This is a genomic window from Terracoccus sp. 273MFTsu3.1 (assembly GCF_000383675.1).
GTDB lineage: Bacteria > Actinomycetota > Actinomycetes > Actinomycetales > Dermatophilaceae > Terrabacter.
This window is the reverse complement of the sequence record NZ_KB911824.1, coordinates 287,156-394,381: the sequence shown is the minus strand read 5'-3', so window position 1 is coordinate 394,381 and position 107,226 is coordinate 287,156. Positions and strand designations below refer to the sequence as shown.

The 107,226-nt window shown below is 72.1% G+C and carries 86 protein-coding genes and 1 riboswitch (1 of these 87 running past the window's edge); of the genes, 19 read left to right on the top strand and 67 right to left on the bottom strand.

Annotation, left to right across the window (positions count from 1 at the left end; genetic code table 11):
* Positions 1-538: 538 nt before the first annotated feature.
* The 17 genes from tyrS to H283_RS0116815 all read right to left on the bottom strand — a co-directional run bounded on the left by tyrS (position 539) and on the right by H283_RS0116815 (position 18,539).
* The gene (tyrS, locus tag H283_RS0116895; RefSeq protein ID WP_020144709.1) at positions 539-1,798 is read right to left on the bottom strand and encodes a tyrosine--tRNA ligase; all 1,260 of its coding nucleotides are present in this window, start codon (positions 1,796-1,798) and stop codon (positions 539-541) included.
* A gap of 110 nt (positions 1,799-1,908) precedes the next feature.
* Entirely contained in the window at positions 1,909-2,520 is a 612-nt protein-coding gene (locus tag H283_RS0116890) for a DNA-3-methyladenine glycosylase (protein WP_020144708.1), read from the bottom strand.
* A complete protein-coding gene (locus H283_RS0116885) occupies positions 2,517-3,155 on the bottom strand; it encodes a DNA-3-methyladenine glycosylase (protein ID WP_028785680.1) in 639 nt (212 codons plus the stop codon). The genes H283_RS0116890 and H283_RS0116885 overlap by 4 nt, the downstream gene beginning before the upstream one ends.
* A 35-nt stretch (positions 3,156-3,190) precedes the next feature.
* The gene (argH, locus tag H283_RS0116880) at positions 3,191-4,681 is read right to left on the bottom strand and encodes an argininosuccinate lyase (protein WP_020144706.1); all 1,491 of its coding nucleotides are present in this window, start codon (positions 4,679-4,681) and stop codon (positions 3,191-3,193) included.
* 74 nt (positions 4,682-4,755) lie between these two features.
* Entirely contained in the window at positions 4,756-5,241 is a 486-nt protein-coding gene (argR, locus tag H283_RS0116875) for an arginine repressor (protein ID WP_020144705.1), read from the bottom strand.
* Positions 5,238-6,431: an acetylornithine transaminase gene (locus tag H283_RS0116870; protein WP_020144704.1), complete on the bottom strand. Its 1,194-nt coding sequence runs from the start codon at positions 6,429-6,431 to the stop codon at positions 5,238-5,240. Before H283_RS0116870 ends, argR begins: the two co-directional genes overlap by 4 nt.
* Entirely contained in the window at positions 6,428-7,435 is a 1,008-nt protein-coding gene (gene argB, locus H283_RS0116865; protein WP_020144703.1) for an acetylglutamate kinase, read from the bottom strand. The genes H283_RS0116870 and argB overlap by 4 nt, the downstream gene beginning before the upstream one ends.
* Entirely contained in the window at positions 7,432-8,607 is a 1,176-nt protein-coding gene (argJ, locus tag H283_RS0116860; protein WP_020144702.1) for a bifunctional glutamate N-acetyltransferase/amino-acid acetyltransferase ArgJ, read from the bottom strand. The genes argB and argJ overlap by 4 nt, the downstream gene beginning before the upstream one ends.
* On the bottom strand, positions 8,604-9,647 hold the full coding sequence (gene argC / locus H283_RS0116855) for an N-acetyl-gamma-glutamyl-phosphate reductase (protein WP_043649780.1): 1,044 nt from the start codon (positions 9,645-9,647) through the stop codon (positions 8,604-8,606). Before argC ends, argJ begins: the two co-directional genes overlap by 4 nt.
* Before the next feature lie 46 nt (positions 9,648-9,693).
* Positions 9,694-12,252, bottom strand: a complete 2,559-nt coding sequence (gene pheT / locus H283_RS0116850; protein ID WP_028785678.1) for a phenylalanine--tRNA ligase subunit beta — start codon at positions 12,250-12,252, stop codon at positions 9,694-9,696.
* A 1-nt stretch (position 12,253) separates the two neighbouring features.
* A complete protein-coding gene (gene pheS, locus H283_RS0116845) occupies positions 12,254-13,363 on the bottom strand; it encodes a phenylalanine--tRNA ligase subunit alpha (protein ID WP_028785677.1) in 1,110 nt (369 codons plus the stop codon).
* 109 nt (positions 13,364-13,472) lie between these two features.
* Positions 13,473-14,600: an ATP-binding protein gene (locus H283_RS0116840; RefSeq protein ID WP_020144698.1), complete on the bottom strand. Its 1,128-nt coding sequence runs from the start codon at positions 14,598-14,600 to the stop codon at positions 13,473-13,475.
* 38 nt (positions 14,601-14,638) lie between these two features.
* Positions 14,639-15,442 carry an RNA methyltransferase gene (locus tag H283_RS0116835; protein ID WP_020144697.1) on the bottom strand — a complete coding sequence of 268 codons (804 nt, stop codon included), beginning with the start codon at positions 15,440-15,442 and terminating at the stop codon, positions 14,639-14,641.
* Between the two features lie 49 nt (positions 15,443-15,491).
* Positions 15,492-15,893: a 50S ribosomal protein L20 gene (gene rplT, locus H283_RS0116830; RefSeq protein WP_020144696.1), complete on the bottom strand. Its 402-nt coding sequence runs from the start codon at positions 15,891-15,893 to the stop codon at positions 15,492-15,494.
* A 96-nt stretch (positions 15,894-15,989) separates the two neighbouring features.
* Complete coding sequence (gene rpmI / locus H283_RS0116825; RefSeq protein WP_020144695.1) at positions 15,990-16,184, bottom strand: 50S ribosomal protein L35; 195 nt, start codon at positions 16,182-16,184, stop codon at positions 15,990-15,992.
* 93 nt (positions 16,185-16,277) lie between these two features.
* Positions 16,278-16,874 (bottom strand): translation initiation factor IF-3, encoded by a 597-nt coding sequence (gene infC / locus H283_RS0116820; RefSeq protein ID WP_231372306.1) that lies wholly within the window; start codon positions 16,872-16,874, stop codon positions 16,278-16,280.
* 330 nt (positions 16,875-17,204) lie between these two features.
* Positions 17,205-18,539 (bottom strand): MFS transporter, encoded by a 1,335-nt coding sequence (locus tag H283_RS0116815; RefSeq protein ID WP_020144693.1) that lies wholly within the window; start codon positions 18,537-18,539, stop codon positions 17,205-17,207.
* Between the two features lie 153 nt (positions 18,540-18,692).
* Between H283_RS0116815 and H283_RS0116810 the strand changes: the two genes are divergently transcribed.
* Positions 18,693-20,759, top strand: coding sequence for an elongation factor G-like protein EF-G2 (locus H283_RS0116810; protein ID WP_028785675.1), 2,067 nt, complete (start codon positions 18,693-18,695; stop codon positions 20,757-20,759).
* A gap of 78 nt (positions 20,760-20,837) precedes the next feature.
* On the opposite strand, the gene H283_RS0116805 is transcribed toward H283_RS0116810, so the two are convergent.
* Positions 20,838-21,839, bottom strand: coding sequence for an NADP-dependent oxidoreductase (locus H283_RS0116805; RefSeq protein WP_020144691.1), 1,002 nt, complete (start codon positions 21,837-21,839; stop codon positions 20,838-20,840).
* Between the two features lie 64 nt (positions 21,840-21,903).
* Positions 21,904-22,332, bottom strand: a complete 429-nt coding sequence (locus tag H283_RS0116800) for an organic hydroperoxide resistance protein (protein ID WP_020144690.1) — start codon at positions 22,330-22,332, stop codon at positions 21,904-21,906.
* A 59-nt stretch (positions 22,333-22,391) separates the two neighbouring features.
* Here H283_RS0116800 and H283_RS0116795 point away from each other — a divergent pair, with 59 nt between their 5' ends.
* Positions 22,392-22,850 (top strand): MarR family winged helix-turn-helix transcriptional regulator, encoded by a 459-nt coding sequence (locus H283_RS0116795; protein WP_020144689.1) that lies wholly within the window; start codon positions 22,392-22,394, stop codon positions 22,848-22,850.
* Between the two features lie 40 nt (positions 22,851-22,890).
* Here the strand turns inward: H283_RS0116795 and H283_RS0116790 are convergent, their stop codons facing one another.
* The 3 genes from H283_RS0116790 to priA are packed head-to-tail and all read right to left on the bottom strand — an operon-like array spanning position 22,891 to position 25,903.
* On the bottom strand, positions 22,891-24,330 hold the full coding sequence (locus H283_RS0116790; protein ID WP_020144688.1) for a DUF445 domain-containing protein: 1,440 nt from the start codon (positions 24,328-24,330) through the stop codon (positions 22,891-22,893).
* Between the two features lie 26 nt (positions 24,331-24,356).
* Positions 24,357-25,148 (bottom strand): SseB family protein, encoded by a 792-nt coding sequence (locus H283_RS0116785; protein WP_020144687.1) that lies wholly within the window; start codon positions 25,146-25,148, stop codon positions 24,357-24,359.
* Positions 25,145-25,903: a bifunctional 1-(5-phosphoribosyl)-5-((5-phosphoribosylamino)methylideneamino)imidazole-4-carboxamide isomerase/phosphoribosylanthranilate isomerase PriA gene (priA, locus tag H283_RS0116780; protein WP_020144686.1), complete on the bottom strand. Its 759-nt coding sequence runs from the start codon at positions 25,901-25,903 to the stop codon at positions 25,145-25,147. Before priA ends, H283_RS0116785 begins: the two co-directional genes overlap by 4 nt.
* Positions 25,904-26,161: 258 nt before the next feature.
* Between priA and H283_RS0116775 the strand changes: the two genes are divergently transcribed.
* Positions 26,162-27,121, top strand: coding sequence for a homocysteine S-methyltransferase family protein (locus H283_RS0116775; RefSeq protein WP_231372305.1), 960 nt, complete (start codon positions 26,162-26,164; stop codon positions 27,119-27,121).
* Positions 27,122-27,127: 6 nt separating this feature from the next.
* Here H283_RS0116775 and H283_RS0116770 read toward each other — a convergent pair whose 3' ends face one another.
* Genes H283_RS0116770 through hisD form a run of 5 tightly spaced genes read right to left on the bottom strand, consistent with a single transcriptional unit; the run spans position 27,128 to position 31,482 of the window.
* Positions 27,128-27,622, bottom strand: coding sequence for a hypothetical protein (locus H283_RS0116770; RefSeq protein WP_156023256.1), 495 nt, complete (start codon positions 27,620-27,622; stop codon positions 27,128-27,130).
* 54 nt (positions 27,623-27,676) lie between these two features.
* The gene (gene hisH / locus H283_RS0116765) at positions 27,677-28,315 is read right to left on the bottom strand and encodes an imidazole glycerol phosphate synthase subunit HisH (protein WP_020144684.1); all 639 of its coding nucleotides are present in this window, start codon (positions 28,313-28,315) and stop codon (positions 27,677-27,679) included.
* Positions 28,316-28,331: 16 nt separating this feature from the next.
* Positions 28,332-28,940, bottom strand: coding sequence for an imidazoleglycerol-phosphate dehydratase HisB (hisB, locus tag H283_RS0116760; protein WP_020144683.1), 609 nt, complete (start codon positions 28,938-28,940; stop codon positions 28,332-28,334).
* On the bottom strand, positions 28,937-30,118 hold the full coding sequence (locus H283_RS0116755; protein ID WP_020144682.1) for a histidinol-phosphate transaminase: 1,182 nt from the start codon (positions 30,116-30,118) through the stop codon (positions 28,937-28,939). The genes hisB and H283_RS0116755 overlap by 4 nt, the downstream gene beginning before the upstream one ends.
* Positions 30,115-31,482 (bottom strand): histidinol dehydrogenase, encoded by a 1,368-nt coding sequence (gene hisD / locus H283_RS0116750; protein WP_020144681.1) that lies wholly within the window; start codon positions 31,480-31,482, stop codon positions 30,115-30,117. Before hisD ends, H283_RS0116755 begins: the two co-directional genes overlap by 4 nt.
* Positions 31,483-31,714: 232 nt before the next feature.
* Between hisD and H283_RS0116745 the strand changes: the two genes are divergently transcribed.
* Positions 31,715-32,971 carry an endonuclease gene (locus H283_RS0116745; protein WP_020144680.1) on the top strand — a complete coding sequence of 419 codons (1,257 nt, stop codon included), beginning with the start codon at positions 31,715-31,717 and terminating at the stop codon, positions 32,969-32,971.
* Between the two features lie 34 nt (positions 32,972-33,005).
* Here the strand turns inward: H283_RS0116745 and H283_RS0116740 are convergent, their stop codons facing one another.
* From H283_RS0116740 to dnaE, 6 genes are all read right to left on the bottom strand, one after another.
* A complete protein-coding gene (locus tag H283_RS0116740; protein ID WP_020144679.1) occupies positions 33,006-35,105 on the bottom strand; it encodes a S9 family peptidase in 2,100 nt (699 codons plus the stop codon).
* Positions 35,106-35,131: 26 nt separating this feature from the next.
* Positions 35,132-35,548, bottom strand: coding sequence for a nitroreductase/quinone reductase family protein (locus H283_RS0116735; RefSeq protein ID WP_020144678.1), 417 nt, complete (start codon positions 35,546-35,548; stop codon positions 35,132-35,134).
* Between the two features lie 96 nt (positions 35,549-35,644).
* Complete coding sequence (locus H283_RS26815; RefSeq protein WP_020144677.1) at positions 35,645-39,064, bottom strand: ExeM/NucH family extracellular endonuclease; 3,420 nt, start codon at positions 39,062-39,064, stop codon at positions 35,645-35,647.
* Between the two features lie 137 nt (positions 39,065-39,201).
* On the bottom strand, positions 39,202-40,080 hold the full coding sequence (locus tag H283_RS0116725) for a pseudouridine synthase (RefSeq protein ID WP_231372304.1): 879 nt from the start codon (positions 40,078-40,080) through the stop codon (positions 39,202-39,204).
* 97 nt (positions 40,081-40,177) lie between these two features.
* Positions 40,178-41,293, bottom strand: a complete 1,116-nt coding sequence (locus H283_RS0116720; protein ID WP_231372303.1) for a winged helix DNA-binding domain-containing protein — start codon at positions 41,291-41,293, stop codon at positions 40,178-40,180.
* Positions 41,293-44,886, bottom strand: coding sequence for a DNA polymerase III subunit alpha (gene dnaE / locus H283_RS0116715; RefSeq protein WP_020144674.1), 3,594 nt, complete (start codon positions 44,884-44,886; stop codon positions 41,293-41,295). The genes H283_RS0116720 and dnaE overlap by 1 nt, the downstream gene beginning before the upstream one ends.
* A gap of 116 nt (positions 44,887-45,002) precedes the next feature.
* On the opposite strand from dnaE, the gene H283_RS0116710 reads away from it, so the two are divergent.
* From H283_RS0116710 to H283_RS0116700, 3 genes are all read left to right on the top strand, one after another.
* Positions 45,003-45,590, top strand: a complete 588-nt coding sequence (locus H283_RS0116710) for an RNA polymerase sigma factor (protein ID WP_020144673.1) — start codon at positions 45,003-45,005, stop codon at positions 45,588-45,590.
* Entirely contained in the window at positions 45,583-46,437 is an 855-nt protein-coding gene (locus H283_RS0116705) for a hypothetical protein (RefSeq protein ID WP_020144672.1), read from the top strand. The genes H283_RS0116710 and H283_RS0116705 overlap by 8 nt, the downstream gene beginning before the upstream one ends.
* A 78-nt stretch (positions 46,438-46,515) precedes the next feature.
* Positions 46,516-47,250, top strand: coding sequence for a hypothetical protein (locus H283_RS0116700; RefSeq protein ID WP_020144671.1), 735 nt, complete (start codon positions 46,516-46,518; stop codon positions 47,248-47,250).
* Positions 47,251-47,287: 37 nt separating this feature from the next.
* Here H283_RS0116700 and H283_RS0116695 read toward each other — a convergent pair whose 3' ends face one another.
* The 3 genes from H283_RS0116695 to H283_RS28480 form a co-directional block, all read right to left on the bottom strand.
* Complete coding sequence (locus H283_RS0116695; protein ID WP_020144670.1) at positions 47,288-48,220, bottom strand: RluA family pseudouridine synthase; 933 nt, start codon at positions 48,218-48,220, stop codon at positions 47,288-47,290.
* Complete coding sequence (gene lspA / locus H283_RS0116690; protein ID WP_028785670.1) at positions 48,213-48,950, bottom strand: signal peptidase II; 738 nt, start codon at positions 48,948-48,950, stop codon at positions 48,213-48,215. Before lspA ends, H283_RS0116695 begins: the two co-directional genes overlap by 8 nt.
* 71 nt (positions 48,951-49,021) lie before the next feature.
* Positions 49,022-49,501 carry a TraR/DksA C4-type zinc finger protein gene (locus H283_RS28480; protein WP_020144668.1) on the bottom strand — a complete coding sequence of 160 codons (480 nt, stop codon included), beginning with the start codon at positions 49,499-49,501 and terminating at the stop codon, positions 49,022-49,024.
* A gap of 31 nt (positions 49,502-49,532) precedes the next feature.
* Between H283_RS28480 and H283_RS28475 the strand changes: the two genes are divergently transcribed.
* Positions 49,533-50,207, top strand: a complete 675-nt coding sequence (locus tag H283_RS28475; RefSeq protein WP_231372302.1) for a hypothetical protein — start codon at positions 49,533-49,535, stop codon at positions 50,205-50,207.
* 130 nt (positions 50,208-50,337) lie between these two features.
* Here H283_RS28475 and H283_RS0116675 read toward each other — a convergent pair whose 3' ends face one another.
* The 18 genes from H283_RS0116675 to mraZ all read right to left on the bottom strand — a co-directional run bounded on the left by H283_RS0116675 (position 50,338) and on the right by mraZ (position 70,921).
* Entirely contained in the window at positions 50,338-51,564 is a 1,227-nt protein-coding gene (locus H283_RS0116675; protein ID WP_028785669.1) for a DivIVA domain-containing protein, read from the bottom strand.
* Positions 51,565-51,696: 132 nt separating this feature from the next.
* Entirely contained in the window at positions 51,697-51,981 is a 285-nt protein-coding gene (locus H283_RS0116670) for a YggT family protein (RefSeq protein WP_020144665.1), read from the bottom strand.
* A 100-nt stretch (positions 51,982-52,081) separates the two neighbouring features.
* The gene (locus H283_RS0116665) at positions 52,082-52,564 is read right to left on the bottom strand and encodes a cell division protein SepF (protein ID WP_020144664.1); all 483 of its coding nucleotides are present in this window, start codon (positions 52,562-52,564) and stop codon (positions 52,082-52,084) included.
* A 40-nt stretch (positions 52,565-52,604) separates the two neighbouring features.
* Entirely contained in the window at positions 52,605-53,360 is a 756-nt protein-coding gene (locus H283_RS0116660; protein ID WP_020144663.1) for a YggS family pyridoxal phosphate-dependent enzyme, read from the bottom strand.
* Complete coding sequence (gene pgeF / locus H283_RS0116655) at positions 53,357-54,103, bottom strand: peptidoglycan editing factor PgeF (protein ID WP_020144662.1); 747 nt, start codon at positions 54,101-54,103, stop codon at positions 53,357-53,359. Before pgeF ends, H283_RS0116660 begins: the two co-directional genes overlap by 4 nt.
* A gap of 136 nt (positions 54,104-54,239) precedes the next feature.
* Complete coding sequence (gene ftsZ, locus H283_RS0116650) at positions 54,240-55,529, bottom strand: cell division protein FtsZ (RefSeq protein WP_020144661.1); 1,290 nt, start codon at positions 55,527-55,529, stop codon at positions 54,240-54,242.
* A 360-nt stretch (positions 55,530-55,889) separates the two neighbouring features.
* Positions 55,890-56,666 (bottom strand): cell division protein FtsQ/DivIB, encoded by a 777-nt coding sequence (locus H283_RS0116645; protein ID WP_020144660.1) that lies wholly within the window; start codon positions 56,664-56,666, stop codon positions 55,890-55,892.
* The gene (gene murC, locus H283_RS0116640) at positions 56,663-58,138 is read right to left on the bottom strand and encodes a UDP-N-acetylmuramate--L-alanine ligase (RefSeq protein WP_020144659.1); all 1,476 of its coding nucleotides are present in this window, start codon (positions 58,136-58,138) and stop codon (positions 56,663-56,665) included. Before murC ends, H283_RS0116645 begins: the two co-directional genes overlap by 4 nt.
* Positions 58,135-59,247, bottom strand: coding sequence for an undecaprenyldiphospho-muramoylpentapeptide beta-N-acetylglucosaminyltransferase (gene murG, locus H283_RS0116635; RefSeq protein WP_020144658.1), 1,113 nt, complete (start codon positions 59,245-59,247; stop codon positions 58,135-58,137). The genes murC and murG overlap by 4 nt, the downstream gene beginning before the upstream one ends.
* Positions 59,244-60,539, bottom strand: coding sequence for a putative lipid II flippase FtsW (gene ftsW / locus H283_RS0116630; protein ID WP_020144657.1), 1,296 nt, complete (start codon positions 60,537-60,539; stop codon positions 59,244-59,246). Before ftsW ends, murG begins: the two co-directional genes overlap by 4 nt.
* Positions 60,536-62,026: a UDP-N-acetylmuramoyl-L-alanine--D-glutamate ligase gene (gene murD / locus H283_RS0116625; RefSeq protein WP_020144656.1), complete on the bottom strand. Its 1,491-nt coding sequence runs from the start codon at positions 62,024-62,026 to the stop codon at positions 60,536-60,538. The genes ftsW and murD overlap by 4 nt, the downstream gene beginning before the upstream one ends.
* Positions 62,023-63,108: a phospho-N-acetylmuramoyl-pentapeptide-transferase gene (gene mraY / locus H283_RS0116620; protein WP_020144655.1), complete on the bottom strand. Its 1,086-nt coding sequence runs from the start codon at positions 63,106-63,108 to the stop codon at positions 62,023-62,025. Before mraY ends, murD begins: the two co-directional genes overlap by 4 nt.
* Positions 63,105-64,526: a UDP-N-acetylmuramoyl-tripeptide--D-alanyl-D-alanine ligase gene (gene murF, locus H283_RS0116615; RefSeq protein WP_020144654.1), complete on the bottom strand. Its 1,422-nt coding sequence runs from the start codon at positions 64,524-64,526 to the stop codon at positions 63,105-63,107. Before murF ends, mraY begins: the two co-directional genes overlap by 4 nt.
* Entirely contained in the window at positions 64,523-66,091 is a 1,569-nt protein-coding gene (locus H283_RS0116610) for a UDP-N-acetylmuramoyl-L-alanyl-D-glutamate--2,6-diaminopimelate ligase (protein ID WP_028785667.1), read from the bottom strand. The genes murF and H283_RS0116610 overlap by 4 nt, the downstream gene beginning before the upstream one ends.
* Positions 66,092-66,102: 11 nt before the next feature.
* Entirely contained in the window at positions 66,103-67,890 is a 1,788-nt protein-coding gene (locus H283_RS25515; RefSeq protein WP_020144652.1) for a penicillin-binding protein 2, read from the bottom strand.
* A gap of 547 nt (positions 67,891-68,437) precedes the next feature.
* Positions 68,438-69,100 carry a hypothetical protein gene (locus tag H283_RS25510; protein WP_020144651.1) on the bottom strand — a complete coding sequence of 221 codons (663 nt, stop codon included), beginning with the start codon at positions 69,098-69,100 and terminating at the stop codon, positions 68,438-68,440.
* The gene (gene rsmH, locus H283_RS25505) at positions 69,097-70,107 is read right to left on the bottom strand and encodes a 16S rRNA (cytosine(1402)-N(4))-methyltransferase RsmH (protein WP_051103670.1); all 1,011 of its coding nucleotides are present in this window, start codon (positions 70,105-70,107) and stop codon (positions 69,097-69,099) included. Before rsmH ends, H283_RS25510 begins: the two co-directional genes overlap by 4 nt.
* Positions 70,108-70,489: 382 nt before the next feature.
* Entirely contained in the window at positions 70,490-70,921 is a 432-nt protein-coding gene (gene mraZ / locus H283_RS0116590) for a division/cell wall cluster transcriptional repressor MraZ (RefSeq protein WP_020144649.1), read from the bottom strand.
* 496 nt (positions 70,922-71,417) lie between these two features.
* On the opposite strand from mraZ, the gene H283_RS0116585 reads away from it, so the two are divergent.
* The 3 genes from H283_RS0116585 to H283_RS0116575 are packed head-to-tail and all read left to right on the top strand — an operon-like array spanning position 71,418 to position 76,043.
* A complete protein-coding gene (locus H283_RS0116585) occupies positions 71,418-72,476 on the top strand; it encodes an AAA family ATPase (protein WP_020144648.1) in 1,059 nt (352 codons plus the stop codon).
* 16 nt (positions 72,477-72,492) lie between these two features.
* Entirely contained in the window at positions 72,493-73,737 is a 1,245-nt protein-coding gene (locus H283_RS0116580; RefSeq protein ID WP_020144647.1) for a DUF58 domain-containing protein, read from the top strand.
* Positions 73,734-76,043 (top strand): DUF3488 and transglutaminase-like domain-containing protein, encoded by a 2,310-nt coding sequence (locus H283_RS0116575; RefSeq protein WP_020144646.1) that lies wholly within the window; start codon positions 73,734-73,736, stop codon positions 76,041-76,043. The genes H283_RS0116580 and H283_RS0116575 overlap by 4 nt, the downstream gene beginning before the upstream one ends.
* Positions 76,044-76,165: 122 nt before the next feature.
* Here the strand turns inward: H283_RS0116575 and H283_RS0116570 are convergent, their stop codons facing one another.
* From H283_RS0116570 to H283_RS0116545, 6 genes are all read right to left on the bottom strand, one after another.
* Positions 76,166-77,791 (bottom strand): RNA polymerase sigma factor, encoded by a 1,626-nt coding sequence (locus H283_RS0116570; protein ID WP_081633911.1) that lies wholly within the window; start codon positions 77,789-77,791, stop codon positions 76,166-76,168.
* A gap of 338 nt (positions 77,792-78,129) precedes the next feature.
* The gene (locus tag H283_RS0116565; RefSeq protein WP_020144644.1) at positions 78,130-78,528 is read right to left on the bottom strand and encodes a universal stress protein; all 399 of its coding nucleotides are present in this window, start codon (positions 78,526-78,528) and stop codon (positions 78,130-78,132) included.
* Positions 78,529-78,692: 164 nt separating this feature from the next.
* The gene (locus H283_RS0116560; RefSeq protein WP_020144643.1) at positions 78,693-79,949 is read right to left on the bottom strand and encodes a homoserine O-acetyltransferase; all 1,257 of its coding nucleotides are present in this window, start codon (positions 79,947-79,949) and stop codon (positions 78,693-78,695) included.
* A 15-nt stretch (positions 79,950-79,964) separates the two neighbouring features.
* Positions 79,965-80,079, bottom strand: a riboswitch (SAM riboswitch).
* Positions 80,080-80,161: 82 nt separating this feature from the next.
* Positions 80,162-81,883: a DUF4192 domain-containing protein gene (locus H283_RS26805; protein ID WP_051103669.1), complete on the bottom strand. Its 1,722-nt coding sequence runs from the start codon at positions 81,881-81,883 to the stop codon at positions 80,162-80,164.
* Between the two features lie 163 nt (positions 81,884-82,046).
* The gene (locus tag H283_RS27300; protein WP_020144642.1) at positions 82,047-82,721 is read right to left on the bottom strand and encodes a YkvA family protein; all 675 of its coding nucleotides are present in this window, start codon (positions 82,719-82,721) and stop codon (positions 82,047-82,049) included.
* Positions 82,722-82,824: 103 nt separating this feature from the next.
* The gene (locus H283_RS0116545; protein ID WP_043649930.1) at positions 82,825-83,580 is read right to left on the bottom strand and encodes an EcsC family protein; all 756 of its coding nucleotides are present in this window, start codon (positions 83,578-83,580) and stop codon (positions 82,825-82,827) included.
* Positions 83,581-83,739: 159 nt separating this feature from the next.
* Between H283_RS0116545 and H283_RS0116540 the strand changes: the two genes are divergently transcribed.
* Both H283_RS0116540 and H283_RS0116535 read left to right on the top strand, forming a co-directional pair.
* On the top strand, positions 83,740-84,906 hold the full coding sequence (locus H283_RS0116540; protein ID WP_020144640.1) for a MalY/PatB family protein: 1,167 nt from the start codon (positions 83,740-83,742) through the stop codon (positions 84,904-84,906).
* A complete protein-coding gene (locus H283_RS0116535) occupies positions 84,899-86,650 on the top strand; it encodes a DNA polymerase (protein ID WP_231372301.1) in 1,752 nt (583 codons plus the stop codon). Before H283_RS0116540 ends, H283_RS0116535 begins: the two co-directional genes overlap by 8 nt.
* Before the next feature lie 89 nt (positions 86,651-86,739).
* On the opposite strand, the gene H283_RS0116530 is transcribed toward H283_RS0116535, so the two are convergent.
* Both H283_RS0116530 and hrpA read right to left on the bottom strand, forming a co-directional pair.
* Positions 86,740-87,690, bottom strand: a complete 951-nt coding sequence (locus tag H283_RS0116530; RefSeq protein WP_020144638.1) for a proteasome assembly chaperone family protein — start codon at positions 87,688-87,690, stop codon at positions 86,740-86,742.
* 83 nt (positions 87,691-87,773) lie between these two features.
* Positions 87,774-91,877: an ATP-dependent RNA helicase HrpA gene (gene hrpA / locus H283_RS0116525; protein ID WP_020144637.1), complete on the bottom strand. Its 4,104-nt coding sequence runs from the start codon at positions 91,875-91,877 to the stop codon at positions 87,774-87,776.
* Between the two features lie 137 nt (positions 91,878-92,014).
* On the opposite strand from hrpA, the gene H283_RS25490 reads away from it, so the two are divergent.
* The 3 genes from H283_RS25490 (at position 92,015) to H283_RS0116510 (ending at position 94,701) form a co-directional block, all read left to right on the top strand.
* On the top strand, positions 92,015-92,716 hold the full coding sequence (locus H283_RS25490) for a DUF4232 domain-containing protein (RefSeq protein WP_081633905.1): 702 nt from the start codon (positions 92,015-92,017) through the stop codon (positions 92,714-92,716).
* Between the two features lie 136 nt (positions 92,717-92,852).
* Positions 92,853-93,659, top strand: coding sequence for a hypothetical protein (locus H283_RS0116515; RefSeq protein WP_156023253.1), 807 nt, complete (start codon positions 92,853-92,855; stop codon positions 93,657-93,659).
* A gap of 64 nt (positions 93,660-93,723) precedes the next feature.
* A complete protein-coding gene (locus H283_RS0116510; RefSeq protein WP_028785663.1) occupies positions 93,724-94,701 on the top strand; it encodes a hypothetical protein in 978 nt (325 codons plus the stop codon).
* A gap of 34 nt (positions 94,702-94,735) precedes the next feature.
* Here the strand turns inward: H283_RS0116510 and H283_RS0116505 are convergent, their stop codons facing one another.
* Genes H283_RS0116505 through H283_RS0116495 form a run of 3 tightly spaced genes read right to left on the bottom strand, consistent with a single transcriptional unit; the run spans position 94,736 to position 96,839 of the window.
* Complete coding sequence (locus H283_RS0116505; RefSeq protein ID WP_028785662.1) at positions 94,736-95,977, bottom strand: peptidoglycan bridge formation glycyltransferase FemA/FemB family protein; 1,242 nt, start codon at positions 95,975-95,977, stop codon at positions 94,736-94,738.
* A 24-nt stretch (positions 95,978-96,001) separates the two neighbouring features.
* Positions 96,002-96,484, bottom strand: coding sequence for a hypothetical protein (locus H283_RS25485; protein WP_020144633.1), 483 nt, complete (start codon positions 96,482-96,484; stop codon positions 96,002-96,004).
* The gene (locus tag H283_RS0116495) at positions 96,477-96,839 is read right to left on the bottom strand and encodes a hypothetical protein (protein WP_020144632.1); all 363 of its coding nucleotides are present in this window, start codon (positions 96,837-96,839) and stop codon (positions 96,477-96,479) included. The genes H283_RS25485 and H283_RS0116495 overlap by 8 nt, the downstream gene beginning before the upstream one ends.
* A gap of 147 nt (positions 96,840-96,986) precedes the next feature.
* Here H283_RS0116495 and H283_RS0116490 point away from each other — a divergent pair, with 147 nt between their 5' ends.
* Positions 96,987-98,432: an ADP-ribosylglycohydrolase family protein gene (locus H283_RS0116490; protein WP_020144631.1), complete on the top strand. Its 1,446-nt coding sequence runs from the start codon at positions 96,987-96,989 to the stop codon at positions 98,430-98,432.
* 32 nt (positions 98,433-98,464) lie between these two features.
* The gene (locus H283_RS25480; RefSeq protein WP_020144630.1) at positions 98,465-98,920 is read left to right on the top strand and encodes a hypothetical protein; all 456 of its coding nucleotides are present in this window, start codon (positions 98,465-98,467) and stop codon (positions 98,918-98,920) included.
* Positions 98,921-98,990: 70 nt separating this feature from the next.
* On the opposite strand, the gene H283_RS0116480 is transcribed toward H283_RS25480, so the two are convergent.
* The gene (locus H283_RS0116480; protein ID WP_028785661.1) at positions 98,991-102,329 is read right to left on the bottom strand and encodes a TM0106 family RecB-like putative nuclease; all 3,339 of its coding nucleotides are present in this window, start codon (positions 102,327-102,329) and stop codon (positions 98,991-98,993) included.
* 243 nt (positions 102,330-102,572) lie between these two features.
* On the opposite strand from H283_RS0116480, the gene H283_RS25475 reads away from it, so the two are divergent.
* Positions 102,573-106,535: a S8 family serine peptidase gene (locus tag H283_RS25475; RefSeq protein WP_020144628.1), complete on the top strand. Its 3,963-nt coding sequence runs from the start codon at positions 102,573-102,575 to the stop codon at positions 106,533-106,535.
* Between the two features lie 203 nt (positions 106,536-106,738).
* On the opposite strand, the gene H283_RS0116470 is transcribed toward H283_RS25475, so the two are convergent.
* Positions 106,739-107,226, bottom strand: the 3' portion of a protein-coding gene (locus H283_RS0116470) for a hypothetical protein (RefSeq protein ID WP_020144627.1). Its footprint extends 100 nt past the window's final position; only the last 488 of its 588 coding nucleotides appear in the window; its start codon lies off the right edge, out of view; it ends in the stop codon at positions 106,739-106,741.

Sequence of the window (107,226 nt, the reverse complement as noted above, 5' to 3'; positions counted from 1 at the left end):
ACCGTCACCACGCCACTAGAGGACGAAGATCAACCGGCCAGGCCTCGGGACGAGGTAATTGGCATCGATTTTTGACACGCTGTTGAGTTCTCAAGAATCGGACACACACCATCAACCACCTCAACGAGGAGACCTCCGGGGCAACCCTTCAAACTTACCCGCCTCAAGCTTGGGAGTCAAACCCGCGAACCGTCCTTCAGGACGACCGGATCCGACCCGCTTGGTGTCAGCGGTCCTGCTCTCCAAGACTACCCGATCGGGTCGGGCACCTCAGACGTTCCGTCACCCCCGGGACCGGCCTGCTTCGCGTCGCGATCTCTCGCTCGGCGGTGGTGTCCGGTGCTCCCTGTCGGGCTGACGAAGAGAACATTAACCCGGCCCTCCGGGGAAACACAAATCCGCACCACCACGGCCGTCCGTTCCACCATGAAGGGGCGGATCCCGTTGTCGCGCAACGGAATCCGCCCCTCCAGGCAGTTGCATACGCGCAGTTCGAGCCCAGCTCGGGCTCAGCCCGGTACCCGACCCGCGCAGGGTCTCAGGCGCGTCGTGCCGCCGCCAGGTTGCGTCGACCCCGCTTGATGACGGCGACGCTGCCGTGCAGGAAGTCTCCCTCCCCCAGCACCTGCTCCGGGTCGGTCACCTTGACGTTGTTGAGCGAGGCTCCGCCGTCACCGATCGCACGCCTCGCCGCGTTGCGCGAGTCGACGAGCCCGACCGCCACGAGTGCGTCGACGACCGACGTCCCCACGGACACGGGAGCGCCGGGCAGCTCCGCCGTGGCGTCCGTCAGGGTCGCCGCGTCCAGACCGGTCAGGTCGCCCCTGCCGAAGAGCGCCTCGGACGCCGCCTGGACCGATGCCGTGGCGGCGGCTCCGTGGACGAGAGTCGTGACGTCGGCGGCCAGCGCCTTCTGCGCCGCACGGCGGAACGGCTCCTCCGCCACCTGCCGCTCGAGCTCGGTGATCTCCTCGCGGGACCGGTCCGAGAGCGCCTTGAGCATGCTGATGACCGAGGCGTCCTCGACGTTGAGGAAGTACTGGTAGAAGACGTACGGGCTCGTCATGTCGGCGCTCAGCCACACCGCGTTGCCCTCCGACTTGCCGAACTTGCGGCCCGTCGAGTCGACGAGCAGCGGCGTCGCGAGCGCGTGCACCGACGTGCCCTCGACCCGGTGGACGAGGTCGACGCCGGCGGTGATGTTGCCCCACTGGTCGCTGCCACCGATCTGGAGGGTGCAGCCTCGGCTCCGGTGCAGCTCGAGGTAGTCGAGCGCCTGGAGCATCTGGTAGCTGAACTCCGTGTAGGAGATCCCCTGGTCGCTCTCGAGCCGGCGCGCCACGGCCTCCTTGCGGATCATCTGGTTGACGCGGAAGTGGCGCCCGACGTCACGCAGGAAGTCGAGCGCGCTCATCGGCGCCGTCCAGTCGAGGTTGTTGACGAGGACCGCGGCGTTCTCGCCCTCGAAGTCGAGCAGCGGCCCGACGAGCTGCTGGATCCGGCTCACCGCGGACGCGATGGTGTCCTTGTCCTGCAGCACGCGCTCCGCGTCGGGCTTCGGGTCGCCGATGAGTCCGGTGGAGCCCCCGACGAGACAGATGACGTGGTGCCCGGCAGCCTGCATCCGTCGCATGACCGACAGCTGGACGAAGTTGCCGAAGTGCAACGACGGCGCACTCGGGTCGAAGCCGCAATACAGCGTGAGCGGTCCCTCCGCGAGTGCTTCGCGCAGCGCCGCCTCGTCGGTGGTCTGTGCCACCAGGCCGCGCCACTGCAGCTCGTCGAAGATGTCCGTCACGGGTATCGGTGTCCTCTCGTTCCGGCGGGCTCCCTGCCCACCGGCACACAGCCTGCCGTATGCCGCTGCGCCCCGGCCACCGAGTACCGCCGGGTCCCGCATGGCGGGCGTCACGAGCGGCGTCGGACCACCCCGGGACGGTACGGCGAGACGGTCGGCTCCGCGTCGATCCAGAAGCGCCACGGGTAGGCCGCGCCGTCGCCACCGGGGCCGCTCACGCCCACGCGCGGACCGGAGCGCACGACTTTCCCGTCTGCGGGGTCGCCGCCGCCAAGAGTGAGCTCCGAGCCGGCCGCGCACACGTCGACACCGGAGAGGATCCCGGTGACCGCCAGCGCGGTGGTCAGCCGGCCCGGGCCCCGGCACCAGTCGCGCTCACGCACGCCCGACCGGCGCCCGGCGGCGACGTCGTGACCGGCGACCACCTCACCGGCACGGAGCAGGACCACCTCGGGGACACCGTCGGCGCCGGTGACGACGCAGAGCATCCAGTGGTGGCCGTAGGTGAAGTAGACGAAGGCGTGCCCGGGCGGCCCGAAGACCGGTGCGTTGTGACGAGTCGGCCGACTGAGCACGCGTGACGCGGGGTCGGCGAGACCGGCATACGCCTCCGTCTCGGTGACGCGCACCGTGACCCCGCCGTGGTGGACGTGCCGCCCGAGCAGGTCGGCGGCCACGTCGAGAACCGGCCTCGCGAAGAACGACCGCGGCAGCCGCCTCACCCGCGTCGGCGCCGCACGACGCCGGGGCGGTAGGTCGAGACGTTCGGGTCGCCGTCGACCCAGAAGCGCCACGGGAAGACCGAGCCGTCACCCCCCGGGCCGCTGACGCCGACGCGGGGACCGACGCCGACGCGCTCGGGAGGAGTCCGCTCGCCCTCGGACACGACGAGGTCGATCGGCTCCCCCACCGCGGGTCGGCAGAAGTCGAGCCCGGTGTGCTCCTTGGTCATCGCGAGCGCCTGCCCGAGCCGACCCGGACCGCGTGCCCAGTCGCGCTCGCGGACCGGCCCTCGCCGGGAGCGGACGAGGTCGTGGCCGGCGACGACCTCACCGGCCCGCACGAGCACGGCCGAAGCCGCTCCCTCCTCGCCGACGACGAGGTTGACGCACCAGTGGTGGCCGTAGGTGAAGTAGACGTAGGTGAACCCGGGCGGTCCGAACATGGGCTGCGTGCGCGGCGTCTCACCGCGATAGGCGTGCGACCCGGGGTCGAGCGTGCCGGCATAAGCCTCGAGCTCGGTGAGGCGCAGCACGACGCCGCCGAACGCCAGGTGCCGCCCGAGCAGGTCAGGCGCGACCTCGACGGACGGCCTGGCGAAGAACGAGCGCGGCAGGCGGGTGTCGTCGGGGCTCACCGACGACACGCTAACGGCAGGGTCGGACGGCGGGGTCAGACCGTCGCCGAGGTCCACGTCCGGGCGTCGGCGAGACGCTCGCGCGCGAGCACCAGCTGCTCGGTGACCCGGACCGGCGCGGTGCCGCCCTGGGCGTCCCGCGAGGCCAGCGAACCCTCGACCGAGAGGACCGACCGCACGTCGGGAGTCAGGTGCTCGCTGATCCGGGCGAAGTCCTCGTCGGTGAGGTCCCACAGCTCGATGCCACGCGGCTCGCACTCGCGCACGCACGCGCCGGCCACCTCGTGAGCGACGCGGAACGGGACGCCCTGGCGCACGAGCCACTCGGCGATGTCGGTCGCCAGGGCAAAGCCCTGCGGCGCGAGGGACGCGAGGCGCTCGGTGTCGAAGACGAGGGTGTCGACCATGCCCGAGAACGCGGGCAGCAGGACCTCGAGCGTGTCGACGGCGTCGAAGACCGGCTCCTTGTCCTCCTGGAGGTCACGGTTGTAGGCGAGCGGCAGCGCCTTGAGGGTCGTCAGCAGCCCGGCGAGGTCGCCCACGAGACGGCCGGCCTTGCCGCGGGCCAGCTCGGCCACGTCGGGGTTCTTCTTCTGCGGCATGATGCTTGACCCCGTCGAGTACGAGTCGTGCAGCGTGACGAAGGAGAACTCCTTGGTCGCCCAGATGACGACCTCCTCGGCGATGCGGGAGATGTCGACCGCCGTCATCGCCGAGACGAACGAGAACTCGGCCACGAAGTCGCGCGAGGCGGTGCCGTCGATGGAGTTCTCGACGGCGTGGGCGAAACCGAGGTCGTGGGCCACCGCCTCGGGGTCCAGCCCGAGCGAGGAGCCGGCGAGGGCGCCGGACCCGTAGGGCGAGGCGTTCGCCCGGACGTCCCAGTCGCGCAGCCGGTCGACATCGCGCAGCAACGCCCACGCGTGGGCCAGGAGGTGGTGCGACAGGAGGACCGGCTGGGCGTGCTGCAGGTGCGTGCGCCCCGGCATGGCGACGCCGAGGTGGCGGTCGGCCTGCGACACGAGGGCGTCGACGACGTCGAGGACGAGGCCTCCGACGACGCGGGCGTGCTCGCGCAGGTACATCCGGAAGAGCGTCGCCACCTGGTCGTTGCGGGACCGGCCGGCGCGCAGCCGCCCGCCGACGTCGGTGCCGACGCGCTCGATGAGGCCGCGCTCGAGCGCGGTGTGGACGTCCTCGTCGTCCTCGGCGGGCGTGAAGGCGCCCGACACGACGTCGGCCTCGAGCCGGTCCAGGCCGTCGAGCATCGCCTGGAGGTGCTCGTCGGAGAGCAGCCCGGCCGAGTGGAGCACGCGGGCGTGGGCACGGGACCCGGCGATGTCGTGCGGCGCGAGGCGCCAGTCGAAGTGGGTGCTCTTGGACAACGCCGCGAGGGCCTGGTCGGGACCGCCGGCGAAACGCCCGCCCCAGAGGCTCACGCGCTCGGCCGGCGCGGTCGCGGAGACCGGCGCACCCTCCGCCCCCTCGGGACCGTCGGTGGAGCTCGGCTGGGTGGGGTCGGTCATCGCGGGGTTCTCCTCGTGGGTGGTCGTAGTCGGTGCCGGCACCTGCTGACGGCTGTCGGCCGGTGCCGAAGGTCTCAGTCTCGCGTGCCCGCGAGAGCCTGCAGCCGCTCGGCCACGGCGCTCGCCTGCTCGGCGCTGCCGGTGACGAGCAGGATCGTGTCGTCGCCGGCGATCGTGCCGACCACCTCGGGGTCGCGGGTCTGGTCGATGGCCGAGGCGAGGTAGTTGGCCGCGCCCGGAGGGGTGCGCAGCACGACGAGGTTGACGGCGGCCGCGGCCGACACGAGCAGCTCCTCGCACGTGCGGCGAAGGCGTGCCGAGGCGGCGTCACCGATGGACCCGACGGCGGCCACCTCACCGCCCTCCCCCGGGACGGCATACGCGAGGGCGCGTCCGCGCCTCACCTTGACGGCACCGAGCTCGACGAGGTCACGCGAGAGCGTCGCCTGGGTCACCTCGGTGCCCTCGGCGGCAAGGAGGTCGGACAGCTCACCCTGGCTGTGCACCTCGTGGGCCCCGAGCAGCTCGACGATGCGGCGCTGGCGCTGGGTCCGGCTCACGGCGTCGCCTCCCCCGCCGCACGAGCGGCGTCGAGGATGCCCGGGAGGGCGTCGAGGAAGCCCTGGAGCTCCTCCGCCGAGATGACGAGCGGCGGCGCCAGGCGCAGTGCTGTCGGCGTCACGGCGTTGACGATGAAGCCCGCGTCGCGGGCGGCGGCCATGACCGCCGGAGCAGGTATGCCGTCCAGCTCGATGGCCCGCAGCAGGCCCCGTCCGCGCGTGCCGCTCACGCCCTCGACCCGGACGTCGTCCAGCAGCGCCGCGACCTCGCGGACGTGCTCGAGCAGGTGGTCGCGCTCGATGGTGTCGAGGACGGCGAGGCCCGCCGCGCACGCGAGCGGGTTGCCGCCGAAGGTCGTGCCGTGCTGGCCGGCAGTGAGCAGCGCGGTGACATCGGGACCGAAGGTGACGAGCGCGCCGATCGGCACGCCACCGCCGAGGCCCTTGGCCAGCGTCATGGCGTCCGGGAGGATGCCCGCCTGCTGGTGCGCGAACCAATCGCCGGTGCGGCCGATGCCGGTCTGGATCTCGTCGACGACGAGCAGCGCGCCGTGCGCGGAGGTCACCTCGCGGGCGAGGCGCAGGTAGTCGACGGACAGCTCGCGGACGCCTGCCTCCCCCTGGACCGGCTCGACGAAGACCGCGGCAGTCGTGTCGTCGACGGCCCCGCGCAGGGCGTCCGCGTCGTTCGGCGGGACGAAGACGACCTCGGGGATGAGCGGCTCGAAGGGCTCGCGGTAGGCGGCCTTGTGGGTCAGGGCCAGGGCGCCCGTGGACCGCCCGTGGAACGACCCCTCGAGCGCGACGATGCGGGTGTGGCCCGTGCGCCGCGAGAGCTTGATCGCGGCCTCGGTGGCCTCGGTGCCGGAGTTGGCGAAGAAGACGCCGGAGCCCTCGGGCGCCGAGGAGACGGCGAGGATGCGCTCGGCGAGAGCGATCGCGGGCTCGGAGGTGAAGAAGTTGGACACGTGGATGGCCGACTCGGCCTGCTTCGTCACGGCCTGCACGAGCGCCGGGTGGCCGTGGCCGAGCGCGTTGACGGCGATGCCGGACAGCAGGTCGAGGTAGCGCTTGCCGTCGACGTCGGTCACCCAGCAGCCGTGCCCGGAGGCGAGGACGAGCTGCGGCGTGCCGAAGACCTGGACCATCGCGCCGGCGTAGCGGCCGAGCAGGTCGCTGCCGGCGGTCATGACTCCTCCTGGGGCGTCGCGGGTGAGGCAGGGGTGCGGGGCACCGACGGCTCGGACCCGGTGATGTCGGGCAGGACCATCGTGCCGATCCCCTCGTCGGTGAAGATCTCGAGCAGGATCGAGTGCGGCTTGCGGCCGTCGACGACGTGCGTCTGGGGCACGCCCCCCTCGACGGCGCGGATGCACGCCTCGAGCTTGGGCACCATGCCGTGGTCGACGCGCGAGAGCAGCTCCCGCGCCGCGCTGACCGTGATGGTCGAGAGCAGCGACCCACGGTCGGGCCAGTCGGCGTAGATGCCCTCGACGTCGGTGAGGACGACGAGCTTCTCGGCACCGAGAGCGACGGCGATCGCGGCCGCCGCGGTGTCGGCGTTGACGTTGAGCACCTGGCCCTCGACGTCGAGGTCCGGCGCCACGGTGGAGACGACGGGCACGCGCCCGGCGTCGAGGATGTCGATGATCGCGGACGGGTTGACGCTCTCGACGTCGCCGACGAGCCCGAGGTCGACCTCCTCGCCGTCGACGACGGTGCCGCGGCGGCGCGCGCCGAGCAGGGCCGCGTCCTCGCCGGACAGGCCGACCGCGATGGGCCCGTGCTGGTTGAGCAGGCCGACGAGCTCGCGACCCACCTGGCCGGTCAGCACCATCCGCACGACGTCCATGACCTCGGGCGTCGTGACGCGCAGGCCGCCCTTGAACTCGCTCTCGAGCCCGACCCGCTCGAGCATCGCCTTGATCTGGGGCCCTCCGCCGTGCACGACGACGGGGCGCAGGCCGGCATACCGGAGGAACGCGATGTCCTCGGCGAAGGCCGCCTTGAGCGCGTCGTCGACCATGGCGTTGCCGCCGTACTTGACGACGACGAGCGCTCCGCGGAAGCGCTCGAGCCACGGCAGGGCCTCGACGAGCGTCGCGGCCTTGCCCGCGGCGACGCGGATGGCCGCGGCGTCGATGAGGCCGCGCAGGTCGGCGGCCGAGTCGGTCCGGGTGCTCGGGCTGCTCATGTGCTGTAGGCCGAGTTCTCGTGGACGTAGTCGTGGGTCAGGTCGTTGGTCCAGATCGTCGCGGCCTCGGGGCCGGCGTGCAGGTCGACGAGGACGTGGACCTCACGCGGGGCGAGGTCGACGAGGGTGCGGTCCTCCCCGACCCCACCGGCGCGGCACACCTGGACGCCGTTCATCGACACGTCGAGAGTCGCCGGGTCGAAGGCGGCCTGCGTCGTACCGACGGCCGCGAGCACGCGCCCCCAGTTGGGGTCGTTGCCGAAGATCGCGCACTTGAAGAGGTTGTTGCGGGCCACCGACCGCGCCACCTCGAGGGCGTCGGCGACGCTCGCCGCGCCGACGACCTCGATGGCGATGTCGTGCGCCGCGCCCTCGGCGTCGGCGATGAGCTGCCGGGCGAGGTCGGAGCACACGGCCCTGAGGCCCTCGGTGAGCTCGTCCCGCTCGGCGGCGACGCCCGAGGCCCCCGAGGCGAGGACGACGACGGTGTCGTTGGTCGACATGCACGCGTCGGAGTCGATGCGGTCGAAGGAGACGGACGTCGCGTCCCGCAGGGCGGCGTCGAGGTCTCGCTGGTCGACGACGGCGTCGGTCGTCACGACGACGAGCATCGTCGCCAGCGCCGGGGCGAGCATGCCGGCGCCCTTGGCCATGCCGGACACCGACCAGCCGGTGCCCTCGTGCGTCGACACCTTGTGCACCGTGTCGGTCGTCTTGATCGCGACAGCGGCCGCCTCGTGGCCCTCCGCGGACAGGGCGGTGGCGGCGGCGTCGACACCGGCGAGGACCTTGTCCATCGGGAGCAGCTCACCGATGAGGCCGGTCGAGCAGACGACGACGTCACCCGCCGAGACACCGAGCACCGCAGCCACGTGCTCGGCGGTGCGATGGGTGTCGAGGAAGCCCTGGGCTCCGGTGCAGGCGTTGGCGCCCCCGGAGTTGAGGACGACCGCGTCGACCCGGCCGTCGGCGACGACCTGGCGCGACCACGTGACCGGCGCGGCCTCGACGCGGTTGGTCGTGAAGACGGCCGCCGCGTGGCGGTCCGGCCCGTCGTTGACGACGAGGGCGAGGTCGGGGGTGCCGCTCGCCTTGAGGCCGGCGGTGACGCCCGCGGCGCGGAAGCCCGCGGGCAGGTGGACGGTCGGGTGGACGGGCGGGTGGCCACTCACGGGGCGACTCCTGCGATCGGCAGGCCCAGGGTCTCCTCGAGACCCAGGGCGAGGTTGGCGCACTGCACGGCCGCGCCGGCAGTGCCCTTGGTGAGGTTGTCGATGGCCGACACCACGACGACGCGACCGAGCCGCTCGTCCACGGTCACCTGCAGCTGCACGTGGTTGCTGCCCACGACCGAGGCCGTGGCGGGCCAGGAGCCCTCGGGCAGGAGGTGGACGAAGGGCTCGTCGACGTAGGCCGTCTCCCAGGCCGCACGGACGGACGCCGGGTCGGTGCCCGGCCGCAGACGGGCTGTGCACGTCGCGAGGATGCCGCGCGGCATCGGTGCCAGCGTCGGCGTGAACGAGACCGTGACGGGCTCGCCCGCTGCGCGGGAGAGGTTCTGCTCGATCTCCGGGGTGTGCCGGTGGCCGCCACCGACGCCGTAGGGAGACATCGAGCCCATCACCTCGCTGCCGAGCAGGTGCGGCTTGAGCGACTTGCCGGCACCGGACGTCCCCGAGGCGGCCACGACGACGACGTCCTCGGGCTCGAGCAGACCGGACGCGAAGCCGGGCGCCAGCGCGAGCGAGATGCCCGTCGGGTAGCAGCCCGGCACGGCGATCCGGCGTGCCCCGGCGAGGCGTTCGCGTTGCACGGAGCCCGCCGGTCCGGGGAGCTCCGGGAGGCCGTAGGGCCAGGAGCCGGCATACGCCGTGTCGTAGAAGGTGGCCCAGGCCGACTCGGACTCGAGCCGGAAGTCGGCCCCGCAGTCGATGACGACGACCGAGTCGGGCAGCTGGGCGGCCAACGCGCCCGAGTGGCCGTGCGGCAGCGCGAGGAAGACGACGTCGTGACCGGACAGCGTCTCGACGCTGGTCGCCTCGAGCACGCGGTCCGCGAGAGGGACCAGGTGCGGGTGGACGCCCCCGAGTCGTTCACCCGCACTGCTGGCCGCCGTGACGGCGCCGACCTCGAACTGCGGGTGGGCGAGCAGCAGCCGGAGGATCTCTCCTCCGGCGTAGCCGCTCGCCCCCGCCACTGCTGCCCTGATCACGATGCATGACTATACACGAGCATGCATATTCGTGCATTCCGGGATCTCAGCGCTGGACGGCTCCGGTGGCCGAGGCGGCCGCCGCGACGGCCGCGTCGCGGAAGTCGTTGACCTCGTCGGTCGTCAGCGTGCGGTCGGGTGCCCGGAAGGTGAGGCGGTAGGCCAGCGACCGGTGCCCGGCGTCGATGCGCTCACCCTCGTAGACGTCGAACAGCACGACCGACTCGAGCGACTCCCCCGCGCCGGAGCGCAGGGCGGACTCGACGTCGGCAGCCGCGACGTCGGCCGCGACGAGCAGCGCGATGTCGGTCATCGCCGGCGGGAACGTCGAGAACGGCCTCGCCTGGACCGGCTCGGAGCTGGCGGCCACGAGCACGTCGACGTCGAACTCGGCGGCCACCGTGCGCGCCGGCAGCTCCAGGGCCGCGACCACCTTGGGGTGCAGCTCACCCGCGTGACCCACGAGCGTGCCGTCGGCGAGCGTGATCCGGGCGCAGCGGCCGGGGTGCCACGGCGCATGGCCGGGGTCGTTGGCGACGGCCACGGGCACGGCGAGCGCGGCGGCGACCGTCTGCACGGCGGCGACCATGTCGCTCCAGTCGGCGGCTCGGCCGGGGCCCCACCAGCCGGCCTGCTCCGCCTGTCCGGTCGCGAGGATGCCCGCGCGACGGGGCTGGGCGGGGACGGCGGCATACAGCTGTTCGAGCGTCTCGGCGTCGGGTCGCGCGGCGACCCCCGGGATCGGTGCGGTGCCGATGGGGCCGCCCGGGCGGACGACGAGACCGAGCTCGTAGATCGCGACGTCCTTGTGCCCGCGGGCGACGTTGCGTCGCAGGGTGTCGACGAGGCTCGCGAGGACCGACGTGCGCAGCAGCGGCCGCTCCTCCGACAGGGGGTTGGCCAGCCGGACGGCGTGACGACGGTCGTCGTCGGCGGGCAGCATCAGCTGGTCGGCGAGCTCCTCGGCGACGAAGGGATAGCTGAGCACCTCGGTGAGCCCGGCACCCGCGAGCGCGTCCGCGACGACCCGACGCGCCTTCTGCGCGTGGGTCAGGCCCCGGCCGTCGCTCGGAGTCGGAGTGATCGACGGGATGTTGTTGTAGCCGTCGATCCGCGCGACCTCCTCGGCGTAGTCGGGCGCGTCGACGAGGTCGGGCCGCCACGACGGCGGGGTCACGAGGACGTGGGTGTCGTCGGTGCCCTCGCCGGACTCGTCGACGACGCAGCCGAGGTCGCGCAGGATGCCGACGACCCGCTCGCGGGGGTAGTCGACGCCCACGATGCGCGCCGGCTCCGTGACGTCGAGGAGGTATGCCGTCCGCTCGCTCGTGCGGTCGACGTCGGTCACCGCGTCGTCGACCGTGCCGCCCCCGTGCTCGACGAGCAGGTCGACGGCGAGCTGGGCTGCCGCGGCGGTCACCTTCGGGTCGACGCCGCGCTCGAAGCGCTTGGACGCCTCGGTGATGAGGCGGTGCCGGCGCGACGAGCGCGCGACGGTCGTCGGGTCGAAGTGCGCAGCCTCGATGAGCACGCCGGTCGTCGTGTCGGAGACCTCGGAGGAGGCCGCACCCATGACCCCGGCGATGGCCAGCGGCTGCTCGCCACCGTCGGTGATGAGCAGGTCGTCGGTGTGCAGGGTGCGCTCGACGTCGTCGAGGGTCGTCAGCACCTCACCCGAGCGGGCGCGGCGCACGACGATCGAGCCGGACAGCCGGTCGACGTCGAAGGCGTGGAGCGGCTGTCCGACCGCGAGCATGACGTAGTTGGTGACGTCGACGGCGAGCGAGATGGGACGCATGCCCATCTGCGTCAGGCGCTTGCTCATCCACGGCGGCGACGGCCGGGTCGGGTCGATGCCGCGCACGATCCGCGCGACGTAGCGGTCGCACCCGTCGTTGCCGTCGATGGGCGAGTCGTCCTTGAGCTCCACCGGGTAGCCGCCTGGGGTGGCGACCGGCGTCGCGACGTCGGCCGGGTCGCGGTAGCCGCCCTCGGGGCTGCCCTGCGCGTGCCAGTACTCACGGGCGAGGCCACGCACCGAGAAGCAGTACCCACGGTCGGGCGTCACGTTCGTCTCGACGGTCTCGTCGGCGAGCCCGAGCAGGGCGATCGCGTCGTCGCCGGGGCTCAGGGTCGCCGCGCGCTCCTCGCCCAGCAGCCGGCTGAGCACGATGATGCCTTCGTGGTCGTGCCCCAGGCCGATCTCGTCCTCGGCGCAGATCATCCCGTTGGAGACGTGCCCGTACGTCTTGCGCGCGGAGATCGCGAAGCCCCCGGGCAGCACCGCACCGGGCAGCACGCAGACGACGAGGTCGCCGACCTCGAAGTTGTGGGCACCGCAGACGATCTCCTGGTGCTTGCCCTCGGTCAGCATCTGGCCGTTCTGGCCGACGTCGACGGTGCACCAGCGGATCGTCTTGCCGTTCTTCTGCGGCTCGAGCTCGAACGACAGGACCCGGCCGACGACGAGCGGACCGGTGATGTCGCCGCCGTGGAGGTCCTCCTCCTCGAGACCCACGCGGACGAGGCTGGCGGCCACGTCGGCACCCCGGGCCCCGGGCGCGAGGTCGGTGTACTCCGCGAGCCAGCTCAGTGGCATACGCATGTCAGACCCCCATCCCGAACTGCTGCGAGAAGCGGACGTCGCCCTCGACGATCTCGTGCATCCCCTGGACCCCGTGGCGCAGCTGGAGCGCCCGCTCGATGCCGAGCCCGAAGGCGAAGCCGGAGTAGACGTCCGGGTCGATGCCGCACGTGCGCAGCACCTTGCGGTTGACCATGCCGGAGCCGCCCAGCTCGATCCAGCCGGAGCCGCCGCAGGTGCGGCACGGCTCGGCACTTCCCCACGTCTCCTCGCCGTGGCAGGCGAAGCAGAGGAAGTCGGTCTCCATGCTCGGCTCGGTGAACGGGAAGTAGTTGGCGCGGACGCGGGTGCGCGTCTCCTCGCCGAACATGATGCGCACGAACGCGTCGAGCGCGCCGCGCAGGTGGGCCATCGTCAGGCCCTTGTCGATGGCGAGGCACTCGATCTGGTGGAAGACCGGCGTGTGCGTGGCGTCGAGGTCGTCGGTGCGGAAGACCTTGCCGGGGGCCACGACGTAGATCGGCGGCTCCTGCTCGAGCATGGTGCGGATCTGGACCGGTGACGTCTGGGTCCGCAGCACGAGCCCCGAGTCGACGGGGTCGAGGAAGAAGGTGTCCTGCATCTGGCGGGCGGGGTGGTCGGGTCCGAGGTTGAGGGCGTCGAAGTTGAGCCACTCGCTCTCGAGCTCGGGGCCCTCGGCGACCTCCCAGCCCATCCCGACGAAGGCGTCGACGAGACGCTGGGCCACGAGCTCGATGGGGTGGCGCGCGCCGAGCTGACGACGGAGCGCCGGGACGGTGACGTCGACGCGCTCGTCGACGAGGATGCGCTCGTCGCGCTCGGCCTCGAGCTCGGCCTGTCGGGCGCTGAGGGCCTGGCTGACCCGTGCGCGAGCCTGCCCGACCCGCTTGCCGGCCTCCGCCTTGGCGCTCGGCGGCAGAGCGCCGATCTCGCGGTTGGCGAGGGCCAGCGGGCTCTTCTCACCCTGGTGCGCGATGCGGGCGGCCTTGAGGTCGTCGAGGGACGTGGCCGCTGCGATGGCCGCGACGGCGTCCTGCACCGCTGCGTCGAGATTCGCCGGGTCGAGCGCGGAGACCTCGACCGGGTCGTAGTTCGTGTTGGGTCCGGACATCGGCGTGCGTTCGCTGCTCTCGCTCGGGTTCACGGGTGGCTGTTCGTGCGGGTGCCCAGTCTAGGGGCGGCGACGAACCGGTTTGCCGCGCCATCCGCGGAGCGGAGGGTCAGCTGCCGACGACGTCGGGCAGGCCGGCCGGGAGCGTCACGACGAAGCGCGCGCCACCGGCGTCGTTGTCGCTGACGAGCACCGAGCCGCCGTGGGCCTCGACGAGCCCCCGGACGACGTAGAGACCGAGACCGGTGCTCGCGTTGGAGGGGCCGTGCCAGAAGCGGCCGAAGATCTTCTCGCGGTCGGACGGGGGTATGCCGTCCCCCTCGTCGTCGACCTCGACGACCACCGACTCCGGCGCGTCACCGAGGGCTCCGCCGCGGTCGAGGGTCACCGTGACCTTGCCGGCCCCGTGCAGCAGGCCGTTCTCGATGAGGTTGAAGAAGATCTGCTCGAGACGGTCGGTGTCGGCCCACATCTCCGGCAGGCCGTCTGCGAGGGCGGCCTCCCCCAGCCCGAGCTGGACGACTCCGGACGACCGACCGAGCTCGTAGCGCACGACGTGGGTCGTGAGCAGGGCGTGGAGGTCGACGGGCCCCCGGCGCAGGTTGAGGCTGTCGGAGTCGAGCCGCGAGATGTCGAGCAGCTCGGTGATGAGGCGGGTCAGGCGGGTGGCGTCGGCCTCGATCGTCTCGATCATGAGGCGCTTCTGCTCGTCGGTGAACCGGTCCCACCGGCGCAGCAGGCTGCTCGTGAAGCCGGTCACCGACGTCAGCGGCGCCCGCAGCTCGTGCGCCACGGTCGACAGGACGGTCGCCTGGTCCCGCTCGGCTCGTTGGCGGGCCTCGGCGTCACGCAGGCCGAGCATGACCCGCTCGACGGTGCCGCCCGGTCGGGTCCGCACGTAGCGGGCGGTGACGAGGACGTCCTGGCCGCGCGGCGCGACGAGCAGCTTCTCGCGGTGGCCGGCGCGACTGGCCAGGCCGTGCCACGGGTCGGTGTGGGCCCACCAGTTCCGGCCGTACTTGTCGGTGAACGGGAGGCCTTCGTCGAGCGTGCGGCCGACGAGGTCGGCGTGCTCGCAGTCGAGGATGCGCAACGCCTCGGCGTTGGCGAACCGGATGCGCTGGTCGGCTCCGACGACGACGAGCCCGTCGGGGAGCAGCTCGCCCATCATCGCGACGGGAGCCATCTCGGCCGCCGACCCGGGCAGCCGAGCACCGTTGCCGTCGACGGAGGTCATGGCCCGAGGATAGTCACGCGGGCGCCGGGTGGGGCCGGTCAGCGCCTCGTGCGGCGTGCCTCGGCGGAGGCGTAGAGACAGATCGTCGCGGCCATGGCGAGGTTCAGTGACTCCGCGTGGCCGTGGATGGGAACGCGGACGACGTCGTCGCAGGCGTCGCGCACGTCCAGCGGCAGGCCCCAGGCCTCGTTGCCCATGACCCAGGCGTGGGCCCCGGAGAGGTCTGCGTCATGGAGCAGCGTCGTGCCCGCGCCGTCCGCGGCCAGCAGCCTGACCCCGCGCTCGCGCAGGGCCGAGAGGATGTCGGGAACGGACGCGCCGAGGCTGAGCGGCAGGTGCCACAGGGACCCGACGGTCGAGCGGACGACCTTGCTGTTGTAGACGTCGACGCTCGCGTCGCTGACGATGACCGCGTCGGCACCGGCCGCGTCGGCGCCCCGGATGACGGTGCCGGCGTTGCCCGGGTCGCGGACGTTCGTCAGGACGCACACGAGGGCGTCGGACGGCAGGTCCGCGAGCAGGGTGTCCAGCGGCACGTCGAGGACGCGGCACACCGCGGCGATCCCCTGCGGGGACTCCGTGTCGCACATCGCGGCGAGCACCTCGGGGGCCACCTCGTGCACCCAGAGGGCGGCGGAGCGGGCAGCCTCGACGATGGCGGGATGCCGGTCGGCCGCCTCGGGCGTCACGTAGACGTCGCGGACGAGCTCGGGACGGAAGGCGACCGCCTCACGGACCGCCTGCGGTCCCTCGGCGAGGAACTCGCCGGTGCGGGAACGCACCGAGCGCCGGGACAGCGCCCGCACCGCCTTGACCCGATCGGATCGGGGGTTGGTCAGCACGGGGGTGTCCCGGCGCTCGAGATGCTGGTGTGACGTCGGACGACGTCGCTCAGGCGGCGTCGCCGGCGACCTTCGCCTCGGCCGCGTTGACAGCGGCCGGGACGTTGGCGCGGGAGAGCTCCACGAGCGCGGCGAAGGCCGGGGCGTCGTTGACGGCGAGGTCCGCGAGGATCTTGCGGTCGACCTCGACACCGGCGGCCTTGAGGCCCTGCATGAACCGGTTGTACGTCATGCCGTTGGCGCGAGCCGCGGCGTTGATGCGCTGGATCCAGAGGCGACGGAAGTCACCCTTCTTCGCGCGACGGTCACGGTAGGCGTAACCCAGCGAGTGGGTGACCTGCTCCTTGGCCTTGCGGTAGAGGCGCGACCGCTGACCGCGGTAGCCGCTGGCGCGCTCGAGAACGACTCGACGCTTCTTCTGGGCGTTGACCGCCCGCTTCACGCGTGCCACGTGAATACTCCTTCTCTGCTTGACGCAGTGCTTGCTGCTGCTGGCTTACCGGAGACCCGGCTGCTCAGCGAATCGCTGATGGGTGGGGGTCCCGGCTCACTTGCCGAGGAGCTTCTTGGCCTTCTTGGCGTCCGGCTTGGCGAGCTCGACGTCGTTCGCGATGGAACGCATCTTCTTGCTCGACTTGTGCTCGAGCAGGTGGCGACCGCCGGCCTGCTCGCGCATGACCTTGCCGGTGCCGGTGAGGCGGAAACGCTTCTTCGCACCGCTGTGCGTCTTCATCTTCGGCATGGGGGCCGATCTCCTTCGTGTTGCGTGCGCCAGTGGGCGCACGTGGTGTGTCGTGCCGGGGGCTCTCGCCTCCAGCGGGTCACCGCCCGCCGATCACTCGGCGGCGGCGGTGGCCTCGTCGGTCTGCGGGGCCTGGGCCTCCGGCTGCTCACCGGACGCGGCCGGCTCGCCGGTGGAGCGCTGGTCGTGCTGCTCGCGGGAGCGACGCTGCTCGGCCTTGGCCTCCGCCTTCTTCTTGGTCGGGCCGATCACCATGATCATGTTTCGGCCGTCCTGCTTCGGGGCCGACTCGACGAAGCCGAGCTCGGCGATGTCCTCGGCGAGGCGCTCGAGCAGACGGCGACCGAGCTCGGGCCGCGACTGCTCGCGACCGCGGAACATGATCGTCACCTTGACCTTGTCACCGGCCTTGAGGAACCGCTCGACGTGGCCCTTCTTCGTGCCGTAGTCGTGCGGGTCGATCTTCGGACGGAGCTTGATCTCCTTGATGACCGTGTTGACCTGGTTCTTGCGCGCTTCCCGTGCCTTCATGGCGGCTTCGTACTTGAACTTGCCGAAGTCCATGAGCTTGGCGACCGGCGGCTTGGCCATGGGAGCCACCTCGACGAGGTCGAGGTTCGCCTCCTCGGCCAGACGCAGCGCGTCCTCGACGCGGACGATGCCGACCTGCTCGCCGTTGGGGCCAACCAAGCGCACTTCCGGGACCCGGATGCGCTCGTTGATGCGAGGCTCGCTGATGTGGTGCTCCTAAGTTCGATGAATGATGTGACCAGACGGGGTGGTGCCTGTCCTGCTGCGACCACAACGAGAAAAGGGCTCCCCGTGTGTGCACGAGGAGCCCAAGGGTCGCGTATGCCGGACGGTCGCCGTCGCGTCACACGGCTCGACACGGGCGCCACGGAGGACACCTGGCCGAACAGACCTTGACCCGGCGACCGTGAGGTCGGCGCGGGTGGAAGCGAGCTTCTCTTGCACGTCGTCACCCGCCTCCGCCGGAGCGGGAGCATGGGTGACGGCTGGTCAGTGCTCCATGCTAGCAGCCGAGACGCCGCGCTCCGAATCGACGGCCGGGCCCCCGGCGCCGGGTCGTCCCCGCGCCCGGCGGCTGGCCCTCGACCCGAGGAGACCGAGGAGTGCGATGAGGACGCCGAGGGCGGAGACGACGACGAACCCCCACTGCCAGCCGCCTCGGTCGATGGCGAACCCGGCGAGCGGTGCACCGAAGGCCGAGCCCGCGGTCATGGCCGAGCCGTGCCACCCCATCATCTCGCCGCGGAACCGCTCCGGGACCTGACGGCTCAGCTGCTCGACGGTGGCGGTGATCGTGGGAGCGCACAGGAAGCCGGAGACCGTGATGAGGACGGCGAAGCTCGGCACGCCGGCGGCGAGGGCGACCGGGGCGGTCGTGGCCGCGAGTCCGCCGAGCAGCCAGAAGACGGAGAAGGAACGGTGCCAGGCGCCGTAGACGATGCCGCCGACGAGGGACCCGGCACCCCAGAGCGCGAGGACCCACCCGATCGAGCCGGTGGCCCCGAAGGACCGGAGCGCGGCGACGATGCCCACGTCGGTGCCGCTGAGGACGAGCGTCGAGCAGGCGGCGGCGAGGTAGACCGCGGCGACCGGCACGGTGATGAAGCCCCGGACGGCGCGGCCCGGCGCGGCGTCCTCGGGGACGGACGGGGCGGCGATGGCGTCGGCCCGGGCGGCCTCGCCCTGCTCGTCGTGCGACGCCGACTCTCCCGCCGCACCGCCGTGCGGCTGGCCCTCGCCGGAGTCGGAGGTGAGGCGCGGGTTGACGACCCACAGCACGAATCCCGCTGCGACGGAAGCGAGCTCGCAGACGAGCAGGGCCCACGACGTGTCCCACGACGTCGCGAGCCACACCCCGATGGCCGGGCCCGCCATGAACGACAGCTCGGTCGCCGACGAGTCGAGCGACAGGGCGGTGCGCCGCTGCTCGCTCGGCACCGAACGGATGATGACCTGGCGCAGGATCGAGAAGGTGGGCACGACGAAGAGCCCGGCGAGCGCCGCGACGGCGATGAGCGGGGCGTAGCCCACCCACGGCGCGATCGACCAGCACACGACCTGCACGACGAGCGAGGGGCCGACGGTGCGCCGCAGGCCGATGCGGTCGAGCAGCCGGCCGCGCCAGGGCCCGGAGACGGCGACCGCGACCGTCGAGGCGGCCGTGACCAGGCCGGCCGCGCCGTAGCTGCGGCCGAGCGACGTCACGACGTGGAGGGTGAGGATCACCCCTCCCGCCCACATGGGGACGCGGATGAGGAAGCCGAGCAGCAGCGCGTTGCGCGTGTCGCGGTTGGCCAGCACCGGCCGGTAGGCCCCCAGATCCATGGCGTCAGCCTGTCACCTCGCACCGACGGTGCGCACCCGGGTTCCGCGGAGGCGGCAGCCCACCCGAGCGCGACCCGAGGACGGCCACCGAGGTGGCGGGCGGCATACGCGATGGGTCTTGTGACGGCTGGGCTACAGGAGTTGGGTGGGGTCATGGCAAAGACGCCCGGCAGATCAGATCTTCCTGCGGCCCCCAACCCCGCCTCGCCGCAGGACATCCGCAACGTCGTGCTGGTCGGACCCGGCGGGGCCGGCAAGACCGCACTCTTCGAGGCGCTCGTCGCAGCACGTGTCCCCGGTCAGCGCACCTCCGTGGGCGACCACGTCCGCACCACGACCCTCGTCGCCGCCTCGTTCGAGTCCGGCCCCGTCACCCTCAACCTCCTCGACACCCCTGGCTACCCCGACTTCGTCGGCGACCTCCGCGCGGGCCTCCGGGCCGCGGACGCCGCCGTCTTCGTCGTCTCGGGCGCAGACGACATCGACCGGCCCGTGTCGCTGCTGTGGCGCGAGTGCGCGGCCGTCGGGATGCCGCGAGCCGTCGTCGTGACCCACCTCGACCAGCCGCGCGCCGACTTCGCCTCGACCGTCGAGATGTGCCGCCGCACCTTCGGCGATGCCCGGGCCACCCACTGGCCGGTCGTCGAGGACGGCTCGGTCAGCGGGGTCGTGGGCCTGCTGACCGGCGAGACGTCCGCCGAGCACGAGGACGCGCGGTCGGCCCTCATCGAGTCCGTCATCGAGGAGTCCGAGGACGCGACGCTGCTCGACCGCTACCTCGAGGGCGAGACCCTCGACACCGACTCGCTGCTCGGCGACCTGCGCACCGCGATCGCCCAGGGCACCTTCTTCCCGATCGTCCCGGTCTCGCCCCTGACCGGCGCGGGCACCGAGGAGCTGCTCGGGATGATCGAGCGGGCCTTCCCCGACCCCACCGTGCACCCGCTGCCGGCCGTCACGTCGCCGGTCGGTGGCCCCCTCAAGGGCGTGACGTGTGACCCGTCCCAGCCGCTCGTGGCCGAGGTCGTGCGCACGACGACCGACCCGTACGTCGGGCGCCTGTCGCTCGTGCGCGTCTTCTCCGGCACGCTCCGGGTCGACGAGACCGTGCACGTGTCGGGCCACCTCGGTGACTTCGTCGGGCACGAGGTCGCCGGCCACCCGGCCCACGACGACGACGAGCGCGTCGGCCCGCTCGCGTCGCCCTTCATCGAGTCGCACCGCCCCCGCGGCACCGCCATCGCCGGCGACCTCGCGCTCGTGACGAAGCTGACCCACGCCGAGACGTCCGACACCCTGTCCTCCGTGGACCGGCCCGCGGTCGTCGAGCCGTGGCTGCTCCCCGAGCCGCAGCTGCCCGTCGCGATCCGCGCCGCGACGAAGTCCGACGACGACAAGCTCGGCGGGGCGCTGCAACGCCTCGTGGCCGAGGACGTCACGATGCGGATGGAGCACTCGCACGAGACGGACCAGGTCGTGCTCTGGACGATGGGCCAGGCCCACGTCGACGACCTCATCGACCAGCTCTCCGAGCGCTACGGCGTCACGGTGACGGCCGAGCCCTACCGGACCGCGCTGCGCGAGACCTTCGTGCGCACGTGCTCGGTGCAGGGTCGGCACGTCAAGCAGTCGGGTGGTCACGGGCAGTACGCCGTGTGCTCGATCGTCATCGAGCCGCTGCCCCGCGGATCGGGCTTCGAGTTCGTCGACAAGGTCGTCGGCGGGGCCGTGCCGCGCCAGTTCATCCCGTCCGTCGAGAAGGGGGCCCGTCTCCAGCTCGAGAAGGGGCTGCTCACCGGCCACCCGGTCGTCGACGTCCGCGTCACGCTCACCGACGGCAAGTCGCACTCCGTCGACTCGTCCGACGTCGCCTTCCAGACCGCTGCGGCGCTGGCCCTCAAGGAGGCGGCGAACGCCTCGACGATGGCGCTGCTCGAGCCGATCGACCGGGTCGACATCACCATCGCCGACGAGTACCTCGGTGCGGTCATGTCCGACCTGCGGGGACGGCGGGGGCAGGTGCTCGGGACCGAGCCGGCCGACGGGATGGGGCCCGAGGGAGGCTGGACCGTGGTGCACGCCGAGGTGCCTTCGGCCGAGCTGTCGCGCTACCCCATCGACCTCCGGTCGGTGTCGCACGGCACCGGGTCGTTCGTGCGCGAGCCGCTGCGCCACGACCTGCTGCCGGCCGACAAGGCCAAGGAGCTCCTCGGGGGCTGACGTCACGCAGGATCGCCCGGGACGGCGAAGGGCGGGTGCCGACGCACCCGCCCTTTCCCGTCCGACGTGCGGGTGCCGTCAGAGGCGGACGACCATCTTGCCGACGTTCTCGCCCCGCAGGACGCCGAGGAAGGCGTCGACCGCGTGGTCGATCCCGTCGCCGAACGTCTCGCGCGAGGTCAACGTGCCGTCCGCGATCCAGCCGGCCGCGCGCTGGGCGTACTCGCCCGCGAGGTCCCAGTGGTCGCCGACGAGGAAGCCCGTGATCGTGCCGCGGGTCTGGATGAGGCGCGCGAGGTTGCGCGGGCCAGGGGCCGGCTCGGTGTTGTTGTAGACCGAGATCGCGCCGCAGATCGCGATGCGGCCACCGAGCCGCAGCGAACCGATGGCGGCCTCGAGGTGGTCGCCGCCGACGTTGTCGAAGTAGACGTCGACACCGTCGGGCGCGGCCTCTCGGAGCAGGTCGGAGACGCGGCCGTCCTTGTAGTTGAACGCGGCGTCGAAGCCGAGGTCGTCCAGCAGGTGGTCGACCTTCTCCTGCGAGCCGGCGCTGCCGATGACCCGGCTCGCGCCCAGCGCCTTGGCCACCTGGCCGACGACGCTCCCGACGGCCCCGGCCGCGCCGGAGACGAAGACGACGTCCCCCTCCTTGAGCTGCGCGACACGGGTCAGGCCGGCGTATGCCGTGAGGCCGGTCATGCCGAGCACGCCGAGGTAGGCGGAGGCCGGGGCCACCGACGTGTCGACGACACGGACGGCGGAGCCGTCGACGACGGCCTCCTCGCGCCAGCCGAGGCCGTGGAGCACGTGGTCACCGACGGCGACGCCGTCGGCCCGCGACTCGGTGACGACGCCGACCGCACCGCCGTGCATGGCCTCGCCCAGTGCGTACGGCTCCGCGTAGGACTTGGCGTCGCTCATGCGACCACGCATGTACGGGTCGACCGACATGACCTCGTTGCGGACGCGGACCCAGCCATCGGCGAGGTCGACGGGCGCGCTCTCGACGAGGGCGAAGTCGTCAGGGGTGGGCCAGCCGACGGGGCGGCGGACGAGCTGGACCTCACGGGGGTTGGTCATCGGGTCTCCTTCTGGGACAGCGGTTCTGGCAGTTCTGGTGCGATGCGGCTGGGGTCGGGTGACGTCAGTCGACGACGATCTCGACCGGGATGTTGCCGCGCGTCGCGTTGGAGTAGGGGCACACCTGGTGAGCCGTGTCGACGAGCTCGCGGGCCAGCTGCGGGTCGAGGCCCTCGGGCAGCTCGACGTGGAGCACGACCCCGAGGCCGAAGCCGGTGCCCGACGAGCCGGAGAGGCTGACGTCCGCGGTCACGGCGACGTCGAAGTCCTCGACGCGGCGCTTGCGCGCGACGAGCCCGAGAGCGCTCGCGAAGCAGGCGGCATACCCGGCGGCGAAGAGCTGCTCCGGGTTCGTGCCCTCCCCGCTGCCGCCGAGCTCGCGGGGGGCGGCGAGCGTGACGTCGAGGCGACCGTCCGACGTGACGGCACGGCCCTCACGTCCGGAGGCGGTGGCCGAGGCGACGTACTGGGCGGTCTGGGTGATGGTGCTCATCGAGGCTCCTTGTGTTGCCAACAATTAGATTGTGCGCAATTTGATAGTACGCTTGGCCCATGAGCCCGTCCAATCCGACGTCCCCCGCCGGTGCCCTGAGCCTCGAGCAGCAGATCTGCTACGCCATGCACACGACCGTGCGGGCGTTCGACGCCGTCTACCGCGAGCTGCTGGGCGAGCACGGGCTCTCGTACCCGCAGTACATCGCCCTCATGACGGTCGGCGAGCACGGCCCGCTGACGGTGAGCAGCCTCGGCGGGCACCTGCGCCTCGACTCGGGCACGCTCTCACCGCTGCTCAAGCGGATGGAGGCCGCCGGGCTCGTGGAGCGCGTCCGCGATCCCGAGGACGAGCGACGGGTGCTCGTGTCGGCCACCGCCGCCGGTCACGACCGCCTCGCCGCCCTCGGGGACGTGCCGCACCAGATCGCCGTGCGCAGCGGCCTGTCGCGCCGGGAGATGCTCGACCTGCACCGCACCCTGCGGCGGGTGACCGAGCGCCTCGACGCCGGCGCCTGAGCTCTCGGCTCGGGCGGCTGGGCCGGACGGCAGGGCCGTGTCAGGACGGCAGGATGATCGAGACGGCGTGGATGAGCATGCCGATGAGGCCTCCGACGAGGGTGCCGTTGATCCGGATGAACTGCAGGTCACGACCCACCTGGAGCTCGACGCGCTCGGCCGTCTCCTTGCCGTCCCACCGGTCGACGGTGTCGCTGATGATCCTCGTCAGCTCGGTGCCGTAGCGGTCGACGGCGTAGATCGTCGCGTCGCAGATCCGCGTGTCGATGCGGTCGCGCAACGGAGCGTCCGCGAGTAGCCGCTCGGCGAGCGCCGCCACCTCGGTCACGGCCCGGGCGCGCACGGGCCCGTCCTCGTCCTCGAGGGCGGCGACGACGACGGCACGGAACGAGGCCCACAGCGACATCGCCGTGTCCGCCACCTGCGGATGCGACAGCACGCGCTCCTTGAGGCGCTCGGCCTTGGCCTGCGTCACGGGGTCGTGCTGGAGGTCGTCGGCGAGGTCGATCAGCAGCTTGTCGAGGGCGAGCCGCACGTCGTGCCGTGGGTCGTTGCGGATGTCGGCCAGCCACTTGAGCGCCTCGACGTGGACCTTGCGGGCCACGATGTCGTTGATCGCGGCGGGCACCCACGCCGGGGCGCGCTGCGTGATGAGCGACTCGAAGACGTCCTCGTTGTCGACGAGCCAGACCCGGACCTCGTCGAGGGCGAGGTCGACGAGGCCGACGTGCGCCTCGTCGCGCACCACCTGGTCGAGCAGCCCACCGGCGAGCGAGCTGACCGGCTCCTGCGCGAGGCGCGGGAGCAGGGCCTGTTCGATGACGGCGCGGACGTCCTCGTCGGGGATCCGGTGCAGCGCGTGGACCGTGACCGTCGCGACCTCGTCGACGAGGCGCTTCGCGTGGCCCGGGACGAGGGCCCACTCGGCCGCCCGGCGGGTGGGCTCGGCGTCGAGCACCCGCTCGCGGATGATGTCCTCGCGCATGAAGTTCTCGCTGACGAACTCCTCGAGGCTGCGCCCGATCATCTCCTTCTTGCGCGGGATGAGGGCCGTGTGCGGGATGGGGAGCCCGAGCGGGTGCCGGAAGATCGCGGTGACGGCGAACCAGTCGGCGCAGGCGCCGACCATCGAGGCCTCGGCGCCGGCGTTGACGAAGCCAAGCAGCCCGTCGTCGTGCCCGCGCGTGAGGACGTAGACGATCGCGGCGAACACGAGGAGGCCGGTGGCGACGAGCCGCATCTGCCGCAGGTCGCGGCGGCGCTGCGCGTCGAGGGCCGGGTCGACGATGAAGCCGAGAGGACCGCTCGAGCCGGGCGAGCCCCCACCCGACCGTCGGCCCGACCGTCCGGCCGACCGTCCGGCCGACCGGGGTCCGGGGCGGTTGGTCCCGGTCGTGCCGGCAGCGGCGGCCCCGGCGCCGGCCGTCGCGGGAGGCACCTCGGGGTCACGCTCCCGAGTCGTCTGGGGTGTGGTGTCCACGTCCGGCACCTCCAGGGGTGATGTACTCAGCGCGCCGCTTCGAGCGCGAAGGTCAGAGCATCGATCCTCGCACGGGTCTCGCCGTCGGTCGCGATCCGCTCCCCGATCCGTGTCGCGACCGCCCCGACGGCCTCGGCGTCGAGGCCGGGCTCGAGGGTCAGCACGACCCGCAGCACGCCGGCGCCGGCGGGCTCCCCCGCCTCCAGACGGTGGCCCACGACCTGCGGCTCGGTCTCGACCGCCGCTCGTACGGCCGCCGCGACGTGGGCGTCACGATGGCTGGGCTCCCACGCGCGCTCCTGCGCGAGCGCCCAGAGCATGCTCGGCCGCAGCACCGTGGCGTGGGGCGATGCGACGTCGACGAGGAGCACCTGGCACTCCTCGCTGATGGCCGCCTGGGCCGCCGCGGCCGCGCGGACCGGCACGGGCCGGGCGCTCGGGTCCCACGCCGCCAGGCTCTCGAGGGAGGTGAACATCGGCAGTGCCCGCGACCCGTCGGGGGAGGTCAGGGTGACGGCGGCCATGTCGCTGCGCGTGTCGACGGCGTGCGGTCCGGACTCGTCGACCTCGGACGCCACGGCGACCACGGGGACGAGCCAGCGCGCCTGCGCGGCGTGCTCCATGAGCGCCGTCTCCGCGTCACCACCGGGGGCGGCGTGCGCCGCCGCCAGCGCGGTGACGAGGTCGGGATCTGCTGCGCCGGAGTCGCCGGAGAAGCCGTGCGACGGGATCGACTTGCCCTCCCAGGCCTGACCGGCAGAGTCGGCGGGGCGTCCCTGCTCGTCGTGGCGGCCGGGACCCGGTGCCGACGCTGTCATGACGCCGGGCGTCCGGCGACGTCGAGGGCCTCGGGCAGCGTGAACGCGCCCCGGTAGAGCGCCGAGCCGACGATCGCCCCCTCGACGCCCTCACCGACGATCTCGCGGATCGCGGCGATGTCCTCCAGGGTGGAGACGCCACCGCTGGCCACCACCGGCCGGTCGGTTCGGGCGCAGACGTCGCGCAGGAGCTGCACGTTGGGCCCCTGGAGCATGCCGTCCTTGTTGACGTCGGTCACGACGTAACGCGCACAGCCCTCGGCATCGAGGCGCGCGAGCGTCTCCCAGAGGTCACCGCCCTCGCGGGTCCACCCCCGGGCCGCCAGCGTGGTGCCCCGGACGTCGAGGCCGATGGCGACGCGGTCACCGTGCGTGCCGATGATCGACGCCGTCCACTCGGGGTCCTCGAGCGCGGCGGTGCCGATGTTGACGCGGCGGCAGCCCGTGGCGAGCGCCGCGTCGAGCGACTCCGTGTCGCGGATGCCACCGGAGAGCTCGACCTGCAGGTCGAGCCGGCCGACGATCGAGGCGATGAGGTCGCGGTTGCTGCCGCGACCGAAGGCCGCGTCGAGGTCGACGAGGTGGATCCACTCCGCCCCCTGCTCCTGCCAGCGCAGCGCGGCCTCCCACGGGTCTCCGAACTCGCCGCCCGTGCCGGCGACGCCCTGGACCAGCTGGACGGCACGGCCACCGGCGATGTCGACGGCGGGCAGAAGCTCGAGGTGGGGCTGGACGGCGTGGTGCTGGCCGGTCATCGGGTCGGCTCCTCGGGTCGGTCACGGCCGTCGCGGTCGTGGTCGGTGTGGTGGTCGGTGTCAGGTGTGTCCGGGCGCGGGACCCCGGACGTGCGACCAACCGAGTATGCCGTGTGCCTGCGGCGCGGCTCCTGGCGTGTCCGTCCGTGGATCGCGCGCCCACCCCGGCGCGGTCGCCCTCCCGGCGTTCTGCTCGTGCCCCGTGGTCGTGTCTGGTACACCGGGGGGACCCGAACCTCGCGACGCACGGGAGCCGTCATGCATCACCTGCCACAGCTGGCCGGTCGGCCGATGGTGACGGACGGTGGCCTGGAGACCGACCTCATCTTCAACCACGGCGTCGAGCTCCAGGACTTCGCCGCATACCCGTTGCTCGGTGACGCGGCCGGCCGCGAGCTGCTCACGGGCTACTACGACGCGTACGCCTCCATCGCCGCGCGAGCCGGGGCGGGCCTGCTCCTCGAGTCACCGACGTGGCGTGCCAACCCGGACTGGGGCGGGCGGCTCGGCCACTCGACGACCGACCTCGACCGTGCCAACGCCGACGCCGTCGACCTGCTCCGGTCGCTGCGTCGCCGGTATGCCGTCGAGCTCGGGCTGCAGGACGTCGTCGTCGTGGGGGTGGTGGGCCCACGGGGCGACGGCTACCGCAGTGCCGGTGCGCCGAACCCGGCCGAGGCTGCGGACTACCACCACGCCCAGGTGGCGGCGTTCGCCGAGGCGGGCGCCGACGTCGTCACGGCCTACACCCTCACCACCGCGGGCGAGGCGATCGGGATCGCGCAGTCGTGCCGGGAGCTGGGGCTGCCCGTGGCGATCTCGTTCACGGTGGAGGTCGACGGGCGGCTTCCCGACGGGACGACGCTGGCCGAGACGATCACCGAGGTCGACGAGCGGGAGGCACCGGACTACTACCTCGTCAACTGCGCCCACCCGGAACACGTGCTCGCAGGATTGGATGCCGCTGACGACGGGAGCGCCTGGCGCAGCAGGCTGCTCGGGCTGCGCTACAACACCTCGACGCGCAGCCATGCGGAGCTCGACGACGCCGACGACCTGGACGCGGGCGACCTCGACACCATCTCGGCGGGGCACGACCTGGTGGTCGGACGGGTCCCGGGCGTCACGGTCGTCGGAGGGTGCTGTGGCACCGACGCCTCGCACGTCGCCCGGCTCTGGGGCGTCGACCCGGATCGTGGCGGCGACATCCCGGTCTGAACCGGACTACGACGGCGGCGTGGCGGGCGGGCCACTGGGAGCCGGCGGCTCAGGCTCCGGTGCCGGCGCCGTGGCCGGCGCTGCCGGCTCGTCACCGCCCGGCTCGTCCCCGCCCGGCGCGGTTGACGCGTCCGCAGCGGGCGGCCCGTCCGGAGGGACGTCGGCGCCTCCCCCGGTGGTGATCTCGGCCCGGTGACGCCAGAGGACGTAGCCCAGCCCGGCGACGACCACCACGACGACGAGGACGATGCGCACCGGCCAGGACAGGTCGAGCAGAGTCGTCACGACGAGCGTGCCGAGTGCCGTGCCCACGGTCGTCGGCAGTCCCGGGCGGCTGCTCCGGCGCCGGGGGTAGAGCGCGCCCGACGAGGACCGCCGTGTCGACGACGAGGTCCGCCTCGTCGTGCTCTTCGTCGTGTTCTTCGTCGCGCTCCTGGACGTCCTGGTCGTGCGCTTCCTGCTCGCACTGCTGGAGCTGCTCGCCGTCTTCCTCGTCGCCACGATCACTCCTCGTCGAGGCCCCGCCCGCCGGTCAGTCGGCGGACGGCAACCCGGTCACAGGTCGCGGACCCAGTTCTCGAGCAGGTGCAGCCCGGCATCGCCGGACTTCTCGGGATGGAACTGGGTCGCGCTCAGGGGCCCATTCTCGACCGCCGCGACGAACTTCGCACCGTGGCGCGCCCAGGTGACCGCAGGTGCGACCCGGGCGAAGGCGCCGGTGGCCTCGAGCGTCCACTGCTGCACGGCGTAGGAGTGCACGAAGTAGAAGCGCTCGTGCTCGACGCCGGCGAAGAGGCGCGAGCCCTCGGCGACCTCGACCTCGGACCAGCCCATGTGCGGCACGACGTCGGCAGGGAGCCGCTCGACGGTGCCGGGCCACTCAGCGAGCCCCTCGAGAGGATGCTCCGACGGCTCGGTCGAGCCGTCGAAGAGGGCCTGCATGCCGACGCAGACGCCGAGGACCGCCCGGCCCCCGCTGATCCGTCGACCGATGATGCGTGGTCCGTGCGCAGCCGCGAGCCCCGCGATGCAGGCGTGGAAGTTGCCGACCCCGGGCACGAAGAGTCCGTTCGCCTCGAGCGCGCGGACAGGGTCGGACGTCAGCGTGACCGTGGCGCCGACGCGCTCGAGGGCACGCACGGCGGATCGGACGTTGCCGCTGCCGTAGTCGAGGACGACGACGTCGGCGCTCATCGTCGGGCCACCATCGTCAGAGCGCTCCCTTGGCGCTCGGGATGCCGACGACGCGCGGGTCGGGGGCGATGGCCGCCCGGAGGGCGCGCGCCACGGCCTTGAACTGCGCCTCGACGATGTGGTGGGGGTCGCGGCCGGCCAGGACACGCACGTGCAGGCACAGGCCGGCGTTGTAGGCGAAGGACTCGAGGACGTGTCGCGTCATCGAGCCGGTGAAGTGGCCACCGATGAGGGCGTACTGCTGGCCCTCCGGCTCGCCCTCGTGCACGACGTACGGACGACCGGCGACGTCGACGACGGCGTGGCAGAGGGCCTCGTCGAGCGGGACGGTCGCGTCACCGAAGCGGGAGATGCCGGCCTTGTCGCCGAGTGCCTCGCGCAGGGCCTGGCCGAGCACGATCGCGGTGTCCTCGACGGTGTGGTGCACGTCGACGTCGACGTCCCCCGTGGCCTTGACGGTCAGGTCGATGAGCGAGTGCTTGCTCAGCGAGTGGAGCATGTGGTCGTAGAACGGGACGCCGGTCGAGATGTCCGACGTGCCGGTGCCGTCGAGGTCGAGCCAGAGCTCGACGGACGACTCGGACGTCGCACGGGTGATCTTCGCGGTGCGGCTGGTGGGGCTCATGCGGGTGGCTCCTGCCGGTCGGCGCTGCTGGGGAGGATGTGGGCGGGGGCGAGGCGCGTCATGGCCTCGAGGAACGCTGTCGTCTCGTGGGCGTCGCCCGCCGTGACGCGCAGGTGGTGGGCGATGCCCATGTCGCGGACCAGGACGCCTTCGTCGAGCAGGGCGTCCCACGTGGCCTTCTCGTCGCGGAGGCCGCCGAAGAGGACGAAGTTGCTGTCGCTGGCGACGGGGCGCGCGCCGAGCTCGGTGAGACGGTCGACGATCCGGTCGCGCTGGTGCTTGATGACCTCGACCGTGCCGAGCATGACGTCGGCGTGCTCGAGGGCGATGCGGGCGATCGTCTGCGTCGGGCTGCTCAGGTGGTAGGGCAGCCGGACGAGGCGCAGCGCGTCGACGAGCTCGGGGGCCGCCACGAGGTAGCCGAGGCGTCCGCCGGCGAAGGCGAACGCCTTGCTCATCGTGCGCGTCACGACGAGCCTGGGGTGCTCGGCGAGCAGCGTCAGTGCCGTTCGCGTGCCCGGCCGGGCGAACTCGGCATAGGCCTCGTCGACGACGACGACGGCGTTCGGCGCCGCTTCGAGCACGGCACCGATGACCTCGAACGGCAGCGCCGTGCCCGTGGGGTTGTTGGGCGAGCAGAGGAACACGATCGACGGGTCGTGCGCTCGGGCCTGCTGGGCAGCCGACTCAGCGGTCAGGTCGAAGGCATCGGGATCGGTTGCGGCAGAGCGGAGCCCGTCGACCCATGTCGTGCCGTGCGTCTCGCTGATGATGGGGTGCATCGAGTAGCTCGGCGTGAAGCCGAGGGCGACCCGGCCGTGACCTCCGAAGGCCTGCACGATGTGCGAGAGCACCTCGTTGGAGCCGTTGCCGGCCCACACCTGCTCGGGCGTCACCGACACCCCCGACTGCTTCTCGAGGTATGCCGTCAGGGCCTTGCGCAGGTCGGTGAACTCGCGGTCGGGGTAACGGTTGAGGGAGGCGACGTCGTCGGCGAGCGCCTCGACGACGGCGTCGACGACGACCTGCGGCACGGGGTAGGAGTTCTCGTTGGTGTTGAGCCGGACCGGCACGTCGAGCTGCGGCGCGCCGTACGGTGTGCGACCGCGCAGGTCGGGCCGGAGCAGACGCTGGACCTCGTCGGCGGCGCTCGGCCGGTCGGTCGGTCCGTCGCTCACCGGGGCACCTCGTCGCCGAACCGCGCCGTCACGGCTTCGCCGTGGGCCGGGAGGTCCTCGGCCTGGGCCAGAGTCACGACGTGGCGGGCGACACCGCGCAGGGCGGCCTCGTCGTAGTCGACGACGTGGATGCCGCGCAGGAAGGACTGCACCGACAGCCCGCTCGAGTGGCAGGCGCAGCCGGCGGTGGGCAGGACGTGGTTGGAGCCGGCGGCGTAGTCGCCGAGGCTCACCGGGCTGTGCGGACCGACGAAGACGGCACCGGCGTTGCGGACCCGGGCCGCGACGCCCGCGGCGTCGCGGGTCTGGATCTCGAGGTGCTCGGCGGCGTACGCGTTGACGACGGCGAGACCGGCGTCGACGTCGTCGACGAGGACGATGCGCGACTGCGTGCCCTCGAGCGCCTCGGTGACGCGCTCCGCGTGCTTCGTGGCCGGCACCCGACGGGCCAGGGCGCGACGGGTCTCCTCGGCCAGCTCCTCGCTGTCGGTGACGAGCACCGAGGCCGCGAGCGGGTCGTGCTCGGCCTGGCTCACGAGGTCGGCGGCCACGTGGTCCGGGTCGGCCGAGTCGTCGGCCAGGATCGCGATCTCGGTGGGACCGGCCTCCGCGTCGATGCCGATGAGGCCCTTGAGCAGGCGCTTGGCGGCGACGACCCAGATGTTGCCGGGGCCCGTGACGAGCGACACGGGGTCGCACACGACCGGCTCGCCGTCGACCTCGCCCCACTTCGGGTCGTCGTCGACGAAGCCGTGCGCGAACATGGCGACCGCCTGGGCGCCACCGACGGCATACACCTCGTCGACGCCGAGGAGTGCGCACGCCGCCAGGATCGTCGGGTTCGGGTAGCCGGCGAACTCGCCGACGTTCTCGCGCTGCGGCGGTGACGCGACGGCCAGCGAACCGACCTCGGCGAGCTGGGCCGGGACGACGTTCATGATGACGCTGCTCGGGTAGACGGCGAGGCCACCGGGCACATAGAGACCGACGCGGTCGACGGGCACCCATCGCTCGGTGACGGTGCCGCCCGGGACGACCGGGGTCGTCGTGTCGGTACGGCGCTGGTCCGCGTGGACGATGCGGGCGCGACGGATGGACTCCTCCAGCGCGGCGCGCAGGTCGGGGTCGAGCCGGTCGAGGGCGGACTGCAGCACGGCCCGCGGCACCCGGAGGTGGGTCGGCCGCACGCCGTCGAACCGCTCGCCGAGGTCGCGCAGTGCCACGGCCCCGCGATGCTCGACGTCCTCACAGATCGGCCGCACCTGCTCGAGGGCTGCCGTGACGTCGAACTCGGCTCGTGGCAGGGCCTTGCGCAGGAAGCGCACGTCGAGCGTGCGCCCGCGCAGGTCGAGGGAGGACATCATGGGTCACCAGTCTAGAAGGCGCGGCCGGGGGCCCGGACCACGGTCTCACCGTGCGGAGCGAGGGCCTGGCGCCGCCGACGCGCCTGCCGAATCTTGGACCGGCACTGACGAAGGTCAGACCAACGACTGACCCGGCGTTCACGGCCGTTCCGAGACGCTCATCGGGCCACCGCCCGACCCGGGCCGTGGGTTGTGTCATCCACCCGACTCCCCCCGCCCGACAGGAGAACCCGTGCCCGTCGTCATCCCCAGACGTCGCATCGCCGCGGTCGTCACCGGCCTCGCCATCGTCCTCGTCCCGCCGAGCCTCGCACTCACCAGCGCTGCGGGCTCGCCGGCGACGACCCTGCCACTCCCCCGCGTCGCCCAGGCGCCCGCTCTGGCCGCGGCCGCCCCGATCACGGTGTCGCAGGCCATCGGGTCGCAGACCGGTCAGAGCGCGACCGTCCGCGGCTTCGTCGTGGGACAGCCGACCGCGACGAGCACCGTCGTGCGCTCGAACTTCCCCAACGACTACGCCCTCGCCATCGCCGACACCGCGTCGGAGACGTCGACGAGCCGGATGCTCTACGTCCAGATCCCGTCTGCGTTCCGGTCCTCGTGGGGCCTGAAGAGCAACCCCTCCCTCATGGGGCGTCAGCTCGACGTGACGGGTGCCCTGGCGGCGTACTTCTCGCACCCCGGCATGACCTCGACGAGCGCCTTCGCGTTCAGCGGCACGTCGACGACGAGCACGACGACGAGCCCCACGAGCACGGCGACGAGCCCGAGCCCCACCGGCACGACGAGCCCCTACGACTCGACGTACTACGCGTCGGCCGCCGGCAAGACCGGCTCAGCGCTGCACACCGAGCTGCACCGCATCATCTCCAGTGGGGTCACGACCCTGACCTACGACCAGGTCTGGACCGCCCTCAAGGACACCGACCAGGACCCGAGCAACACCAACAACGTCGTCGAGATCTACTCGGGGCGCTCGATCGCCAAGTCCGACAACGGTGGCGGCGTCGACCAGTGGAACCGCGAGCACGTCTGGGCCAAGAGCCACGGCGACTTCGGCACGGTCAACGGCCCGGGCACCGACGTGCACCACCTCCGGCCCGAGGACGTCACCGTCAACTCCACCCGCGGCAACCTCGACTTCGACCTCGGCGGGTCGGCGGTGTCCCAGTGCACCGGCTGCCTCAGCGACGCCGACTCCTTCGAGCCGCGCAACGCGGTCAAGGGCGACGTCGCCAGGATGATCTTCTACATGGCGGTCCGCTGGGACGGCGGTGACGGCTTCGCCGACCTCGAGCCCAACAACCTCGTCGGCAACGGAACCGCCCCCTACATCGGCAAGCTCTCGGTGCTCAAGCAGTGGAACCTGCAGGACCCGCCCGACGCGTTCGAGAAGCGCCGCAACCAGGTCATCTTCGACACCTGGCAGCACAACCGGAACCCGTTCATCGACCACCCGGAGTGGGTGACCGCGATCTACGGCTCCTGACCACGCCGCACGGTGCAGCCCGGGAACGGCCGTCTCACGACGTCTGGTCGATGAGCACGGCCGTCTCCCAGGCCCACTGGCGCCAGAGGTCGTAGCGCCCGGACCGGCCACCATGGCCCGCCGCCATCTCGGTGCGGAAGAGGATCTGCGCGGGGTCGTCCACCTCGAGGTCGGCATGCCGCAACGCGGCGACCCACTTGGCCGGCTCCGTGACGTAGACGCGCGTGTCGTCGAGGCCCGCCGTCACGAGCAGGCTGGGGTGGCGGGTCGGCCGGACGTTGTCGTAGGGGCTGTAGGACCTCATGAGCGCGTATGCCGTCGGGTCCTCGAGCGGGTTGCCCCACTCCTCCCACTCGACGACGGTGAGCGGCAGGCTGGGATCGAGCACGGTCGTCAGCGCGTCGACGAACGGCACCTGCGCGTGGACGAAGCGGAAGCGCTCCGGGGCAAGGTTGACCACGGCCCCCATGAGCAGACCGCCCGCCGAGCCGCCTTCTGCCGCAAGTCGGTCCGGCGCGACGATGCCGCTCTCGACGAGGTGGTCCGCACACGCGACGAGGTCGGTGAACGTGTTGGGCTTCGCCTCGAGCTTGCCGTCGTCGTACCACGACCGCCCCATCTCGGACCCACCGCGCACGTGAGCGATGGCGAAGACCCAGCCGCGGTCGAGGAGCGAGAGTCGCAGGACGGAGAACCACGGGTCGCTCGAGATGCCGTAGGCGCCGTACGCGTTGAGCAGCCCGGGAGCCGTGCCGTCGGCCGCGACGTCGTGGCGGTGCACGACGGAGATCGGCACGCGGGTCCCATCGGGCGCCGTGGCCCACTCGCGTCGCTGGCGGTACTGCGCCAGATCGACGTCGCCGCGCACGTGCTGCTGCTTGAGCAGCGTGAAGGTGCGGGAGCGGACGTCGTAGTCCTCCACGGTCCGGGGCGTCACGAGAGACTCGTGGACGACCTGGAGCGTCGGTGTGTCCGCCTCGGGGTTCACGCCGACGTGGAGCGTGCCGATGGGTTCCCCGACGGCGATGTCGTGCGCCTCCCCCAGACCGTTCGGGGCGGTCGGGTCGCGCAGTACGACCCGCACTCCGGTGCCGCCCTCCCGACGTAGCGAGACAGCGATGAAGTCGTCGAATCCCTCTGCGCCCGTGACGTACTCGTCCTCCGTCGTGACGTCCAGCGGCACCCAGTCGTCCGCCGTCGTGCTCGTCACGGGAGCCGTGGCCAGCTCGAAGTTCACGCGGTTGGCGTTGTGCGTGACGAGCAGCTGGTCGCCGAAGGGCTCGATGTCGTACTCGACGCCCTGGCGGCGTTCGGCCACGACCCGGGGGGTGCCCATCGGGTCGTCGGCCTCGAGGAGGCGGAACTCGCTCGTCGTCTTGGACCCGATGGCGATGATGATCAGCCGGTCGTCGCGCGAGGTGCCGACCCCGACGAAGAAGCGCTCGTCGGCCTCCTCGTGCACGAGCACGTCGGCCTCAGCGGGAGTGCCCACCTCGTGACGCCACACCTGGTGCGGACGCCAGGCGTCGTCGACGCGCGTGTAGAAGAAGTGACCGGCGTCGAGTGACCAGGCGAACGACCCGCCGGTGCGGCGCACGGTGTCGTCGAGGACGACTCCGTCGTCGATCCGGCGCACGCGCACGTCGTAGCGTTCGTCGCCGACGACGTCGACGGCATACGCGAGCAGGTCGCCGGACGGCGACACCTCGCTCACGCCCACGGCGAAGAACTCGTGGTCCCGGCCCTCCTCGTTCTGGTCGAGCAGCACCTGCTCGCCGACCGGCGGGCGCCCGGCGTCGAGGGTCGGCCGCTGCGGGTGGTCGGCGACGAGCACCCGCGCCTCGACCGCGTACTGCTCGCCCTCGACCGTGCGTGAGTAGTACCACCAGCGGTCGTGACGAACGGGCACCGACAGGTCGGTCTCCTCGATGCGCGAGCGGAACTCCTCGAAGACCTGCTCGGCGAGCGGTCGCAGGTGCTCGGTGCGCTCGGTCGCGTGGGCGTTCTCGGCCACGAGCAGCTCGCGCAGCTCGTCCGAGTCACGGTCGGCCATCCACGCGTAGGGGTCGTCGAAACGGTCGCCGTGGTGCTCGCGGGCGACGGGATCGCGCCGAGCGGTCGGGGGGTGCTGCATCCGGGCAGTCTAGGTCGCGGCCCCGGTCAGCCGGTGGTCGGCGTCAGCCTGACGACGGCGATGCGTCGGCTCACCTTCGCCTGGTAGGAGTCGAAGTCGAAGACCCGGTCGGTGAGCTCGGCCCAGAGCCTCTCACGCTCGGGACCGGTCACCTCCTCGCCGCGCACCGGCACCGCCCGGCCGTCGACCTCCACCGTGGCCGGGGCGCCGGCGCGGAGGTTGAGCCACCAGCCCGGTTCCCAGTCGGCGCCGCCGTTGGAGGCCACGACCAGCCAGCCGCCGTCACGGGCGAGGTGCAGCAAGGGCGTCGTGCGGCGCTGCCCGCTCCTGCGTCCTGTCGTCGTCAGCAGGAGCAGGTCACCACCTCGGAAGCGGCGCAGCCCGAGGCGCCGGACGACGACGTTGACGACCCGGTTGACCCGCACGAACAGCGCTCGCCTCATGGCGCCACGGTAGCGGCCGGACGCCGCGGAACGGCCCCTCCGGACACGACGCACGGCCCGGGATCGGTCGATCCCGGGCCGTGCGTCCTGCGGTGGTCAGTGGATGACGATCTGACCCTTCACGGTCTGCGTGCCGGAGTCGTAGGCCATGGAGCCCGAGGTCGTCGTCACGACGAGGCGGAACGTGTCGCTCTTGCCCTTGTCGCTGACGGTGACGACCGCGCGGTAGCCGGCGGTCCCGTTGACCGTGACCGGCGCCGAGAAGGTCGCCGACGAGCCGGTGACGACGAGCCAGTCGAACGTCGTCGTGGCGACGGAGAACGACGTGCCCGCGAGCCCGTAGGTGAACGAGCCGGACGGGACCGCGGCCCCGCTGCCGTAGGCGACGGAGAGCTCGAGACTCCCCTTGCCGCTGTGCGACGGGTTCGAGGTCAGGGCGCCGGCCGGGGACGCGATCGTGCCGCCCCCGGTGACGAAGCCGGCCGCGCGGTCGTAGACGACGACGCTCGTCGTCCCCGAGTCCGCGTTGCCCCACTGGTCGGTGACGGTGACGGTCACGGTGTAGATGCCCGCGGCCGCGTAGACGTGGCTGCCGCTCACCGTGCCTCCGGTGACGGTGCCTGCCGACGTCGACCCGTCACCCCACGCGATGCTCGCCGTGTGGGTGTCGAGGGGGTCGGCGTCGGTGAACGTCGCGCTGACGCCCGCCGGGGAGCCGACCGAGACGGCCGAGGTCGGACCGGTGACCGTGCCGACGACGGGGGCGGCGCTGGTCAGGTCGAGCCCGACGACGACGGGGTCGTGGTCGGAGATCCGGAACTGGTCGGGCGCGTAGAGGCTCGTGACCTGCCTGGCGGTCTTGAACTCGGTGTTGTAGTCGAGGATCGCGGGCTCGTCGGCGTTGACGTGCCAGTCGCCGACCCCCGTCACCTGGCTGCTGATCGACGCCGAGCCGAGCGCGTGGTCGAGGTAGCCCCACTGCCCGTCGAAGGCGTACGAGTACGCCTCACGCCCGTTGCGCTGCTCGATGAGGTTGGTGAAGCCGGCCTTCTCGAGCGTCGTGATCGGGTCCTCCTTGGCGTAGGAGTTCATGTCGCCGAGGATGAGGACGTCGGGGTCACCCGTGCCCGTGGGGTCGCCGGCCAGCCAGGTGGCGAGCAGCTGCGCCGAACGGACGCGGACCGCGGTGCAGTTGCCCTGGCCGTCGCCGGCGTCGGGCGCGTCGCACGCGCTGCCCTTGCTCTTGAGGTGGTTCGCGACGGCGACGAACGTGCCACCCGTCGAGTTGTCGCGGAACGCCTGGGCGAGCGAGGGACGGTTGCGCGGGCCGGAGTCGCCACCGTTGACGAAGTCGACCGAGTTGAGCGCTGCGGTCGTGCCCACGGGCGTCACCGCGGCCGGCTTGTAGAGCATGCCGACCTTGATCGCGTCGTTGCCGAGGGCGTCGGTCTGACCCGTGCGCGCGTCGGCGTCGATGAACGCCCACGTGCCGGCGCCGTCCTTCTCGTTGAGCTTGCCGACGAGGAACTGCTCGGCGCTGTCGGCGCCGTAGCCGTCGTTCTCCATCTCCATGAAGGCGACGACGTCGGCCTGGGTGCCAGAGACGGCAGCGAGCGTCTTGCGCCACTGGCGGTCGAACTCGGTGGACGTGTTGGCGCCGCGGCAGTCCATGACCGCGCCGGTGAGCCCGCCCCGGCAGTTGTTGCCGGTCGTGTCGAGCGTGTTGAAGAAGTTGAGCAGGTTCATCCCGACGACGCGGGTGTCGCCACCCACGGCGGGCGGGGTCGTCGGACGCGGGTTCGTCGGCTGGAAGTCGACGGTCGCAGTCGGCGAGACCGGGCGGATGCGGTACGCGTTGGCGCTGGCCGCGTTGCCACCCCACGTGTAGTTGAGGACACCGGTCAGGTCGGTGACGGTGTCGCCGCCGCGCAGCGTGTTGGCCGCGGTGAGCGGCTGGCCGCCGCGACCGAAGACGATCGGGTCGACGTTCTGGGCCTGCGTCGTGTCGTCGAGGATGATCTTGCGCAGGTTGTTGGACGTCTGGAGCGCCGCGGCGTCCGCGCCCGGGGCGACGACGTTGGTCGGCTGCTCGAGGCGGCCGCCCTCAGAGAGCGTGACCTGGCCGAAGCGGCCGAGCTGGAAGTGCTCGGTGACGGACATGTCCTGCGGGAGCGTGACGAGCATGCCCTCGTAGCGCTCGAGCGCCGTCGGGCTGGCCACGGGGAAGCGCACCTCGGTCGGGGCGACCGTGCCGGTGCCGCAGACCGTGACCGTGGCGGCGCTGACCTGCGTCTGGCCCTGGTTCTCGCCGACGTTGCCCGTCACGGTGACGACGTCACCGAGCTGGACGGCGTTGGCGTTGCTGCCCTCGAAGACGAAGATCCCGTCGGACGTGGCGGGGTCGTCGTCGCCCTTCGGGTCCTGGAGGAAGAAGCCGCGCAGGGCGGGAGAGGCGCCCTCGTAGTCGCCGACCACGACGCCGCGCGTCGTGACCGAGCCGGTGATGGCCGCGGAGTCGCCGCTGCCCTGGATGGCCGGGATCGGGGTCGCGGTGACCTCGCAGGGGTTGGCGGCCGGCACCGAGAAGCGCACGACGACGTCGGTGGCCGGGGAGTCCGGCGGGTCGATGGCGTCCCGGTCGGTGATGCCGTCTGCCGAGACGGTCAGCGTGCAGGCGTCACCGCGGGCGAAGTCGGCGGACGGGTCGAGCGTGAAGGTCGTCGGGCCGCCGGTGACAGCCAGGGTCTTGGTGCCCGAGAGGGAGCACGAGATCGCGAAGGCGCCGTCAGCAGCGTTGACCGGCTCGGAGAAGGTGACGGTCGTGCTGGCGTCGACGGCGACCGTGTTGGCGCCGTCGGCCGGCGTCGTCGACGTCACGCCGGGGGCGGCATCCGTGACCGGCCCGTCGACCGTGTGGCTGCCGAGGCCGTCAAAGGTTCCGGCAGGCAACGAGTCCCACTCCGTCGCGGGGTCGAACGCATCGGCGCTGTTCGTGTCGCCGGCCGTGATGTTCGCCTTGCGCCGCAGCGTGTGGTCGGCCGTCGTCACAGGCGAGGTGCCCCACGCGGCGCCCGGGTCGACACCGACCTGTCCGATGGAGTCCACGACAGCGGACCCCTTACGCAGCTCGATGGCGTCGTCGCCGTTGAACGTCAAGGAACCACTCAGCTGGTCGGCCGCGAGTATCGCGGGGTCGTTCGCCGAGTTGTTGTTCCCGAGGACGAAGGCGTCACCCGGCTGCACCGTGCCCAGCAGGGCGATCGACGAGGTCGAGGTTCCGCCGTTGATCGAGGTGAACAGGCTGTAGGTGCCGTTGAGCGTCACCGGGGCGCTCGTAGGGTTGTAGATCTCGATGGCCTTGTTGTTGCCGGTGGCCGGTTCGACGTACTCGCTGATGAACAGGTCCGTCGGTGCCGCCGAGGCCGGTGCTGCCGCGACGAAGGGGGTGATGCCCACGGCGAGCGCGGCGGTGGTGACCGCGGCGACCCGACGCAGGGCAGGACGAGATTGACGCATGGATTTCCTCCCTGGGACCGGCTCTTCCGCGCGGTCTGCGGGTCACCCTAGACCGCGGTCGACGGTCCCGCGCGTCGAGATGTCGTCCGATGTGCGAACACGTGGTGACAGGTCGGACACGATGGGTTTCGTCCCCTTCAGGACCCGGTGACCGGCCCCGTCCACGGGCCCGGCCAGCGGGCCAGCCGGCGGCGCGAGACGAACCGCCGCGGGGTGCCGTCGACGGGGTCGTCGAAGGCGAGGACGGCCGCGAGCAGCTGCAACGGGGTCGAGAAGTCGTCGAGGGGCACGTCGCGCTCCACGGGATAGAGGGGGTCGTCGACGATGGGGACGCCGAGGCCCTGGAGCTGGCACCGGAGCTGGTGGGTGCGGCCGGTGCGGGGGGTCAGGCGGTAGAGCCCGAGGTGCTCCCCCGCCCGCCCGGCGCGGGACGCCGTGTCGACCAGCTCGACGAGCGTCTCGGCGTTGGGCTCGGCCCCCTCGACCTCGTGGGCCTGGTGCGTGCCGTGCTCCTTGACGAGGTGCGTGCGCCGGACGAGGGGTAGCGCGAGCCCCTCGCGGACGGGTGCGACCGCGAGGTACTCCTTGTGCGCCAGCGACTCGGCGAAGACGCGTTGGTACGCGCCGCGCCACCGCTGCTCGGTCGTGAACATCAGGACACCCGCCGTCGGCCGGTCGAGGCGGTGGGCCGGAGCGAGACGGTGCTCACCCGTCAGGACGCGGGCGCGGGCCAGGGCGCTCTGCACGACGTGCCGGCCGCGGGGCATCGTCGCCATGTCGTGCGGCTTGTCGACGACGACGATGCGCTCGTCGCGGTGCAGCACGACGAGCTCCTCCGGGTGCACCACCTCGACCGGCAGGTCGCGGTGCGCCCAGACGGCCGACTGCGGCACGAACGGGGCGTCCGCCGGCACCGGCGCTCCCGCGGCGTCGACGAACTCCCCCGCCGCGAGCATCCGGTCGACCTCGTCGGGCGTCAGGCCCGGCGCGAGCCGCTCGACGAGGTGGTCGCGCAAGGATCCCCACGGTCCCGACTGCGGCATCCGGAAGCGCTGGGCGTCGACTCCGTGACGCGGCGGCAGCGGCGAGGGTGGGACCGGTCCGCGCGCCACCTCAGGCGGTCCCGTCGCCCGGCACGACGCGTACGACCTCGGCCTCGGCGCCGAGGAACGTGCCGTAGGCGGCGGCGGCCACCTCGACCTCGCGCCACCGGCGCGCGGACAGGTCGACGAACGGCGAGACCTCGACGAGCACGTGCTCGCGCTTCTGGACGCGCCGCCAGGTGCCCGCGACCTCACCGTCGACGACGAGCGTCGGCTTGAAGACCATGTTGCGGCCGGGCACGACCCGGACGAAGTGCTCGGGGGGCAGGGTCAGCTCGCGCGACTTGTAGCCGAGGAGGAACTCGTCCCACTGGGGCAGCAGGTGCACACCGCCGGGACCGTCGGGGACCGGGCGTGCATGGACGTGGGTGAGCCACGTCTGCCCGTCGAGGTCCGCGCGCTCGATCCGGTCGTCGACGAGTGCGAGCGCCTCGCGCGTGAGTCCGAGCGGCTTGAGGAGCCAGCCCGCGAGGTCCTTCTCGGTGACGGGTCCGTGGCTGCGGACGTAGCGCTCGGCCACGGTCGCCAGGCCTTCCTCACGGGACGGCTTGCGGGAGTGAGGAACCCAGGAGTCGATGAGGACGAAGCTCGGCTGCTTGCCGATGACCGGTCCCTGGCAGATGAGCCCGCTCATGCAGTGGTGCCCGATGAGGTGGTAGTTGCGCTGGTCGGTGGGGTCGATGCCGTGCTCGACGAGGAGGGCGGCGACGTCGGGACGGCTCATCGGCTCGCGGAGGTGCTGCTCGAAGAGTCGTCCGGACAGCTCGACGTCGGCCTCGGTGATGCCGAGCTGGGCGAACCGCGTGGCGAGCGTCGTGCTGCGGGGCGCCGCGAGCAGCTCGCACATCCACCGGGCGTCCTCGGCCGGGACCCAGTGGATGGTGCCGCGCATCGGCCACGTGCGCACGACCTCACGGTCGAGGACAGCCTGCTCGACCTGCTCGAGCGACAGTCCCGAGCGCACGCCGAGGGACCACACACCGCTGCCGTAGTCCTGGGCCTGCAGGGCACCGAGCTCACGGGCGACGGCGAGCGCCGACACTGCCCCGTCGCTCCCGAGCGAGGGCGCCAGGCCGAGCGCGGCCATCCGCGTCCGACGCAGCCGCCGGCGGTCCGCCTCGCGCATCAGCTGAGGCAGGCCGGACCGAGCAGGGCCTTGAGGTCGCCGAAGAGCGCTGAGGTGGCGTTGACCCGGAGCGAGTCGTCGAGGGACATGAGCACCGAGCGCCCGGGCTGGGTCAGCTTGACCTGGACCTCGGTCGCACCGGGGTGCTCCCCCAGGACGCGCTTGAGGCTCTCGGCCACGGCCGGGGTGGCCCGACCGAGTGGGAGGGTCAGGACGACCGGACCGCGCGGGCCCTCCTTGATGTCGGGGATCGTCAGCTCCTGGGCGAAGATCGAGATCGAGTCGTCGCGCGCACTGATGCGGCCCTTGACCGCGCACACGGTGTCCTGGGCGAGCATCGTCGAGTACGTCATGTACGCCGACGGGAAGAAGAGGCACTCGATGGCGCCGTCGAGGTCCTCGACGGTCGCGATGGCCCAGAGGTCGCCCTTCTTCGTGCGCTTGAGCTGGAGGCTCGTGATGAGCCCAGCGACGGTGACGGGCGTGCCGTCGGCCTTGGGGTCGTCGCCCATGAGCGAGGCGATCGAGGTGTCGGCATGCGTGGCGAGGATGTGCTCGATGCCGAAGAGCGGGTGGTCGCTGACGTAGAGGCCGAGCATCTCGCGCTCGAACGACAGCAGGCTGGCCTTGTCCCACTCGAGCGTCGGCACGGGCGGCAGGCCGTCGAAGGCACCCGGCCCGTCGGAGGCGCCGGCGTCGTCGTCGTCGCCGAAGCTGCCGAAGAGGCTGTCCTGGCCGATCGCCTCCTGCTTCTTGACCTCGACGAGGGCGTCGATGTAGCGCTCGTGGACCTCGACCATGCCGCGCCGGCTCTCGCCGAGCGAGTCGAACGCGCCGCCCTTGATGAGCGACTCGATGGTGCGCTTGTTGCAGACGACGGCGGGCACCTTCGAAAGGAAGTCCTTGAAGGAGGCGAAGGCCCCCTTCTCCTCACGGGCCTTGATGATGGCCTGGACGACCGGCAGGCCGACGTTGCGGATCGCGGCGAGACCGAAGCGGATGTCGGTGCCGACGGCCGCGAAGTTGGCGATCGACTCGTTGACGTCGGGCGGCAGCACCTTGATACCCATGTGCCGGCACTCGTTGAGGTAGAGCGCCGACTTGTCCTTGTCGTCGCGCACGCTCGTCAGCAGCGCCGCCATGTACTCGGCGGGGTAGTTGGCCTTGAGGTAGCCCGTCCAGTACGACACGAGGCCGTATGCCGCCGTGTGCGCCTTGTTGAACGCGTAGTCCGAGAAGGGGACGAGGACACCCCACAGGGCAGCGATCGACGCCTCGTTGAAGCCCTGGGACTTCATGCCCTCGGAGAAGGGGACGTACTCGGCGTCGAGGACCTCCTTCTTCTTCTTGCCCATGGCCCGGCGGAGCAGGTCGGCGTTGCCGAGCGTGTAGCCGGCGAGCTTCTGGGCGATCTCCATGACCTGCTCCTGGTAGATGACCAGGCCGTAGGTCATCCCGAGGATCGGGTCGAGCGCGTCGATCATCTCCTGCTGGAGCTTGCCCTTGAGCTGGGGGTCGAGCGGGACGACCTCCTGCTTGCCGTTCTTGCGCAGCGCGAAGTTCGTGTGGGCGTTGACGCCCATCGGGCCCGGTCGGTAGAGCGCGAGGGCCGCCGAGATGTCCTCGAAGTTGTCGGGCTGCATGAGGCGCAGCAGCGAGCGCATGCCGCCGCCGTCGAGCTGGAAGACGCCGAGGGTGTCGCCGCGACCGAGCAGGTCGTAGGTGGCACGGTCGTCGAGGGTCTTGGACAGCTCGTCGAGGTCGATGTCCTCGTCGCGGTTGAGCTTGATGTTCTCGATGGCGTCGTCGAGGATCGTCAGGTTGCGCAGGCCGAGGAAGTCCATCTTGACCAGGCCCAGCGACTCGCAGCTGGGGTAGTCGAACTGCGTGATGATCTGGCCGTCCTGCAGGCGGCGCATGATCGGGATGACGTCGACGAGCGGCTCGCTGCTCATGATGACGCCGGCCGCGTGCACGCCCCACTGGCGCTTCAGGCCCTCGAGGCCGAGCGCCGTCGCGACGACCTCCTGCGCCTGCGGGTCCTCGTCGTGGACGACGCGGAAGTCGCCCGCCTCGTTGTAGCGCTTGGAGTCGGGCTTGAAGACGTCGGCGAGGGGCATGCCCTTGCCCATGACGTCGGGCGGCATCGCCTTCGTGAGCTTCTCGCCCATCGCGAACGGGTGGCCGAGGACGCGGCTCGCGTCCTTGAGGGCCTGCTTGGCCTTGATCGTGCCGTAGGTGACGATCTGCGCGACGCGCTCCTCGCCGTACTTCTCGGTGACGTAGCGGATGACCTCACCACGCCGGCGCTCGTCGAAGTCGACGTCGAAGTCGGGCATCGACATGCGCTCGGGGTTGAGGAACCGCTCGAAGATGAGGCCGTGCGGGATCGGGTCGAGGTCGGTGATGCCCATGGCGTAGGCGCACATGGAGCCGGCACCCGAGCCTCGGCCGGGACCGACGCGGATGCCGTTGCGCTTGGCCCAGTTGATGAAGTCGGCGACGACGAGGAAGTAGCCCGGGTAGCCCTTGGAGACGATGACGTCCTCCTCGAAGGCCGCCTGCTTGCGGGCGTAGTCCGGCACCCCCTCGGGGAAGCGGCGCGACAGGCCGGTCTCGACCTCCTTGATGAACCACGACGTCTCGTCCTCGCCCTCCGGCACCGGGAAGCGCGGCATGAAGCGCCCCTCCCCCTCGGTGAAGGAGACCTCGCAGCGCTCGGCGATGAGCAGCGTGTTGTCGCACGCCTCGGGCAGCTCGCGCCACAGGTGGCGCATCTCCTGGGCGGACTTGAGGTAGAAGTCGTCGGCGTCGAACTTGAACCGGTTGGGGTCCATCAGGGTCGAGCCGGACTGGACGCAGAGCAGGGCGGCGTGGGCCTTGGCGTCCTCGGCGCGGGTGTAGTGCAGGTCGTTGGTGGCCACGAGCGGCAGCTTGAGGTCGCGCGCGAGGCGGATGAGGTCCTTCTGCGTGCGACGCTCGATGTCGAGGCCGTGGTCCATCAGCTCGACGTAGACATTCTCGTTGCCGAAGATGTCACGCAGCTCGCCGGCGACCTCGCGGGCCTCGTCGTACATCCCGAAGCGCAGCTTGGTCTGGATCTCGCTCGACGGGCAGCCCGTCGTGACGATGAGGCCCTTGCCGTAGGTCGAGAGGAGGTCGCGGTCGATGCGCGGCCACTTCGTGTACACCTGGTCGAGGCTCGCGATGGAGCTCATCCGGAAGAGGTTGTGCATGCCCTGGTTGTTCTGGGCGAGCATCGTCATGTGGGTGTAGGCGCCGCTGCCCGAGACGTCGTCGCGGCCGCCGTCGCCCCAGCTGACCTTGGTGCGGTCGGCGCGGTGCGTGCCCGGCGTGATGTAGGCCTCGACGCCGATGATCGGCTTGACGCCGGTGCCCTGGGCCTTCTTCCAGAACTCGTAGGCACCGAAGACGTAGCCGTGGTCGGTCGTCGCGAGGGCCGGCATGCCCATCCGCGCCGCCTCGCTGAAGAGGTCGCCGATGCGCGCCGCCCCGTCGAGCATGGAGTACTCCGTGTGCACGTGGAGGTGCACGAAGTTCTGGTCGTTGCGCGGGGCGGCTTCGGTCGACATCGTGGACGAGTCTAAGCCTCTGCGAGGACACTCCTCGGCGTGTCGGTTGGGGTGTCGCGCGGTCCGCGCGAACCGATCCTCCGCGAGCGGTGTTGAGGGGGCGTCGGGACGGCACCATGGTGCCGAGGCACGGTCGTCGGTGGGGGACGGAGGCAGCGATCGACACGTCCGAGGAGGCAGCGGCACTGGCTCGGGTGCGCGCCGGGGACGCATCGGCGTACGCGGTGCTCGTCACGCTGCACGCCCCGATCGCCAAACGGCTCGCGGTGCTCTCCGGCGCCGGGAGCGAGGCCGACGACGTCGTGCAGGAGGCGTTCGTGAAGGCATACCAGGCACTCCCGCGGTTCCACGACGGCGCGGGCTTCCGTCCGTGGCTGCTGCGGATCGTCGTCAACGAGACGCGCAACCTCCAGCGCGGACGGTCACGACGCACGCTGCGCGAGCTCCGGGTGGCCGCGGAGCGGACCGCGACGGACCCCGTCCCGGACCCGGCAGACGCCGCCGTCTCGCGCGACCGGCGCGCCGGGCTCCTCGAGGCGGTGGAGGGCCTGCCCGACGACCTGCGCGACGTCGTGACGTGCCGCTACCTGCTCGAGCTGTCGGAGGCCCAGACCGCCGGGACGCTGGGCATCCCGCCGGGCACGGTCAAGTCCCGGCTCCACCGCGCGCTGGGCTCGCTCCGGGAGGTGATGGCCGATGCCTGACCACGTCGACCTCGAGGCCGAGCTCGTCGCCCTCGGCCGCACGCTGGTGACCGAGCCGCCCCGGGCAGACCTCGCGTCGCTCGTGCTGGCCCGGCTGGCCGCCGTGCAGTCACCCGTGCAGTCACCCGAGTCGGCGGCCGAGCCGCCGTCCGAGCGGCCGCTCCACGCGGTGGCGACGGCGCCCATCGAGGCACGTCCCACCCGTGTCGCGAGGCGCCGGCTCGGCTGGGCGGCGGCGGCCGTCGTCGTGCTCGTGCTCGCTCTCGTCCCCCCGGTCCGGGCCGCGGTCCTCGAGCTGCTCCGCATCGGCGGCGTCGTGGTGCGGGAGGTCCCCTCGCCGCCGGCAACGCCCTCGACGGCATCGCCCACGTCCCGGACGGCGGGAAGCAGCACCGGGGAGGGCACTGGTGCGGGCCCGGCGAGGGCCGTGACGCTGAGACAGGCCGAGCAGGTCATCGGCGCGGACATCCTGACGCCCTCGGCGCTCGGCCCGCCGACGTCCGTCAGCGTCACGCACGACGGTCACGTCGGCGAGCTGGTGTGGGGGTCGGGCGCCGGGACGACCCGTCTCGACGTCTTCGTCGGCTCGTTGTCGTGGGGCTACCTCAAGACGGTGTGGGAGGCGGTCACGCCGACCCGTGTGGCCGACCACGAGGCGGTGTGGCTCGGGTCGCAGCACCGCGTCGAATGGGTGGACCGGACCGGGGACACGCACTCCGAGCCGCCGCGTCTCGCCGGGCCGACCCTCGTCTGGGTCGTGCCGTCCCCGGCGGGTGAGGTGACCTACCGCCTCGAGGGTGCGACCAGTCTCGAGGAAGCGCTGCGCGTGGCCCGGTCGGCGGGGTGAGCGCGAACCTCCGCGCCCGCAGCGGTGTTGAGGTGGCGTCGGCCCCACGCGCGGGCCCACTCGAGCCAGGAGAGCACCATGCGCAGACTCGCCCCTCTCGTCGCCGCCGTCGCGGCGGTGCTGCTCGTCGCAGCCGCGCCGCCTGCCTCCGCCGGTGGCCCGACCTCCGTGCTCGTCGTCGACTACGACGGGTCACGGGCCGCGGGCGCCCTCACCGGGAGCCTGGCCTACGCGAACCTCGAGAAGGCCCTCGACGCGTACAACACCCCCACCGGTGACGCGATGCCTGCGGCCTCGTTCATGGACTCGCGGGTCCGGCTGACGTGGCTGATCCACGACGTCACGCCGTGGCGCGTCGATGCCGTCATCATCGACGGCACCGACGTCTGGGTCGAGACGTCGATGAACCTCGCCGACAGCACGGACCTCTTCCAGGCGCCGACCGTGCTGCACCGACCCAAGGACGCCGCCCTGCTCCTCGCGACGCTGACCTCCCTCGGCGTCCACGGCGACACGAGACCTGTCTCGACGTCGACGTCCCCGCCTCCCGTCGCGCGCCCGGCAGCGGCCGCCGCAGGCGCGGCACCGGTGACCCGCGGCACCGGGGCGGACGCGGCCCGCGGAGCGGTGCCGTGGTGGCCGACGACCGTCGCCGCCGTGCTCGCGCTCGGGCTCGGGGTCGCCATCGGGCGGCGTCCGCGAGCAGGGTCTCGCGTCGTGAGGGCGACGGACACGCGCCGGGCGGACCCGGAGCGCCCCGCCCCGGTCGGGTTCAGCTCCGACGCCCACTCCGCCACACGGCATACGCCATGACCGGCGACCACCTTCACCCTCACGTCGAGGGTGAAGGTCACAAGGTCGCGATGATGTCGAGGGCGCGTTGGAGGTCCTCTGGGTACGCGCTCTCGAAGTGGACGTACTCCCCCGTGCCCGGGTGCTCGAAGCCGAGGCCCACGGCGTGCAGCCACTGGCGGTCGAGCTTGAGGCGGGCCGCGAGCGTGGGGTCGGCGCCGTAGGTCGTGTCACCGCAGCACGGGTGGTGCAGCGCTGCGAAGTGGACGCGGATCTGGTGCGTGCGGCCCGTCTCGAGATGGATGTCGAGCAGGGTCGCGTAGCGGAACGCCTCGATGACCTCGTAGTGCGTCACCGACGGCTTGCCGCTCTTCATGACCGCGAACTTGTAGTCGTGGCCGGGGTGACGGCCGATCGGCGCGTCGACGGTGCCGACCACCGGGTCGGGCAGCCCTTGGACGAGCGCGTGGTACGTCTTGTCGACCGTCCGGCTGCGGAAGGCTTGCTTGAGTCGCGAGTAGGCGGACTCGCTCTTGGCCACCACCATGAGACCGGACGTGCCGACATCGAGTCGGCTGACGATCCCCTGGCGCTCGGGGGCACCCGAGGTGGAGATCCGGTAGCCGGCCGCGGCGAGGCCCGACACGACGTCCGGTCCGCTCCAGCCGACGCTGGGGTGAGCGGCCACACCCACCGGCTTGTCGACGACGATGATGTCGTCGTCGTCGTGGATGATCGACATCCCCGGCACCGGCTGGGCGATGACCTGCAGGCTCGGGCTGTCCTCGGCGCGCGGCAGCGAGACCTCGAGCATGGAGCCGGCCGAGAGCCGCTCGGACTTCGCGACCGCCTTGCCGTCGATGACGACGTGGCCGTCGGCGGCGAGGTCGGCCGCCTTGGTGCGCGAGACGCCGAAGAGGCGGGCCACGCCCGCGTCGACGCGCTCGCCCTCGAGGCCATCGGGCACGAGCACCGTGCGCACGTCAGGCATGATCGCCCCCCTGACGCCGCGCGTCGTGCGTCTCGGAAGCGTCCGGCGTCCCGTCGGTCTGCTGCGTCATGTGGGTCTCGCCGTTCGTGGTGGTCTCGCCGGTGGTCTCGCGGGTGGTCTCGCCGGTGGTCTTGCCAGAGCGCTCGCCGGTGGGCTGGGCGCTGGTCTGGTCGGTCGTGGCGTCGGGAGCGGTCGCGGCCCGGCCGTGGTCGCGGCGGCCGTCGACGCCGATCCCGAGCAGGGCCAGGATGACGACGAGACACGCCGCGGAGACGATCCAGATGTCGGCCACGTTGCCGATGAACCAGCGGTTGTAGTCGATGAAGTCCACGACGTGGCCCTGGCCGCCGCCCGGAGGGCGGACGAACCGGTCGGTGAGGTTGCCGATCGCGGCTCCGAGCAGCAGGCCGAGCGCGATGGCCCAGGCCAGAGACCCGAGCTGGCGCGCGACGACGATGATCGCGACGAGCACCGCGAGGGCGATGCCGGTCATGACCCACGTGTTGCCCGCCCCGAGCGACAGGGCCGCCCCGGGGTTGCCGATGAGCTTGAGCCGGATGAAGTCTCCGACGAACGGGCGTGACTCGCCGTCGCCGAGCACGTCGAGGGCGACCATCTTCGTCACCTGGTCGGTGGCGAAGGCGAGAACGGCGACGACGCCGAGGACGATGAACAGTCGCCTGCGCCGGTCTGGCGTCGGGCGTCTCTCGTCGGCGGGCGTCGAACTCACGGTCTCGGTCGAGGTAGTGGTGGACACGCCGTCGACCCCCGCGCGGGGGGTCGACGTGGCGTGCGTGGGCGTCAGTGGCGGTCTTGCTTCTCCTGGCATGTCATGCACAGGGTCGCACGAGGACGGGCCTGAAGTCGAAGCTTGCCGATCGGGTTGCCGCAGTTCTCGCAGATGCCGTACGTGCCGGCCTCGAGCTGCTCGAGCGCGTGCTCGGCCTGGCGCAGGCTCGCACGGGCGTTGGCGGCCACGGAGATCTCGTGCTCGCGCTCGGCCGTCTTGGCGCCGGCGTCCGCCTGGTCGTCGCCCGAGCCGTCACCCGAGGCGCGCAGCAGGTCGTCGAGCTCGTCCTCCGCGAGCTTGAGCTCGACGCGGTGCTGCTCGATCTCCTCGAGCAGGACGCCGCGCACCTCGCTGATCTCGTCCTCGCTCCAGGGGCTCTCGTCGTCCTTGACCCGGAGCTGCTCGGCGATCTTGCGGGCGCTGGTGCGGTTCGTGGTGCCCGCGGCCTTCTTCGTGGTCGCGCGGGGGCCTGCCGTGGAGCTCGTGGTCACTGATGCCTTCTTGGTTCGTGTCGCCGGGGCCTTGGGAGCGGACTTCGCGCTCGCGGCTCCGGCACGGGTGGACGTCGTGGCGGGCGGCTTCGTCGCCGCCGTGGACCTGGTGGTGCTTCCAGCCGCCGGAGCGGACTTCTTGACGGGCGCGGCCTTTGTCGCGGCCTTCGTCGCAGCCTTCGTCGCCGTCTTCTTCGCTGGCGCGCCCGTCGCGGCCCGCTTCACGGCCGCCTTGGTCGCCGTCTTCGTCGCGGGCGTGGCCTTGGTCGCGGCCTTCTTCGCGGGAGCCGTCTTCGTCACGGCCTTCTTGGCCGGTGCGGTCTTCGTCGCAGACTTGGTCGCGGCCTTCTTGACCGGCGCCGCCTTCGTCGCCGCCTTCTTCGCGGGGACGGCCCTGGTCGTGGCCTTCTTCACCGGCGAGGCCTTGGTCGCAGCCTTCTTCGCAGACGACGCCGTGGACGCGGTCTTCGTCGCAGGCTTCTTCGAGGGCGCAGCCTTCGTGGCCGTCTTCGTGGCCGTCTTCGTCGCGGTCCTGCTCGCGGTCGCGGGCTTCGTCGCAGTCTTCGCCGCAGGCGCTGCCTTCCTGGCTGCGCCCGTCGCCCTGCTCGCGGTGGCCCGCTTGGCCGCGGTTGTCACCGCTGCCGTCTTCTTCGCCGCCATCAGACCCTCCGTCGCTCAAGCCGTCGACGCTGACAAGTGGGGCTGACAATAAGCCCCGCACGGGTCGTGCACAAACGCGAAACGCTTATGCGGGCGAAGTGTTCGTCCTTCGGATACACCTCAGGCCGCCCGGGACGATGCCCGGACGGCCTGTGTGCGTCTGTTCGAGGTGGGACTCAGCCCTGGTTGCCGTCTCCGGCACCGGCGTGCGCCGGCTCCTGGACGCTCGAGTCGAGGTCGTGCAGCTGGCCCTCGATGTAGGACTTGAGGTTGCTGCGGTAGTTCTTCTCGAAGCCACGCAGCTCGGCGATCTTGCGGTCGAGCAGGCCCTTCTGCTTGTCGAGCTCCTCGAGCAGGGCCGCCTTCTTCTGCTGTGCCTCGGCGACCATCCCGGTGGCCCGCTCGCGGGCCTCGGTGAGCATCTCGTCGCGCTTGGACGTCGCCTCCGCGATCATCTGGTCGCGCTGCGAGGTGGCCTCGGCGATCATCTGCTCACGCTGGGCCGCGGCCGCGGCCGAGATCTGCTCAGCCTGCTGGGTGGCCTCGTCGTGACGGCTCTGACCGGTGTTGATGAGGTCGTCATGGCGAGCCTGCGCCGCGGCGAGCAGCTCGCGGTGGCGGTTCTCGGCCTCGGAGATGAGCTCGTCGCGACGGGTCTCGCCGGCGGCCACGTGCTCGTCGTGCAGGCGCTGGGCGAGGGCGATGACCCCCGCGGCGTCGACGTTGCCCGTCGCGGCGGCTGCGGCCGGAGCGGCAGCAGCAGCTGCGGCCGGAGCCGGAGTCGGCGCCTTGGCGGCCTCCTCGCGCAGTCGTGCGGCGGTGGCCGCGGCAGCCTCGGCGTCGGCCTGGGCCTTGGCGGCCCGCTCCTCGGCGGCGCGGGCGTTCTCCTGCGCCTTGGTGAGCTTGCCCTCGGCGTCGGCGACCTGGGAGTTGAGGCCGTTGAGCTTGGCCTGCGCGTCGTTGAGCGCCTGCGAGTCGACGGCGGACTTGGCGGCCGCCTCGGCCCGCTCGGCCTCGGCCTTGGCGCGGTCGATGCGCTCCTTGGCGACCCGCTCGGCGTTCTCGGCGTCGGCCTTGGCCTTGGCCGCGCGGTCGGTGGCGGCCTTGAAGGCACGCTCCGCGTCCTGGATCTTCGCGGTGAGGCCGCCGAGCTTGGCGTCGTCACCGGGACGGCCGACGGCCGGCATGGCCGCCGTCGCACCGTCGGCACGCACGGCCGACTGGTTCTTGCTCGCGCGGCAGTCGTTGAGCTGCTTCAGGTAGTCGTCACGCTGCTCGATGAGCGAACGCATCTCCGCCACGATCTCGTCCAGGAAGTCGTCAACGTCCCGCTCCTCGTAGCCACGACGGAACTGCGTGGTCTGGAAGTGCTTGTTGAGCACCTGTTCAGGCGTAAGCGCCATGTGTCACCTCGATACAGACGTAATGGTTCGGGTCAACGGTATCTAACGTTCCGGTCACGAACCAAAGCCATGCTCACCGGTCGGCGTGTGCACACCCACCCGCATGGTGCGGGAGAGGTGACTGCCGGTCGGTCAGAAGAAGCTCGGCACGTTGAGAGCGAGAGAGGTCAGCAACATCAGGACAAGGAAGCTGAGGTCGAGTCGGACGCCACCGAGGCTCGGTGACGGGATGACCTTGCGCAGGGCGCGCAGGGGCGGGTCGGTCACGGTGTAGACGGCCTCGGCGAGGACCAGGACGACCCCGGTGGGTCGCCAGGACCGGGCCAGGACCTGCACCCAGTCGATGACGAAGCGGCCGATGAGGGCGATGAAGAAGGTGAAGACCACCACCCCGTAGATCGTCCAGAACGCGTCCATGTCGGTCAGTGTCCCTGATGTCGGGGCAAGAGTGTGAACCGGGGCCCAGGTCGATGGTTCTGTGACCCCGGTTCGCGCTCACGGCGGTGGACGGGTGAGCTCAGCTCTGGTTGAAGAAACCGCGCGTCGTGGCGGCAGGCGCCTCGGGCTCGTCGGCGGAGATCTCGACGTGGGCGGGCGAGAGGAGGAACACCTTGGAGGTGACCCGCTCGATCGTGCCGTGCAGGCCGAAGACGAGCCCGGCAGCGAAGTCGACGAGACGCTTGGCGTCGGCGTCGTCCATGTCACTGAGGTTCATGATGACCGGCACCTGGTCGCGGAACCACTCACCGATGTTCTTGGCCTCGTTGTAGGTGCGAGGGTGGATCGTCGTGATGCGGTTGAGCGAACCGACCTCGACATCGCGCACGACGGCGGCGACGGGCCGCTTCGTGGGCAGCTGCGTCACGGCAGCGGTGTGCTCGGTCTCGTCGTCGTAGCGGTCGGACTCGTCGTAGGCGTCGTAGTCGTCGTAACGATCGTGACGCTGGTCCTCCTCGCTCAGTCCGAGGTACACCATCGTCTTGCGCAGTGCCCCTGCCATGGCCAACTCCCAAAACGTCGGATTGTGATCGTTGACGACGTTACAGAAGTGACGGGCGTGAACCGAGGATTGCCGTGCCGACACGCAGGAGTGTCGCTCCGTGCCGCAGCCCGGCCTCGAGGTCGCCGCTCATGCCGGCCGAGATCCAGTCGGCACGGGGGTGCCGAGCACGTATGCCGTCCGCCACGTCCCGCAGCCGCGCGAACGCCGCGTCGGGGTCGGCGCCCAGCGGCGCGACGGCCATGACGCCACGCAGGTCCAGGAGCTGTTGTGCCGCAACGGCGTCCGCGAGGGCGTCGACGTCGACGGGGAGGACGCCCCCCCGCGACGTGTCGCCGTCGAGGCTCACCTGGAGCAGCACGTCGAGGGTCCGGTCCGCGGCATGGGCGCCCTTGGCGAGGGCGGCGACGAGCTTCGTCCGGTCGACGGACTGGACGACGTCGGCGTAGCCCGCGACGTGCGCCGCCTTGTTGCTCTGGAGCCGGCCGATGAAGTGGAGGGTCGGTGGCGCGGCGCCGGCCTCCGAGAGCGCGTGGCGGACCTCGCGGAACTTCTCGGCGGCCTCCTGGTCGCGGTTCTCGCCGAAGTGCCTGACGCCGAGGTCGTGCAGGAGCAGGACGTCGGAGGTCGGGAAGTACTTCGTGACGACGACGAGGGTGACGTCATCTGGGTCGCGCCCGGCCTCGGCGCAGCCTCGCTCGATGCGCTCGCGCACCGCAGCCAGGCCGTCGCGCAGCTGGTCGCGCCGCGCCTCGTCACCGACCGCCTCGTCACCGACCGCCTCGGCGCCGGTCATGCGTCCACCGGTCGCAACGCGACGATGCCGGCGAAACGACCGGTGCGGCCGTCGCGCCGGTAGGAGTAGAGGTCGCCGGTCTCTCGGGTGCAGCCGGGCACCCACTGCACCGCGACGTCAGCCGCCGCCAGCTGTTCGACGACGCCGGCGGCCACGTCGATGGCCGGGGTGCCGGTCCACGACCGCGCGGCGGAGGCCGCTGAGGTCTCCGCGGCGGCGCGTGCCATCTCCGCCGGGACCTCGTAGCACCGTCCACAGACGGACGGCCCCACGGTCGCCGAGACGGACGTCGCACCGAGGTCGCGCATCGCGGTGACCGCCCGTCCGACGATGCCCGCGACCATGCCCGGTCGGCCGGCGTGAACGGCCCCGACGACTCCGGCGCGAGCATCGTGCAGCAGCACCGGGACACAGTCCGCGACCAGCACGCCGAGAGCGAGATCGGTTGCGCGCGTGACGATTCCGTCGACCGCTGGCGGCTCCCCGTCCCACGGCCCGTCCACCTGCACGACGTCGGCCCCGTGGACCTGGTTCATGAGGACGAGGCGATCGCGTGGGACGTCGATCTCGTGTGCGAGGGCGGTGCGGTTGCCCTCGACGTCGGCGGGATCGTCGCCGACGTGACCGCCGAGGTTGAGGCCGGCATACGGCCCGCTCCCCCGGCCGGCCGACCGACCCGTGAAGGCGAGGTCGACGGAACAGGCGTCGCCGTCGCGAGCGGTGGTGGTGCGCCAGTAGAACACGATGACAAACCTACCTGCGGACCAGAGGCGCCCCGTGACCGACCGCACGGCCGCGGTCCCGGGACGCCGACGGGCGGGAGACGCTGAATGCGTCTCCCGCCCGTCCGGTCGATCTCGACCGCAGGTGCCCGTCGTCCTACTTGAGGAAGTCGGGCACGTCGAGGTCGTCGCCCTCGTCGAACGTCACCTGGCGGGGCGGCTGCTGCACCGGCTGGGCCGCGGGGACAGGAGCGTGGTGCTGGGGCTGCTGCGCCGGGACCGCGGGCTGCTGGGTCGGCAGCTGCTGGGCGGGCTGCTGGTGGTTCACCGGGGCCGGCTGCGCCTGCTGGGGCGCCGCCTGCTGCGGAGCCGCCTGGGGCACGCCGTTGGAGTGCTGCGGCGCCGACTGCGGAGCCGGCGCGGCAGGACGCTGCTGGGACGGCTGCGAGCGACCCATGACCTGCCCGAGGGCGCGGTCGTCGTGGCGCTGGCTGGGGCCACCGCTGTCGAAGCCCGCAGCGATGACCGTGACCCGGACCTCGTCACCCAGGGCGTCGTCGATGACGGCACCGAAGATGATGTTGGCCTCCGGGTGGGCGGCTTCCTGGACCAGGCGAGCGGCCTCGTTGATCTCGAAGAGACCGAGGTCGGACCCACCCTGGACCGAGAGGAGGACGCCGTGCGCGCCGTCGATGGACGCCTCGAGCAGCGGGCTGCTGATCGCGAGCTCGGCCGCCTGGACGGCACGGTCCTCGCCGCGCGCGGACCCGATGCCCATCAGGGCCGAGCCCGCCCCCTGCATGACCGACTTGACGTCGGCGAAGTCGAGGTTGATGAGACCGGGCGTCGTGATGAGGTCGGTGATGCCCTGGACACCGGAGAGCAGGACCTGGTCGGCCGAGCGGAAGGCGTCCATCATCGACACGTTGCGGTCGCTGATCGACAGCAGCCGGTCGTTGGGGATGACGATCAGGGTGTCGACCTCCTCGCGGAGGCTGCCGATGCCGGACTCGGCCTGGTTGGCGCGACGTCGGCCCTCGAAGGTGAACGGGCGAGTGACGACGCCGATCGTCAGGGCACCGAGCTCGCGCGCGATGCGGGCCACGACGGGTGCGCCGCCGGTGCCCGTGCCGCCGCCCTCACCGGCGGTGACGAAGACCATGTCGGCCCCCTTGAGGACCTCCTCGATCTCCTCGGCGTGGTCCTCGGCGGCCTTCTTGCCGACCTCGGGGTCGGCGCCGGCGCCGAGACCACGCGTCAGCTCGCGACCGACGTCGAGCTTGACGTCGGCGTCGCTCATGAGCAGCGCCTGCGCATCGGTGTTGATGGCGATGAACTCGACACCCTTGAGGCCGACCTCGATCATGCGATTGATGGCATTGACGCCGCCGCCGCCGATGCCGACGACCTTGATGACGGCCAAGTAGTTCTGCGGTGCTGCTGCCACGAGAGTGGGCCTTCCTGACTGGTGGTGCCGGTGCTGCTGGTGGTCTGGGGGACGGGCGGTGCGTGGTGTGGGTGGTGCGGCTCGTTCCGAGCGTGTAGCCCTCAAACCTTAAACGTAGACATAAAGGTTACAGTTTGGTCACGAACCAGTGCCCTGACGGTATGACGAGGCACAGGGTCGATCAACCCACGTCGCGGCGTGTCGTCGCGGGGATTGCCCCAATTCCGAGAGCCGCGCCCCAAGGGCCACACCAGCACCACCGGACACTCGGGTCCCGACCGCCCGGGATCACCATCCCACGGCCCGCCAGCCGGCCCGTGACCGGGGCCCCGTGGCGGACGAGCCGCCCGGACGCCGGCGTCAGCGGGTGACCGGTGACGACGGGACGCTGACGTCGATCGTCGAACCCGGCTCTGGCAGAAGGATCTTGACGAGGTCTGCCTTGCGCTTGCCATCGGCGGCGCCACCCCAGACGACCGTCTTGCGCTTCTCGCCCTTGGCCTTGACGGTGAAGGAGACCTGGTCCGCCGTCGACACCGACACTCCTGAGACGTCGGCGCGCAGCGACGGGTCGAGCGACCCGAGCGCCCCCAGGGCGGCCTCGACCCCGGCCTTGGTGACCTGCGCGGATCCCGAGCTGACGAGCGGCACGCCGTCGGGGGCACTGCCGACGGTGCGGAAGGCGACCCCGTCGCGGTCCACGACGTCCACCTCACCTCGAGGGTTGCGGACGGCGAGGACGGCCACCCTCGGGGTCACGGTGATGACGACGGTGTCGGGCAGTCCGCGGCCCACGGTGACCGCGGACCACGCCTTGCCGGCGATCAGGCGCTGCGCGACGGCGTCGGTGTCGACGCGCATGAGCGGCCCGCCGAGCGGCACCCGGGCGACGGCACGCACCTGCGCGGAGGCGCCCGCGCTCACGCCGTGGACCTCGACGCGAGACGCGGTGAGGACGCTGCTGAACCATCCCACCCACACGAGCAGTCCGGCGCCCAGCATGAGGGCTGCGAGGACCCCCGCGACGAGGCGGGGACGTCGCCGGGCGGCGGCGGCGCGGCGTTCGAAGCGGGTGCGCGACGAGGCGAGTCCGGTGCCCGCGACGCGGCGGCGGGCGTTGCCGTGCTCGAGCATCATGGCGAGCCTCCCCCGAGGATCCGCAGCACCTCCGGGCCGATCATCGTGACGTCGCCCGCGCCCACCGTGAGCACCAGGTCCCCGGGACGCGCGAGGGCGGCGACCCGGCCGGCGACCTCCGACCACGAGGGCACGTAGTGGACCTCGACCTCGGGCCGGGCAGCGGTCACGGCGTCGGCGACGAGCCGGCCGGACACGCCGGGCACGGGGTCCTCACGGGCGGCGTAGACGTCCATGAGGACGACGACGTCCGCCGGGGACAGTCCGGCCCCGAGCTCGGTCGCGAAGTCCCGAGTGCGGCTGTAGAGGTGCGGCTGGAAGACGACGAGGAGCCGGCCGGTGCCGCCGACGAGGTCCTTGGCGGTCTCGACGACCGCTGCGACCTTGCCCGCGTTGTGGGCGTAGTCGTCGACGACGACGACTCCGCCGGCCTCGCCCTTCGGCTCGAAACGACGGCGCGTCCCCGTGAAGGACGCCAGCCCGGCCAGGACCTGGTCGGGGGCCTGACCGAGCCCGTGGACCGCGGCGGCGTACGCGGCCGCGGCGTTGAGCGCGTTGTGGCGGCCCGGCACGCCGAGGGTCATGCGTCGCTCGACGCCCTCGTCGAGGAGCGTGACCGATGACGTGACGCCGTCCTGCTGGTGGTGGTCCAGGACCACGTCGGAGGACCGGTCGAAGCCGTAGGTCAGCACGCGCGTGCCCGCAGCCCGGGCTCGCTCGGCGAGGGCCACGGCTCCGGCGTCGTCGGCGCACGTGACGAGCAGCCCTCCGGGACGGATCGTGCCGACGAACGCGTCGTAGGCCGCCTGGACAACCTTGAAGTTCGAGTAGAAGTCGAGGTGGTCGGGCTGGACGTTGGTGACGATCGCGACCTCGGGACGGTAGACGACGAACGAACCGTCGCTCTCGTCGGCCTCGACGACGAAGACGTCGTCGGAGCCGTCGTGGGCGTTGGTGCCGTGCTTGGCGAGCTCGCCGCCGACCGCGAAGGACGGGTCGAGACCGCAGCCCTGCAGGGCGACGGTGAGCATCGAGGTCGTCGTCGTCTTGCCGTTGGCACCGGCGACCGCGACGGGACGGCGTCCGTGCATGAGAGCGGCAAGTCCCTGCGCGCGGTGCAGCACGGGCACGCCTCGGTCGCGAGCGGCGACCAGCTCGACGTTGTCGTCGCGGATCGAGGAGCTCATGACGATGGCGTCGGCGCGCTCCTGGTGCGCCTCGTGGAAGCCGACCCACACGCCGGCACCCTCGCTCTCGAGCGCCTTGAGGACGGGCACGTCCTTGGCGTCGCTGCCCGTGACCCGGATGCCCCGCGCGAGCATGATGCGGGCGACGCCCGACATGCCGGCGCCGCCGATGGCGAGGAAGTGCACGCGACCGAGCTCGTCGGCGCCGGGCACGGCGGCCCGGAAGTCGAAGCGCGCCGCCGCGAACGGGTCGTCGACGGTGGGGGTGCGCGGGGTCTGGGTCACGTGCGGTTCCTGCCTTCTGCGGCCCGGTCGACCAGGTCTGCGAGCTTCTCGTCGGCGGCGGGTTCGCCCAGGGTCCGGGCGGCCGCCGCCATCCGCGAGATCCTCTCGCGGTCGGTGGCGAGCCCGAGCAGCACGGCGTCGACCCACTCGGGGGTGAGGTCGGCGTCGTCGACGAGCAGACCACCACCGGCGGTCACGACATCGGAGGCGTTGACGCGCTGCTCACCGTTGCCGACGGGCAGCGGGACGTAGACGGCCGGCAGGCCGACGGCCGTCAGCTCGCACACCGTGTTGGCGCCCGCGCGGGCGACGACGAGGTCGGCGGCGGCATACGCCAGCTCCATCCGGTCGGCGTACGGCACGACGACGTACGGGGCCCCCGCGGCCGACGGCTCGGGGACGAACTCCTTGCCGAGCCCGGTCACGTGCAGCACCTGCACTCCCCCGCGGCTCAGCTCGGCCACGCGCGCCCGGAAGGCGTCGTTGAGGCGCTGGGCGCCGAGCGAGCCTCCGGTGACGAGGACGGTGGGCCACTGCGACTGGAGCCCGAAGTGCTCGAGGGCCTCGGCACGCACGGCCTCGCGGTCGAGCGTCGCGACCTCACGGCGCAGCGGCATGCCGATGCGCTGGGCGTGCGGCAGGGACGTGACCGAGAAGGTCGTCGCCACGGCACTCGCCCAGCGGGCGCCGAGACGGTTGGCCAGGCCCGCCCGGGCGTTCTGCTCGTGGACGACGATGGGGACGTGACGGCGCCGCGCGGCGAGGTAGGCAGGGGTGCTGACGTAGCCGCCGAAGCCGACGACCACCTCGGCACCCGTCTCGTCGATCGCAGCGCCCGCGGCGTCGACGGCCGCCTTGAGGCGGCCCGGGAGCCGGAGCAGGTCGGTGCTCGGGCGACGCGGCAACGGCACCTTGGGCACGACCCTCAGGTCGTAGCCCCGGGCCGGGACGAGGCGCGCCTCGAGCCCCTCCTGCGTGCCGAGCGCCGTCACCCGCAGGTCGGGGTGGCGACGACGGAGGGCGTCCGCGAGGGCGAGCAGCGGCGACACGTGGCCGGCGCTGCCTCCCCCTGCGAGCAGGACGGAGGTGGGCGAGGACAGGGGGATCACCGGCTTCTGCGACGTTGCGGGACGGACCGTACGCGGGACGGGAGCACCGCGAGCGACCGACGGACGAGACTCGGGCGCGCGTCGAGCAGGGCCTTGCAGCCCGGTTCGTGGCGCGCGAAGGACAGCAGGATGCCAAGCGCCAGGAGGGTCGTCACGAGTGAGGAGCCTCCGGCCGAGACGAGGGGCAGCGGGACACCGATGACGGGGAAGAGCCCGATGACGGCGCCGATGTTGATGATGGCCTGGCCGAGCAGCCACGCCATGATGCCGAAGCCGGCGATGCGCACGAACCGGTCCTGGGTGCGGCTGACGAGCCGGAAGCAGGCCCAGGCGAGGATGCCGAAGAGCAGCAGCACCATGAGCGTGCCCGGCAGCCCGAGCTCCTCGCCGATGATCGCAAAGATGAAGTCGTTGTGCGCCTCGGACAGCCACTCCCACTTCTCCTTGGAGGCACCGAGGCCGACGCCCCACCACCCGCCGTCCGCGAGGGCGTAGAGCCCGTGGACCGACTGGCCGCACCAGCCGTCGGGGTCGGCGTTGCAGGAGGGACTCAGCCAGTTCGCGATGCGGCTCGTGCGGTTGTTGCTGCCGGTCACCATGAGGGCGACCCCCAGGACGGCGAAGCCTCCCGCGATGGCGAACACGCGCTTCGGAGCACCTGCGACGAGCAGGACCGCGGCGACGATGACGAGCACGACCATCGCCGTGCCGAGGTCGTGCCCGGCGAGGATCAGGCCGATGACGATGGTGGCGATGGGCACGAGGTAGGGCAGCACGACGTGGAGCATGCTCGCCATCCGCGACGACTTGTTCGCGAAGATGACGGCACCGACGAGCACGAGGCCCACCTTGGCGAACTCGGCGGGCTGGAACTGGATCGGCCCGATGGCGAGCCAGTTGCGGTTGCCGTTGACGCTCCGGCCGAACGGGATGACGGCCGCGAGCAGCAGCACGGACACGATGATCGTCGGGAAGGCGAGGCGCTTCCACGTGGCCACGGCAACACGGCTCGCCACCCCCGCCGCGACGGCGCCGATGGCGGCGAAGAGCAGCTGGCGCAGGAACACGGTGTAGGAGGCCTCGTCGGCGAGCAGCTGCTCGACGCTGGAGGCCGAGAAGACCATGATCAGCCCGAAGACGACGAGCGTCGAGGTGGCGCCGAGGATGAGGTAGTACGTCGTCAGGGGCGACTCGAGCTTGCCGATGACGGGCAGCGACCGGTGCGTGGTCGCGGTGTCGGTCACGCCCTTGGTGCCCGCGGCCGTCTTGTCGCCGGCGGTGGTCGCGCTCACTCCAGCCCCCCGTGTGCCTCGAGGTGCCGCCGGACCGCCTCCTCGAAGGCGTCGCCGCGGGCTCCGTAGTTGGTGAACATGTCCATCGACGCGGCGGCGGGGGCGAGCAGCACGACGTCGCCCGGCTGGGCGAGTCGGGCAGCCTCCCTGACGACACGGTCCATGACTCCAGTGTCGGTGTCGGACACGTCGACGACCGGGACATCGGGCGCGTGTCGGGAAAGGGCCCGGGCGATCTGGTCGCGGTCGGCGCCGATGAGCACGACCCCCCGCAGGCGCGAGGCCATCTCCTCGACGAGGCTGTCGACGTCGGCCCCCTTGAGCAGGCCGCCCGCGACCCACACGACGGAGTCGAACGACCGGATGGCCGCTGCGGCCGCGTGCGGGTTGGTGGCCTTGGAGTCGTTGACGAAGCGCACGCCCTTGACCGTCGCCAGCTCCGCGATCCGGTGTCGGTCGGGCCGGAAGGCCCGCAGGCCGTCGCGCACGGCGATGGGACCGACGCCGTAGGCACGGGCCAGCGCCGCGGCTGCGAGGGCGTTGGCGACGTAGTGCGGCGCCACCGACGGAGCGTCACCCCGGAGGTCGGCGATGGTGCACAGCTCGGCGGCCGAACGCTGGCGCTGCTCGACGAAGGCGCGGTCGGCGAGCACGTCCTCGACGACGCCGACCATCGAGGGCGCCGGGATGCCCGTCGTGAACCCGATGGCACGGCACCCCTCGACGACGTTGGCCTCCATGACGAGCTGCTCGGTCTGGATGTCGGCGACGTTGTAGATGCACGCCAGGTGGGTGTTCTCGTAGATCTTGCCCTTGGCCCGGAGGTACTCGGCGTAGCTGCCGTGCCAGTCGATGTGGTCGGGAGCGACGTTGAGGACGGCCGACGCGACGGCCGAGACCGAGCGCTGCCAGTGCAGCTGGAAGCTCGAGAGCTCGACGGCCAGCACGTCGTAGGGCTCGGGGTGGAGCACGGCCTCCAGCAGCGGCGTGCCGACGTTGCCGGCCGACGTGGCGCGCAGTCCCGCGGCCCGGAGGATCGAGGCGAGCATGTTGACGGTCGTCGTCTTGCCGTTGGTGCCGGTGACCGTGAGCCACGGGGCGGCGCCCTCCCGCGCGCGCATGCGCCAGGCGAGCTCGACCTCTCCCCACACGGGTATGCCGGCCGTCGCCGCCGCGAGCATCAGCGGGTCGTGCGGGGGGACGCCCGGCGAGGTGACGACGAGCTCGGTGCCCGGCGGCGGCTCGACGACGTGCTCGGGGCCCAGGCGGACGTCGACGTCGAGGATCTCGAGGATCGTCGCGCGCTCGCGGATCGCCTCGGTCTCGTCGCGGGAGACCGCCGTGACGCGCGCGCCGCGGTCGGCGAGGGCGTCGGCCGCGGCGAAGCCGGAGACCCCGAGGCCGACGACGAGGACGTTGATCCCCGACCAGTCGGCATCGCGGTGGGTCAGGCCCTCGCGGGGCTCGTAGAGCGGGTCGAAGCTCACTGGGACCCCACCACCCACTCGGCGTAGAAGACGCCGAGGCCGAAGGCGACGAAGAGCCCGGCGATGATCCAGAAGCGGACGACGACCGTCACCTCGTTCCACCCGACCATCTCGAAGTGGTGGTGCAGCGGTGCCATCCTCAGCACCCGTTTACCGGTCGTCTTGAACGAGGCCACCTGGGCGACCACTGACAACGTCTCGAGGACGAACATGCCGCCGAGGATGACGAGGAGCAGCTCGGTGTGGGTCGTGATGGCGAGGCCGGCGAGTGCGCCTCCGAGGGCGAGCGAGCCGGTGTCCCCCATGAAGATCTTCGCGGGCGTCGCGTTCCACCAGAGGAAGCCGAAGCACGCGCCCATGCCCGCGGCGGCCACGAGGGCGAGGTCGTGCGAGTCGCGCACCTCGTAGCACTTGATGCCCGGGTTGGTCTGGCAGTTCTGGTTGTAGGTCCAGATGCTGATGAGGACGTACGCGCCGAAGACCATGGTCGAGACGCCGGTCGCGAGACCGTCGAGACCGTCGGTGAGGTTCACGCCGTTGGACGCGCCCGCGATCATGACGTTGGCGAAGACGACGAAGAGGATGACCCCGACGACGGTGCTGCCACCGAGCGCGAGGCTGATGTTCGTGTCGCGCACGAACGACACGAGCAGCGAGGCGGGATTGCGGTACTGCTCGTTGGGGAACTGCAGCGCCAGTCCCGCGAAGGTGATGCCGACGAGGGCCTGCCCGAGGAGCTTCTGCTTCGAGCGGAGGCCGAGGCTGCGCTGCTTGCTGATCTTGATGAAGTCGTCGAGGAAGCCGACGAAGCCGAGACCGGCGGCGAGGAAGAGCACGAGCAGCCCACTGGCCGTCGGTGGGTTGAGGGTCAGCAGGTGGGCGAGGAAGTAGGCGCCGAGCATCGCCGCGAGGATGACGGCTCCGCCCATCGTCGGCGTGCCGCGCTTCGTGTGGTGCGAGGTGGGCCCGTCGTCGCGGATGAACTGGCCGTAGCCGCGCTTGACGAGGTACTTGATGAACAGCGGGGTGCCGAACAACGAGATGAGCAGCGAGATCGATGCTGCGAGAAGGACGCCCTTCACCGCGAGACCGCCTCTCCGGAGGTCGTGGGGACGGGTGTGGTGGTGCTCGCGCCACCCTCGGAGGCGAGGCGGTCGCCGAGCCAGCGCAGTCCGCTGTCCCGGCTCGACTTGAGCAGGACGACGTCGCCGGCGCGGACGCGCGCGGCGAGCAGGTCGTGGGCGGCGTCGGTGTCGGGCACCCACTCCGAGCCGGGGACGGCCTCGGCGAGCGGACGGGCCCCCTCGCCGACGGCCACGACGTGCTCGAAACCGCGCGACGCGGCATACGACCCGACGGCTGCGTGCTCGGCGTCGCTGTCGGGGCCGAGCTCGAGCATGCCCCCGAGGACGGCCCAGCGCTCCCCCGTCACGTGCATGGCAGCGACGGCGTCGAGCGCGGCACGCATGGAGTCGGGGTTGGCGTTGTAGGCGTCGTTGACGACGACCACGCCGTCGGGCCGGTCGGTGATCTCCATCCGCCACCGGCTCACGGCCTCGGCAGCGCCGAGGCCGGCCACGACCTGGTCGAGCGACAGTCCGAGCTCGAGCGCCGCCGCGGCGACCGCGAGAGAGTTGCCGACGTGGTGGGCGCCGCTCTGGCGCAAGGAGACCCGGGCCGAGCCCTGCGGGCTGACGAGGGTGTATGCCGCCCTCCCGCGCTCGTCGAGGGTGACGTCCTCGGCACGGACGTCCGCCTCGGGCGAGAGCCCGACGAGCTGGACCCGGGACGCGACGCCGGAGGCCATGGCGGCCACGACGGGGTCGTCCGCGTTGAGGATCGACAGCCCCTCGGCGGGGACCGCCATCGGCAGCTCGGACTTGGCGCGCGCGATGTTCTCGCGCGACCCGAACTCGCCGATGTGGGCAGTGCCGACGTTGAGCACGATCGCGACCTGCGGCGGTGCGATGCGCGTGAGGTAGTCGATGTGGCCGATGCCCCGGGCGCCCATCTCGGCGACGAGGAAGCGGGTGGTCGGGGTGACTCGGCACACCGTGAGCGGCACGCCGATCTCACCGTTGAGCGAGTTGACCGGCGCGACCGTCTCGGCGACCGACGACAGCACGGACGCGAGGAGGTCCTTGACGCTGGTCTTGCCCGACGAGCCGGTGATGCCCACGACGCGCAGCTCGGGAGCACGGTCGACGACCCCGCGGGCGACCCGCCCGAAGGCCGTCTGGACGTCGTCGACGACGACGCACGGCACGCCGTCGACCGGACGCGAGGTGAGGGCTGCTACCGCTCCCGCCGCGACGGCTGCAGCCACGAAGTCGTGCCCGTCGGCCGTCTCGCCGACCCGCGCGACGTAGAGGCTCCCCGGCCCGCACTCGCGGGAGTCCGTGGACACCGGGCCGTCGACGACGACCGCCTCAGGCGCATCGGTGCCGTGGACAACGCCTCCGGTGAGGTCGCGGATCTCGCTGAGGGACAAGGCGATCACGACGTCACCCCCGACGAGCTGACGGCTGCGAGGGCGGCGCGCACGGCGTCGCGATCGTCGAACGGGTGCTTCACTCCGTGGATCTCCTGACCCTTCTCGTGTCCCTTGCCGAGCACCACGACGGTGTCGACAGGGCGGTCCTCCCCCGTGCCGACCACCGCGAGGGCGATGGCCTCGGCGATCGCGCTCGAGCGCGTGCCGCCGTCGATGATCTCGGATGCCCGCGCCGACCCGGCACCGACCTCCTCGCGGGCCCCGGCGATGACGGCCGCCCGGATCTCCGCCGGGTCCTCGGAGCGGGGGTTGTCGTCGGTGACGACGACGACGTCGGCGCGGCGGGCGGCGGCAGCCCCCATGGCCGGCCGCTTGCCCCGGTCCCGGTCTCCCCCGGCACCGAGGACGGCGATGAGGCGACCGGCGGTCGAGGCACGCAGCGCTGCCAGGGCGGCGTCGACGGCGTCGGGAGTGTGCGCGAAGTCGACGACGCAGCGCGGGCCCCCGGGCCCACCGGGCGCGACGACCTCCATGCGGCCCGGCACGTCCGGGGCCACGGCCATGGCGGCCTCGACCTCGCTCGGCTCGAGGCCGATGCGCAGGAGTGCGAGGGCCGCCAGCGCGGTGTTGGCGACGTTGAAGTGACCGGGCAGGTGCGAGACGAGGCGCAGGGCCCGGCCCGTGGACCGCTCCCGCAGGGTGAACGTGCCGTCGGCGCCTTCCTCGGCGCCCCAGTCGGCGTCACCGGCGCCCTCGGTCGTCGTCGCGAGGGTCGTCGTCGGCACGGTGGCCTCGGACGCGAGGCGCCGTCCCCAGGAGTCGTCGACACAGACGACCGCGGCCCGGGAGCGCTGCGGTGTGAAGAGGGAGGCCTTGGCGCCGAAGTAGTCGTCCATGGAGGCGTGGAAGTCGAGGTGGTCCTGCGAGAGGTTCGTGAAGAGCGCGACGTCGTAGACGACGCCGTCGACCCGGTGCAGTTCCAGGGCGTGGCTCGACACCTCCATGATGCAGGCGTCGATGCCCCGCTCCCGCATGAGCCCGAGGAGGGCGTGCAGGTCGGTCGCCTCGGGCGTCGTGCGCACCGACTCGACGCGCTCGTCACCGATGCGTGTCTCGACCGTGCCGATGAGTCCCGTGCGCTGACCGTGCGCCCGCAGGGCCGACTCGACGAGGTAGGCCGTCGTCGTCTTGCCGTTGGTGCCCGTGACCCCGAGCATCGTCAGCGACTCGGAGGGCCGGCCGTAGACCTGCGCTGCGACGTCGCCGAGCACGCTCCGAGGGTCCTGCGTGACGACGACGGGCACCGTGACGTCGGCCAGCTCGGTGAGGCCGGCCGTGTCGGTGAGGACCGCGACGGCTCCGGCGGCCACGGCGTCGGCGCCGAAGCGCGCCCCGTGGACGTTGAAGCCCGGCAGGGCCGCGTAGAGGTCGCCCGGGAGCACCGCTCGACTGTCGAGCGTGACCCCTGTCACGACGGCGTCAGCTCCGGAGGCCACCTCGGCCCGGATCCGGGTCGTCAGGTCGCGGAGGCGCACACCCGACGTGGCGGGTCGAAGGGGGGAAGGTGACACGTCATCCCAACTTACAGGCCATCCCGCTTCGCCCGCGCATTGCTGATGACCTCGGGGTCGTCGGACGACAGGGGCTTGTCGGCCCAGACGTGGTAGTCGAGGGTCGACTTGGGGCTGGGCGGGGCGCCGGTGCGCTCGAGCAGGTAGGACATGACCTGGTTGAAGACCGGCCCGGCCAGCGCGCCACCGAACATGCCGGCGCTGGGCTTCTGGATGAAGACGGCCACGACGTACTTCGGCGCCTCGGCGGGCGCGAACCCGATGAACGACGCGGTGAAGCCGTTGTAGCGTCCCAGCTTCTCGTCGTAGCGGTCGGCCGTGCCGGTCTTGCCGGCGACGCGGTAGCCCTTGATGCGGGCCGCGCTCGCGGTGCCGTTCTCGCCGGTGACCTCCTCCATCATCCGCGACAGCTTCACCGCAGTGTCCTCGGTCACGACGCGGCTCGGCGTCGTCGGCGTCGAGGGGATGAGGGTGCCGCTGTCGTTGACGGTGCCCTCGACGAGCGACGGCGGCACGCGGACACCCTTGTTGGCGATCGTCTGGAAGACGCCGGCCTGCTGGATCGCCGTGACGGCGTAGCCCTGGCCGAAGAGGATCGTGTAGCGGCGCGTCGAGACCCAGTCCTTGGCGCCGGCGAGCAGGCCCGCGGACTCACCGGGGAAGCCGACAGGGGTCTTCGAGCCGATGCCGAACTTGCGGTAGTACGCCTCCATGATGGCGGGCGACACGCGCTCGCCGATGAGCATGGTCCCCATGTTGGACGACTTCGCGAGCACGCCCGTGGCCGTCATGTTCTCGACGCCGTGCGGCTCGTTGTCCTTGAAGGACGTGCCGGCCCGGGGCAGGCGCGAGGGCACGATGACCCCGGTGTCGGGCGTGATGACGCCCTGCTCGAGAGCGGCCGCCATCGTCATGAGCTTGCCGGTCGATCCGGGCTCGAACGCGTCGTTGAAGGCGTAGTTGCCGAGCGAGGACTTCGAGGCGTCGCCGAGGTCGTTGGGGTCGAACGTCGGGTAGCTCGCGGCGGCGCGCACCTTGCCCGTGGCCACCTCGAGGACCACCGCGGTGCCGGACTCGGCCCCGACGGCGGTGACCTGCTTCGCGAGGGCGTTCTGGGCATACCACTGGAGGTCGGCGTCGATCGTCAGCTTGACGTCGCGCCCGTTGGCGACGGGGGTGTCGACCCGCTGCGATCCCGGGATGATGTAGCCGTCCCGGGCCCGCTCGGCGACGCTGACACCGGGAGTGCCCTTGAGCGCCTTGTCGAGCATCTGCTCGATGCCGCCCGCACCGCTCTGGTCGGAGGGGCGCACGAAGCCGACGAGCTGGCCGAGCGCCATGGAGGTCGGGTAGATCCGCTGGGCCGTGCGCTCCCCCGTGATGCCGGGGATGCCCAGCGCCCGGATCTCACGGTAGATCGCGGGGTTGACCTCCTTCTTCACCACGACGTAGCGCGTGTTCGAGCGGGTGAAGAGCTTCGTCAGCGCCGACGGCGTCATGCCGAGGAGCGGGGCGAGGTCGGCAGCGGCGCGGGTGACGCCGACCTCCTGCCGCACGCCGTCGATCTTCACCGTGTAGAGCGGGATGATCTTCGGGTCCGCGGCGATGGTGAAGCGCTCGACGGAGTCGGCGAGGACCTGTCCGTTCGTGTCGAGGATCTGGCCACGCATGGCCGGCGTCGTCGTCTTGACCGACCGCTTGAACAGCGCGGCCTCCTGGGTGGCCGACGCGTCGAAGGCCTGGATTCGCAGCAGCTGTCCGGCGAAGATCGTGAAGACGAAGAGGATGGCGACGAACATGACGCGCGCCCGACGACGGGGGTTGGCGCGCGAGATCTTGAGCGGGCGACGGGGCCCGCGCGGTCCTCGGGGGCCTCGGGGACCCCGAAGTGCCGCCGCACGCTGCGCTGCGGGCCCGCGACCGCGGCTCGGGGCCGCCTGGGTCCGGGGAGCGCTCGTCCGCGTCGCGGCCCGGGCGCTGCCGGACGTGCTGCCACTGCGGCCGCGGGGCGACGCCGCGCCCCGCCCCGCAGGGGTCGCGCGTGCCGCCGTGCTCGCGCGTGACGCCGTGCTCGCGCGCGCGCCTGCGGACGAGCCCGGCTTCTGGCCCGACCTCTGTCCCGTCTTCGGGCCGCCCTGGGAGCCGGCTGGACCACCCTGTCGGACGGAGCCCGGCTGGGCGGCCCGCCCCTGGGCGGACCGACCCTGGGCGGACCGACCCTGGCTCGCGCGCGCCTGACCCGCGCGGGTCGTGCCCGTCGCGGAGGGGGCGCGACGGGTGTCCCCTGCGGGCGCAGCACCGCGACCGGTCCGTCGTGGATCGGTCGCTCGGTTCTGCGTCACGGGATCACCTCACCGTCGTCTGCTGGGCCTGCCCTGCCTGGCCCGCTCCGGCCGCGCCCGTGGCCTGACCGGACGCTCCGGGCGTCGTGCCCAGTGTGGGTGCTGCAGTGGTCTCCGGCTTGGCACCGGGCGCCGTCGGCGTGGCGGCCTGGGACGGAACGGCCGGCGTGGCAGAGGCCGCCTTGCTGGCCTTCGTCGCCGAGGACAGGACCTTCTTGACCTTGGCCGTCACGGCGGGCGGCGTCGGGCTCGTGACGATCGGGAAGGCGTTGTTCTTCGTCGCCGGCTCCGGCTCGCCCGACACGGTGCCGGTGGAGAGGTCGATGTAGCCGCGGGTGTTCATCCGCACCATGCCGATCTCGGCGGCGCTGCGGGCGAGCGCGCCCGTCGCCGAGGCGCGGTCGATGTCCTCCTGGAGGTTGCCGGCCGTGTCGCTGAGGCGCGCCGACTCGCGCTGGAGGTCGCCCACCGCCAGGGAGCCCTGGGCGAGTGCGGTGTTGAGCAGGAGCAGGGCGATGAGACCGGCCGTGAGCAGCCCGATGCAGATCGTCACGAAGGCGCCGTTGCCGGTGCGCGTGATGCTGCTCGGGATGACCCGGAGGGGCGTGGGGGCGGGTCCGCGCCGCGGCGCGCGGAGCGGCCGGGCCGTGGCGGTCATCTGGCTCATCGGGTGGGTCCCTTCCTGGTCCTGCTGGCTGAGGTGTGCGTGGAGGTGTCGCGCACGCGCTCTGCGACGCGAAGTCGGGCCGAGGCGGCCCGCGGGTTCGTGGTGACCTCGTCGTCGCCGGGCGCCTCGGCGCCTCGGGTGACGAGGGAGAGGTATGCCGCGTGCTCGGCGAGCTCGACCGGCAGGCCGGCCGGGGTGCTGGACGTGGCGCCGGCGGCGAAGGCCCGCTTCGTCGCCCGGTCCTCGAGGGAGTGGTAGGACAGGACCGCGATCCGGCCGCCGACCGCGAGGACGTCGATCGCCTCGTCGATGGCGCGGCGCCACACCTCTAGCTCGTCGTTGACCTCGATCCGCAGAGCCTGGAAGGTGCGCTTGGCCGGGTGGCCGCTCTGTCGCTGCGAGGCGGCCGGGATGACGCGGCGCAGCATGTCGACGAGGCGACCGGACGAGGTGTACGGCTCGATCGCGCGGTCCTGCACGACGGCCTTGGCGATCTTGCGCGCGTAGCGCTCCTCGCCGTAGTCGCGCAGGATACGCGTGAGGTCATCGACCGAGTAGGTGTTGAGCACGTCGGCGGCGGTCTGCCCCGTCGACTGGTCCATGCGCATGTCGAGCGGCGCGTCCACCCGGTAGGCGAAGCCACGGTCGGCCTCGTCGAGCTGGAGCGAGCTGACGCCGAGGTCGAAGAGGATGCCGTCGACCGCGGGCACGTCGAGGTCGGCGACGACCTCCTTGATGTCGTCGTAGACGGCGTGCACCGGGCGGAAGCGGTCGCCGAACCGGGCGAGTCGCTCCCCCGCCAGGGCCAGGGCCTCACGGTCGCGGTCGATGCCGACCACGGTGCAGTCGGGGAAGCGCTCGAGGACGCCCTCGGCGTGGCCACCCATGCCGAGCGTGCCGTCGACGTGCACCGCACCCGGCCGCTCCAGCGCGGGGGCGAGCAGCTCGAGGATCCGGTCGCGCATGACGGGGACGTGACGCTCCTGCGCCTGTCCTCGATCGCTCATGGTGCGTCCCTCTCACGCTCGTGCTGCTGGGCCCTGACTGGTACGCCTGTGACGCACGGGGCTGGTGTGACTTGTGTGACCTGACGGCGGATAGAGATCCGCCGTCAGGTGATGTGGTGGTGGTGGTGGCCGGTCGGCCGGAGTGGCAGCGAACAGGTGGAGGGAACTGGTCGCGTACCGGTCGGGAGGTGCTGTCGGTGCTGCTCTGCGGGTGCCCGTCGACCTGGGGGCTGGTCCCCATCCGCTGCCTCGCCCGGGACGGGGGAAGTCGTCCCGGGTGTGGAGCGGCTGGAGGCCGGCGCTCAGGTGCTGGTCGGTCGGTGGTGCGGGTGGTGTGGGTGACGCCGTGGCGGTCGTCGGCGGCGGTGGTGGTCGTTCGGACTCAGAAGAGTCCGGGGATCACCTCCTCCGCCGTGTCGGCGAAGCTCTGCTCGGTCTGCTCGAGGTAGGCGTTCCAGACCGCGCTGTCCCAGACCTCGAGGCGCGCGCCGGCACCGATGACCGTGACCTCGCGGTCGAGGCCGGCGTACTGGCGCAGGTTGGCCGGGATCGTGAACCGGCCCTGCTTGTCGGGGATCTCGTCGGACGCACCGGAGAGGAAGACGCGCATGTAGTCGCGGGCGACCTTGCTCGTCGTGGGGGCCTGGCGCATCTGGTCGGCGACCTTGACGAACTCGTCCATCGGGTAGATGAACAGGCTGCGTTCCTGTCCGCGCGTGACGACGAGGCCGCCAGCCATCCGCTCGCGGTACTTCGCGGGCAGGAAGAGCCGACCCTTCTCGTCGAGCCGGGGCGTGTGCGTCCCGAGAAACATGGTCCGCCACCTCCCCTTTGTCGACCCGAAGGCGTCCCCATTCCCTACCTTGAAGCCCCACGATACTCCACTTTGCTCCACCGTCAATGAACTTTGACCCTTTTTTGGTCCGGCGAGTCCGCGTTTACGCAGGTCAGACGGGGTGGAGCGAAGTGGAGCGGATGGCGCACCACCGTGCTGCCGGCTGCCCCAAGGCGGCCACGCCGATGCCCGCCACGGCCGTCCGCACCACGCCCGGACCCTGCGGATCGTGCTCAGCAGCGGGTTTCGCACGACCATGAGCCGCACCAAACCGAACCGAACGGCCACACCGGACGTTGGAGGTGGAGGAAAGTGGAGGTGGTCCCGGGAGCGTTCCCGGGGGCGTCGACCACGTGCCCACGGCCAAGGTCTCCATCCGGTCACGACCGGGGCAGCCCTACCGGTGTCGAGGGTCCATGGGAGAAGATCACCTGACGGTGTGCACAGCCCGCCACGAGCAGCGCTGCGCCATGACATGGGGACGACGACGGAGGACAGTGTGACGACGACGGACACGGGGCTCGGGACGACGACATCACCGGGCGCGGGCGCGGGCGCCGGCCCGACCGCGACCACGGGCGCGGCCGACCTCGACCTCATCCACGACGTGGCGGAGCGGCTCATGGGGGCCATGACGAGCGTCATCGAGGGCAAGCCCGACGTCGTCCGCACGACCGTGACGGTCCTGTTCGCCGGCGGTCACCTGCTCATCGAGGACGTGCCCGGCGTCGGCAAGACGATGCTCGCCAAGACACTGGCCCGGTCGATCGACGCGACGGTGCGTCGCATCCAGTTCACGCCCGACCTGCTGCCCAGCGACGTCACGGGCGTCAGCATCTTCAACCAGGACGCCCGCCGCTTCGAGTTCCGGCCGGGCGCCATCTTCGCCAACGTCGTCGTCGGCGACGAGATCAACCGCGCGTCCCCGAAGACGCAGTCGGCCCTGCTCGAGTCGATGGAGGAGCGCCAGGTCACCGTCGACGGGACGACCTACACGCTCCAGGCACCGTTCATCGTCATGGCGACCCAAAACCCCATCGAGATGGAGGGCACCTACCCCCTCCCCGAGGCCCAGCGTGACCGCTTCATGGCCCGTATCTCGATGGGCTATCCGGCACCCAGCGCCGAGCTCGACCTGCTCGAGACGCACGGCTCGAGCTCACCGCTCGACGCCCTGACCCCCGTGACCGACGCCGAGACGATCAACCGCGTCGTGCACGCCGTCAGCCAGGTCCACGCGAGTCCCGCCATCCGCCAGTACATCGTCGACCTCGTGACCCGCTCCCGGTCGACGACCGCGTTGCGGCTCGGAGCGTCACCGCGCGCCGCCCTGCACCTGCTGCGCGCGTCCCGCGCCTTTGCCGCGCTCGAGGGTCGCGACCACGTGATCCCCGACGACGTCCAGGTGCTCGCCGGGCCGGTCCTGGCCCACCGGCTCATGCCGTCGAGCGAGACCCAGCTCGCCCGCCGCACCACCGCCGAGGTGGTCACCGACCTGCTGCGCCAGGTGCCGGTGCCGCCCGCAGCGCGCTGAGCGAGAGCAGGCGCCCATGCGCTCGCTGCGCAGCGTCCTGACGACGAGGGGCCGGGCCTTCATGGGCTCGGGGGCGGTCCTCGTCCTCGCCGGGGTCATCTTCGGCTTCCGCGACCTCACGCGCTTCGGCGTGCTCCTCGTCGCGCTCCCCCTCATCTCCGCCGTCCTCGTGCGCACCCGCAAGACGCGGATGCGCATCGAGCGGCACAGTCACCCCGAGCGCATCAGCGTCGGTCAGGACGCTCACGTCACGCTGTCGTTCGAGAACGTCTCGACGAACACCACGCCGATCTTCCTCGCCGAGGAGCGGCTCGACTACGTCCTGGGCGACCGTCCCCGCTTCGTCGTCGGCCGCATCCCGCCGGGCCGCGTCCGGGCCATCGACTACGCCGTGCGCTCCCACCTGCGCGGACGCCACCACCTCGGGCCCCTCGGGGTCCAGGTGCAGGACCCGTTCGGCCTCGCCAACCGCAACGCGGTGCTCGAGGGCACCGCCGACCTCGTCGTCCTGCCGGCCGTGCACCCGCTGTCGTCGAACCGCCAGCCGAGCGCCGGGGTCGGCTCCGAGGGCGAGCAGGCCCACCTCATCGCGCTGCACGGCGAGGACGACGTCACGATCCGCGAGTACCGCGACGGCGACGACCTGCGCCGCATCCACTGGCCGGCGACCGCACGCACCGGCGACCTCATGGTGCGCCAGGAGGACCGCCCCGCACAGCGTCGCGCCGTCGTGCTCATCGACCCGCGACCCTCCGCGCACGGAGGCACAGGAGTGAGCAGCTCGTTCGAGTGGGCGATCACCGCGGCCGCGTCCATCGCGGTCCACCTGTGCGACTCGGGGTATGCCGTCCACCTCGTCTGCGCCGAGACGGTCGAGACCTCCCGCGCGGCCGAGACCATGACGCCCGAGGAGATCCTCGACGTGCTCGCCGTGGCGACACCGCGCGACGACACCGGCGAGGACGAGATCCTGCGCGCCGGGCAGGCCCTCGCGGCCGCCGGCGGTTTCCTCGTGGCCCTCGTCGGCCCGTCCGGACGCGACATCACGTCCCGACTGGCGAGCCTGCGCCAGCCCGGCACCACCGGCCTCGCGCTCGTCCTCGACGCCCGCAGCTTCGGCACGACCGACGCCGAGGAGGCCGCGCCGCACGTCGACTCGCTGCGCCTCGCGGGCTGGCGCGCCGTGTCGGTCCAACGCGACGAGGACGTCGCGCACGTCTGGGCCGTCCTGACGGCCGCCACCGTGGGAGGCAGCCGATGACCCGCCGTCGCTGGAGGATCACCCTCCTGGCCGCGCTCGCCACCCTGGCCGCGGTCTACCCGATCACGAGCCTCTTCGTCGAGACCACGTGGCTGCCGCAGGCGGCCTTCGTCATCGCCCTCGTCGCCGGCCTCGGCCTCGTCGCCCGAGGCCTCACCCGCTCGCGCGGTCTCGTCGTCCTGCTCCAGGTGCTCGTGACGGCCTACGTCATCCTCGCCCGCTACACCGGTGAGTCGTTCACCCTGTTCGTGCCGACACCCGCGACGCTCGAAGCGGCCAACAGCCTTGGCCTGCAGGCCCTCGAGACGATCAACCGCTACTCCGCCCCCGCGCCGCTCAACGACGGCATCACGTTCTGCCTCGTCGTCGCCGTCGCACTCGTCGCCATCGCGGTCGACGCCATGGCCGCCACGTGGCGCAGCCCCGCTGCTGCGGGACTGCCACTGCTGACGGCATACCTCATCACGGCGGCCAACGGCGACGCCGCCCTCGCGCTGCGCTTCTTCGTCGTGCCCGTCGTGCTCTGGCTCGTCATGCTGCACACGACCGCCCGGGCCCAGTTCGGACGCTGGGGCACGGCCAGCGCGGCCGACGAGAGCGAGATCGACGAGGCCGCCCACGACCGCGACGCCCTGCGCTCGTTCACGGCGGGGGCGCTCAAGCTCGGCGCCGTCGGCGTGGTCGTCGCCCTCCTCGTGCCGGCCGTCATCCCGCACTTCCCACCGCGCTACCTCACCGAGGGGCTCGGCCGGTCGGGCGGCGGCGCCGGCGAGGGGTCCGTCGGCTTCAACGACACGCTCGACCTCTCGCGCAGCCTCAACAACCAGGACCAGTCGCCCGTCCTGACCTACACGACGACGGCCTTCACGCGGTCTCCCCTGCGGGTGCTCGCGACCTCGTACTACTCCCGCGGGCAGTGGAGCGTCGCCGGCGCCACCGGCGACCGTCCCGACAACGCGTCTCCCCTGCCGCCGCCGGACAAACGACGCGACTACGTCATCACCGTCTCGGACAACACCCTCGCCGCGCCCCGCATCGCGGCGCCCTACCCCGTCGTCGCCGTCGCGATGGAGGGCACGCCGTGGAGCATCGACCCGGTCACGCGCGACGTCCGCGTCGACCGCGCGGTGAGCAACTACCGGGTGACGTATGCCGACCTCGCGCCGTCACCGCCGGAGCTGCGCGAGTCCGGGGCCCCGGACTCGCCGGACATCACCGACGACGACCTCACCATCCCGGACCGCTCGCGTGACCTGATCCAGCAGTGGTCCGACCAGGTCACCCGCGGCGCGGACAACCCGCTCGACAAGGCGATCGCGATCCAGGACCACCTGCGCGACACGAGCCGCTACACCTACTCCCTCGACCTCGGCGAGCAGCTTCGTGACAGCCAGGGGCGCCTGCTCGAGCCGATCCAGAACTTCTACCAGACCCGGCGCGGCTACTGCGTCCAGTTCGCGACGGCGATGATCATGCTCGCTCGGGCCCAGGGGATCCCGGCCCGCATGGCGATCGGCTTCCTCCCGGGCCAGCTCTCGGGCGAGCACTACGTCGTCCGCGCCAGCGACGCCCACGCGTGGCCCGAGCTCTACTTCCAGGGCTACGGCTGGCTGCGCTTCGAGCCGACCCCGGGTGCCCGGGCGGGCTCGCCGCCGCCGTATGCCGTCCTCGGCGCGGGCTCCGGCCCGACGGGCGGTGGGCGCGAGGTGAGCGAGACGAACACCGCGAGCGGCACGGCCTCGGCCACGAGCTCGACCACGACGGCGACCGCAGCCCCCGTGCAGCAGGAGGAGACGTTCCTCGACTCCGTCGGGCACGCGTTCACCGTGCGCAACGTCGTGCTGGCCCTCGCCGTGGCGCTCGGCCTGCTCGCGGCGTTCGCGATGCCGATCACGGCCTGGCTGCTCCGGCTGCGTCGCCGGCGCGCCGCCGTGACCCAGCAGGACCTCATCGAGGCCGAGTGGGACGACCTCACCTCGCACTTCGGCGACCTCGGGCTGAGCGCGCCCGACGGCGTCACCCTGCGCCAGCTGCGCGAGCGCTACGTCACCGACGGGCACCTCGACGAGGAGAACGCCACCGCCATGCGACGGGTCACGGCGACTCTCGAGAAGTCCCGCTACGACAGGCCCGAGCGCACGACGCCGCAGGAGGCCTTCCGGCTGCACCACGACATCCGGTCGATCCGGCGCCAGGTCGGTCGCACCCGGGCCTGGCAGACCCGGGCACGGTCCTTCTTCTGGCCTGAGGCGGGCGTGTCGTTCTGGCGCTCGCTCCCGGACCGCCTGCTCCCCCGGCGCCGCTGAGCCGGCACACCGCATACGGCATACGCGGCATCCGAGGGCACGGACACCGCGGACGCGAAAGAGCCCACGACGACGTGTCGTGGGCTCCTTCGGTGTCCGGCCCGGCCGGCGCGGCGCGATCCTCAGTCGAGGTAGTCGCGCAGCACCTGGCTGCGGCTCGGGTGACGCAGCTTGCTCATCGTCTTGGACTCGATCTGGCGGATGCGCTCGCGCGTCACGCCGTAGACCTTGCCGATCTCGTCGAGCGTCTTCGGCTGGCCGTCGGTCAGACCGAAGCGCATCGAGACGACGCCGGCCTCCCGCTCGGACAGGGTGTCGAGCACCGAGTGCAACTGCTCCTGCAGGAGCGTGAAGCTGACGGCATCGGCCGGGACGACAGCCTCGGAGTCCTCGATGAGGTCACCGAACTCGCTGTCGCCGTCCTCACCGAGGGGCGTGTGCAGGGAGATGGGCTCGCGGCCGTACTTCTGGACCTCGACGACCTTCTCGGGCGTCATGTCGAGCTCCTTGGCCAGCTCCTCCGGGGTGGGCTCGCGGCCCAGGTCCTGGAGCATCTGACGCTGCACGCGGGCGAGCTTGTTGATGACCTCGACCATGTGCACCGGGATGCGGATGGTGCGAGCCTGGTCGGCCATGGCGCGGGTGATCGCCTGGCGGATCCACCACGTCGCGTAGGTCGAGAACTTGTAGCCCTTGGTGTAGTCGAACTTCTCGACCGCACGGATGAGGCCGAGGTTGCCCTCCTGGATGAGGTCGAGGAAGAGCATGCCGCGGCCGGTGTAGCGCTTGGCGAGCGAGACGACGAGACGCAGGTTGGCCTCGAGCAGGTGGTTCTTGGCCTTCTTGCCGTCCTGGGCGATCCACCACAGCTCACGCTTGAGCTTCATGTCGATCTTGTCGCCGGAGTTGAGCTTCTCCTCGGCGAACAGGCCGGCCTCGATGCGCTTCGCGAGCTCGACCTCCTGCTCGGCGTTGAGGAGGGCGACCTTGCCGATCTGCTTGAGGTAGTCCTTGACCGGGTCGGCCGTGGCGCCTGCGGTGACGACCTGCTGAGCCGGGGCGTCGTCCTCGTCGTCGTCACGGATGACGAAGCCGGACTCCTCGGTCTCCTCGGTCTTCGCGGCGGCGGCCGGGGTGGCCTCGTCACCGTCCTCCGCGTCGTCGTCCACGTCGACGGGCTCGACGACGACCTCCTCCAGCTCGGCGACCGGTGCGTCGTCGGGCTCGGCGTCGTCTCCGTCACCGGCGACGACGGTGCCGTCGGCCGACGCCGTGGCCTTCTTCGCCGCGGTCTTGCGGGTGGCGGTCTTCTTGGCAGCGGGCTTCGCAGCAGCCGCCTTGGCGACACCGGCGTTCGTGGCAGCCTTCTTGGCCGTGCGGGCCGCGGCCGCCTTGGGGGCGGTGGCCGCGTCGTCATCGGTCGCTGCGGCGGCACGGGCCGGCGCCGCCTTGGTCGTCGTCTTCTTGGCGGCGGTCTTCGTCGTCGCGGTCGTCGTCCGCGTCGCGGACTTCGTCGCCGCGGCGGTGGTGCTGCGTGCGGTGGCCACAGTGCCTCCCTTGGTCCCTGTTCGGGTCTTCTTCGTCGTGCTGGAGTGCGGCGCGTCGACGACGATCTCGATGTCGTGGGCCTCGAGGGTCGTGAGGACCGGCTTCATCTGCTTCAGGTCGAGTCCTGCATCGACCTGGGCACGCGCGATCTCCGTCCCGGTGATGGTGCCGCTGGTGCTGCCCTTGACCAGGAGCTGCATGATCGCCTCGTGCTGGAACACCTTCGGCAGGGTCTTCGGAGCTCCAGCGGTTGTTGCCTTAGGCACGGATGCAGTCGCCTTTCGTCGCAGGTCTCGTCAGATGATCGACCCGAATCCGGGCATGCACCATCACAACGAACGAGAATGGGGGTTGGTGCCGGAAGAGCTTGGCCTGTCGGAGTCGATCCCTGTTTCGAGCTCTCGGTGCGCCTCGTGCGATCCGGTACTCGGACATTATAAAACGGCGCACGCCCTCCGAGCGAACGCGCGTCCACCCCGCGTGCCGCGAGCAGGCGTCCGGCCGGCACGAACCGGGCCGGACGTCGTGCCGGAGGGGCTCAGTCGCCCTTGACCGCGAGCACCGGGCAGCTCGCGTCGAGCAGGATGCGCTGCGCGTTGGACCCGAGGATGAGCTTGCCGACCGGGCTGCGGCGACGCAGGCCGATGACGATGAAATCGGCCTTCTCCTCCTCGGCGACGGAGATGAGGTCCTCGGCGGGGTCGTTGCCCCGGACGAGCTGGCGCACCTCGTGCTCCAGACCCTTCTCCTCGAGGAGCGTCTGCACCCGGGCGAGCTCGCTCTCGAACTGGCTGGCCTCGTTCGCGTCGAAGTCCTTGCCGCCCCGGTGGGAGCTGATGACGACGAGCTTCGCTCCACGCAGGACGCATTCCTCGGCGGCTCGCTTGAGCGCCGCGCGACCTTCCTTGGTGGCGACATAACCAACGACGATGGCCACTTTCCCGGACCTCCTTGGGACGGAAACAACCAGTGCTCGCAACCTACCCGATAACAAGCCGTCCGGCGCGTCCCGCGCGAAGTCTCACCCCGACGTCGGCGACGCGGACGACGAGCCTGTGACGGCGCCACCGGTGGGCGAACCGGCTCGCCGCGCAGCTGGGTTCAGTCGAGGCGCTGCTCGAGCGCGTCACGGACGATGCGGCCCACCTGGTCCTCCTCGATGAGGAAGCCGTCGTGCCCGAACTCCGACGTGATGTGCGCACGCCGGGACCGCGGCAGGGCGGCGTGCAGCTCGTCGGAGAGTCGCGGCGGATAGAGGCGGTCGGTGTCGACCGACACGATGGTGCACTCGGCGCGGACGCGCTCGAGGGCGGCCTCGAGCCCCCCGCGGTCGCGGCCCACGTCGTGCGAGTTCATCGCCTCGGTCAGCACGACGTAGGAGTTGGCGTCGAAGCGCCGGGCCAGCTTGCCCGCGTGGTGGTCGAGGTAGGACTCGACCGCGAAGCGGCCGCGGTCGCCCGCGCGCAGGGGGTCCTCCCCGAGCTGTGGCTCGCGTCCGAAGCGGGTGCCGAGCTCGGTCTCGGTGCGATACGTGATGTGGGCGATCCGGCGGGCAAGGCCCAGTCCGGTGTCGGGACGCGTGTGGCCCTCGTAGTAGTCGCCTCCCGCGAAGTCCGGGTCGTTGCGGATCGCCAGCAGCTGCGGCTGGCACCAGGCGATCTGGTCGGCGGTCGCGTATGCCGTCGACGCGAGCACGATGCAGCGGTCGACGTCGTCGGGATGCGTCACGGCCCACTCCACCGCACGCATCCCGCCCATCGAGCCGCCGACGACGGCCGCGAGGCGGCGGATGCCGAGCCCCTCGAGGAGGCGTCGCTCGACGGCGACCTGGTCGCGGACCGTGACGTAGGGGAAACGGCTGCCCCAGGGACGACCGTCAGGCGCGGGGCTCGCGGGGCCGGTGCTGCCCTGGCACCCGCCGAGGACGTTGGAGGCGATGACGAACCACCGCTCGGGGTCGACCGGTCCGCCGGGCCCGATGAGGGCGTTCCACCAGCCGGGCGAGGCGTGTCCGTCGCCGGCCTCACCGATGACGTGGCTGTCGCCGGTCAGTGCGTGCTCGACGAGGATGACGTTGTCGCCGGCCTCGTTGAGCCGGCCCCACGTCTCGTAGGCGATGCGGACGTCGGGCAGCACTCCCCCGCGCTCGAGCTCGACGTCACCGACGTGGGCGAACTGCCGCCGGCCGACCGGGTCGCCGTCACGCCAGGCGCCGTCGGGCCGGTGGGACTGCGGCGTCGTCGGGTCGACGTGGCTCGTCGCACGGTCCCTCGTCGCCGGGTCGCCGGTCTGGCCGGTGCCAGCGGCCCCGGGCCGCGCACGGCGGCGGGTGCTCTGCGTCCGGTGGGTGACGGTCATCGGGGTACTCCTCGGTCCTCGCGCTTGCACGCACCCGGGGACGGGGCGGCCAGGTCTTCACCCGGGGCACCCCACCGCGAAGGAGGGTTGCCGACCAGCGAGCCGGGGCTTGTCGCTGGTACTCATGACCTGCTCCAACCATACGCGAGGCCTCCCGGAGAGGCCGTGCGCCGTTCCACGACATGGACTGGAGGAGCCGCCGCCGTGGAGGCTCAGGCGCACTCCCGGGGCCGGAGTCCGACGTCGAGGGCCTGCCGCACCAGCCGCCCGAGCCCGTCCTCGGGCTCCAGCTCGAGGGCACGGTCGACGGCGACCCCGGCCCGCGCACCGTCGCCGCACCACCACGCCATCGACGCGAGGAGCGTGAGGACGGGAGCCGCATGATCACCCGGAGTGAGGCGGCAGACCTGCTCGAGGCGGGACAGCACGAGCCGTGGCGTCGCTGCGTCGTCCCACTCCTCCCAGCCGCTCGGGTCGGCGCCGTCGCCGAGCCACGACCCGGCAGGCGCGTCAGGCGCTGCATGGAGGACGGCCCGAAGGTCGTGCAAGCGCTGGTCGTCCCGGTCAACCGACGCCTCGAGCGCCTCGAGGATCCCCACGGCGTCCAGCTCGTCGAGCAGACGTCGGGCCTCGAACACGTCGCCCGGCAGCTCGCCGTCCTCGATGTCCTCGTCGCCCTCGTCGTCCTCGTCGTCCTCGTCGTCTTCGTCGTCTTCGTCGTCTTCGTCGTCCTCGTCGTAGCCGTAGTCGTCGACGTCGTGGTCGGCGTCGGCGTCGGCGTCGGCGGCCGGGGCGGACGACGGCGGCCCCGCGGCCAGCAGGTGCAGCAGGGCTCGAAGCGCCTCGGGGTCGCCTTCCTCGAGGCTCTCGTGCTCCGCCGTCCCCTGCCCCTCATCGGTGTCGTGGTCGCCCGGATCCACCTGCGATGCACGGGGGCGATCGCCCTCGGTGCCGTCGCACGTCGAGACCCCGGCCGTCTCGTGCTCACCCGCTGCGGGGGCGAGCCGGAGGTCGGGACCGAGCAGCACCCCGAGGAGGGCCGCGAGGTCGTCGGACAGGAAGTCGGCCGAGGCCATCCCGGGGCAGAGCCACGCGAGCAGGGCGTCATGGAAGCGCGGGTCACGCAGCGGACCGACGAGGGACGGGAGCCAGTGCTCGACGCCGTAGCCCTCGATCTCCCCGTGCAGCACCCCGCCCCAGGCCACGAGGGAGTCGTGGACGAGGAACTGTCGGGCCGTCGGGTCGCCGCCGTCGAGGACTCCGAGTGCCCTGCCCGGTCGGCGCCCCCGGCGCCCACGTCGTGCCGGTCGACGGTGCCCACCCCCGTCGTGCCCCCCGTCCGTCCGGGTCGCCGGTTCGGCCGGCCTCCTGAGCGCCCCTCCGGCTGCCACGTAGCGGCGTTGCCAGTCCTCGATGGCGGCGACCGCGAGGTCGTGCCGCGGCTCCGTGGCGGCGAGCGGCTCGACGAGCCTCGCGAGCCCCGCTCGGTCCGGCAGGACGGAGTGCCCGAGCGCCACGTAGCTCGCGACGGCCGGCACGTCCGCCTGCTCCGGGAGGAGCCAGCCCTCCGAGGGGCAGCAGTCGCACCCGACCGAGCGCCAGCGCCCGTCGAGGACCGCGAGCCGCTCCCGGACGACGACCCTGTGGTCCTCGACGCCTGCTGCGAGCGCCTCGAGCAGGGGCAGCGACTCGTCACGCACCTGCTCGAAGCCCACGAGCGCCACCGAGGACGGCGAACCCTGGAGCAGGGTCGGGACCGTCTGCGCGGCGGCCTCGGCGGCCAGGGTCTCGTCGACGAGGTCGAGCCGCGCGACGAGCCCGAGTCGCTTGCCGTGGAAGCACACCACGACGACGCTGCGCTCCGGCTGGAAGCCCAGGTGGAAGGGGATGACGGTCAGCAGCTCGGCCGGCCCGGACAGTGAGATCTTCGGCATGTCCCGAGCCTCGCGGCACGCACCGGGGACGGGCAGACCCCGATCGGGCCCTGTGGACCGAGCGCCTTTCGTGTCAGGGGGTGTGGATCGCGGACCTAGCCGCGGGGTTCACCCCGCACGCAGCAGAATGTGCACGGACGTCGTGCCTCCCGTCGGGCCGGGCTCAGCGCTCGAGGCGTTTGCGCACCGACTCGAGGACGTAGTCGGTCGCGGCCTGGCGCGTCCCCTCCGGAAGCCGGGCACGGTCGTCACGACCCGCGTCACCCGCGGTGGACCTGCCCCTCGCGCGCGTGACCCGACTGACGATGCGGCCCGGTGCGGCGGCCCCGGTCGAGTCGCGGTCGCGGCGCAGCCCGCCCTCGGCCCCTCCGTCCCACGCCGGGGACGCCGGATCGCCCGGCACCGCGACCGGCTCACCGCGCACCGTCGTGCGCGACGCCTCGGTCGCCCGGTCTCCACCGGGCGCCCAGCTCGCAGAGCCACGCCGGGGCCGGGGGCGGTGCAGACCCTGACCGACCTCCCAGGCGATGAAGCGCTCGGTCTCCTCGAAGAAGGCCTTGACCGCCCACGAGATGACGACGGCGTCGTCGGCCGCTCCGATGACCGGCAGGACCGCCTCGGGCAGCAGGTCGACGGGCGAGGCGACATAGGCGACCGCCCCAGCGACGAGCCCGAGCCGCTTGAGGGTCGTGCCGGCATACGTCCCGTCCACGGTGGCGCGCACCAGGCGCGGCACGGCGGACAGCCGCTCCGGCAGGCTGGGCGCGCCGGGGCGCGTCGAGGCGCGCACGACCGACGCGACGGTCGCGGCCATCTTGATCCGGGATGCGGGCTTCATGCCCGGCCCAACGAACGGGCGTCGCGCACGATTCCCCGGCCCGGACGGCGACGGCCGAGCGCGATCTGCGTGCTCCCCACGGTGAGCCTTCCCAGCCGGTCGCTCAGCGACCGAAGGTCTCGACGGGTGGGAACTCCTTGGCCGCCTGCTTGCCGATGCGGTTCAGCATGTAGACGTCGACCGCAGCGCCGATGAGGCCACCGACGACGGGCACCAGGCGCCCGAGGCGGGCGAAGGTCCCCTGTCCGATGCGCCCGAGCAGGCGGAAGCCGACGGCCTTGTTGAGGACCATGAGCGCCGGGGCAGGCAACCGGTCGAAGGCGACGGACGACAGCTTGCCGCCGGCCGCCTGCAGACCGGCCTTCTTGAGAAGGTCGTCGCTGTCGGCGCCGGCGAGGGTCAGCAGGATCGCCGAGCGGATCTCGGGCTGGTCGATGTCGTAGCCGCGCACCTTGGCCGTCGCCGCCGTCATGCGGGTGGCCAGCAGGTAGAACTCGAGCACGTTGGCCGGCAGGGACAGGGGCATCGTGAAGAAGCCGCCCAGGCCGGTGGCGAAGCCGCCGATGGCGCCGAGCTGCCGGTGGTCGCGGACGATGATCCGCAGCGCCTGCTCGCTGTCGCCCCTGGCGTGCTTGAGCGCCTTGGCGGCGATCTCGTGGGCCGGGTCGAACGGTCCCTTGCCGTCGATGCCGACGTCGAGGAGACGCTCGACGAGTCGGGTCGCGGCTCCCGAGAGACCTCCCTCGGCAGGCATGGCAGCCCGCTCGAGCGCGCCGGCGTCCTTCGCCGTGCGCAGCCTCACCGCGGTCGCGTCCGATGCCTCGACGGTCTCGTCCCTGCCGTAACCCAAGATGCCCACCGGCTCCACCCCTTCGTCCGTCGTCCCTGTGTGGCGGCTGTCGGTTCGCCGCCGACGACACCGTATGCCGCCCGGGTCGCTCGTGGCACCCTCGTACCCAGTCGGGCCGGCCGGGGACCGCGGGAGACGACGTCGCCCCGCTCTCGTAGGGTCGCTCCCATGGGTGAGAGGCACGCGGACGGCGCGACGATCTTCGACGTCCCGCTGGCCGATCTGCGGCGCGACCGCACGTCGGTCAAGTGGGGACGCTACGAGCCCGACGTCATCCCGATGTGGATCGCCGAGATGGACTGCGCGCCGTGCACCGCCGTCGTGGACGCCGTGAGCGCCGCCGTGGCCCGGGGCGACACGGGCTACGCCCTGACGCAGGAGTATGCCGCCGAGGTCGCCGCGTTCGCCGACGCGGAGTGGGGCTGGCGCTTCGACCACGACAGCACGACCCGCGTGGCCGACGTGCTGACCGGTGTGACCCACCTGCTCGGGCTCCTCACCGACCCCGGTGGCCCGGTGATCGTGAGCCCGCCCGTCTACAACGCCTTCTACGAGGTGATCGAGGCGTGCGGACGGCGGGTCGTCGAGGCGCCGCTCGGACCCGACCACCGGCTCGACCTCGACCGACTCGCCGACGGGTTCGCCGACGCGACCGCCGGAGGCGACCGCGCGGTCTACCTGCTCTCCAACCCGCACAACCCGACCGGCACGGTGCACACGCCCGACGAGCTGGCGGCCCTCGCGCGGGTCGCCGACGAGCACGGCGTCCGAGTCATCTCCGACGAGATCCACGGCCCGCTCGTCCTGCCGAGCAGCACCTTCACGCCCTACCTCGCCGTGGCGGGCGCCGAGCGCGGCATCACCGTGACGTCGGCCTCCAAGGCCTGGAACCTCGCGGGGCTCAAGGCCGCGATCATCGTCCCGGGGGCCGACGCCGTCCACGACGTGCGCCGCCTCCACCCATGGGTCACGTTCGGGGCGAGCCACCTGGGGGTCATCGCGCAGACGGCTGCCTTCCGCGACGGGCGCGAGTGGGTGCACCGCCTCGTGCGCGAGCTCGACTCCAACCGGCGTCTCCTCGCCGAGCTCGTCGAAGCACAGCTGCCCGGAGCCCGTCTCGTCGTGCCCGAGGCGACCTACCTCGCCTGGCTCGACCTCTCCGGGCTGGGCCTGGGCGACGACCCCGCGGGTGAGGTGCTGCGCCGCGCACGCGTCGCACTCTCCCCCGGTCCGATCTTCGGCTCCGGCGGCGCGGGGCACGCGAGGCTCAACTACGCGACCTCCCCCGACATCCTCCGCGAGGCCATCGAGCGGATCGCGGGCTGCCTTGACTGACAAGGCTTCCGGTCCACCGCTCGTCGCGCTCGTGGTGGGCCCTCGAGGGGCGTATGCCGTCGGGCCGGACGTCGACGAGCCGTGGCCGCTCGGCGACGTGGTGCGCCGGTTCGTCGACACGACGGCGCGGCTCGGTCCACGGTGGGTCGTGTGGTCGGCCGCCTCGACGCTGCGGCCCGTCGTCGGTGCCGGTGTCGACGTCTCCCGCACGTGGGACCTCGCCGAGGCCCACCGCATCGTCCACGGCGGCTGGTGGGCGACGCCCGGTCATGTCCTGGCCGGGTGCCGCGGGCTCGACGAGGCCGACGTGCCCGCACCACGCGCGCCGCGGCTGAGCGGCTTCGACGGCGACCTCTTCGACGTCGTCGCCGGCGAGGACGTGTCCCTGCTGACGGATGCCGGCCACCTCCGTGCGGATGCCCTCGCGTGGGCGACCGAGGACGCTCGGCTGCGCGAGCTGGCGGTGCTCGCCCTCGACTGCCGGTCGGCGCAGCTCGAGGCCCTCGTGCGCATCGGCGGCGTCCACGCGAGCCGCCTCGAGCGCACCGTGTGGTCCGAGTCCGCCGCGGCCGTGCTCTGCCTCGAGCTCGAGCGCGACGGGCTCCCCGTCGACCGGCCCGCCGCCGAGGACCTCATCGCGGCGTCCGCCGGGGCGCGACCCCGCGACGAGGCCGACGCGGCACGCATCCGGGCCGAGCGCGACGCCGCCGTGCTGCGCCTCGCCCCGGGCCGGGAGCGCACCGACCTGCGCAACCCCGGCCAGGTGCGCGACCTGCTGCTCTCCGTCGGTGTCGACGTCCCCAACACTCGCGCCTGGGTGCTCGAGCCCTACCGGCACACCCACCCACTCGTCGACGCGCTGCTGCGATGGCGCAAGGACGAGCGGATCGCGACGACCTACGGCTACCGCTGGCTCGACGACCACGTCGGCGCCGACGACCGGCTCCGTGGCGGGTGGACGGCGTGCGACGGGGCGGCCGGGCGCATGACCGCGCAGAACGGGCTCCACAACCTCCCGGCTCCCCTGCGCCCGGCCATCTGCGCTGCCCCCGGCCACGTCTTCGTCCGCGCCGACCTCGGCCAGATCGAGCCGCGCGTGCTCGCGGTCGTCAGCGCCGACCGGGCGTTCGCCGAGGCCACCCGTGCCGACGACCTCTACGCTCCCGTCGCCGCCAAGCTGGGCGCCGACCGACCTCGCGCCAAGGTCGCCGTGCTGGCAGCCATGTACGGCCAGCGCTCCGGGGCTGCGGGCGAGGCCCTCAAGGACCTCGAGCGCGCCTATCCCGTGGCCATGAGCCTGCTCGACCGGGCGTACGCCGACGGGGTCGCCCGCCGCCCGGTTCGGACGTGGGGCGGCCGGCTCATCCGCTTCGGCGGGGTGCCCGTGCCCGCCCTCGAGCCGGGTGCGCCCGAGCCCTCCGGGAGCGCCGAGTTCTCGGCGACGGGCGCGGACGGAGCGCGGGGACGCTACGCGCGCAACGCCATCATCCAGGGCTCCGCGGCCGAGCTCTTCAAGGCGTGGGCGGCGACGGTGCGCCACGCGGTGCGCCCGCTCGGCGGCCAGATCGTGCTGTGCCTGCACGACGAGCTCCTCGTCCACGTGCCCGAGCAGCACGCCACGGCCGCGGCTGCCGCCGTCGAGGGCACCCTGACGAGCGCGGCGCGGACGTGGGCCGGCACCGACGAGGTCCGCTTCGTCGCCGACACCTCGATCGTCCGCCGCTGGAGCGAGGCCAAGGCCTGACTCGAGGCGTCCGGCCGAACGCGAGCGCCTGGCGACACGACAAAGGTGGGCCGACCAGATGGTCGGACCCGCCTCTCGTCACAGTGGGCTCAGCCGCGGGCGTCGCCGGGCTGCTCGCCGGACTCGTCGTCGGTGACGTCCTTGAGGAAGGCCTCGAACTCGGCGCCGATCTCATCGGCCGTCGGCAGGTCCGAGAGGTCGGTGGCGAGCAGGTTGCGCTGCTGGCGACCCTCGAGGAAGGTGTCGTACTGCTGCTCGAGGGCGTGCACCACCGCGGAGATCTCGTCGGACTCCTCCATCTGCCGGGTGATCTCGGCGCGGTTGAGTCCGGCCGTCGCGGCGAGCTCGCGCAGGTCGAGGTCGAGACCCGTCGCTGCGCGCACCCGCTCGAGTCCGAGCACGGCCGCATCGGCGAACTCGCTCTGACCGAGGTAGTGCGGCACGTGGACGGCGAAACCGATGGCGTCGAGACCCGCCTCGCCGAGCCGCAGCTCGAGCAGCGACGAGAAGCTCGCCGGCACCTGGACCGTGCCGAACGCCGGGTCGTTGCCGGTCACGAGACGCGGGTTGGTGCCGTGCGCCGTGACGCCGAGCGGTCGGGTGTGCGGGACGGCCATGGGGATGCCGTGCACGCTGACGGTGAGGTCGACGCCGAACGCCTTGACGAGCATCGTGGTCGCCTCGACCATCCGGTTCCACTGGTAGTCGGGCTCGGGGCCGACGAGGAGCAGGAAGGGCACGCCCTCCTTGTCGACGACGCGGTGCAGCAGCAGGCTCGGGTCGTCGTAGCTGCTCCAGTGGTCGCGGTCGAAGACCATGACGGGACGGCGGCCGCGGTAGTCGAGCAGCTGGTCGACGTCGAAGGAGGCGATGACGCGCGACTCGTGCGTCTCGAGGATGTGGTCGGCCATGAGTCGCTGGGTGTGGCCGGCGTCGATGAATCCGCCGAGGGCGACCACGAGCACCGACGCCTGCAGCTGCTGGAGCTGGCTCGGTGAGGTGTCGCTCTCGAACTGGAAGAGCTCGGTCGGGTCCTGCACGGGTCTGGCCTTTCGTCGTACGGGGTCCTTCGTGCAACGCTCCGTTTCATCCCATGATTCCCCACGTCCGGGCGCGGCGGGAGTCAGGCGTCCACCTTGGCGATCGCCCTGAGGATGCGCTGCGGCGAGACGCTGTACGCCGTCCCGACCGTCTGCGCGAAGAGCGAGACCCGCAGCTCCTCGATCATCCAGCCGATGTCGACGACGTCGGCGGCGCCGCGCTGGGCAGGCCGCAGCGTGTCGAGCAGGTCGGCGTAGCGGCCCTCGACGAGGTCGACCTGTTCGAGGGCCTGGGCGTCGCGCGCCAGGTTGGCCGGCGCCTTGTCGAGGCGGTGGGTGATGGCCCGGAGGTAGCGGTCGAGGTCGGGCAGGCGGCGCAGTCCGGTGTCGGCGACGAAGCCGGGGCGCACCAGCTCGCGCAGCTGCGCCCGGACGTCGGCGAGCATCGGCCTGATGGCGGGGTTGCTCGACCGGTCGAGCTCGGCGAGCCGGTTCGTGAGGGCGAGGTGCTTGGCGAGGATCGGCTCGACGAGCCCGACGACCTGCACGACCTTGGCGGTCGTGTGGGTGCGCACGGCCGACAGGGCCCACTCGAAGTCCTCACGGGTGCGCACCGTGTGGTCCGCCCTGTCGGTGACGGCGTCGTCGCGGATCGCGTCGATGGCGGCGGCGAGGCAGTCGTCGAGCAGGGCCGGGACGCTGCCGTGCGGGTTGTGGCCGAGGGCGAGCTTCTGGGTGTTCGTCAGGCGGGCGAGGATCTGCTTCCACGGCGGCGAGATGCCGAGCAGGAGGAGACGCCGGACCCCGAGGCGGTGCTCGGCGTCTGCCTCGGCGCGCGTCGGGAGCACCCGGAGGTCGACGGCCGAGCCCGTGTCGACGAGGGCCGGATAACCGTGGACGCCCTGCGCGCTCTCGAACGACTCGGCAACGCCCTCGTCGGGGAACGACGTGAGGCCCGCGCGTTCGAGTCCGGAGCCGGCGCGGCTGACCTGCCGGCGCAGCTGCGGCGCGGCCGTGTCACGGACCGCCTCGAGGTCCTTGCCGGTGGCGACCGGTCGACCGTCGGCACCGTCGACGCTGAAGGTGACCTGCAGGTGCGGCGGGATGCGCTCCACGTCGAAGTCCGCAGGAGTGACGGCCACGCCCGCCCGGCGCCGCAGCACGGTCGCGAGCGCCACGAGGAGAGGTCCCGACGTCGGGTCGAGCTCGGGTAGGACGGCGCGGGCGTGGTCGGGCGCCGGCACGAGGTTGCGACGGATCCCCTTGGGAAGGCTGCGGATCAGTGCGGTGACGAGCTCCTCGCGGAAGCCCGGGACCTGCCAGTCGAAGCCGTCGGGAGTCACCTGGTTGAGGCGCTCGACGGGGATGTGCACGGTCACGCCGTCCTGTGCCGATCCCGGCTCGAACTGGTAGGTCACCGACAGGACGTTCTCGCCCTGGGTCCACGTCGTCGGGTGGTCCTCGTCGGCGATGCTGCCCGCGCTCTCGCGCAGGAGCAGCTCCTCGGTGAAGGTGAGCAGGTCCGGTGTCTGACGGCGCGTCTTCCTCCACCACGTATCGAAGTGACGTCCCGAGACGACGTCGGCAGGAATCCGCTTGTCGTAGAACGCGATCAACGTGCTGTCGTCGACGACGATGTCGCGGCGCCGGGTGCGGGCCTCGAGCTCGCCGAGGCGCTCGACGAGGGCGGCGTTCTCGCGCAGGAAGGCGTGCTCGGTGTGCCAGTCGCCCTCGACCAGAGCGTGCCGGATGAAGAGGTCGCGCGCGAGCTCGGGGTCGATGCGGCCGAGGCCGACGACGCGGCCGACGACGAGCGGCACGCCGTAGAGCGTGACCCGCTCGGTCGCGACCGCCGAGCCCCGTTTGCCCGACCACCGCGGTTCGGAGTACTGCCGCTTGACGAGGTGCTCGCCGAGCTGCTCGGCCCAGACGGGGTCGATGCGGGCGTTGACTCGCGCCCACAGGCGGCTCGTCTCGACGAGCTCCTCGGCCATGACGAACTGCGGCTGCTTGCGGAAGAGCGCCGACCCGGGACTGATGCCGAATCGCGTGCCGCGCGCACCGGCATACTCCCGCTTCTGCTCGTCCCGGACGCCGACGTGCGAGAGGAGTCCGGCGAGCAGCGACTGGTGGATCGCGTCGACGTCGATCTCGCCCTGGGCCACGTGGGTGCTCCCGCGGCTCAGGTCGAGACCGGCCTGCTTGGCGGCCTGCTTGACCTGGCTGTGGAGGTCCTGCCACTCACGGATGCGCAGGTAGTGGAGGAACTCGGCCTTGCAGAGGCGGCGGAAGGCGCTGCTGCTCAGCTCGTGCTGCTGCTCCCTGAGGTAGGCCCAGAGGTTGAGCCACGTGACGAAGTCGCTCGTCTCGTCGGCGAAGCGCTTGTGCGAGGCGTTCGCGAGCTCCTGCTTGTCCTGCGGTCGCTCCCGCGGGTCCTGGATCGAGAGGGCGGCGACGATGACGAGCACCTCGCGGAGCACGCCGCGCTGGTCGGCCTCGATGACCATGCGAGCGTGCCGCGGGTCGATCGGCAGCGTCGCGATGGTGCGGCCGTATGCCGTGAGGCGGCGTCCCGGACGTCGCCTCCCGCGGGCCGGGGCGGGCTCGTCGTCCTCGGGTGCGAAGGCCTGGAGCTCCTCGAGGAGCCGGACGCCGTCGGTGATCTGGCGGCTGTCCGGCGGGTCGACGAAGGGGAAGCGTGCGATGTCGCCGAGACCGAGGCTGGTCATCTGGAGGATGACCGAGGCGAGGTTGGTGCGCAGGATCTCGGGGTCGGTGAACTCGGGGCGACTGTCGTAGTCGTCCTCGGAGTAGAGGCGGATGGCGATGCCGTCGGAGACGCGCCCGCAGCGTCCGGACCGCTGGTTGGCGGACGCCTGGCTGACCGGTTCGATGGGCAGGCGCTGGACCTTGGTGCGCTGGCTGTAGCGGCTGATGCGCGCCGTCCCGGTGTCGATGACGTAGCGGATGCCCGGGACGGTCAGCGAGGTCTCGGCGACGTTGGTGGCCAGCACGATCCGGCGGCCGGTGTGCGGTGAGAAGACGCGGTGCTGCTCGGCGGCCGAGAGCCGGCCGTAGAGCGGGACGACCTCGGTGACGGGCAGCTTCATGCCGTTGAGCGCGTCGGCGGCGTCGCGGATCTCTCGCTCGCCGGAGAAGAAGACGAGGATGTCGCTGCTCGTGCCCGAGTGGCGCTCGGTCCACAGCTCCTCGACCGCCTCGCAGACGCCCGTCACCATGTCGCGCTCCTCCGCGTCGGGGCGGTCGGGGTCGACGAGGGGTCGGTAGCGGATCTCGACCGGGAACGTGCGGCCCGAGACCTCGATGATCGGGGCCGGCTCGCCCGTCGCCGGGTCGGCGAAGTGCTCGGCGAAGCGCTGCGGGTCGATCGTCGCCGAGGTGATGATGACCTTGAGGTCAGGGCGTCGTGGCAGCAGCTGCTTGAGGTAGCCGAGGATGAAGTCGATGTTGAGGCTGCGCTCGTGGGCCTCGTCGATGATGATCGTGTCGTAGCGGCGCAGCTCTCGGTCACGCTGCATCTCGGCGAGCAGGATGCCGTCGGTCATGACCTTGACGAGCGTGTCGCGGCTGCTCTGGTCGGTGAAGCGCACCTGGTAGCCGACAGCGGTGCCCAGCTCGACGGCGAGCTCCTCGGAGAGCCGCTCGGCGACGGCTCGCGCCGCGATACGACGCGGTTGGGTGTGCCCGATGACGCCGTCGAGGCCGCGACCGAGCTCGAGGCAGATCTTCGGGATCTGGGTCGTCTTGCCCGATCCCGTCTCACCGGCGATGACGACGACCTGGTGGTCCCGGACGGCCGCGGCGATGTCGTCGCGGCGCTCGACGACCGGCAGGTGCTCGGGATAGGTGATGGGCGGAAGGGTCGCCGCCCTGGCGGCGCGTCGGGCTTCCCGCTGCTCGGGCGTCAGGGTGCGGCCGCCCTGACGGCGCGCCGTCGGCGGGCGACCGAGGTCGCGCCGGTCACGCTCCGTGGCCCTGGCGCGCTGGCTCGGACGACCGGTCGGGCCCTGGGCGGCTGTGGGCGCCGATGGAGCCGCCGGGTCCGAGGGCGCGGTGTGGGCCGAAGAGGTCTGGGCCGGAGACGGCTCGGCGCCTGACGGTCGGCGACGTCCGCGTCGACGGGGTGGCCGCGAGCGCGCGGGTGCGTTCGCAGGCTCGTCGGACATGCTCGACAGGATAGGCGGGCGGGGAGGGTGGCTCCGAACGGATATCCGACCCGGACCTGTGTGGTGTCGGTGAAGACGTCGTCGAGGACTCGTGGGACCCGGCGCGACGCGCCTGCTGGCTCGCCTAGCGTGGAGCCATGAGGAGGTCAGGGGTGCACCGGGAGGCGGGCAGGACGCCGGCCGGCTCCATCGTGTCCGCGGTCGCAGCCCCGGCGCTCCTCGCCCTCCTCGTCGGTGGCTGCGCGAGCCCGCCACCTGACTCCACCATCGATGCGGACCCGCCGCCGGCCATCGCGGCCCCGACCGAGCAGACGCCGACGGCCCTGCCCACCGAGCCTCCGCTCGTGCTGCCGCCCAGCCGCGACGCCGGTCCGTCCACGGGGCCGGCTGACCCTGCGGCGCCGCTCTTCCCGGACGGGCCGTGCCAGCCGAGCCAGCTCGACGTCACGGCGAGCCCGGTCGATCCCGCACTGGGCTATCGGCAGATGCGGGTGCGGGTCACCAACTCCAGCCGGGTGCCGTGCGTGCTCACCGGGTATGCCGTGGTGTCCGCTCGAGGACCCTCCGGAACCGTGTTCGCCAACCCTCGTGGTCGCATGCACGACGCGGAGACCTCGAGTGCGAGGACGGTGCCCCTCGATCCGGGTGACATCGCCCATGTCGACCTCGGGTGGCGGGGCGACCTCGCCGCCGCCGGCGTCGAGCAGACCGCGTCGATGACGATCGTCGTGAGCGACGGGTCGTCCCCGGTGGCCGTCCCGCTGGACCCGACCTCGCCCGTCGACATCGTCGACGGCACCGAGATCCGGGTCGGTGGCTGGCGGCCCGGCGCCGACTGACCGCCACCGTGTGGGGCATCCCTGCTCGGGCCTCGGCAGCCGCACGGAACGCGCCGGGGCCGGGGACGGTCAGAGGTGCGACGACTGCGGCACCCGAGGACCTACCGTGGTCCCACCCGTCCGAAGCGAGGCATCGTTGTCCGATCCCGACCACACGCGCCCGGCCCTGCCGGACCCCCAGCGGGACCGGCACGTCTCCTTCCCGGACGACGCGCCCAGCGCCGACCCCGTCACGCCGGGCCCCTCCCTGCCCCCGGAGGCGTGGGCGCCCCGCTCCTCCGGACCCGGTCCTGCGTCACCGACGCCGTCCTCGTGGCAGGCTCCCGTGCCGTTGGTCCTCACCACCCCGCCGATCCGGCGAGCGCCCCGGCGACGCCTGCCGGGCTGGGCCGCGTTCTTCCTCATCCCGCCCCTGCTCCTCGGTCTGTCGAGCCACAACGACGCGACCGAGAGCTATGACTGCTGGTCGTACGACACGAGCGCAGACCCTGGCACCCCCGGCTGCGACGGAACGATGGACGGGACCCTCGACGGCACGTCCGGCGGCAGCGCAGACGCCCCCGGATCCGTGATCGGCGTCTACGCCAGGGACGTCACGTCCTCGACGGCCTTCGCCCCGATGCTCGGCGGTACGCCCGAGGTGTCCCCGGTGCCGGCGGACGCCTCCTCGCTGACCGTCGAGGTGGTGTCGACGGCGAGCTCCCCCAGCGCAGGGCTCGTCGCCGGCGTCGACATCACCTCGGGCGGCGTCGTCCTCGACGGGCACCAGGGGCTCGGCCCGTACGCCGCCAGGATCACCCTCGACAGTCGACCGCCCGAGCTGCAGGTCACGGCGACGGTCGTGACCGGACCGGGCACGATCCAGTGCCGCGTCTACGCGGGCCGCACGCTCGTGGCCGTCGACACGTCGGACCATCAGGCCATCTGCAGCCTTGCGCTGTGACCGCCGTATGCAACAACCCGCCTCAGTAGATTGAGCAGCCGCACGCACGAGACGAGGGGACCCCGTGTCTGAGACTCCGCCGCACGAGCCCGACCCGACCCGTGACACGACGGGAGACGTCGGCCCGGACCCGACCGACCTGCGTGACGGGTCGACCGGTGCCGGCGGTCGCGACCCCTCCGGCCCCGCCGACCCGGCCGACCTCCCCACCGAGCCCGGGACGCGGGAGGGCGCGACGGCATACGACACGACCTTCGGCCTCGAGCCACCCCCGGCGACGAGCTGGGTGCCGCAGAAGGTCGGGGCCGACCACGCGTCGCCACCACCCCCGCCGGCCGCACCCACCTCACCCCCCGTGACCGAGCGGCTGCGCACCGTGACCCTCCCGGGGGCCGCGGGACGCTCGCTCGGCGGGCGTCTCCAGGCGTGGCACGTCGTGGCGATCGTCGTCGGGCTGCTCGTCCCGCTCGGGTTCTGGGCGTCGACGAGCCTCGTCGACGACCTCGACCCGGTCGCCCGACCCGCGATCAGCGTCACCCGCAACCGACCCGCCGTGACCCGCACGTTCCCGGTCCCGACGATCACACCCCAGGTGCCCGGCGCCAGCCCGACCCGGTCGGTCCCCGGAGCGACCGCGAGGCCGACCACCCCGACCCGCGGCGTCATGACCTCGCCCCCCACGCTCATCCCGGTCCCGGCCGTTCCCGTGACCCCCGTACCTTCGAACGCCCGGACCATCCGCTTCGAGGCGTATGCCGAGACGGGCGCCCGCATCGAGGTGTCCCTCTCGGATGCGACGCACCAGCGCCACGACTACCCCGCGCAGACCGCGCCCCTCGCCTTCGAGGTGCCGGTCAGACCCGGCGCGACGAGCAACGACTACTTCAGCCTCAGGGTGCGCACGAGCGACCCGACCGGGTCAGGGGTCCGCGGCGCGGTGTCGTGCCGGGTGCTCGTCGACGGGATCGTCGTCACGGCGCAGCAGGGACAGGGCTACGCCACGTGCTACATCAGCCCGTACTTCGACATCCAGCGCCGCTGAGGCGCGGTCGGTCGGCTACCGCCGCGGCGGTTGCTCAGATGTCGGCGGCGTCGGCGGAGGCGCGGGCCGCCTTGCGGCGCTTGTTGATCGCGATCCGGGCAGCCATGGCCTTCTCGAAGGCGAGGTGCCAGAACCTGCTGATGACGAGCTCGCGCTCGCCCACCATCTCGACGACGTCGGCGCCGGCGCCGAGCTTGAAGAGCAGCAGGCCGGTGAGCGGGCTCGTGGCACCGAGGGAGGTGTTGAACCCCCTGAAGTCGTAGGACTCGCACCCGGCTGCGGCGGCATCCCGCATCGCCTGCCACTGGAGGGCGTTCGAGGCCCGTGCGTCGCGGTTGCGCTCGGTCGAGCCGCCGTAGAGGTAGGAGAACGTCCGACCGAAGCGGATCATCAACGCCGACGCGAGCACGTCGCCGTCGACGTGGGCCTCGTAGAAGCGCGCTGACACCGGACCGTCACCGTCCGCGCCGTCGGACGCGAACGAGCGAGCCATGACGTCGAAGTACGCCTTGGGTCGGGGCAGGAAGTTGTCGCGGTCGGCCGACTCGACGTAGAGCGCGTGGAAGGTGTCGAGCCCCTCGGGCCCGACCGCGCGCACCTGGACACCGGCCTTCTCGGCCTTCTTGACGTTCCGCCGCCACTGCTGGTTCATGCCCTTGAGCAGCTCGGCGTCGGAGCGGCCACGCAGGTCGACGATGCAGAGCAGGCGGGGCTGCCCCACCGCGACGCCGTCGGCGCCGAGCTGGAGCCAGTCGTTGCGGTCGAGCCAGGCCTCGAGGGTCCGGGCGGTCGGGTTGTCGACCGCTGCGGGCAGGGTGGTGAAGCTGAGCAGGCCGTTGTCGACGACCTGCTTCTTGACCGGCTCGCGGTCCCAGACCCGGGAGACGACGGGGTAGCCGAGCCGGAGCGCGAACGCCTTGTTGGCCTTGGCCCACGCGACGAGCGGGTCGAGCCACGCCGCCGGGTCGGTCGCCACGACGTCCCACGGCAGCCCCGGGCCCTCGGGCAGGTAGGCGTAGGACCGGGACAGGCGCGGGATGGTCCGCGAGAGGACGAGGCCAGCACCGACGCGGGCCCCGGAGGCGTCGAACCAGCCCAGGTGCGTGCGCCGCCAGCCTGCCTTCGCCCGTCCCCAGGCAGGCGTCTGGAGGAAGCTGCCTCCGACCTCGAGGAGCGTCTCGACGGCCTCGTCGGCGCTGATCTCGCGCACCGTCAGCGGGCCGGCGACAGCCGTCACCTGTGTGGTCGGCGCAGGGGCAGGAGTCTGCTCGGTCATGGCGGCAACCCTAGCGGCGGCGCGTCAGTCCGCCGACCGCGCCACCTCGGCGTCGGAGGCCGCCGTGGCCCGGGCCGTGCGACGGATCCACCACAGGCCGACGAGCGGTAGCACGAGAGGGACGTAGCCGTAGCCAGCGCCGAAGTGTGACCAGACGGTCTTCTCGGGGAACGCCTCCGGCCGCACGACGCTCCAGGTCCCGACCACGAGCACGCCCACGAGCTCGACCGTGAGGGCGATGGTGGCGAGGCGCACGGACGCCCGGTCGCCGCGGGCCAGGCCGATGGTCGCGACGAGGTAGATGAGCGCCGCGAGCGCCGAGAGGAGGAACGGGACGGGGGCGCGGTCGAAGTACTCGGTGATCTGCAGGATCGACCGTCCCGTCGCGGCGAGCGCGAGGAGACCGTAGACGGCGACGAGCACGCGGCCGAAGCCGTGGCCGGTGTGCGGCCGCTCCGTGAGCGGCTGCTCCGGCGAGGCTGCGGGGGTGGATGTCGGCTCAGACATTGAGGCTCCAGACCTGCTGCAGGCGGGCGACGAGGATCGCCACGACGAGGGCGCCACCGAGCACGACGGCCATGGCCCACTGCGTCTTCTCCTTGACGGCGATGACGATCGTCGCGGGGATGACGAGCAGGACGGTGAAGAGGTAGGCGATGAAGGTGGCCCGCTCGGCACCGTCGCCGATCGCGGACGCCTTCGTCAGCCCCACGACGAGCTGCACGACGAGCGCGAGCTCGATCGCGGCGCCCACGATGATGAGCGGGTCGTCGACGAGCCGGCCCCGGAGCAGGTGGTGGGCGGCCAGCAGGCCGAGCAGGCCACTCGCGACGAGCAGCACGACGGTCAGGGGTTGGAGCACGCGAGAAGCCTACGGCGTCGGTCCGTGCTCCCCGACGCGGCATCGCGGGTCGGACCGGACGCTCGGGCCTGCCGGTGCTGACGGTAGTTTCGTCCCGACGCACCGCCCCACCGTCGCGCGCGTCCAGACCGTTCTGAAGGAGCCCTCGTGTTGATCCGCCCCATCGCCGTCGACCGCGCGGCGGGGGTGCTGCTCGGCGAGGCCTGCGGCGACGCCCTCGGCGTGCCCTACGAGATGGCGGCGCCCCCGGTCGGCGAGGCCGTCATGAAGGGTGGTGGCCTCGGGCCGTACGAGCCCGGCGAGTGGAGCGATGACACCCAGATGACGCTCTGCGTGGCGCGCATCGCCGCCCAGGGCATCGACCTCACCTCGCCCGAGGGCCTCGACGGCGTGGCCGACGCGTTCACCGCGTGGCTCGACGGCGGCGCCACGGACGTCGGCATCCAGACACACTCGGTGCTGACCGAGGCGAAGGAGCTGACCGGACGCTCGCACCAACGCCTGACCCGGGCGAGCGAGGCGCTGCACGCCCGCACCGGGCTGACCGCCGGCAACGGCGCGCTGATGCGGACACCCATCGTCGGCCTGTCGGCCCTCGACGACCGGGACGCGACGGCCCGCGCGGCCCGCGCCATCGCCCTGCTCACCCACGCCGACCCGCTCGCGGGCGACTCGGCCGTGCTGTGGTCGGAGGCGATCCGGGTCGCCGTCACGGAGGGGCGTCTCGACCTCGCGGCCGGTCTCGACCTCGTGAGCGCCGCGCACGTCGGACGCTGGGGCGACTGGATCGAGGCGGCGACCGGCGCCGAGCCGGGCCAGTTCGGCAACAACGGCTTCACGGTGACGGCGCTGCAGGACGCCTGGGCCGCGATCACGACGACCGACCGCGGCGACGGCTCGGCGATGCACCTCCAGCGGGGGCTGCAGGCCGCCGTCCGGGCGGGACACGACACCGACACGGTCGCCGCCATCGCGGGCTCGCTGCTCGGCGCCCGCTACGGAGCGTCCGCGGTGCCGACCCAGTGGCGTCGCATGGTGCACGGGTGGCCGGGGCTCCGCGCCCACGACCTCGTCGAGCTCGCCGTGTCGACCTCGGCGGGCGGACGTCGCGTCGGCGAGTGGCCGTCGGTCGTCTCGATGGGTGACGAGAGGATTCCCACGCTGGGCATCCCGCACCCCATCGACCCTGACATCGTGCTGGGCACCATCAGCGACCTCGGACGCGTGCCCGAGCTCGACGTGCAGGCGATCGTCTCGCTCTGCGCGCTCGGCCTGGAGGACATCCCCGCAGCCGGGATGACGGCACGCGACCACATCGAGTTCTGGATCAACGACGAGGAGCAGGAGGAGAGCAACCCTCACCTCGACTTCGTCCTCGACGACGCCTCGTCGGCGCTGCGACAGTTCCGTGCCGAGGGCAAGCGGGTGCTCGTCCACTGCCGTCAGGGCGTCCAGCGCACCCCGGCGGTCGCGCTGCGGTATGCCGTCGACCTCGGTGTCGCTCCCGAGCTCGCCGAGCGGTCGATCCGGGAGGCCCTGCCGGGCATCCGCGGGGAGGGACGGCTCTGGGACGTCGCCGCCCACGGGGCCTGAACCCGAGGCGGGCTGCGGTCTACAGTGCCGCCATGAGCGAGATCGACCATCGCCGCCTCGGCGTGGACCTCTACAACGCGACGTGGGAGCTGCTCGAGCAGACCGACCGGTCGCCGGAGGACGACGACGAGATGCTGGCCCGCGCCCATGCCTCGATGTACCACTGGGGCAGGTTCGAGGGGGTGCTGCCGGAGAACATGGGCCGGGGCCACTGGCTCGTCTCGCGCGTGCATGCCGTGCTCGGGCAGCCCGACGCCGCTGCGTACCACGCGCGGCGGTACGTCACGATCGCGCGCGGCGGTGCGGGCGAGCGCTGGGACCTCGCGGCCGCCCTCGAGGCATCTGCGCGGGCAGCGGCGGTCGGCGGCGACTTCGACGCCGCCGAGCGCTTCGAGGCCGAGGCCCGCGAGGTGCTCGCGACGATGGACGGCCCGGAGGACCGCGAGGTCGTCGAGAAGGACCTCGCCTCGCTCCCCCGCCGAGTCTGAGGCCCAGCCGTGGCGGGCAGCTGCGATCGATGCGGGTGCACACCGAGCCGCAGTGCCACCTGCTCTCGGCTCAGACGCTCTTGGCCTCGTCGACGTAGCGGCACAGCGCGTTGACGGCGCGCAGCTCCTCCGGTGTGTGGACCTCGGCGTCGGTGAGCAGGGGGCTGCCCACGATGACCGCCATCGCCTTGGCGCGTGAGATCGCGACGTTGAGCCGGTGCAGGTCGTAGAGGAACGAGACTCCACGTGGCGCGAGGGCCGCCGTGGTGCTCGCCATCGAGTAGATGACGACGGCGCCCTGCTGGCCCTGGAACTTGTCGACCGTGCCGACCCGGGCGCCGTCGGGCAGCTCGGCCGCGAGGATCGCGACGTGTGCGTTGTAGGGCGCGACCACGAGGATGTCGGCAAGACCGATCGGACGTGAGTCGCCGTCCGCGGTGGTCCAGCTGCCGCGGAGCAGGTCGTCGACGAGGGCACGGACGACCCGGGCCTCCTGGCGGCTCGACTGTTCGCACAGCGTGTCGTGCTCGACGGGGACCCAGCGCAGCCCGTCGCCGGACAACGCGCCGGGGGCCTCGACGCGGAGCTGCTCGCGACCCGGCGCCGACTCGAGCCGGCCCTCGTAGGCGAGCTGCGAGACGAACGCCGTCAGGCTCGGGTGCATCCGGTGCGTGCGGTCGAGGAAGACACCGCGATCGGCCGGGATGACGTCGTGGACGAGCCCGTCGTCGCCGGCGCGGAGGTGGTCGAGCGCGGAGACACCGGAGCCGTAGGGGTGCACCGCCTTGGTCGGCTGGGTCAGCTGCTGCGGGTCACCGAGCAGGACGAGCGAGCGCGCGGCCGGGGCCACGGCCACGGCGTTGGCGAGCGAGAACTGGCCGGCCTCGTCGATGACGAGCACGTCGACGGCATCGACCATGTCGTCGCGCGACCACAGCCAGGCGGTGCCCCCCACGAGGGTCGCCTCTCCGCTCGCGAGCGCGGCCGCGATGGCGGCGTTGTCGGACGTGTGACGGATGAGGGCGTTCGGGTCGTCCGGCTCGTCGCCCTCCTCGACGTTGGTGCCGTCCTTGTGCCAGGCAGGACGGGCCACCTCGTCGAGGAGGTTGAGCACGACAGCATGGGACTGCGCCGTGACGCCGACGCGCAGGCCGGCGTCGAGCAGCTCGCGGATCAGTGCCGAACCGGCATACGTCTTGCCCGTGCCCGGTGGCCCCTGGACGGCGAGCACCTCGCCGCGCAGGCCGCGACCGACGCGGACGACGACGTCCTTGGGCGACTCTCCGGCACGGGGCGCGAGCAGGTCGGGGGCCGGCACGACCCGCTCGACGAGCCGCGTCGCGAGGTTGGACCCCCCGTCCAGCGCGAGCTCGCCGGTGCGGGCGATGCTCGCACGGAGCGCCTGGTCCATGACCGGCCCGGGTCCGCCGAGGCCGCGCGGACGTGGCGGCTCCAGCGACTTCTTCATCGACAGCTCGACCCAGCCCTCGACCGGGTCGAGGTCGACGACCTTGCCGACGGGTGCGTGGGTGTCGACGTCCGGGACGTACTTGCCGACCGACACCTTGCAGTCCTGGGGAGGGAAGGGGTAGCGCCAGACCTTCGAGAGCTTGACGATCCGCATCTCCCTGGGCTCGCCCAGGTCACCGATGGCGGTGCCGTCCTCGACGAGCTCGGCCGTCTCGAGCTCCTTGTAGCGGAAGAAGTCCCACCACTCCGGGCGCTTCTCGCGGCGGTGCCACCCGACGAGGCCGGCGAGGAGCGGGTGGCCGTCGGCGACCAGCCGCTCGGAGAGCGCGATCTCGGCACGCTCCTCGTCGCTGATCTCGCGCAGCTGCTCGGGTACCGGTCTGCTGAGCGTGTGCCCCGCTCGTGCGAGCTCGGCGCGTCGCTCCTCGAGCCACTCGTGCAGCGCGAGCGTCGAGCGGACGTCCTCCTCGTTGTAGCGCCGGATGTCGTCGAGGATCGCCTGGTCGGCAGACCCGTCGTCGCGACCGGCGAGCCAGCGTTCGTACTCGACGACCGACGAGAGACCGTCGGCGACACCCGCGCCGTCAGCGGATCGCGTGTGGCCCCAGTAGAACTCCTCGAGCTTCTTGATGGAGTAGGAGCCCTTGCTGATGCGCACGCCCTGGCGCACGACCGCGTAGAGGTCGACAAAGACCTCGTGGCGCAGCAGCTGGTCGAGCTCGGCCTCGCGGGTCGCGTGCTGGCCGACGAGCCGCTTGAGAGCCGTCGTCTCGTAGGGCGCGTAGTGGTAGACGTGGAGGTCCGGGAAGCGCTGCCACCGCTCCGTCAGCCAGTCGACGAGGTCGGTCGTCAGGCGCCCCTCCTCGGCGAAGTCGTGGGCCCAGAACTCGACGAACTCCCCCTGCCGCGTCCAGATGCCCGCGAGGTACTCGCGCCCCGCACCGCCCTCGGCCCACGGGTCGCCCTCGAAGTCGAGGTAGACGTCCCCCTCGTCGGGCACGGGCAGCATCTGCAGGCCCCGGGCCGGCTCGGGGTCGAGCAGCTCGAACTGAGCCCGGCCGGTGTCGCGCTCGGCGAGCTGGAGCCGGGCCTGCTGGAGCAACCGACGCCGGCTCGCGATGGACAGGGCCGGGGCCAGTCGCTCCTCGCTGGACTCGGCCAGCGAACGGAGGGTCGGGATGCCGAGGTCGATGAGCGCGGCGCGGTGGTCGGCGCGCATGCCCGCGACCTGGATGAGGTCGTCGCGGTCGAGCCACTCCTGGGCACACCGCTCCTTCCAGCGGCACTGACCGCAGTGCTGGACGCGTGCGGACTCCGTCTCGCGCGGGTTGGCGATGGCGTCGAGCAGCTCGGCGCGGCGGCGGCGGGCATACGGGGCCACGTCGACGAGCCGCCACGGGTGCGACTCGGTGTCGCCGGTGACGACGGTCAGCCACTGCGGCGGGACGCCCTGGAGCAGCTCGAGCCGGGCGGCATACGTCGCCATCTGGAGCAGCGCGGGGACCTTGAGCCGGCGGGCCAGCTTGGTGTCGGCGATGTCGTAGCGCCACGGGCCGAGGTCGCTCGGCTCGTCGACGCGCAGGAGGAAGTCGGCCAGCCCCACCCAGTGCCCGTCGAAGAACGTCGCCTGGTAGATGACGTCGACGCCCCGGCGCATGGCGTCGAGCGTGGCCGCCTCGGCCTCGACACCCCGCACCCCCAGGGCCGCGATGTCCTCGACGACGCGCCCCTCGGCGACGAGACGCTCGAGGTAGGCGCGCTCGTGCTCGAGCCCCTTGGCGAAGACGAGGTTGAGCGAGTCGTCTGCGCCGCTCGCCCCGCCCCTCGTCCCCTGGCCGGCGTCGAGAGCCTCGAGGTCGAGCGTCGTGATGTGCGCACAGGCCACGTGCTTCGTCAGGTCCGTGGGACTCAGGACGAGGTGACCGTCGATGCGCTGCATGGCGCCGAGTATGCCGTCCGGCACCGACACCCTCGACACCCCGCGAATCATTTTGCCCGGAACGCGCACGAACGGCTCGAACGGGGATAGGTTGCATCCGGCGTGGCAGGCAAGTTCGGGGGCGAGCGTCCCTGCGCACGCGGTGCGCAGACGCATCGCGGGCGAATGGAGTCACGCAAGGAGGATCTGTTGTCCGACAACACTCGGGGACCATGGCGCTCGCGCCGTGGCGTGATGAGCTCGGTGAGCGCAGGAGCCATCGCGGCCCTGGCCGCCACCACCCTCGGGGCCACGCCGGTGTCGGCGAGCCCTGACCCGTCCGTCAAGCACCGCAGCAACGCCTCGGTTCCCGACGGTCTCACGAGCGCCGGCTCCCTCGGCCTCGGCACCCAGCGCGTGGCCTCGGGCGACAAGGTGGACGCCGGCCTGCGCAAGGCCACCGGGCCCGTCGACGTCATGATCGAGCTCGACGCCGCTCCTGCGACGACGGCGTTCGGCCAGGCCCGCGGACGCGGCCTCGCTGCCGCCAAGAGCGCGGCACGCTCCCAGACCTCCGCCGTCAAGGCGGCCCAGAAGGGCGTCGAGTCCCGTTTCGCGGCCACCGCGACGAAGGCACGGACGCTCTACAAGGTGCACGCGGCATACGCCGGCATCGCGGTCCGCACGGACGCCGCGAAGCTCACCGCCCTCGCGGGCATCCCCGGCGTCAAGGCGATCCACCGCCTGACGCCCAAGGCCCCGACCAACTCCTCCTCCGTGCCCCTCATCGGTGCGCCGAAGGTGTGGAAGGCACTGTCGCAGACGGGCCAGGGTGTGCGGGTCGGCATCATCGACACCGGCATCGACTACACCCACGCCGACTTCGGCGGCCCCGGCACGGTCGACGCGTTCACGGCTGCGGGCGCCTCCAACACCTTCACGCCGACGGCCAAGGTCGTCGGCGGCTACGACTTCGCGGGTGACGCCTACAACGCCGACCCGACCTCGGACACCTACGACCCGAACCCGCAGCCCGACCCCAACCCGCTCGACTGCAACGGCCACGGCTCGCACGTCGCCGGCACGACCGCCGGTTTCGGCGTCGCGTCCGACGGCAAGACGTGGTCCGGTGGCTACGCGTCGGACATCGACCCGGCCAGCCTCGACATCGGCCCCGGCGTCGCCCCCGAGGCGAGCCTCTACGCCCTCAAGGTCTTCGGCTGCGACGGCTCGACCAACGTCGTCGGGGAGGCGCTCGACTGGGCGGCCGACCCCAACGGTGACGGCGACCTGTCCGACCACCTCGACGTCGTCAACATGTCGCTCGGCAGCTCCTACGGCTCGCCCGAGGACCCCGACGCCGTCGCCGCGAACAACCTCGCCGCGCTCGGCACCGTCGTCGTCGCCTCCATGGGCAACTCCGGCGACGTCTACGAGGTCGGTGGTTCCCCGGGTGACGCGCCGCGCGTGCTCGCGGTCGCCGCGTCCGACGATGGCAACGACGTCGTCGACGGTCTCAAGGTCGACTCCCCCGCCGGCATCGAGCCGGCCGACACCGTCGACGGCACCCGGGACAACGTCTTCGCCGCTCTCAAGTCGGTCGCCTACGACTGGACCGCCGAGCCGGGCGTCACGAACGTCCCGGTCGTCACGGTCGGTGACTGGTCGCAGGACCCCAACGCCGGCAACAATACCGACGGCTGCTCGGCCTACTCCCTCGCGGACCAGGCCAAGGTGACCGGCAAGGTCGTCATGCAGATGTGGCTCGACGGCACCGGTCGTCGCTGCGGCTCGGCCGCACGCGCCCAGCTCGCGCAGGACGCGGGCGCCGTCGGCGTCATCTACGGCAGCGACGTCAACGCCTTCTCGGCCGGTGTCACCGGCGACGCCGACATCCCCGCGATGCTCACCGTCAACCAGGCGACGCAGGCCATCAAGGCCCAGCTCGACGCGTCCAACGAGGTCCGCGTCACGATGACGAACGACCTCCGCAACGCCGTCTCCATCCGCAACCCCAAGGCGATCGACCAGCTCGCCGACTTCTCGTCGCGAGGCGTCGGCGTGGCCGGTGGCGTCAAGCCCGACGTCGCGGCCCCCGGAGTCACGACGTTCTCCGCGGCCGTCGGCACGGGCAACGAGGGCATCGCCGAGAGCGGCACCTCGATGGCATCGCCGCACGTGGCCGGTGAGGCCGCGCTCGTGCGTGGCTCGCACCCGACGTGGACGGTCGAGGAGGTCAAGGCCTCGATCATGAACACCGCGACCCAGGACGTCTTCGTCGGTCCCGACCACACGGGTGACGTCTACGGTCCCGAGCGCGTGGGCGCCGGTCGCGTCGTCGCCGACGCCGCCGTCGGGACGAGCACGCTCGCCTACGTCACCGACGACAAGGGCGCCGTGAGCGTCTCGTTCGGTCCCGTCGCCGTGACCGCGCCGACGCAGACCCTGACGAAGACCGTGCGCATCGTCAACAAGCGCCCGGTGACGTCGGCGGCCTACGTCCTGTCCTACGACGCCGCGCACCCGACACCGGGTGTGACGTACTCGTTCAGCCCGTCGCAGGTCCGCGTTCCGGGCAACGGCTCGGTCGACGTCAAGGTCACGGCGACCTTCACGCGTTCGGCACTGCGGGCCGTCGCCGACCCGACGACCGTGGCCGACCCGCTCGAGATCGGCATCCAGCGCAGCTACCGCGCCGACGCGAGCGGCCGCATGCTGCTCGAGCCCGTCCAGGGCACGTCCGGTGGCACGCTGCGCGTGCCGGTCTGGTCCGCTCCGCGCGCGGCGTCGACGATGTCGTCGCCGTCGAGCACGACGGTGACCAAGCAGTCCGGCCTCCCGGCCGGCATCGCCACCTCGATGCTCCCGCTCACGGGCACCGGCATCGACCAGGGCAGTGGCAGCACGTCGTACGTCTCCACGGTCTCGATCTTCGAGCTGCAGGGCACGAGCCCGCGCCGCGCGGACTGCTCGTCGACCCGCATCGTCGACTGCAACGCGACCGCAGACGACCGCGGCGCCGACCTGCGCTACGTCGGTGCGGCCACGGACGCGCCGGTCTTCGGCCTCGCCAAGTCGATGCTGACCTTCGGCATCAACACCCACGGCCCGTGGCGCACGCCGGCCACGTCCACGGAGTTCGACGTCTTCCTCGACACGAACGCCGACGGGACGGCCGACGCCGTGGTCTACAACACGCGGCTGTCGACGACCGACGACTACGACTACTTCGTGGCCGAGCTCGTCGACCTGCGGGCAGGTGCCGGCTTCGGCGACGTGCTCGACCAGGAGCTCATCAACGGGGTCGACGGGTCGTTCGACACGAACGTCTTCAACAGCGACTCGCTCGTCATGCCCGTCTCCGTCGAGGTCCTCCAGAACGAGGGTCTCGTGACGGGTGCCGCGCCCAAGGTCCGCTACTGGGTCAGCTCGCTCGCCCAGGGCTCCGCCGTGGACGCGCTCGGCTCGGCTGCCAAGCCGATGACGATCAGCCTCGCGTCCCCCGGCCTGTCGGCCTACGGGGACTTCGGCACCCTCCTCAACAGCGACCTCCCCGGCGAGAAGCTCGAGGTCCGACGTGACGAGGCCTCCGCCGCGGTCGACAAGCCGCAGGGTCTGCTCCTGCTGCACCACCTCAACACCGACGGCTCCCGGGCCAAGGTCGTCACGGTGCGCACGACGTCGACCACGAAGCTGACGGCCAGCCCGTCGAGCTTCACGCAGGGCGGCAGGACGGTGCTGACCGCGACGGTGTCCCCGTCGAGTGCCACCGGCACCGTGACGTTCGACTGGAACGGCAAGGCGCTGCGGACGGTCGCGGTCTCGGGCGGCAAGGCGGTCCTCCCCGTCACCGGCCTGTCGCGCGGCACGCAGACGTTCGTCGCGCGCTACTCCGGTGACGCCACGACCCTCGCCAGCACCTCGGCGGCGGTCAAGGTCACCGTCAAGGGTGTCGCCTCGGCGACGTCCCTGACGTCGAGCAGCACGAGCTACCGCTACGGCGGGCGCCCGACGCTGACCGCGACGCTCTCGCCGTCGACCGCCACGGGCACCGTCACCTTCCGTGACGGCAGCCGGGTCCTCGGCACGTCGACGGTCTCGAAGGGCAAGGCGTCGTTCAAGGCGCCGATCCTCTCGCGCGGCACGCACTCGGTGACGGCCACCTACAACGGGTCCGGACGCTACTACCCGTCCGCCTCGTCGAAGGTGACGCTCCGCGTGGGCTGAGCGGTCACCTCGCACCATCAGGACGACGTATGCCGTCCGGCCACCTCGGCCGGGCGGCATACGTCTGTCCCCGGGGCGTGGGTCGCCCCGCCCGGGCCCGCCGGACACAGCAGGAAGGCGGCCCTCCGAGGAGGACCGCCTTGCTGCTCGGGCCCGAAGGCCCGGGCTGGTGGCCGGGTCAGGGACGCGGCCACCGACCCGACTCACCGCAGGAAGCCGTTACCGACGTGGCGGCCCCACCACTTGCCAAGGCCCCAGGTGTCCCCGGCGAGCGTCGTGGCGAGAACCGCGACGCCCAGTGCCTCGATCCAGTGGCTGTCGATGAGTGGGTTCGTGTAGACGCCGGTGGTGCCGAGGGGGAACTCGGCGAGGTACATCAGCGCCAGGAGGAGTGCAGCGGTCCAGGCGGCGATCTTGAGGCCGGCGCCGGCGAGGAGAGCGATGCCGATGCCGAGGAGACCGGCCATGAACAGCCAGTCGGCCCACGGGCCGGCGATGTTGTTGAAGAAGGAGGCGAACGGGCCTTCGGCGTGCTTCATGAAGCCCTGGGCGGGCGTGCCGCCGTGGATCCAGGCCTTGGCCGACGGGGTCATGTAGCCGAGCCCGAACAGCTTGTCGAGGAAGGGCCAGAGGAAGGTGAAGCCGAGCACGATGCGCAGACCAGCGAGGAACTTGCGGGCAACGGCCGAGC

Excerpts from the sequence above, each read along its gene's own strand:
- argH (WP_020144706.1), bottom strand. The coding sequence starts at position 4,681 with ATGACCGACCCCACCCAGCCGAGCTCCACCGACGGTCCCGAGGGGGCG.
- H283_RS0116870 (WP_020144704.1), bottom strand. The coding sequence starts at position 6,431 with ATGACCGCCGGCAGCGACCTGCTCGGCCGCTACGCCGGCGCGATGGTC.
- argB (WP_020144703.1), bottom strand. The coding sequence starts at position 7,435 with ATGAGCAGCCCGAGCACCCGGACCGACTCGGCCGCCGACCTGCGCGGC.
- pheT (WP_028785678.1), bottom strand. The coding sequence starts at position 12,252 with ATGCGTATGCCACTGAGCTGGCTCGCGGAGTACACCGACCTCGCGCCC.
- pheS (WP_028785677.1), bottom strand. The coding sequence starts at position 13,363 with ATGTCCGGACCCAACACGAACTACGACCCGGTCGAGGTCTCCGCGCTC.
- H283_RS0116840 (WP_020144698.1), bottom strand. The coding sequence starts at position 14,600 with ATGACCTCCGTCGACGGCAACGGTGCTCGGCTGCCCGGGTCGGCGGCC.
- rpmI (WP_020144695.1), bottom strand. The coding sequence starts at position 16,184 with ATGCCGAAGATGAAGACGCACAGCGGTGCGAAGAAGCGTTTCCGCCTC.
- H283_RS0116815 (WP_020144693.1), bottom strand. The coding sequence starts at position 18,539 with ATGGATCTGGGGGCCTACCGGCCGGTGCTGGCCAACCGCGACACGCGC.
- H283_RS0116810 (WP_028785675.1), top strand. The coding sequence starts at position 18,693 with ATGGCAAAGACGCCCGGCAGATCAGATCTTCCTGCGGCCCCCAACCCC.
- H283_RS0116805 (WP_020144691.1), bottom strand. The coding sequence starts at position 21,839 with ATGACCAACCCCCGTGAGGTCCAGCTCGTCCGCCGCCCCGTCGGCTGG.
- H283_RS0116800 (WP_020144690.1), bottom strand. The coding sequence starts at position 22,332 with ATGAGCACCATCACCCAGACCGCCCAGTACGTCGCCTCGGCCACCGCC.
- H283_RS0116795 (WP_020144689.1), top strand. The coding sequence starts at position 22,392 with ATGAGCCCGTCCAATCCGACGTCCCCCGCCGGTGCCCTGAGCCTCGAG.
- H283_RS0116785 (WP_020144687.1), bottom strand. The coding sequence starts at position 25,148 with ATGACAGCGTCGGCACCGGGTCCCGGCCGCCACGACGAGCAGGGACGC.
- priA (WP_020144686.1), bottom strand. The coding sequence starts at position 25,903 with ATGACCGGCCAGCACCACGCCGTCCAGCCCCACCTCGAGCTTCTGCCC.
- H283_RS0116775 (WP_231372305.1), top strand. The coding sequence starts at position 26,162 with ATGCATCACCTGCCACAGCTGGCCGGTCGGCCGATGGTGACGGACGGT.
- hisH (WP_020144684.1), bottom strand. The coding sequence starts at position 28,315 with ATGAGCGCCGACGTCGTCGTCCTCGACTACGGCAGCGGCAACGTCCGA.
- hisB (WP_020144683.1), bottom strand. The coding sequence starts at position 28,940 with ATGAGCCCCACCAGCCGCACCGCGAAGATCACCCGTGCGACGTCCGAG.
- hisD (WP_020144681.1), bottom strand. The coding sequence starts at position 31,482 with ATGATGTCCTCCCTCGACCTGCGCGGGCGCACGCTCGACGTGCGCTTC.
- H283_RS0116740 (WP_020144679.1), bottom strand. The coding sequence starts at position 35,105 with ATGCAGCACCCCCCGACCGCTCGGCGCGATCCCGTCGCCCGCGAGCAC.
- H283_RS0116735 (WP_020144678.1), bottom strand. The coding sequence starts at position 35,548 with ATGAGGCGAGCGCTGTTCGTGCGGGTCAACCGGGTCGTCAACGTCGTC.
- H283_RS26815 (WP_020144677.1), bottom strand. The coding sequence starts at position 39,064 with ATGCGTCAATCTCGTCCTGCCCTGCGTCGGGTCGCCGCGGTCACCACC.
- H283_RS0116720 (WP_231372303.1), bottom strand. The coding sequence starts at position 41,293 with ATGCGCGAGGCGGACCGCCGGCGGCTGCGTCGGACGCGGATGGCCGCG.
- dnaE (WP_020144674.1), bottom strand. The coding sequence starts at position 44,886 with ATGTCGACCGAAGCCGCCCCGCGCAACGACCAGAACTTCGTGCACCTC.
- H283_RS0116710 (WP_020144673.1), top strand. The coding sequence starts at position 45,003 with ATGGTGCCGAGGCACGGTCGTCGGTGGGGGACGGAGGCAGCGATCGAC.
- H283_RS0116705 (WP_020144672.1), top strand. The coding sequence starts at position 45,583 with ATGCCTGACCACGTCGACCTCGAGGCCGAGCTCGTCGCCCTCGGCCGC.
- H283_RS0116700 (WP_020144671.1), top strand. The coding sequence starts at position 46,516 with ATGCGCAGACTCGCCCCTCTCGTCGCCGCCGTCGCGGCGGTGCTGCTC.
- H283_RS0116695 (WP_020144670.1), bottom strand. The coding sequence starts at position 48,220 with ATGCCTGACGTGCGCACGGTGCTCGTGCCCGATGGCCTCGAGGGCGAG.
- H283_RS0116675 (WP_028785669.1), bottom strand. The coding sequence starts at position 51,564 with ATGGCGCTTACGCCTGAACAGGTGCTCAACAAGCACTTCCAGACCACG.
- H283_RS0116670 (WP_020144665.1), bottom strand. The coding sequence starts at position 51,981 with ATGGACGCGTTCTGGACGATCTACGGGGTGGTGGTCTTCACCTTCTTC.
- H283_RS0116665 (WP_020144664.1), bottom strand. The coding sequence starts at position 52,564 with ATGGCAGGGGCACTGCGCAAGACGATGGTGTACCTCGGACTGAGCGAG.
- H283_RS0116660 (WP_020144663.1), bottom strand. The coding sequence starts at position 53,360 with ATGACCGGCGCCGAGGCGGTCGGTGACGAGGCGGTCGGTGACGAGGCG.
- H283_RS0116645 (WP_020144660.1), bottom strand. The coding sequence starts at position 56,666 with ATGATGCTCGAGCACGGCAACGCCCGCCGCCGCGTCGCGGGCACCGGA.
- H283_RS25515 (WP_020144652.1), bottom strand. The coding sequence starts at position 67,890 with ATGTTCGTCGCCATCCTCTTCGTCTTCACGATCTTCGCCGGACAGCTG.
- H283_RS25510 (WP_020144651.1), bottom strand. The coding sequence starts at position 69,100 with ATGAGCCAGATGACCGCCACGGCCCGGCCGCTCCGCGCGCCGCGGCGC.
- rsmH (WP_051103670.1), bottom strand. The coding sequence starts at position 70,107 with ATGAGCGATCGAGGACAGGCGCAGGAGCGTCACGTCCCCGTCATGCGC.
- mraZ (WP_020144649.1), bottom strand. The coding sequence starts at position 70,921 with ATGTTTCTCGGGACGCACACGCCCCGGCTCGACGAGAAGGGTCGGCTC.
- H283_RS0116585 (WP_020144648.1), top strand. The coding sequence starts at position 71,418 with ATGGGGACGACGACGGAGGACAGTGTGACGACGACGGACACGGGGCTC.
- H283_RS0116580 (WP_020144647.1), top strand. The coding sequence starts at position 72,493 with ATGCGCTCGCTGCGCAGCGTCCTGACGACGAGGGGCCGGGCCTTCATG.
- H283_RS0116575 (WP_020144646.1), top strand. The coding sequence starts at position 73,734 with ATGACCCGCCGTCGCTGGAGGATCACCCTCCTGGCCGCGCTCGCCACC.
- H283_RS0116570 (WP_081633911.1), bottom strand. The coding sequence starts at position 77,791 with ATGCAGCTCCTGGTCAAGGGCAGCACCAGCGGCACCATCACCGGGACG.
- H283_RS0116560 (WP_020144643.1), bottom strand. The coding sequence starts at position 79,949 with ATGACCGTCACCCACCGGACGCAGAGCACCCGCCGCCGTGCGCGGCCC.
- H283_RS26805 (WP_051103669.1), bottom strand. The coding sequence starts at position 81,883 with ATGCCGAAGATCTCACTGTCCGGGCCGGCCGAGCTGCTGACCGTCATC.
- H283_RS27300 (WP_020144642.1), bottom strand. The coding sequence starts at position 82,721 with ATGAAGCCCGCATCCCGGATCAAGATGGCCGCGACCGTCGCGTCGGTC.
- H283_RS0116540 (WP_020144640.1), top strand. The coding sequence starts at position 83,740 with ATGGGTGAGAGGCACGCGGACGGCGCGACGATCTTCGACGTCCCGCTG.
- hrpA (WP_020144637.1), bottom strand. The coding sequence starts at position 91,877 with ATGTCCGACGAGCCTGCGAACGCACCCGCGCGCTCGCGGCCACCCCGT.
- H283_RS25490 (WP_081633905.1), top strand. The coding sequence starts at position 92,015 with ATGAGGAGGTCAGGGGTGCACCGGGAGGCGGGCAGGACGCCGGCCGGC.
- H283_RS0116505 (WP_028785662.1), bottom strand. The coding sequence starts at position 95,977 with ATGACCGAGCAGACTCCTGCCCCTGCGCCGACCACACAGGTGACGGCT.
- H283_RS25485 (WP_020144633.1), bottom strand. The coding sequence starts at position 96,484 with ATGTCTGAGCCGACATCCACCCCCGCAGCCTCGCCGGAGCAGCCGCTC.
- H283_RS25480 (WP_020144630.1), top strand. The coding sequence starts at position 98,465 with ATGAGCGAGATCGACCATCGCCGCCTCGGCGTGGACCTCTACAACGCG.
- H283_RS0116480 (WP_028785661.1), bottom strand. The coding sequence starts at position 102,329 with ATGCAGCGCATCGACGGTCACCTCGTCCTGAGTCCCACGGACCTGACG.